At 64.8% G+C, this 110,196-nt stretch carries 114 protein-coding genes, 2 pseudogenes and 1 riboswitch (1 of these 117 running past the window's edge); of the genes and pseudogenes, 64 read left to right on the top strand and 52 right to left on the bottom strand.

The features are described 5' to 3' along the window. The 4 genes and pseudogenes from ACNJX8_RS05870 to uvrB form a co-directional block, all read left to right on the top strand. Positions 1-386: the 3' end of a LysR substrate-binding domain-containing protein gene (locus tag ACNJX8_RS05870; RefSeq protein WP_439359885.1), read on the top strand. The gene continues 532 nt to the left of window position 1, outside the view; only the last 386 of its 918 coding nucleotides appear in the window; its start codon lies off the left edge, out of view; its stop codon occupies positions 384-386. A 330-nt stretch (positions 387-716) separates the two neighbouring features. Then, positions 717-942 (top strand): annotated as a pseudogene (locus tag ACNJX8_RS05865) (hypothetical protein). Between the two features lie 49 nt (positions 943-991). Continuing rightward, positions 992-1,213 carry a hypothetical protein gene (locus ACNJX8_RS05860; protein WP_439359884.1) on the top strand — a complete coding sequence of 74 codons (222 nt, stop codon included), beginning with the start codon at positions 992-994 and terminating at the stop codon, positions 1,211-1,213. A gap of 93 nt (positions 1,214-1,306) precedes the next feature. Beyond that, a complete protein-coding gene (gene uvrB, locus ACNJX8_RS05855) occupies positions 1,307-4,270 on the top strand; it encodes an excinuclease ABC subunit UvrB (protein WP_439359883.1) in 2,964 nt (987 codons plus the stop codon). Between the two features lie 73 nt (positions 4,271-4,343). Here the strand turns inward: uvrB and ACNJX8_RS05850 are convergent, their stop codons facing one another. After that, a complete protein-coding gene (locus ACNJX8_RS05850; protein WP_439359882.1) occupies positions 4,344-4,730 on the bottom strand; it encodes a hypothetical protein in 387 nt (128 codons plus the stop codon). A gap of 692 nt (positions 4,731-5,422) precedes the next feature. On the opposite strand from ACNJX8_RS05850, the gene ACNJX8_RS05845 reads away from it, so the two are divergent. The 4 genes from ACNJX8_RS05845 (at position 5,423) to ACNJX8_RS05830 (ending at position 8,101) form a co-directional block, all read left to right on the top strand. Continuing rightward, positions 5,423-5,863 (top strand): nuclear transport factor 2 family protein, encoded by a 441-nt coding sequence (locus ACNJX8_RS05845; protein WP_249759595.1) that lies wholly within the window; start codon positions 5,423-5,425, stop codon positions 5,861-5,863. 260 nt (positions 5,864-6,123) lie between these two features. Next, positions 6,124-7,035 carry a hypothetical protein gene (locus tag ACNJX8_RS05840; RefSeq protein WP_439359881.1) on the top strand — a complete coding sequence of 304 codons (912 nt, stop codon included), beginning with the start codon at positions 6,124-6,126 and terminating at the stop codon, positions 7,033-7,035. A gap of 223 nt (positions 7,036-7,258) precedes the next feature. After that, complete coding sequence (locus ACNJX8_RS05835; RefSeq protein WP_091886700.1) at positions 7,259-7,678, top strand: hypothetical protein; 420 nt, start codon at positions 7,259-7,261, stop codon at positions 7,676-7,678. A gap of 285 nt (positions 7,679-7,963) precedes the next feature. Beyond that, positions 7,964-8,101 carry a hypothetical protein gene (locus ACNJX8_RS05830; RefSeq protein WP_164939793.1) on the top strand — a complete coding sequence of 46 codons (138 nt, stop codon included), beginning with the start codon at positions 7,964-7,966 and terminating at the stop codon, positions 8,099-8,101. A 38-nt stretch (positions 8,102-8,139) separates the two neighbouring features. Here ACNJX8_RS05830 and ACNJX8_RS05825 read toward each other — a convergent pair whose 3' ends face one another. From ACNJX8_RS05825 to ACNJX8_RS05815, 3 genes are all read right to left on the bottom strand, one after another. Continuing rightward, the gene (locus ACNJX8_RS05825; protein WP_164934669.1) at positions 8,140-8,286 is read right to left on the bottom strand and encodes a hypothetical protein; all 147 of its coding nucleotides are present in this window, start codon (positions 8,284-8,286) and stop codon (positions 8,140-8,142) included. Positions 8,287-8,484: 198 nt separating this feature from the next. Continuing rightward, positions 8,485-8,964 (bottom strand): MaoC family dehydratase, encoded by a 480-nt coding sequence (locus tag ACNJX8_RS05820; protein ID WP_439359880.1) that lies wholly within the window; start codon positions 8,962-8,964, stop codon positions 8,485-8,487. Continuing rightward, a complete protein-coding gene (locus tag ACNJX8_RS05815) occupies positions 8,964-9,416 on the bottom strand; it encodes a MaoC family dehydratase (protein ID WP_128931444.1) in 453 nt (150 codons plus the stop codon). Before ACNJX8_RS05815 ends, ACNJX8_RS05820 begins: the two co-directional genes overlap by 1 nt. Positions 9,417-9,598: 182 nt before the next feature. Between ACNJX8_RS05815 and ACNJX8_RS05810 the strand changes: the two genes are divergently transcribed. Then, a complete protein-coding gene (locus tag ACNJX8_RS05810) occupies positions 9,599-9,895 on the top strand; it encodes a DUF4282 domain-containing protein (RefSeq protein ID WP_091886710.1) in 297 nt (98 codons plus the stop codon). Positions 9,896-10,039: 144 nt separating this feature from the next. On the opposite strand, the gene ychF is transcribed toward ACNJX8_RS05810, so the two are convergent. The 4 genes from ychF to ACNJX8_RS05790 form a co-directional block, all read right to left on the bottom strand. Beyond that, on the bottom strand, positions 10,040-11,137 hold the full coding sequence (gene ychF / locus ACNJX8_RS05805) for a redox-regulated ATPase YchF (RefSeq protein WP_128939793.1): 1,098 nt from the start codon (positions 11,135-11,137) through the stop codon (positions 10,040-10,042). Between the two features lie 5 nt (positions 11,138-11,142). Beyond that, positions 11,143-11,748, bottom strand: a complete 606-nt coding sequence (gene pth, locus ACNJX8_RS05800; protein ID WP_439359879.1) for an aminoacyl-tRNA hydrolase — start codon at positions 11,746-11,748, stop codon at positions 11,143-11,145. A 58-nt stretch (positions 11,749-11,806) separates the two neighbouring features. Beyond that, positions 11,807-12,526, bottom strand: coding sequence for a 50S ribosomal protein L25/general stress protein Ctc (locus tag ACNJX8_RS05795; RefSeq protein WP_091886720.1), 720 nt, complete (start codon positions 12,524-12,526; stop codon positions 11,807-11,809). Between the two features lie 207 nt (positions 12,527-12,733). Further along, positions 12,734-12,994, bottom strand: a complete 261-nt coding sequence (locus ACNJX8_RS05790) for an accessory factor UbiK family protein (RefSeq protein ID WP_091886723.1) — start codon at positions 12,992-12,994, stop codon at positions 12,734-12,736. Positions 12,995-13,422: 428 nt separating this feature from the next. Here ACNJX8_RS05790 and lgt point away from each other — a divergent pair, with 428 nt between their 5' ends. From lgt to ACNJX8_RS05765, 5 genes are all read left to right on the top strand, one after another. Beyond that, complete coding sequence (gene lgt, locus ACNJX8_RS05785) at positions 13,423-14,268, top strand: prolipoprotein diacylglyceryl transferase (RefSeq protein WP_439359878.1); 846 nt, start codon at positions 13,423-13,425, stop codon at positions 14,266-14,268. A gap of 21 nt (positions 14,269-14,289) precedes the next feature. Next, a complete protein-coding gene (locus ACNJX8_RS05780) occupies positions 14,290-15,408 on the top strand; it encodes a class I SAM-dependent methyltransferase (protein WP_128931440.1) in 1,119 nt (372 codons plus the stop codon). Further along, positions 15,405-16,172: a peptidoglycan editing factor PgeF gene (pgeF, locus tag ACNJX8_RS05775; protein ID WP_439359877.1), complete on the top strand. Its 768-nt coding sequence runs from the start codon at positions 15,405-15,407 to the stop codon at positions 16,170-16,172. The genes ACNJX8_RS05780 and pgeF overlap by 4 nt, the downstream gene beginning before the upstream one ends. A gap of 191 nt (positions 16,173-16,363) precedes the next feature. Then, a complete protein-coding gene (locus tag ACNJX8_RS05770) occupies positions 16,364-16,978 on the top strand; it encodes a hypothetical protein (RefSeq protein ID WP_128931438.1) in 615 nt (204 codons plus the stop codon). A gap of 196 nt (positions 16,979-17,174) precedes the next feature. After that, on the top strand, positions 17,175-18,128 hold the full coding sequence (locus ACNJX8_RS05765) for a ribose-phosphate pyrophosphokinase (RefSeq protein ID WP_164934670.1): 954 nt from the start codon (positions 17,175-17,177) through the stop codon (positions 18,126-18,128). A 152-nt stretch (positions 18,129-18,280) separates the two neighbouring features. Here the strand turns inward: ACNJX8_RS05765 and ACNJX8_RS05760 are convergent, their stop codons facing one another. Further along, positions 18,281-18,853 carry a 6,7-dimethyl-8-ribityllumazine synthase gene (locus tag ACNJX8_RS05760; protein WP_128931436.1) on the bottom strand — a complete coding sequence of 191 codons (573 nt, stop codon included), beginning with the start codon at positions 18,851-18,853 and terminating at the stop codon, positions 18,281-18,283. 77 nt (positions 18,854-18,930) lie between these two features. After that, positions 18,931-19,105: riboswitch (FMN riboswitch) on the bottom strand. 432 nt (positions 19,106-19,537) lie between these two features. Here ACNJX8_RS05760 and ACNJX8_RS05755 point away from each other — a divergent pair. Then, positions 19,538-20,038, top strand: coding sequence for a YbjN domain-containing protein (locus tag ACNJX8_RS05755; RefSeq protein ID WP_091886743.1), 501 nt, complete (start codon positions 19,538-19,540; stop codon positions 20,036-20,038). A 222-nt stretch (positions 20,039-20,260) separates the two neighbouring features. Next, a complete protein-coding gene (gene proC / locus ACNJX8_RS05750; RefSeq protein WP_439359876.1) occupies positions 20,261-21,085 on the top strand; it encodes a pyrroline-5-carboxylate reductase in 825 nt (274 codons plus the stop codon). Positions 21,086-21,182: 97 nt separating this feature from the next. On the opposite strand, the gene ACNJX8_RS05745 is transcribed toward proC, so the two are convergent. The 4 genes from ACNJX8_RS05745 to ACNJX8_RS05730 form a co-directional block, all read right to left on the bottom strand. Further along, positions 21,183-21,587, bottom strand: coding sequence for a thioesterase family protein (locus ACNJX8_RS05745; RefSeq protein WP_249759588.1), 405 nt, complete (start codon positions 21,585-21,587; stop codon positions 21,183-21,185). A 228-nt stretch (positions 21,588-21,815) separates the two neighbouring features. Further along, positions 21,816-22,064, bottom strand: a complete 249-nt coding sequence (locus ACNJX8_RS05740; RefSeq protein ID WP_128937147.1) for a tautomerase family protein — start codon at positions 22,062-22,064, stop codon at positions 21,816-21,818. 55 nt (positions 22,065-22,119) lie between these two features. Further along, on the bottom strand, positions 22,120-23,634 hold the full coding sequence (hisS, locus tag ACNJX8_RS05735; RefSeq protein WP_439359875.1) for a histidine--tRNA ligase: 1,515 nt from the start codon (positions 23,632-23,634) through the stop codon (positions 22,120-22,122). Positions 23,635-23,834: 200 nt separating this feature from the next. Continuing rightward, a complete protein-coding gene (locus tag ACNJX8_RS05730) occupies positions 23,835-24,917 on the bottom strand; it encodes a branched-chain amino acid aminotransferase (RefSeq protein ID WP_128931431.1) in 1,083 nt (360 codons plus the stop codon). A 339-nt stretch (positions 24,918-25,256) separates the two neighbouring features. Between ACNJX8_RS05730 and ACNJX8_RS05725 the strand changes: the two genes are divergently transcribed. Genes ACNJX8_RS05725 through ACNJX8_RS05715 form a run of 3 tightly spaced genes read left to right on the top strand, consistent with a single transcriptional unit; the run spans position 25,257 to position 27,936 of the window. Beyond that, positions 25,257-25,799, top strand: coding sequence for a MarR family winged helix-turn-helix transcriptional regulator (locus tag ACNJX8_RS05725; protein ID WP_245508709.1), 543 nt, complete (start codon positions 25,257-25,259; stop codon positions 25,797-25,799). Continuing rightward, positions 25,796-26,527, top strand: coding sequence for a response regulator (locus ACNJX8_RS05720; protein WP_128931429.1), 732 nt, complete (start codon positions 25,796-25,798; stop codon positions 26,525-26,527). Before ACNJX8_RS05725 ends, ACNJX8_RS05720 begins: the two co-directional genes overlap by 4 nt. A 20-nt stretch (positions 26,528-26,547) precedes the next feature. Next, positions 26,548-27,936 (top strand): ATP-binding protein, encoded by a 1,389-nt coding sequence (locus ACNJX8_RS05715; RefSeq protein ID WP_128931428.1) that lies wholly within the window; start codon positions 26,548-26,550, stop codon positions 27,934-27,936. Between the two features lie 176 nt (positions 27,937-28,112). Here ACNJX8_RS05715 and ACNJX8_RS05710 read toward each other — a convergent pair whose 3' ends face one another. Both ACNJX8_RS05710 and ACNJX8_RS05705 read right to left on the bottom strand, forming a co-directional pair. Further along, positions 28,113-28,643, bottom strand: coding sequence for a DUF3617 domain-containing protein (locus tag ACNJX8_RS05710; protein WP_439359874.1), 531 nt, complete (start codon positions 28,641-28,643; stop codon positions 28,113-28,115). A gap of 45 nt (positions 28,644-28,688) precedes the next feature. After that, the gene (locus ACNJX8_RS05705; protein ID WP_128931426.1) at positions 28,689-28,982 is read right to left on the bottom strand and encodes a hypothetical protein; all 294 of its coding nucleotides are present in this window, start codon (positions 28,980-28,982) and stop codon (positions 28,689-28,691) included. Positions 28,983-29,165: 183 nt separating this feature from the next. Here ACNJX8_RS05705 and ACNJX8_RS05700 point away from each other — a divergent pair, with 183 nt between their 5' ends. From ACNJX8_RS05700 to ACNJX8_RS05685, 4 genes are all read left to right on the top strand, one after another. Further along, positions 29,166-29,627, top strand: coding sequence for a hypothetical protein (locus tag ACNJX8_RS05700; protein WP_128931425.1), 462 nt, complete (start codon positions 29,166-29,168; stop codon positions 29,625-29,627). A gap of 105 nt (positions 29,628-29,732) precedes the next feature. Then, positions 29,733-30,437 carry a ribonuclease T2 family protein gene (locus ACNJX8_RS05695; RefSeq protein WP_439359873.1) on the top strand — a complete coding sequence of 235 codons (705 nt, stop codon included), beginning with the start codon at positions 29,733-29,735 and terminating at the stop codon, positions 30,435-30,437. A gap of 157 nt (positions 30,438-30,594) precedes the next feature. After that, positions 30,595-31,455 (top strand): 23S rRNA (adenine(2030)-N(6))-methyltransferase RlmJ, encoded by an 861-nt coding sequence (locus ACNJX8_RS05690; RefSeq protein ID WP_439359872.1) that lies wholly within the window; start codon positions 30,595-30,597, stop codon positions 31,453-31,455. 251 nt (positions 31,456-31,706) lie between these two features. Beyond that, positions 31,707-31,922, top strand: coding sequence for a cold-shock protein (locus ACNJX8_RS05685; protein WP_008544396.1), 216 nt, complete (start codon positions 31,707-31,709; stop codon positions 31,920-31,922). A gap of 71 nt (positions 31,923-31,993) precedes the next feature. Here ACNJX8_RS05685 and ACNJX8_RS05680 read toward each other — a convergent pair whose 3' ends face one another. Continuing rightward, positions 31,994-32,617 carry an outer membrane protein gene (locus tag ACNJX8_RS05680; protein WP_439359871.1) on the bottom strand — a complete coding sequence of 208 codons (624 nt, stop codon included), beginning with the start codon at positions 32,615-32,617 and terminating at the stop codon, positions 31,994-31,996. A 249-nt stretch (positions 32,618-32,866) separates the two neighbouring features. Here ACNJX8_RS05680 and uvrC point away from each other — a divergent pair, with 249 nt between their 5' ends. From uvrC to ACNJX8_RS05635, 9 genes are all read left to right on the top strand, one after another. Then, positions 32,867-34,936, top strand: a complete 2,070-nt coding sequence (uvrC, locus tag ACNJX8_RS05675) for an excinuclease ABC subunit UvrC (RefSeq protein ID WP_249759583.1) — start codon at positions 32,867-32,869, stop codon at positions 34,934-34,936. Positions 34,937-35,033: 97 nt separating this feature from the next. Continuing rightward, positions 35,034-35,651: a CDP-diacylglycerol--glycerol-3-phosphate 3-phosphatidyltransferase gene (pgsA, locus tag ACNJX8_RS05670; RefSeq protein WP_091886795.1), complete on the top strand. Its 618-nt coding sequence runs from the start codon at positions 35,034-35,036 to the stop codon at positions 35,649-35,651. Next, positions 35,648-35,899 (top strand): molybdopterin converting factor subunit 1, encoded by a 252-nt coding sequence (moaD, locus tag ACNJX8_RS05665; protein ID WP_091886798.1) that lies wholly within the window; start codon positions 35,648-35,650, stop codon positions 35,897-35,899. The genes pgsA and moaD overlap by 4 nt, the downstream gene beginning before the upstream one ends. 3 nt (positions 35,900-35,902) lie before the next feature. Then, positions 35,903-36,385 carry a molybdenum cofactor biosynthesis protein MoaE gene (locus ACNJX8_RS05660; protein WP_439359870.1) on the top strand — a complete coding sequence of 161 codons (483 nt, stop codon included), beginning with the start codon at positions 35,903-35,905 and terminating at the stop codon, positions 36,383-36,385. Further along, positions 36,385-37,344, top strand: a complete 960-nt coding sequence (prmB, locus tag ACNJX8_RS05655) for a 50S ribosomal protein L3 N(5)-glutamine methyltransferase (protein ID WP_439359869.1) — start codon at positions 36,385-36,387, stop codon at positions 37,342-37,344. Before ACNJX8_RS05660 ends, prmB begins: the two co-directional genes overlap by 1 nt. A 90-nt stretch (positions 37,345-37,434) precedes the next feature. Beyond that, on the top strand, positions 37,435-38,022 hold the full coding sequence (locus ACNJX8_RS05650) for a phage holin family protein (protein ID WP_439359868.1): 588 nt from the start codon (positions 37,435-37,437) through the stop codon (positions 38,020-38,022). Next, complete coding sequence (locus ACNJX8_RS05645; RefSeq protein ID WP_439359867.1) at positions 38,023-39,153, top strand: YihY/virulence factor BrkB family protein; 1,131 nt, start codon at positions 38,023-38,025, stop codon at positions 39,151-39,153. A 162-nt stretch (positions 39,154-39,315) separates the two neighbouring features. Next, entirely contained in the window at positions 39,316-40,791 is a 1,476-nt protein-coding gene (locus tag ACNJX8_RS05640; RefSeq protein ID WP_439359866.1) for an EAL domain-containing protein, read from the top strand. A 15-nt stretch (positions 40,792-40,806) separates the two neighbouring features. Beyond that, positions 40,807-41,661 carry a TIGR01459 family HAD-type hydrolase gene (locus ACNJX8_RS05635; protein WP_128931415.1) on the top strand — a complete coding sequence of 285 codons (855 nt, stop codon included), beginning with the start codon at positions 40,807-40,809 and terminating at the stop codon, positions 41,659-41,661. A gap of 173 nt (positions 41,662-41,834) precedes the next feature. On the opposite strand, the gene ACNJX8_RS05630 is transcribed toward ACNJX8_RS05635, so the two are convergent. Further along, on the bottom strand, positions 41,835-42,230 hold the full coding sequence (locus ACNJX8_RS05630) for a response regulator (RefSeq protein WP_008567674.1): 396 nt from the start codon (positions 42,228-42,230) through the stop codon (positions 41,835-41,837). A 228-nt stretch (positions 42,231-42,458) separates the two neighbouring features. Here ACNJX8_RS05630 and ACNJX8_RS05625 point away from each other — a divergent pair, with 228 nt between their 5' ends. The 7 genes from ACNJX8_RS05625 to arfB all read left to right on the top strand — a co-directional run bounded on the left by ACNJX8_RS05625 (position 42,459) and on the right by arfB (position 51,692). Continuing rightward, complete coding sequence (locus ACNJX8_RS05625) at positions 42,459-43,430, top strand: bifunctional riboflavin kinase/FAD synthetase (RefSeq protein WP_249759578.1); 972 nt, start codon at positions 42,459-42,461, stop codon at positions 43,428-43,430. Positions 43,431-43,635: 205 nt separating this feature from the next. Beyond that, complete coding sequence (gene ileS, locus ACNJX8_RS05620) at positions 43,636-46,644, top strand: isoleucine--tRNA ligase (protein WP_439359865.1); 3,009 nt, start codon at positions 43,636-43,638, stop codon at positions 46,642-46,644. A gap of 180 nt (positions 46,645-46,824) precedes the next feature. Then, a complete protein-coding gene (gene lspA, locus ACNJX8_RS05615) occupies positions 46,825-47,319 on the top strand; it encodes a signal peptidase II (RefSeq protein WP_439359864.1) in 495 nt (164 codons plus the stop codon). A gap of 94 nt (positions 47,320-47,413) precedes the next feature. Continuing rightward, positions 47,414-48,139: a hypothetical protein gene (locus ACNJX8_RS05610; protein ID WP_439361812.1), complete on the top strand. Its 726-nt coding sequence runs from the start codon at positions 47,414-47,416 to the stop codon at positions 48,137-48,139. A 203-nt stretch (positions 48,140-48,342) separates the two neighbouring features. Then, positions 48,343-49,737, top strand: coding sequence for a M16 family metallopeptidase (locus tag ACNJX8_RS05605; protein WP_439359863.1), 1,395 nt, complete (start codon positions 48,343-48,345; stop codon positions 49,735-49,737). After that, positions 49,734-51,107 (top strand): M16 family metallopeptidase, encoded by a 1,374-nt coding sequence (locus ACNJX8_RS05600; protein ID WP_439359862.1) that lies wholly within the window; start codon positions 49,734-49,736, stop codon positions 51,105-51,107. The genes ACNJX8_RS05605 and ACNJX8_RS05600 overlap by 4 nt, the downstream gene beginning before the upstream one ends. Positions 51,108-51,275: 168 nt before the next feature. Further along, positions 51,276-51,692, top strand: a complete 417-nt coding sequence (gene arfB / locus ACNJX8_RS05595) for an alternative ribosome rescue aminoacyl-tRNA hydrolase ArfB (RefSeq protein WP_128931409.1) — start codon at positions 51,276-51,278, stop codon at positions 51,690-51,692. A 58-nt stretch (positions 51,693-51,750) separates the two neighbouring features. Here arfB and ACNJX8_RS05590 read toward each other — a convergent pair whose 3' ends face one another. Then, positions 51,751-52,056: a hypothetical protein gene (locus ACNJX8_RS05590; RefSeq protein WP_128931408.1), complete on the bottom strand. Its 306-nt coding sequence runs from the start codon at positions 52,054-52,056 to the stop codon at positions 51,751-51,753. Between the two features lie 310 nt (positions 52,057-52,366). Here ACNJX8_RS05590 and ACNJX8_RS05585 point away from each other — a divergent pair, with 310 nt between their 5' ends. From ACNJX8_RS05585 to ACNJX8_RS05570, 4 genes and pseudogenes are all read left to right on the top strand, one after another. Beyond that, entirely contained in the window at positions 52,367-52,753 is a 387-nt protein-coding gene (locus ACNJX8_RS05585) for a c-type cytochrome (RefSeq protein ID WP_439359861.1), read from the top strand. Further along, positions 52,754-53,150 (top strand): annotated as a pseudogene (locus tag ACNJX8_RS05580) (VOC family protein). A 46-nt stretch (positions 53,151-53,196) separates the two neighbouring features. Beyond that, the gene (locus ACNJX8_RS05575) at positions 53,197-53,745 is read left to right on the top strand and encodes a gluconate 2-dehydrogenase subunit 3 family protein (RefSeq protein ID WP_439359860.1); all 549 of its coding nucleotides are present in this window, start codon (positions 53,197-53,199) and stop codon (positions 53,743-53,745) included. A 28-nt stretch (positions 53,746-53,773) separates the two neighbouring features. Continuing rightward, positions 53,774-55,342: a GMC family oxidoreductase gene (locus ACNJX8_RS05570; protein WP_439359859.1), complete on the top strand. Its 1,569-nt coding sequence runs from the start codon at positions 53,774-53,776 to the stop codon at positions 55,340-55,342. A 229-nt stretch (positions 55,343-55,571) separates the two neighbouring features. On the opposite strand, the gene ACNJX8_RS05565 is transcribed toward ACNJX8_RS05570, so the two are convergent. Next, positions 55,572-55,889 carry a ribbon-helix-helix domain-containing protein gene (locus tag ACNJX8_RS05565; protein WP_439359858.1) on the bottom strand — a complete coding sequence of 106 codons (318 nt, stop codon included), beginning with the start codon at positions 55,887-55,889 and terminating at the stop codon, positions 55,572-55,574. A 251-nt stretch (positions 55,890-56,140) separates the two neighbouring features. On the opposite strand from ACNJX8_RS05565, the gene mutL reads away from it, so the two are divergent. Beyond that, complete coding sequence (gene mutL, locus ACNJX8_RS05560; protein ID WP_439359857.1) at positions 56,141-57,955, top strand: DNA mismatch repair endonuclease MutL; 1,815 nt, start codon at positions 56,141-56,143, stop codon at positions 57,953-57,955. Positions 57,956-58,063: 108 nt separating this feature from the next. Here mutL and rsmD read toward each other — a convergent pair whose 3' ends face one another. Both rsmD and ACNJX8_RS05550 read right to left on the bottom strand, forming a co-directional pair. After that, positions 58,064-58,618: a 16S rRNA (guanine(966)-N(2))-methyltransferase RsmD gene (gene rsmD / locus ACNJX8_RS05555; RefSeq protein WP_128931402.1), complete on the bottom strand. Its 555-nt coding sequence runs from the start codon at positions 58,616-58,618 to the stop codon at positions 58,064-58,066. Position 58,619: 1 nt separating this feature from the next. Next, positions 58,620-60,536 (bottom strand): pseudouridine synthase, encoded by a 1,917-nt coding sequence (locus ACNJX8_RS05550; protein WP_439359856.1) that lies wholly within the window; start codon positions 60,534-60,536, stop codon positions 58,620-58,622. Positions 60,537-60,655: 119 nt separating this feature from the next. On the opposite strand from ACNJX8_RS05550, the gene ACNJX8_RS05545 reads away from it, so the two are divergent. Further along, positions 60,656-61,114 carry a nucleoside deaminase gene (locus ACNJX8_RS05545; protein ID WP_128931400.1) on the top strand — a complete coding sequence of 153 codons (459 nt, stop codon included), beginning with the start codon at positions 60,656-60,658 and terminating at the stop codon, positions 61,112-61,114. Between the two features lie 103 nt (positions 61,115-61,217). Here ACNJX8_RS05545 and ACNJX8_RS05540 read toward each other — a convergent pair whose 3' ends face one another. The 6 genes from ACNJX8_RS05540 to ACNJX8_RS05515 all read right to left on the bottom strand — a co-directional run bounded on the left by ACNJX8_RS05540 (position 61,218) and on the right by ACNJX8_RS05515 (position 66,276). After that, positions 61,218-62,120 (bottom strand): alpha/beta fold hydrolase, encoded by a 903-nt coding sequence (locus ACNJX8_RS05540; protein WP_439359855.1) that lies wholly within the window; start codon positions 62,118-62,120, stop codon positions 61,218-61,220. 208 nt (positions 62,121-62,328) lie between these two features. After that, complete coding sequence (gene purD / locus ACNJX8_RS05535) at positions 62,329-63,612, bottom strand: phosphoribosylamine--glycine ligase (protein WP_439359854.1); 1,284 nt, start codon at positions 63,610-63,612, stop codon at positions 62,329-62,331. Between the two features lie 279 nt (positions 63,613-63,891). Further along, complete coding sequence (locus ACNJX8_RS05530; protein WP_439359853.1) at positions 63,892-64,191, bottom strand: winged helix-turn-helix domain-containing protein; 300 nt, start codon at positions 64,189-64,191, stop codon at positions 63,892-63,894. 2 nt (positions 64,192-64,193) lie between these two features. Further along, positions 64,194-64,745 carry a hypothetical protein gene (locus ACNJX8_RS05525; protein ID WP_439359852.1) on the bottom strand — a complete coding sequence of 184 codons (552 nt, stop codon included), beginning with the start codon at positions 64,743-64,745 and terminating at the stop codon, positions 64,194-64,196. Next, positions 64,742-65,263, bottom strand: coding sequence for a DUF2306 domain-containing protein (locus tag ACNJX8_RS05520; RefSeq protein WP_439359851.1), 522 nt, complete (start codon positions 65,261-65,263; stop codon positions 64,742-64,744). The genes ACNJX8_RS05525 and ACNJX8_RS05520 overlap by 4 nt, the downstream gene beginning before the upstream one ends. A 2-nt stretch (positions 65,264-65,265) precedes the next feature. Further along, complete coding sequence (locus ACNJX8_RS05515; RefSeq protein WP_439359850.1) at positions 65,266-66,276, bottom strand: alpha/beta hydrolase; 1,011 nt, start codon at positions 66,274-66,276, stop codon at positions 65,266-65,268. 136 nt (positions 66,277-66,412) lie between these two features. On the opposite strand from ACNJX8_RS05515, the gene xseA reads away from it, so the two are divergent. Beyond that, complete coding sequence (xseA, locus tag ACNJX8_RS05510; protein WP_439361811.1) at positions 66,413-68,035, top strand: exodeoxyribonuclease VII large subunit; 1,623 nt, start codon at positions 66,413-66,415, stop codon at positions 68,033-68,035. Between the two features lie 485 nt (positions 68,036-68,520). Here the strand turns inward: xseA and ACNJX8_RS05505 are convergent, their stop codons facing one another. Then, positions 68,521-68,670: a hypothetical protein gene (locus tag ACNJX8_RS05505; protein ID WP_439359849.1), complete on the bottom strand. Its 150-nt coding sequence runs from the start codon at positions 68,668-68,670 to the stop codon at positions 68,521-68,523. Between the two features lie 226 nt (positions 68,671-68,896). After that, positions 68,897-69,721 (bottom strand): dienelactone hydrolase family protein, encoded by an 825-nt coding sequence (locus ACNJX8_RS05500; protein WP_164940090.1) that lies wholly within the window; start codon positions 69,719-69,721, stop codon positions 68,897-68,899. 177 nt (positions 69,722-69,898) lie between these two features. Between ACNJX8_RS05500 and ACNJX8_RS05495 the strand changes: the two genes are divergently transcribed. After that, on the top strand, positions 69,899-70,126 hold the full coding sequence (locus tag ACNJX8_RS05495; protein ID WP_091886894.1) for a DUF2093 domain-containing protein: 228 nt from the start codon (positions 69,899-69,901) through the stop codon (positions 70,124-70,126). 16 nt (positions 70,127-70,142) lie between these two features. On the opposite strand, the gene ACNJX8_RS05490 is transcribed toward ACNJX8_RS05495, so the two are convergent. Beyond that, positions 70,143-70,586, bottom strand: a complete 444-nt coding sequence (locus tag ACNJX8_RS05490) for a hypothetical protein (protein ID WP_439410310.1) — start codon at positions 70,584-70,586, stop codon at positions 70,143-70,145. A gap of 80 nt (positions 70,587-70,666) precedes the next feature. Between ACNJX8_RS05490 and ACNJX8_RS05485 the strand changes: the two genes are divergently transcribed. From ACNJX8_RS05485 to ACNJX8_RS05475, 3 genes are read left to right on the top strand one after another with little or no spacing between them, the layout of a single operon-like run. Continuing rightward, on the top strand, positions 70,667-71,947 hold the full coding sequence (locus ACNJX8_RS05485) for a TadE/TadG family type IV pilus assembly protein (protein ID WP_439359848.1): 1,281 nt from the start codon (positions 70,667-70,669) through the stop codon (positions 71,945-71,947). Between the two features lie 11 nt (positions 71,948-71,958). Next, positions 71,959-72,462, top strand: a complete 504-nt coding sequence (locus ACNJX8_RS05480) for a TadE/TadG family type IV pilus assembly protein (RefSeq protein WP_439359847.1) — start codon at positions 71,959-71,961, stop codon at positions 72,460-72,462. After that, the gene (locus ACNJX8_RS05475; protein WP_245471468.1) at positions 72,459-72,836 is read left to right on the top strand and encodes a TadE/TadG family type IV pilus assembly protein; all 378 of its coding nucleotides are present in this window, start codon (positions 72,459-72,461) and stop codon (positions 72,834-72,836) included. The genes ACNJX8_RS05480 and ACNJX8_RS05475 overlap by 4 nt, the downstream gene beginning before the upstream one ends. A 993-nt stretch (positions 72,837-73,829) precedes the next feature. Here ACNJX8_RS05475 and lpxK read toward each other — a convergent pair. From lpxK to ACNJX8_RS05445, 6 genes are all read right to left on the bottom strand, one after another. Next, entirely contained in the window at positions 73,830-74,846 is a 1,017-nt protein-coding gene (gene lpxK / locus ACNJX8_RS05470) for a tetraacyldisaccharide 4'-kinase (protein ID WP_439359846.1), read from the bottom strand. Continuing rightward, complete coding sequence (locus ACNJX8_RS05465; protein WP_439359845.1) at positions 74,839-76,173, bottom strand: 3-deoxy-D-manno-octulosonic acid transferase; 1,335 nt, start codon at positions 76,171-76,173, stop codon at positions 74,839-74,841. The genes lpxK and ACNJX8_RS05465 overlap by 8 nt, the downstream gene beginning before the upstream one ends. Further along, positions 76,136-76,849 (bottom strand): lysophospholipid acyltransferase family protein, encoded by a 714-nt coding sequence (locus ACNJX8_RS05460; RefSeq protein WP_128931386.1) that lies wholly within the window; start codon positions 76,847-76,849, stop codon positions 76,136-76,138. The genes ACNJX8_RS05465 and ACNJX8_RS05460 overlap by 38 nt, the downstream gene beginning before the upstream one ends. Then, complete coding sequence (locus ACNJX8_RS05455) at positions 76,846-77,088, bottom strand: DUF4170 domain-containing protein (RefSeq protein WP_439359844.1); 243 nt, start codon at positions 77,086-77,088, stop codon at positions 76,846-76,848. The genes ACNJX8_RS05460 and ACNJX8_RS05455 overlap by 4 nt, the downstream gene beginning before the upstream one ends. A gap of 61 nt (positions 77,089-77,149) precedes the next feature. After that, positions 77,150-77,968, bottom strand: a complete 819-nt coding sequence (locus ACNJX8_RS05450) for a 3'(2'),5'-bisphosphate nucleotidase CysQ (protein ID WP_439359843.1) — start codon at positions 77,966-77,968, stop codon at positions 77,150-77,152. Next, entirely contained in the window at positions 77,955-79,352 is a 1,398-nt protein-coding gene (locus ACNJX8_RS05445) for a TldD/PmbA family protein (protein WP_439359842.1), read from the bottom strand. The genes ACNJX8_RS05450 and ACNJX8_RS05445 overlap by 14 nt, the downstream gene beginning before the upstream one ends. A 264-nt stretch (positions 79,353-79,616) precedes the next feature. On the opposite strand from ACNJX8_RS05445, the gene ACNJX8_RS05440 reads away from it, so the two are divergent. After that, positions 79,617-80,135: a DUF6101 family protein gene (locus ACNJX8_RS05440; RefSeq protein WP_128931383.1), complete on the top strand. Its 519-nt coding sequence runs from the start codon at positions 79,617-79,619 to the stop codon at positions 80,133-80,135. A 105-nt stretch (positions 80,136-80,240) separates the two neighbouring features. Here the strand turns inward: ACNJX8_RS05440 and ubiA are convergent, their stop codons facing one another. Together ubiA and ACNJX8_RS05430 are read right to left on the bottom strand one after the other, a co-directional pair. Beyond that, positions 80,241-81,173, bottom strand: coding sequence for a 4-hydroxybenzoate octaprenyltransferase (gene ubiA, locus ACNJX8_RS05435; RefSeq protein ID WP_439359841.1), 933 nt, complete (start codon positions 81,171-81,173; stop codon positions 80,241-80,243). After that, complete coding sequence (locus tag ACNJX8_RS05430) at positions 81,170-81,832, bottom strand: hypothetical protein (RefSeq protein ID WP_439359840.1); 663 nt, start codon at positions 81,830-81,832, stop codon at positions 81,170-81,172. Before ACNJX8_RS05430 ends, ubiA begins: the two co-directional genes overlap by 4 nt. Before the next feature lie 212 nt (positions 81,833-82,044). Between ACNJX8_RS05430 and ACNJX8_RS05425 the strand changes: the two genes are divergently transcribed. The 6 genes from ACNJX8_RS05425 (at position 82,045) to ACNJX8_RS05400 (ending at position 88,017) form a co-directional block, all read left to right on the top strand. Then, positions 82,045-82,800, top strand: a complete 756-nt coding sequence (locus tag ACNJX8_RS05425) for a 16S rRNA (uracil(1498)-N(3))-methyltransferase (RefSeq protein WP_439359839.1) — start codon at positions 82,045-82,047, stop codon at positions 82,798-82,800. A 155-nt stretch (positions 82,801-82,955) separates the two neighbouring features. Then, positions 82,956-84,107, top strand: a complete 1,152-nt coding sequence (locus ACNJX8_RS05420) for an ATP phosphoribosyltransferase regulatory subunit (protein ID WP_439410309.1) — start codon at positions 82,956-82,958, stop codon at positions 84,105-84,107. A 3-nt stretch (positions 84,108-84,110) separates the two neighbouring features. Then, the gene (hisG, locus tag ACNJX8_RS05415; protein ID WP_091886940.1) at positions 84,111-85,088 is read left to right on the top strand and encodes an ATP phosphoribosyltransferase; all 978 of its coding nucleotides are present in this window, start codon (positions 84,111-84,113) and stop codon (positions 85,086-85,088) included. 86 nt (positions 85,089-85,174) lie between these two features. Then, on the top strand, positions 85,175-86,221 hold the full coding sequence (locus tag ACNJX8_RS05410) for a glycosyltransferase family 2 protein (protein ID WP_439359838.1): 1,047 nt from the start codon (positions 85,175-85,177) through the stop codon (positions 86,219-86,221). Beyond that, on the top strand, positions 86,218-87,063 hold the full coding sequence (locus ACNJX8_RS05405; RefSeq protein ID WP_439359837.1) for a ChbG/HpnK family deacetylase: 846 nt from the start codon (positions 86,218-86,220) through the stop codon (positions 87,061-87,063). Before ACNJX8_RS05410 ends, ACNJX8_RS05405 begins: the two co-directional genes overlap by 4 nt. A gap of 126 nt (positions 87,064-87,189) precedes the next feature. Then, positions 87,190-88,017, top strand: a complete 828-nt coding sequence (locus tag ACNJX8_RS05400; protein WP_128931377.1) for a DUF2076 domain-containing protein — start codon at positions 87,190-87,192, stop codon at positions 88,015-88,017. Between the two features lie 629 nt (positions 88,018-88,646). Here ACNJX8_RS05400 and ACNJX8_RS05395 read toward each other — a convergent pair. Further along, positions 88,647-89,459 (bottom strand): L,D-transpeptidase, encoded by an 813-nt coding sequence (locus ACNJX8_RS05395; RefSeq protein WP_091886944.1) that lies wholly within the window; start codon positions 89,457-89,459, stop codon positions 88,647-88,649. 315 nt (positions 89,460-89,774) lie between these two features. Between ACNJX8_RS05395 and ACNJX8_RS05390 the strand changes: the two genes are divergently transcribed. Then, positions 89,775-90,554 carry a protein phosphatase CheZ gene (locus ACNJX8_RS05390; protein ID WP_128946409.1) on the top strand — a complete coding sequence of 260 codons (780 nt, stop codon included), beginning with the start codon at positions 89,775-89,777 and terminating at the stop codon, positions 90,552-90,554. Between the two features lie 161 nt (positions 90,555-90,715). Here ACNJX8_RS05390 and ACNJX8_RS05385 read toward each other — a convergent pair whose 3' ends face one another. Beyond that, positions 90,716-91,237 (bottom strand): hypothetical protein, encoded by a 522-nt coding sequence (locus ACNJX8_RS05385; RefSeq protein WP_439359836.1) that lies wholly within the window; start codon positions 91,235-91,237, stop codon positions 90,716-90,718. 316 nt (positions 91,238-91,553) lie between these two features. On the opposite strand from ACNJX8_RS05385, the gene ACNJX8_RS05380 reads away from it, so the two are divergent. The 3 genes from ACNJX8_RS05380 (at position 91,554) to ACNJX8_RS05370 (ending at position 94,981) form a co-directional block, all read left to right on the top strand. Continuing rightward, on the top strand, positions 91,554-91,850 hold the full coding sequence (locus tag ACNJX8_RS05380) for a co-chaperone GroES (protein WP_091886950.1): 297 nt from the start codon (positions 91,554-91,556) through the stop codon (positions 91,848-91,850). Between the two features lie 143 nt (positions 91,851-91,993). Then, the gene (gene groL, locus ACNJX8_RS05375) at positions 91,994-93,625 is read left to right on the top strand and encodes a chaperonin GroEL (RefSeq protein ID WP_091886952.1); all 1,632 of its coding nucleotides are present in this window, start codon (positions 91,994-91,996) and stop codon (positions 93,623-93,625) included. A gap of 144 nt (positions 93,626-93,769) precedes the next feature. Then, a complete protein-coding gene (locus tag ACNJX8_RS05370; protein ID WP_439359835.1) occupies positions 93,770-94,981 on the top strand; it encodes a hypothetical protein in 1,212 nt (403 codons plus the stop codon). A 164-nt stretch (positions 94,982-95,145) separates the two neighbouring features. Here ACNJX8_RS05370 and ACNJX8_RS05365 read toward each other — a convergent pair whose 3' ends face one another. Both ACNJX8_RS05365 and ACNJX8_RS05360 read right to left on the bottom strand, forming a co-directional pair. Next, the gene (locus tag ACNJX8_RS05365) at positions 95,146-95,544 is read right to left on the bottom strand and encodes an META domain-containing protein (protein ID WP_439359834.1); all 399 of its coding nucleotides are present in this window, start codon (positions 95,542-95,544) and stop codon (positions 95,146-95,148) included. Between the two features lie 143 nt (positions 95,545-95,687). Beyond that, entirely contained in the window at positions 95,688-97,352 is a 1,665-nt protein-coding gene (locus ACNJX8_RS05360; RefSeq protein WP_439359833.1) for an L-lactate permease, read from the bottom strand. A gap of 313 nt (positions 97,353-97,665) precedes the next feature. Between ACNJX8_RS05360 and ACNJX8_RS05355 the strand changes: the two genes are divergently transcribed. Then, the gene (locus tag ACNJX8_RS05355) at positions 97,666-99,420 is read left to right on the top strand and encodes an ABC transporter ATP-binding protein/permease (RefSeq protein ID WP_439359832.1); all 1,755 of its coding nucleotides are present in this window, start codon (positions 97,666-97,668) and stop codon (positions 99,418-99,420) included. 398 nt (positions 99,421-99,818) lie between these two features. Here ACNJX8_RS05355 and ACNJX8_RS05350 read toward each other — a convergent pair whose 3' ends face one another. The 6 genes from ACNJX8_RS05350 to ACNJX8_RS05325 form a co-directional block, all read right to left on the bottom strand. Further along, positions 99,819-100,832 carry a TorF family putative porin gene (locus ACNJX8_RS05350; RefSeq protein ID WP_128939849.1) on the bottom strand — a complete coding sequence of 338 codons (1,014 nt, stop codon included), beginning with the start codon at positions 100,830-100,832 and terminating at the stop codon, positions 99,819-99,821. A 386-nt stretch (positions 100,833-101,218) separates the two neighbouring features. Further along, the gene (locus ACNJX8_RS05345; RefSeq protein WP_249759544.1) at positions 101,219-101,581 is read right to left on the bottom strand and encodes a histone; all 363 of its coding nucleotides are present in this window, start codon (positions 101,579-101,581) and stop codon (positions 101,219-101,221) included. A gap of 85 nt (positions 101,582-101,666) precedes the next feature. Further along, positions 101,667-102,989 carry a glycolate oxidase subunit GlcF gene (gene glcF / locus ACNJX8_RS05340; protein ID WP_128931367.1) on the bottom strand — a complete coding sequence of 441 codons (1,323 nt, stop codon included), beginning with the start codon at positions 102,987-102,989 and terminating at the stop codon, positions 101,667-101,669. Next, complete coding sequence (locus ACNJX8_RS05335) at positions 102,986-104,224, bottom strand: FAD-binding protein (RefSeq protein ID WP_439359831.1); 1,239 nt, start codon at positions 104,222-104,224, stop codon at positions 102,986-102,988. Before ACNJX8_RS05335 ends, glcF begins: the two co-directional genes overlap by 4 nt. Positions 104,225-104,470: 246 nt before the next feature. After that, positions 104,471-104,749: a hypothetical protein gene (locus tag ACNJX8_RS05330; RefSeq protein WP_439359830.1), complete on the bottom strand. Its 279-nt coding sequence runs from the start codon at positions 104,747-104,749 to the stop codon at positions 104,471-104,473. 244 nt (positions 104,750-104,993) lie between these two features. Continuing rightward, the gene (locus ACNJX8_RS05325; protein WP_128946417.1) at positions 104,994-106,487 is read right to left on the bottom strand and encodes an FAD-linked oxidase C-terminal domain-containing protein; all 1,494 of its coding nucleotides are present in this window, start codon (positions 106,485-106,487) and stop codon (positions 104,994-104,996) included. Between the two features lie 276 nt (positions 106,488-106,763). Between ACNJX8_RS05325 and cycA the strand changes: the two genes are divergently transcribed. Further along, complete coding sequence (cycA, locus tag ACNJX8_RS05320) at positions 106,764-107,159, top strand: cytochrome c-550 CycA (protein WP_091886974.1); 396 nt, start codon at positions 106,764-106,766, stop codon at positions 107,157-107,159. A 118-nt stretch (positions 107,160-107,277) separates the two neighbouring features. Here the strand turns inward: cycA and ACNJX8_RS05315 are convergent, their stop codons facing one another. Then, on the bottom strand, positions 107,278-108,234 hold the full coding sequence (locus ACNJX8_RS05315; RefSeq protein WP_439359829.1) for an alpha/beta fold hydrolase: 957 nt from the start codon (positions 108,232-108,234) through the stop codon (positions 107,278-107,280). A gap of 331 nt (positions 108,235-108,565) precedes the next feature. Between ACNJX8_RS05315 and ACNJX8_RS05310 the strand changes: the two genes are divergently transcribed. After that, a complete protein-coding gene (locus ACNJX8_RS05310; RefSeq protein WP_091886978.1) occupies positions 108,566-108,748 on the top strand; it encodes a hypothetical protein in 183 nt (60 codons plus the stop codon). 11 nt (positions 108,749-108,759) lie between these two features. Here the strand turns inward: ACNJX8_RS05310 and ACNJX8_RS05305 are convergent, their stop codons facing one another. The 3 genes from ACNJX8_RS05305 to ykgO all read right to left on the bottom strand — a co-directional run bounded on the left by ACNJX8_RS05305 (position 108,760) and on the right by ykgO (position 110,017). Next, complete coding sequence (locus ACNJX8_RS05305) at positions 108,760-109,020, bottom strand: hypothetical protein (protein WP_128931362.1); 261 nt, start codon at positions 109,018-109,020, stop codon at positions 108,760-108,762. A 125-nt stretch (positions 109,021-109,145) separates the two neighbouring features. Beyond that, the gene (locus ACNJX8_RS05300; protein WP_091886982.1) at positions 109,146-109,787 is read right to left on the bottom strand and encodes a tetratricopeptide repeat protein; all 642 of its coding nucleotides are present in this window, start codon (positions 109,785-109,787) and stop codon (positions 109,146-109,148) included. A gap of 104 nt (positions 109,788-109,891) precedes the next feature. After that, positions 109,892-110,017: a type B 50S ribosomal protein L36 gene (ykgO, locus tag ACNJX8_RS05295; RefSeq protein WP_006611362.1), complete on the bottom strand. Its 126-nt coding sequence runs from the start codon at positions 110,015-110,017 to the stop codon at positions 109,892-109,894. Positions 110,018-110,196: the final 179 nt, after the last annotated feature.

The raw sequence follows: 110,196 nt of genomic DNA, 5'->3' as shown, positions 1-110,196 counted from the left end.
CGGCCGATCTCAGGGGGCCGAGCCTGATCCGCGTCGCGCATTCGCCGGAGGACTGGCCGCTCTGGCTCAAGGCCGCGAACCTGGTGCGCATCAACGCGCGCGGGCCAGAGTTCCAGTTCTACGGCCAGGCGCTCCAGGCCGCCGCCGACGGGCTCGGCATCGCCATGGGCATCCGGCCCTATATCGACGACGACCTCGCCGCCGGACGGCTGGTGGCGCCGTTCGATCTCTCAGTGCCCAAGGGCATGCGCTGGTACCTGCTCTATCGCAGTTTCCAGACCGAGCAACGCGACTTCGCCGCGTTTCGCCGCTGGATCATGCGCACGGCGTCGGAACCGGCGGCGCGTCCGGTGCGGCGGATCGGCCGTGCTGCGGCGCGGAACTGAGCGTCAGCTGCCCGTTTGCACTTTGGTCCATTGGTGCCACGGACTCCCGCCTCTCCCGCTTGCGGGAGAGGCCGACGCGCCTCGGAGGATGCGAAGCATCGTCCCGCGCGCGGCGGGTGACGGCTCTCTCCACACTGGGAATCTCTCTGCGGAAACACCCTCTCCCCAACCCTCCCCCGCAAGCGGGGGAGGGAGCGCACAAACCGTACGGAACCGGGCGTCTTTTATGCGTCAGGCAAAAAAGCCCCGCGGCTTGTGAACGGCTTCACATCCTGAAATTCGCAAATGTGGTCCCCTGACCCTCCGAAAAGAAAAGTGGGACCTATAAGAATGACGACCCTTTACGACGGCTTTGACATCGAATCCTTCGAAGCTGGCAAGGGACTGTGGCACGCCCGCATCCGGCGCGCCGATTTCAGCCCGGTTGCCATCGACGGCGTGCTGTTTCCGGCCATGGAAGTCGGCTTCGCCTGGCCTGATCGCGACGCCGCGATTGCCGATGCCAAGCACCACATCGATCGCTTCCGCCGGCGGGCCCGATAGCGACGACGAATAGACGAGCGGGTCTGCAACGGACCAGCGACAGGGCGGCGTGGGAACCGGTCATGTCAATCATCGAAGCCGACGGACGGCCGCGGATCTATGCCCGCGCCGTGCTGTCCAACTGCCCGGAATGCGACGGCGATCTCATGGTGCTGCGTGTGATCGGCGGTCGCGCCGGATGCGAGTACTGGACCATGCGCTGCCCCGATTGCGGCGGCATCCATCTCGACATCCTGAGGCCGCATCAGGCGGGTGAGGACGACGAGGGGCCGCAGCCGGCGTGAGCCTCGAGGCTGCTGCCAACCTGCTGTCAGCAGGCTGCATGACGATGGGCATTCGCCCTTTATCGCGGGGCGGACTCGTCCCATATTCGCCCCATGGCGAAGAAACCTGCATCCTCCGAAAAATCCGGCAAATCTCCGAAGACCAAGGCCCCGAACTCGAAGGCGCATCGCCCCGATGTGCAGCCGATCGGGCCGGCGCTGGCCGAGCTGCTCAATCCCGCGATCAATCGCGGCGATGCGGGCCTGGGATCGGGCACCGGCCTGCAGCCGCCGCCGGACAATTCGCGCGATCGCCGCGCCGGGGGCGAAGCCGCCGCGCATCGCGCGCGCGCCTCGACGCCGAAGGAGTTTCCGCAGGATACGGCCAAGCCCAATACCAAGACTATTGTAAAGCCGATGCCGCCGGGGGCGTCCACCGAAGGCTTCGACGAAGCGCCGCAGGCCAATTACGGAACCTCGGCCACGATCCCCAAACTCGATCCGGAATTGGCCCGTCAGCTCGGTCTTCCCACTGAAGAGGACGATGCCGAGGCGCTGGCGCGGCCACCGCGCTCCAAGATGGAGGCACTGGGCGTCAAGGCCACCGCGGATGCGCTGGAGGCGCTGATCCGCGAGGGCCGCCCGGAATTCCGCAAGGACGATGGCTCGATGCGGGTCTGGACGCCGCACCGGCCGCCGCGCCCGGAAAAATCCGAAGGCGGCGTGCGCTTCGAGATCAAGTCTGAATATGAGCCCAAGGGCGACCAGCCGACCGCGATTGCTGAGCTCGTCGAGGGCGTCAATCGCCACGACCGTTCGCAGGTGCTGCTCGGCGTCACCGGCTCGGGCAAGACCTACACCATGGCCAAGGTGATCGAGGCGACGCAGCGCCCTGCCCTGATCCTCGCGCCGAACAAGACGCTCGCCGCCCAGCTCTATGGCGAGTTCAAGAATTTCTTCCCGGACAACGCGGTCGAGTATTTCGTCTCCTATTACGACTACTACCAGCCGGAAGCCTACGTCCCGCGCACCGACACCTATATCGAGAAGGATTCCTCGATCAACGAGCAGATCGACCGCATGCGCCACTCGGCGACGCGCGCGCTGCTCGAACGCGACGACGTCATCATCGTCGCGTCGGTGTCCTGCATCTACGGTATCGGCTCGGTCGAAACCTACACCGCGATGACGTTCGCGCTGAAGAAGGGCGAGCGCATTGACCAGCGCCAGCTCATCGCCGACCTCGTCGCGCTCCAGTACAAGCGCACCCAGGCGGATTTCACCCGCGGCACGTTTCGCGTCCGCGGCGACGTCATCGACATCTTCCCCGCGCACTATGAGGACCGCGCCTGGCGCGTGAACCTGTTCGGCGACATCATCGAGAATATCGAGGAGTTCGATCCGCTCACCGGCCACAAGCAGGACGAGCTCGAGTTCATCAAGATGTACGCCAACTCGCACTATGTGACGCCGCGCCCGACGCTGGTGCAGGCGATCAAGTCGATCAAGTTCGAATTGAAGCAGCGGCTCGACCAGCTCCACGACCAGGGGCGTCTTCTGGAGGCGCAGCGGCTGGAGCAGCGCACCACCTTCGACCTCGAGATGATGGAGGCGACCGGAAGCTGCGCCGGCATCGAGAACTATTCGCGCTATCTCACCGGACGCCGCCCAGGCGAGCCGCCGCCGACGCTGTTCGAATACGTGCCCGACAACGCGCTGATCTTCGCCGACGAGAGCCACGTCACCATCCCGCAGATCGGCGCGATGTTCCGCGGCGACTTCCGCCGCAAGGCGACGCTCGCCGAATACGGTTTCCGCCTGCCCTCCTGCATGGACAACCGCCCCTTGCGCTTCGAGGAATGGGACATGATGCGGCCGCAGACCATCGCGGTGTCGGCGACGCCGAGCGGCTGGGAGCTGAACGAGAGCGGCGGCGTGTTCGTCGAGCAGGTGATCCGTCCCACCGGGCTGATTGATCCTCCGGTGGACATCCGCCCCGCCCGCACCCAGGTCGACGATCTCGTCGGCGAGGTCCGCGCCACCGCGCAGGCCGGCTATCGTTCGCTGATCACCGTGCTGACCAAGCGCATGGCGGAGGACCTCACCGAATATCTGCACGAGCAGGGCATTCGTGTCCGCTACATGCACTCCGACATCGACACCATCGAACGCATCGAGATCATCAGGGATCTCCGCCTCGGCGCCTTCGACGCGCTGGTCGGCATCAACCTCTTGCGCGAAGGCCTCGACATTCCCGAATGCGCGCTGGTCGCCATTCTCGACGCCGACAAGGAAGGCTTTCTGCGCAGCGAGACCTCGCTGATCCAAACCATCGGCCGCGCCGCGCGCAACGTCGACGGCAAGGTGATCCTCTACGCCGACCAGATGACCGGCTCGATGGAGCGCGCCATCGCCGAGACCAACCGCCGCCGCGAGAAGCAGGTCGAGTACAACACCGCCAACGGCATCACGCCGGAGAGCGTGAAGAAGCAGATCGGCGACATCCTCAACTCGGTCTACGAGCGCGATCACGTGCTGGTCGAGGTCGGCGGCCACGACATGACCGACGACGTCATCTCCATCGGCCACAATTTCGAGGCGGTGCTCGCCGATCTCGAGACCCGCATGCGCGAGGCCGCCGCCGATCTGAACTTCGAGGAAGCCGCCCGCCTGCGCGACGAAGTCAAGCGCCTGCGCGCGACCGAGCTCGCCGTGGTCGACGATCCCACCGCCAAGCAGCGCGCCGTGCAGGGCAAGGCCGGCGCCTACGCCGGAGCGAAGAAATACGGCGACGCTGCCAACCTCCCGGTCAGCGCGATGAAGAACAAGAGCGCCGCAACAGCGCTCAAGGCCGGCGGCGGCAAGGGCTCACGCGTGCACAAGCCGCATCTCGACGAGATGCACGGCCCGGAATCGCTGCCCTACCGCGCGAGCCCGACACTGCCGTCAAAGCCGTTCGGCAGCACCAGCCGGATCATCCAGCCGACGGACTCGCGGCAGTCGGGTCCGGAGTTCGGGCCGGCGCCGAAGTCGACGGGCGGGGCGCCGGGGCGACGGGGCGGGTGGAAGAAGAGGTAGGCGCATCCGCGCGAGTGGTGGCTATGGATTCCGGGCTCGCCGCTTTGCGGCGCCCCGGAATGACGAGGAGAGATTACCCCACGCTCGCCGTCACCACGGCCATCACCGACAGCAGCAGCATGATGGTCACGAGCTGGAGCGAGGCGACGGGCTGGGTGCGCCAGGCGGTGATCTTGTCGGACAGCGACAGATGGGCCTCGAAGAATTTTGGCTCGTAGACGGTCTTGAAGAAGGCCGGGAAGCTTGGGCCAAGGGTCACCGCGAGCAGCGCGTGGGCGAGCGAGGCGATGGCGACGAAGATGGCGACGCCGGGGTCGCCGACGAGGTCGTGGTTGCCGGCGAGCTTGAGCAGGAAGGCGGCGGCGGCGAAGGTCGGGAAGCTCTGGAGGATTGCGGCCAGCGCGAGGCCTTCGAGCGCGTTGTGCAGGCGGGACTTTCTGGCGGCGGCGATGGTGGCCATGGCACGTCTCCCTGATGACATGGGGATGACGTTAGCTGCGGTGTCAAAGTGGTGATGTGAGATGGGTCACGCGGCGCGGCGGGCCCTTTGCCTCGCCCCGCTTGCGGGGCATGGCTATCGCATGTGATCTCTTGGAGCCGCCTGAGCAAGCGCCTCGTCCTTCGAGACGACCGCTCCGCGGTCTCCTCAGGATGAGGCTAATTGGCATCGGGGCCGTTGAAACTGCTGCCGCACACTCCGCCCTCATCCTGAGGAGCCCGCCAAAGCGGGCGTCTCGCGCGGGCGGACGGGATGTAAGGGGGCCGGCGGTCTCCCGCTGCCCACCATCTCCATGGCGTCGTCCTGGCGAAGGCCAGGACCCATTACCCCGGCTGCCGGTGTGCCGGCACGCGGTCAACCACCACCCTGCCCATTGCGGAGGCCGGTGGATATGGGTCCTGGCCTGCGCCAGGACGACACCGGGGTGAACGCGGGCCTTCGGTTCCATAAGGCCTGCGCTCAGAACCGGGAAATTACCGGACTCTGTTGTAAATCTCACAAACCGCGTTCAATGGTGCATTGCGAAAACGTGAATTGCGTTTTGACCGAAATCCCGTAGTTATTCGTACACGAACGAGTTGAGCCTCGGCACCTTTACTGTGCATGGGGTTGTTTTCCGTTTTTTTGCAAGCCAGCTTTCAGGACTGCCCCAAATGACAGAGCACAGCCTCTGGCGTTTCTCGCGCGCGTTGCACCGCGCGATCAACGACCGGCATTTCAGCGACCTCGAGGCCCTGATCGACGAGGATATCGCGTGGGCGCTGTACGGTCCGATCGACATGTTTCCGTTCCTCGGCGCACGGCAAGGCAAGGACGCCGTGCTCGACGTCATCCGCCAGCTCGCCGACAATTTCCATGTTCGCCGCTTCGATCGCGAGAGCATCATGCTCGGCGTCGATTCCGCCGCCTCGATGCTGCGCTACTCGCTGACGGCGCTCGATTCCAATAAGCCGATCAGCTTGCGCGTCGCGCAGTTCGCCCAGTTCAGGGCGGGCAAGCTCGTCAGCATGCGGGTGCTGATCGACACATTCGACCTGGTCGAGCAGGCACTCGGCCGCGCCATTCATCTGCCGAAGATGAGCCGCGCCGGCTGAGGGGGACGCCAACGGGTCCCGCTATTCGGGACCGATGACGACACTCACATGACGCCCTGGCCTCCAGCCCCGCCGGATGCGGCCGTGTTAGAAGCTCGTCGTCGGGCGCGCGCTTTTCGCGCGGCCCGTTGGTTCGCCATTCGAGGCGAGCCGTCACAATTTCGCGACGATGGATCAGCATGTTTCGCGCGGAATTGGCGCATGGCCGAAGGCCGATATATATTATCGAAAAGCATGCGCTGGGGTTCGCGGGCAGGACGATGGAATTCTCGACAGGGTTTGGCTGGACCAGGCTGCCGTTGCTGGCGGCCGCCTTCATCTTGGGCTCGGTGTTAACGGTCTCGGCGCAGATCATTCCGCCCACAGCGGCCGCGCCTGACGACGAGGCTGAGACTGCGGCGACGAAGGCCCCCGACGTCAACGACCCCGATGTGCTCAAGGGCATCGACGTCGACAAGCTCGACTGGAGCCAGCTCGCGGTCGATGCCGGCACCGGCATTGACCCCATGGCCGCCAAGAAGCGCGCCCAGGCCGCGGCCAAGGATGGCCTCGACTGGTCGTCGAACCCCAATGCGAACGGCTCCTCGGCGGTGAAGGTGAAGCAATCCGTGTTCTCGTTCTGGGATACGCGGATCGGCGCCGACATGACGGTGACGCGCGAGCCGCGGACGATGTCCGAGTTGCTGGCGCAGAAGGCCACCAATGGCGGCAGCCTGCCGCAATCCTCCGGCAGCGCCTGGGCCGCCGCGACCGCGCCGGGCGCGGGCTCGATCTGGGACAAGACCGCGGTGGAGGCCCGGGTCGATCCCGGCACTGAACAGAGCAAGATCGGGGCGTCGCTGACCAAGTCGGTGCCGCTGTCGGGCGACACGTCGCTGACGCTCCAGAACGGCTACAGCGTCAACCAGCAAGGCACGACGGCTGTCCCCGGCATCGGCGGCCACATCACGCGAAATTACGAGACCGACCAGTCGGCCAAGATCACCCTCACTGACACCGGAACCAGCATCACCGCCGGCCAGACGCTGTCGACCACCGACGACAAATGGCTGCGCAAGTTCGGCGCCGAGCAAAAGCTGTTCGACAACGTCACCGTCTCCGGCTCGGTCGGCGAGACCTCGCAAGGCGCGCTCAACAAGAGCCTGACGGCCGGGTTCAAGAAGAGCTGGTAGCTCTTTCGCCTCTCCCCGCAAGAGCGGGGCGAGGGAGCGACGACTGCTCGAACCGCAGCCATTCACACTCTCCTAACCATACGCCACGGCAAAACCCCCGAATGGTCCGCCCTTGCCGCATCTCGGCCCATTTGCGGTCAAAATCGGGCGTCCTAGTCGCCCAAACAGACGTCGTCGTGCGGGGACACTCGCGCCGCGCTCAAACGCGAAAAGGGGAATAACGATGAACGCCATCCGTCCGGAAAAGACCGAAACCACCGAGACCGAGACCGTCGACAACAACCTCGCCGCCGTGACCGAGGTCGAGGCCGGCATCCGTGATTTCGTCCGCAACGACATCGCCTATCTGCGCCGGCCGGCGGCCACGACCGACGCGCCGCCGCTCGACGCGAGCGCCGAAGCCACCGTCAACAACGTCAACTCGCTGATCCAGCGCGTGGCCGGAACCTCGCTGGCCGAGATCGAGAATTTGATCTCCGAGCTCGAGAGCCTGCGCGACCTGCTCCATGCCGAAGGCCAGCGCGTCCAGCGCGAGATCTCCGGCTACGCCCAGCTCAGCCAGGCCGCGATGAAGTCGACCCGCATGATCGCCGACAACGTCGCGCAGTGGAAGCGCGCCGCCGACGGCCTGCGCAACAGCTGATCGCAAGCACAAGCATCACCGGCCGCCGCGTTCCCGAAAGGGAGCGCGGCGGTTTTGATTTGAGGGGTCTCGTGCCCCGGGCGCGGTGCGGCACGCAGTGACGCGCCGCAGAACCGGGGCCCATCGTTCGGATGAATGCGCGGCGTGATGGGTCCCGGCTCTGCGCGGCAGCGTTGCACGCTGCAGCGCGTCCGGGACAGGAGAGTGCAGTTTGAACCCTCCACCCCTCCCCAGCGACGAATGCCAAGCGCCCGCAGCCTTTCGTCCGGGCCGGGGGGACATGTCATGGAAAGCATTCGGCCCGACAACACGGACCCTATATCACTGCGGCCCGCGTCCAATCAGCTCGGCACGATCATGCTGCGCTTTGTCGGATTGCTGGCGGTTGCGATCGCGGTGCTGGCGTTCGTCTACAGCCGCTGACACGGGGCCTGACGCGGCCCCGACAATTCTACGAACCCTTACCGGGCGGCTTCCACGGTCGAGGCTTCCAGGGTGTAGCCGCCATCGGCATAACCCTTCACCACCATGCCGGCGACCAGCATCACGGCCAGCGTCGCAGTCGCGAAGATGAATCCGACAAATTTGAGTGCGCCGCGATCTGCCATGGTCCTCGTCCCCTGTCTCTGCCCAATTCGTTTCAAATAGACAGCGACAGGTTCATAATTAGTTAGCAACTCGGTGGTTCCGCCAAACTGCTTCGCGGTAACCATGTTGCGCAGGCTTATGGCAGCCGCCTGGAATCGCGTCCATAGCGCGCGGGCAACACTCGCGCACTCAATTGGACCGTTCATCTTGGAACAGGTCTAACCACCCTTCCGCATCGGCACGAAGGCGGTGGCGGTGATCGAGTAAACCTCCTCGCCGCGCTGGTTGGTGCCGGTGGTGCGGGCCGTCAAAATGCCCCAGCCGGGGCGCGAGGCGGAGCTGCGCTTGTCGATGACGATGCTGACGTAACTGACGGTGTCGCCGGCGAGCACCGGCCTGATCCAGCGCAGGTCGCGAAAGCCCGGCGACGGGCCCCAGACCGCAACCTCCTCGCCGCGCGAGGTGGCCTCACGCGCCAGGCGCTGGCCGTCGGCGACAAGCAGGCTCATGCAGGCGGAGCCGACATGCCAACCGGAGGCGGCGAGCCCGCCGAATAGCGAGTTCTTGCCTTCCTCTTCGTCGAGGTGAAAGCGCTGCGGGTCGAACTTCGCGGCGAAGGTCTTGATCGACTCCACCGTGAACGTATAGGTGCCGATCTCGCGGCGCTGGCCGATCTCGATGTCCTCGAAGAACCGCATCAGAGCGCTCCCTCGCGCCGCTTGATCAGGATCGGCGAGGTCATCTCGGCGAGGGCCTGCCCCGCCGCGTTGCGCGCGGTGCATTTGAACTTGACGATGCCGAGCTCCGGACGGCTCTTCGACGTGCGCGCCTCCACGACATCGACGTCGAGCATGAGGTCGTCGCCGGGCCGGAGCGGAGACAACCAGCGCACCTCGTCGACGCCGGGCGAGCCGAGCGAAGCGGCGCGCGTGATAAAACCGTCGGCCATCATCCGCATCATCAGCGAACAGAGGTGCCAGCCCGAGCCGGACAGGCCGCGCAGCATGCTTCTCGCCGCCGCCTCTTCATCGAGGTGCATCGGCTGCGGATCGAACTCGGCGGCAAAGGCCAAAATCTCGTCGCGTGTGACATGGCGCGGGCCGAACGTTCCGAACCGCCCGGGCGGGAAATCTTCGAAGGTCAGGGTCATCTTGGGATTGGTTCGTGGAAATGACAGATTGTGGCCGCACTTTACGGCAATCTCAACCCGCGGGCCCGCATGGCTCGTGCTACATTCGGCGCAGCGGGGTTGGTCTTGAGTCGGATCAACCGGGGGTCAGGATCATTGAGCAAGGCCCAATTTGGCAAGGCCGCTTTGCCCTGGGGAGAGCGATGTTTTCATTCAGCGACCTGTTTCAATGGGACCGCTTCATCACACCGACGATCATCAAGACCTTCTACTGGCTGGTGATCGCGCTGATCTGCCTGTTCGGCCTCTCCGGCATCTTCTCCGGCTTGGCTGCGATGGCGATCAGTCCGTTCGGCGGCTTCCTGGTGCTGCTGTCGTCGATTGCGAGCGTCGTCGTCGGCGTGGTGTTCTCGCGCATCCTCGCCGAGCTGATCCTGATTGTCTTCCGCATCAACGAGCATCTCGGCGCGATCAGGGACCAGGGCAGCGGGACGCGGTGAGGACGGCGCAGGTGCCGTAGGGTGGGTTAGCCGAAGGCGTAACCCACCAACTTCGTTCGGCAAACGCGGAAGCATGGTGGGTTACGCCATCGACTGCGCTTCGCGCAGTCGATGGCTAACCCACCCTCCGAATCTATCGAGATCTTACGTATTAAACCTGAAATGCATCACGTCGCCGTCGGCGACGACGTATTCCTTGCCTTCGAGCCGCAGCTTGCCGGCGTCGCGGGCGCCAGCTTCGCCGCCGAGGGCGACGTAGTCGTCATACGCGATGGTCTCGGCGCGAATGAAACCCTTCTCGAAGTCGGTGTGGATCACGCCGGCCGCCGCCGGCGCCTTGGTGCCGCGATGGATGGTCCAGGCGCGCGCTTCCTTCGGCCCCACCGTAAAATAGGTGATGAGGTCGAGCAGCGTGTAGCCGGCGCGGATCAGGCGGTCGAGACCGGCTTCTTCGAGACCCAGCGTCTCCAGGAAGTCAGCGCGTTCTTCACGCGAGATGGTCGCGATCTCCGACTCGATCTTGGCGGAGATGACGACGGCGACGGCGCCTTCCTTGGCGGCCTGCTCCTGCACGGCCTTGGAGAACGAATTGCCTGTTGCGGCCGAGCCTTCCTCGACGTTGCAGACGTAGAGCACGGGCTTTGATGAGAGCAGCCCCAGCATGGAGAAGGCGCGCTCCTCCTCGGCCTTGCGCTCGACGAGGCGGGCGGGCTTGCCTTCGCGCAGCAGCACCAAGGTGCGGTTGACGAGGTCGAGCTGCTCCTTGGCGTCCTTGTCGTTGCCTTTGGCTTTCTTGGAGAGGTTGTCGACGCGTTTCTCGAGGCTGTCGAGGTCGGCGAGCATCAGCTCGGTCTCGATGGTCTCGATGTCGGCGAGCGGCGCGATCTTGCCCTCGACATGGGTAACGTCGGAATCCTCAAAGCAGCGCACGACATGCGCGATCGCGTCGACCTCGCGGATGTTGGCCAGGAACTGGTTGCCGAGGCCTTCGCCCTTGGAGGCGCCGCGCACGAGGCCGGCGATGTCGACGAAGGTCAATCGCGTCGGGATGATCTGCCCCGACTTGGCGATGGCCGCGAGCTTCTCCTGCCGCGGATCGGGCACGGCGACTTCGCCGACATTCGGCTCGATCGTGCAGAACGGATAGTTCGCGGCCTGCGCCGCGGCCGTCTCGGTCAGCGCATTGAACAAGGTCGATTTGCCGACATTGGGCAACCCGACAATCCCGCATTTGAATCCCACGAGCGTTATTCCTTGCCGTTCTCGTCCTTGGTCAAAAATCCCTTCGCCTGCATGGCGAGATGCACCCTGTTGGCGAAGGTCGCGTCCGTGCCCTTGGCGATCAGCGCCGCGTGCTCGGCAACCGCGTCGCACAGCGTCGCCACCCATTCGTTGTCGGCCTTGGCGAAGTCCGACAGCACGTGGCCATGCACCAGGTCCTTGATGCCGGGATGACCGATGCCGAGCCGCACCCGGCGATAGTCGTTGCCGATGTGGGCTGAGATCGACCGCAGGCCGTTGTGCCCGGCGATGCCGCCGCCGATCTTCACCCGCACCTTGCCCGGCGGCAGCTCGAGCTCGTCATGGAACACGGTGACGTCGCCCAGAGCGATCTTGAAGAAGCCTGCCGCCTCCTGCACGGCGCGGCCGGACTCGTTCATGTAGGTCATGGGCTTGAGCAGGATGACGCGCTCTGTGCCGAGCGCACCTTCCGAGGTCTCGCCCTGAAAGCGGCGGCGCCACGGCGCAAAGCCATGACGTCGCGCGATCTCGTCGACGGCCATGAAGCCGATATTGTGCCGGTTACGTGCGTATTTCGCGCCGGGATTGCCGAGCCCAACAAAGAGTCGCATGACGCGGCGCGCCCCTCGCTCGGCGCGCGATCAAGGACCGCGCGCCAGCTTTGAGAGATTACTTCTTCTTGTCGCCGCCGGCCGGAGCCTTGGCAGCCGCAGCCGGAGCAGCAGCGCCCGCAGCCGGAGCAGCCGCCGGAGCAGCAGCACCCGCGGCCGGAGCCGCACCACCCGCCGCAGCCGCAGCCGCCGCCTTCTGCTCTTCGGCGTAGCCCGACGGCGGGACGATGGTGACGAGGGTCGCGTCCTCGCGGGTCATCGCCTTCACACCGGCCGGCAGCTTGATGTCCGACAGATGCAGGGAGTGACCGATTTCGAGCGAGCCGACATCGGCCTCGATGTATTGCGGAATGCTCTCGACACCGCATTCGAGGTCGATCGCGTGGGCGACGATGTTGACGGTGCCGCCGCGCTTCACGCCGGGCGAGCCTTCCGCCTTCACCACGTGCAAGGGCACGCTGATGCGGATGGTGGCGCCTTCGCCGAGCCGCATGAAGTCGACATGGATCGGGAAGTCCCTGACCGGATCGAGGTGATAGTCGCGCGGAATCACGCGGTGCTTCTTGCCCTCGAGGTCGATGTCGACCAGCGTGGTCAGGAACCGGCCGGCGAGGATGCGCTGGCGCAAGTCGCGATCTTCGATCGAGATCGTCACCGGGGGCTGGTTGTTGCCGTAGATCACTCCGGGCACTCTGCCGGCGCGACGCTCAGCCCGGGCGGCCCCCTTGCCGCTCTTCGGACGTGCGGTCGCCTTCAATTCCTTGACGGTCGTCGCCATGTCGTTAAGTCCTTGTTTTTGCAAAAGTTAATGGGCCGCAGCGCGGCCCATGGCATAGTCCGCAGCAAGCCTCCAGGGGTGCGGGGGCCGCGGACGTGGCGGGCTTTTACCCGGAAGATGCGGAAATGACAAGGAGAATGGGCTGCCGGCCCGAGTTCCCACCCTCCCCTGGAGGGCCCTGGAGGGGGGAGGGTAAAAAAGAGTGCCTTACGTCGGCGTGCCGCCGAGCTTGGCCTCCAGCGCGGCGATCCTTGCCTTCAGCGCCTCGTTCTCCTCGCGGGCGAGGCGGGCCATGTCCTTGACCGCCTCGAACTCCTCGCGCTTGACCAGATCCATGTCGCGCAGGAATTTTTCCGCCTGCGTCCGCATCACCGTGTCGAACTCGCGCTTGACGCCTTGGGCGGCACCGGCGGCGTCATTCATCAGGCGGCCGATCTCGTCGAAAAACCGGTTGCTGGTCTGGGTCATGGCTGCCTCCGATAAACTTTGCGCGAACTCTCCGAAACACAATGGCAATCCGAAGGGAACGGTTCAAGGGCCGAGCGGGGTATCCTTGTCATGCTCCGGTTTCCTTGCAATCGTACTCAAGGTCCCTGCATAAGAAGAATCACAAGGCGCCAGAGATGATCGACCGGCAGATCGAGCAGCGGCTGCTAGGGCTCTATCGCCGCAATCTCGTGTAAGCAGAATGGATCAGTCTATACGCGATCTCGCTTCACCTCCCCCGCTGGCGGGGGAGGTCGCATCGCATCGACGAGGCGGGAGAGGGCTCTCTCCTCTTGGGGAGTCTTCGTCGCGGAAACACCCTCACCCCAACCCTCTCCCGCAAGCGGGAGAGGGGGCGCAGCTCCGTCGGGGCCGCAGCTTGCCCATCAGTCCCTAGAAGCAAAGGCGCGATGCCCTTCCTGCTCATCGACTTCCCCGCCTTCAAGCCGATCGCGATCGAGATCGGTCCGTTCGCGATCCGCTGGTACGCGCTGGCCTATATCTGCGGCATCGTGTTCGGCTGGCTCTATGCGCGCTCGCTCCTGAAGAACCAGCGTCTGTGGGGCGGACCCGCACCGATCTCGCTGCTCCAGATCGACGACTTCATCCTCTGGGTCACGCTCGGCATCATCCTCGGCGGCCGTACCGGCTACGTCCTGTTCTACAATCTGCCTTTCTTCATCGAGCATCCTGCTGCGATCTTCAAATTGTGGGAGGGCGGGATGTCCTTCCATGGCGGCTTCCTCGGCTGCGTCGTCGCGGTGATGTGGTTTGCCTATCGAGGCGGCATCTCGATCCTGTCGCTCGGCGACATCACCACCGCGGTCGCCCCGGTCGGGCTGCTGCTCGGACGCATCGCCAATTTCATCAATGGCGAATTGTGGGGCCGCGCCACCGATGCGAGCCTGCCTTGGGCGATGATCTTCCCGAACGATCCCACACAGCTGCCGCGCCATCCGAGCCAGCTCTATGAGGCCGGCATGGAGGGCATCCTGCTGTTCACGGTGCTCGCGATCATGATCCGCTTCGGTGCCCTGAAGCGGCCTGGCATGATCCTCGGCGCCTTCATCCTGTTCTATGGTCTGACCCGGATCGCCGGCGAACACTTCCGCGAACCGGACGCACAGCTCGGCTTCCTCTGGGGTGGATTAACCATGGGCATGCTGTTGTCGATCCCGATGCTTATCGTCGGCGCCATACTTATTGTATGGGCTATCCGGCGCGGCGCGCCGAAGCCTATCGAGGCCATTCGTTAATTCATTTCGAGAACATGGATCGTGACCGACTCGCCGCTACTCAACGAGATCAAGGCGCTGATCAAATCCTCAGGGCCGATGCCGGTCTGGCGCTACATGGAACTGTGCCTGATGCACCCGCGCTATGGCTATTACGTCTCGCGCGATCCGCTCGGGCGGGAGGGCGACTTCACCACCGCGCCCGAGGTCAGCCAGATGTTCGGCGAGCTCTTGGGACTGTGGGCCGCCTCGGTGTGGAAGCAGATGGGCTCGCCGCAATTCTTGCGGTTGATCGAGCTCGGCCCCGGCCGCGGCACCATGATGGCGGACGCGCTGCGCGCATTGCGCGTGCTGCCGCCGCTCTACCAGGCGCTCTATATCCACATGGTCGAGGTCAATCCGGTGCTGCGCGACCGGCAGAGCGCGACGTTGTCCGCCGTGCGCAACATCGCCTGGCACGACAGCATCGACGAGGTGCCGGAAGGCCCGAGCATCATCCTCGCCAATGAATATTTCGACGTTCTGCCGATCCATCAGATGGTCCGGCACGAGAACGGCTGGCACGAACGCGTGATCGAGATCGATCCCAACGGCAAGCTTCAATTCGGCGCGGCGCCCGAGCCGACGCCGCGCTTCGACGTGCTGCTGCCGCCCTTGGTGCGTGCCGCGCCCATCGGCGCCGTGTTCGAATGGCGGCCCGATGGCGAGATCATGAAGCTTGCGACGCGCGTGCGCGACCAGGATGGCGCGGCGCTGATCATCGACTATGGCCATTTGCGCAGCGATGCCGGCGATACGTTTCAGGCCATTGCGCGTCACAGCTTCACCGATCCCTTGAAGGCGCCGGGCCAGGCCGACGTCACCGCCCATGTCGACTTCCAGGCGCTGGCGCGTGCGGCCGAGGACGTCGGCGCGCGCGTGCACGGGCCGGTGACGCAAGGTGACTTCCTCAAGCGCGTCGGCATCGACACCCGCGCGGCGGCGCTGATGCAGAAGGCGACGCCCGAAGTCGCCACCGACATTTCAGTGGCGCTCAAGCGCCTGACCGATACCGGGCGCAGCGGCATGGGCTCGATGTTCAAGGTGCTCGGCATCTCCGAGCCGCGGCTATCCGGCCTTGCCGGCCTCAGCGATCTCGAACAGGCTGGAGAGGCCTCATGACGCTTGCTTCGTCGCTGCTGTCGGCCGTGCCCGGCCTGCGCCATGCCTTCTTCACCCGCGAAGGCGGCGTCTCCAGCGGCATCTATTCGGCACTGAACGGCGGGCTCGGCTCCAACGACGATCAGACCCTCGTCGCGGAGAACCGCCGCCGCATGGCCGAGCATGTCGGCGTCGCGCCGGAACGCTTCCTCAGCCTGCACCAGATCCATTCGCCCGACGTGCTCATTGCCGAAATGCCGTGGCCGAACAGACCGCGCCCGAAGGGTGACGCACTCGTCACCAAGACGCCCGGCATCGCGCTGGGCGTCTCCACCGCCGATTGCGGGCCGGTGCTGTTCGTCGATCCCAATGCACGCGTGATCGGCGGCGCCCATGCCGGCTGGAAGGGCGCGTTATCAGGCGTGCTGGAAGCAACGATCTCGGCGATGGAGAATCTCGGCGCTACGCGCGGCGGCATCATCGCCGCGATCGGCCCCTTGATCCGGCAGGAAAGTTACGAGGTCGGCAACGAGTTCGTGGCGCGCTTCATCGAAGCCGACGCGGAGAACGCCATGTTCTTCATCCCGTCGGCGCGCGAGGGCCACGCGATGTTCGATCTCCCCGGCTTCATCCGCAAGCGGCTCGAGACTGCCGGCATCCTGATGATCGACGATCTCGGCCTCGATACCTATGCCGACGAACGCTTCTTCAGCTACCGCCGCTCGGTTCATCGCAAGGAGCCGGACTACGGCCGGCACATTCACGCGATCGCGCTCGAAGCGTGAACACACCGGCAACATTAACGATCGTCATTCCGGGGCTCGCGAAGCGAGAACCCGGAATCCATCATGCGGCAGATCAGGCGGCGATATGGATTCCGGGCTCGCACCAGGTGGCGCGCCCCGGAATGACAGTGTGTTTGTGGCTCGCCCGCCCTAGACCTTAATCGATTTTAACGATATCGCTGCCCTCCATAATGAGGGAAGCGTCATCCATCTTGCGCCGCGCGGGCTCGCGCGTGCTGGCGGTCATGCTGCTGGCGGCCGCGACCATGCTTGCCGGCTGCGCCGGTGGCAACGCGCCGAGCAATTCCTATGCGATGGCGCCGAGCGGCGGCAGCGGCGCAACGGTCGCCTTCGAATCGATCGACGGGCCGCCGCCGCAGGTGTTCGACCGCATGGTCGGCGTGCTCGACAGTGAATCCAAGCTGCGCAGCCTGTCCGTGGTCTCCCGCGAGGGCACGGCCGCCTATCGCGTGCGCAGCTACCTCTCCGCCCAGGTCGTGCGCGGCAAGACCGTGATCGCCTGGGTCTGGGATGTCTACGACGCCAACCAGCAGCGGGCGCTGCGCCTCTCCGGCGAGGAACCGACCTCGGCGAAGGGTGGCCGCGATGCTGCCCGTGATCCTTGGGCGGCTGCCGACGATCTCGTGCTGCGCAAGATCGCCCAGGCCGGATTCAGCGGACTTTCCAACATGATCAACGGAACGCCGGATGCTCCGAACCTGCGGGGACCGGCGGTGGCAGGCGTGATCCGGGAGGCGCCGGCGGCCGAGATGCCGGTCACGGCGCTCGGCTATGCCGAGCAATAACCCCCGCTAAACCACGGGCCCAAGTTACGGCCAAACCGTTGGCCCGACTCGGGATTTTCGAAGGGAAAACGTAGCATCCCGGGTTGCCATTTGAGCCTCCGGCCTGATATTTCCTCGCCCGTCGTAAACCGTGCTTCCAGTGGGTATTCGTAGGATGTTGAACGTCGTATCCAGCAAAGCGCGGGAGGAAGCGTCCATGTCGGCCAAAAACGGCTCCATCAAGCTCGTCGCCGGCAACTCCAATCCGGCTCTCGCCCAGGCCATTGCGCAAGGCCTCGACCTGCCGCTGACCAAGGCGGTGGTGCGGCGCTTCGCCGACATGGAGATCTTCGTCGAGATTCAGGAGAACGTCCGCGGCTCGGATGCGTTCATCATCCAGTCGACCTCGTTCCCGGCGAACGACCATCTGATGGAATTGCTGATCATCACCGACGCGCTGCGCCGCTCCTCGGCGCGCCGGATCACCGCGGTGCTGCCCTATTTCGGCTATGCCCGGCAGGACCGCAAATCGGGTTCGCGCACGCCGATCTCGGCCAAGCTCGTCGCCAATCTGATCACGCAGGCCGGCGTCGACCGCGTCATGACGCTCGACCTGCATGCCGGCCAGATCCAGGGCTTCTTCGACATCCCGACCGACAATCTCTACGCGGCCCCGCTGATGGTGCGCGACATCAAGGAGAAGTTCGACCTCTCAAAGGTGATGGTGATCTCGCCCGACGTCGGCGGCGTGGCCCGTGCGCGTGGCCTTGCCAAACGCATCAACACTCCGCTCGCCATCGTCGACAAGCGCCGCGAGCGTCCGGGCGAGTCCGAGGTCATGAACGTGATCGGTGACGTCGCCGGCCACACCTGTATCCTCGTCGACGACATCGTCGATTCCGGCGGCACGCTGGTGAACGCAGCCGACGCGCTGATCGCCAAGGGTGCCAAGGACGTCTACGCCTACATCACCCACGGCGTGCTCTCCGGCGGCGCCGCCGCCCGCATCTCCGGCTCGAAGCTGAAGGAGCTGGTGATCACCGACTCGATCCTGCCGACCGATGCGGTGACCAAGGCGCCGAACATCCGCATGCTGCCGATCGCCAGCCTGATCTCGGATGCGATCGCGCGCACGGCGGCCGAAGAGTCGGTGTCGAGCCTGTTCGACTGATCTTTCCTTTTCACCTCTCCCCGCGTGCGGGGAGAAGCCGGATTGCGGGACTCTCCGCGAGTCCAACTCTCACCGTCCCCGCTGAGACTCCCCCTCACCCCACCCTCTCCCCGCAAGCGCGGCGAGGGAGTGCACGGTCCTTCCGCCCCTTACTACCCCGCGATCCCTGCCGCGACCTGGCCGCGCAGGCGTTCGAGGCCGAGCAATGTCTCCGCGCAGGCGGCCGCCACTTCCACGCCCTTGATCGCAAAATGCTTGCGGAAGAAGTCGTAGTGCACCTCGGTCTCGTGGAATTGCTGCGGCGTCAGCACCGCCGAGAACACCGGCACCTCGGTGCGGAGCTGCACGTCCATCAGCGCCTTGATCACGGTGTCGGCGACGAACTCATGGCGGTAGATGCCGCCATCGACGACGAGGCCGGCCGCGACGATCGCGGTGTAGCGCCGCGTCTTGGCGAGGACCTGTGCGTGCAGCGGGATCTCGAACGAGCCAGGCACCTCGAACACGTCGACATGGGTAAGGTGCCGCGCTTCTGCTTCCTTCAGGAAGGCGATGCGGGCCTCCTCGACCACATCGCGATGCCAGCGGGCCTGCACGAAGGCCACCCGCTGCGGCTTTGCGAAGCGCGGGTGTTCGGGCGCCGGATCCTGCGGAACCGGCGGTCGGGCGACTTCAGTTTCGACTTTGGAGGTTTGGACTTGGGGATCTTGCAACATCTGATTCATGGCTTTCCTCGGTTTAAGGACCAGAATCAGGGCACACGGAACGACAAACAGCCGCATCTTGCGATGCGTCTGCCACCGACCGTTCTCTTTCATCCGGACTTTGACCGTCGGCTTCGGAGTTGCACCGAATCTGCTGACCCTTCCCTTCAGTGAAATCCTTTTCAGGACAGAACCTGGGGGAAGGCGCTCGCGGGCTTGGGCCTTTCGGCCCTTACCGCCGGTGGGGACTTTCACCCCGCCCTGAGAACATCGGCCGTTCGGGATGAACGGCCTGAGGCGAAATATGCCGCCGGGGAGCCGTCGCGGCAAGCGCGTTCCGCATGGGCAAATCGCATGGTCCCATGCCGTCGCGGTGGGAGCGGCCCTCGCGGGACGGAATTAGCGATTGAAGGCCGCCGCCCGAATCCGATTCCGGTTTGTTCTGCTTCGTCCGGTTTTGCCTCGCCCCGTTAAGAATTGTGGCGGAGATGAGCTGTGGACGAAGGAGTCCTGGCTTGTGGACGGACTCGGGACCCCGTTGCGCAGATTCCGCAAATCACATCACTTGATCCGCGACAGGCCCGCGTTGATCCGAGGGGATCGCGAGAGCGACCCCAGGGATCGCCGTAGCGACGTGAAGGGAGCGCGCGCCGGGCCAACCGCGTGCGTATCAAAGACAACAAGAAGGCAAGAGGTCGAGACGGCATGTCCCTGCTCGAAGGCACTATCGATTCCAAGAACCATCCGCTCGCGGTGGTCGAGGATATCGCTGCCAGCAACAACTGGCCGTTCGAACGCTCCGGCGAAGACGAACTCACGATTGTCTCGAAGGGACAATGGACCGACTACCAGCTCTCCTTCACCTGGATGGGCGAGATCGAGGCGCTGCATCTGGCCTGCGCCTTCGACATGAAGATTCCGCCCGCACGGCGCGGCGAGGTGCAGCGGCTCGTCGCCGCGGTCAACGAGCAATTGTGGGTCGGCCATTTCGACCTCTGGACCAACACCGGCATGATCATGCACCGCCAGGCGCTGGTGCTGCCGGGCGGTCTCACCGCCTCGACCGCGCAGTGCGAAGCCATGCTCGCCGGCGCCATCCACGCCTGCGAGCGCTACTTCCCGGCATTCCAGTTCGTGGTGTGGGCCGGCAAGACCACCGCGCAAGCCATGGACGCGGCGATGTTCGACACGGTGGGAGAGGCGTAAGTACGTCTGCCTCCACCAGGCGTGAGGGAGCCAGAGCTCTCCCCTCATCGTCGTCCTGGACCAGCGACGCCGGCGCGAAGCGCTGTCGTCGCGCCGTTCCAGGACCCATACCGCGAGGTCTTTCCGTAGCTCGCGATGCTTGTTGCCCTGCCCTCCATCCACTAGAACCACTTGGGGTAATGGGTCCTGGCTTTCGCCAGGACGACGGATTTGGCAACAGCGATGGCGAACAACACCCTCCAAAACATCACCGGCACCATCCTCCTCGCCGGCGCCGGCAAGATGGGCGGCGCGATGCTGACCGGATGGCTGGCGGGCGGGCTCGATCCGCGCCGGGTCGCGGTGATCGATCCGCAGGTCTCGCCCGAGATCGCCGCGCTTGCGGCCAAGGGCGTTGCGCTCAATCCCGCCGTGACGACCGCCGGCAGGATCGAGACGCTGGTCGTCGCGGTGAAGCCGCAGATGTTCCGCGAGGCCGGCGCCAAGCTGAAACCCTTTGTTGCCAACAAGACGTCGGTGGTCTCGATCATGGCCGGCACCACGATCGCCTCGCTTCAGGACGTCTGCGGCGGCGCCGTGGTGCGCGCGATGCCGAACACGCCGGCCGCGATCGGCCGCGGCATCACCGTCGCAGTTGCGGCACCAGACGTCAGCTCGTCTCAGCGCGCGGTGGCCGATGCACTGCTGCGCGCCACCGGCTCGGTGGAATGGGTCGACGATGAGAGCCTGATGGACGCGGTGACGGCCGTCTCCGGCTCGGGCCCGGCCTACGTGTTCCTGCTCGCCGAGGAGCTCGCGCGCGCCGGCGTCGAGGCCGGATTGCCCGAGGCGCTGGCGACCAGGCTCGCGCGCGAGACCGTCGCCGGCTCCGGCGAGCTGCTGCACCAGTCCGAGCTTGCGTCCAGCACGCTGCGCCAGAACGTCACCTCGCCGGGCGGCACGACCGCTGCGGCCCTCGGCGTGCTGATGGGCGAGCCCGGCCTGCGGGACCTCATGATCCGCGCGATCGCGGCAGCGACGCAGCGGTCGAGGGAATTGGCGAAGTAAGCAGGTGTCGTAGGGTGGGCAAAGCGACAGCGTGCCCACCGACTTCATCGCGGTCCCGGAAAGATGGTGGGCACGGCGCATCGCGCCTTTGCCCACCCTACGGCGTCGAGCCAGCCGCCAGCCGCTTGTTGAACATCTCGACATTGACGAGCCCGCGCGCGTGGCGGCCCTCGCCGAGCTTGCGGGCGCCCTCGAACGCCTCGACCTCGAAGCGGATGACGCGGCGCTCGACCGCGACCACTTTTGCGGTGGTCCGCACCGTGGCACCGACGAGAGCGGCGGCGAGATGGCGGATGTCGACCTCGGTGCCGACGGTGACCCAGCCCGGCTGGAGCACGCTGCGGATCGCATCGCCCGATGTCATCTCCATCTCCAGGATCATCATCGGCGTCGCGTAAACAAAAGGCATGCCGGGCACGAAATGCCCGACCGTGCGCTCCACCGGGACCACCAGCGTGCGCTCGGCGCTCATGCCGATTGTGATGAAGTCGCGTGCGTCCATCCTGCCTCAAACTCCGCTGTCGTCCCGGACAAGCGAAGCTCTCGACAACGCGCAGCGTTGTCTGGAGCGGAGCGCTGATCCGGGACCCATAACCACAGGACGTTGTTTGGCGAAGACTCAGAGTTGCCAGCTCGCGCCGCAACTTCTCCCTGGGAGTATGGGTCCCGGCCTTCGCCGGGACGACGGTTGTGATTGTAGCTGCGGCTGCACTACGAGCCCCGGCGTCGCTTACTTCTTCGCAGCCGCCGCGCGCTCCACGAAGGTCTTGCCGCCCTTCATCTTATGGCGAAGCGGGGCTTCGTTGATCTGGATGACGACGGCATCGGCGTCGACGCCGAGATTCTTCACCAGCGCCTGGGTGATGTCGCGCATCATGCCGGCCTTCTGCTCGTCGGTGCGGCCTTCGGCCATGCTGATGGTGATCTCAGGCATTTTTCTCTCCCTTGCGGCCGAACACCGGCCATTGACGGCCGCCATCAAACAAGACGTGGATGCCTGGGACAAGCCCAGGCATGACGGCGTCAGCGAATGGCTAGCCCCAGCTCACGTCATGGCGCGCCAGGACCTCGCGCACCTTGGCGACGAGATCGGCCTCGCTGCACGAGAACTGCGCCGGGCGGCTCTCGCGCCATTCCTGGTTGGAGGCGATCGCGGCGGCGGCCTTGGCACCTTCGATCAGATCCTTGATCTGCACCTCGCCGCGCGCCTTTTCGTCCGAGCCCTGGATGATGACGCAGGGCGCGTTGCGGCGATCGGCATATTTGAGCTGATTGCCCATGTTCTTGGGATTGCCGAGATAGAGCTCGGCGCGGATGCCGGCGGTGCGCAAGGATGCGACCATCTTCTGATAGTCGGCGACGCGGTCGCGATCGAACACGGTGACGACGACGGGGCCGAACTCGGGCCGCGTGTCGAGCTTGCTGAGCAGCGTCAGCGCGGCCTGCAAGCGAGACACGCCGATCGAGAAACCGGTCGCCGGCACCGGCTCGCCGCGGAAGCGCGAGACGAGCCCGTCATAACGACCGCCACCACCGACCGAGCCAAAGCGCACCGGGCGGCCCTTTTCATCCTTGGTGTCGAGCAGGAGTTCGACCTCATAGACGGGGCCGGTGTAATATTCGAGGCCGCGCACGACGGAGGGATCGATCTTGATGCGATCCGCCCCGTAACCCGAGGCCGAGACCAGCTTGGCAATCTCTTCCAGTTCGCTCACGCCGGCCTGACCGACTTCGCTCTTGGCGAGGTAGGTTTCGGCCGCGGCAATTGCCTCTTTCCAATCGTCGCGCGGCTTGGTGATGGCGAGAACAACGTCAGCCTCCGCCGCGCTCAGGTTGGCGCCTTTCGTGAAGTCGCCCTTGCCTTCTTCGCCGCCGTCCCACCGTCCGGGACCAAGCAGCTTGCGCACTTCGTCGGCGGAAAACTTGTCGAGCTTGTCGATCGCGCGCAGCACGGTCAGCCTGCGTGCCGCGTTCTCATCACCGCCGAGCCCGATGGCTTCCAGAACCCCGTCGAGCACTTTTCGGTTGTTCACCTTCACGACATAGGAGCCGCGGGCAATGCCCAGCGCCTCCATCGTGTCCGCCGCCATCATGCAGATCTCGGCATCCGCCGCCGGCGTCGCGGAGCCGACCGTGTCGGCATCGAACTGCATGAACTGGCGGAAGCGTCCGGGGCCGGGCTTCTCGTTGCGAAACACGTAGCCGGCGCGGTAGCTGCGATAGGGTTTTGGCAGCGTGTCGAAATTTTCCGCGACATAGCGGGCGAGCGGCGCGGTCAGATCGTAGCGCAGGCTGATCCACTGCTCGTCGTCGTCCTGGAACGAGAACACGCCCTCGTTCGGACGGTCCTGGTCGGGCAGGAATTTGCCGAGCGCGTCGGTGAATTCCATCGCCGGCGTCTCCACCGGTTCGAAGCCATAGAGCTCATAGACGGCGCGGATCTTCTCGACCATCTCGCGCGTCGCCCGGATCGCGGCGGGATCGCGATCCTCGAGCCCGCGCGGCAGGCGCGCCTTCAGTTTCTGGGGTTTTTTGGGTTTCTCGGCCATCCGCGGCGTTTACCAGCCGACGCGCGGTGCGGCAACCGCTGGCTTTTCCCCTCTCCCCTTGCGGGAGAGGGTAGCTCGCCGCGCTAGCGGCGAGACGGGTGAGGGGTTCTATCCGCGGAAGCAGACCCCTCATCCGGCGCGCTTCGCGCGCCACCTTCTCCCACAAGGGGAGAAGGAAGAGTGCAGCCGAGTACTCCGCCTCAAAACACCTTGCGGATCCAATTGTGCGGATCGTTGGTGCGGCCGTACTGGATGTCGACGAGCTGCTTGCGCAGACCCATGGCGACCGGGCCGGCCGCGCCGCCGCTGATGTCGAAATCGCCGCTGACCGAGCGCACCTTGCCGATCGGCGAGATCACGGCCGCGGTGCCGCAGGCAAAGGCTTCTTTCAACCTGCCGCTTGCGGCGTCCTTGCGCCACTGGTCGAGCGAGTAGGGCTCCTCGCGCACCGTCTTTCCGGCATCGCGGGCGAGCGTGATGATGGAGTCGCGGGTGATGCCGGGCAGAATGGTGCCGAGCGGCGGCGTCGACAGCGAGCCGTCGTCGAACACGAAGAACACGTTCATACCGCCGAGCTCCTCGATGTAGCGGCGCTCGACCGCGTCGAGGAACACCACCTGATCGCAACCATGCTGGATCGCTTCGGCCTGGGCGCGCAGGCTCGCGGCATAATTGCCGCCGCACTTCACCGCGCCGGTGCCACCGATGGCTGCGCGCGTGTAGTTCTCCGAAACCCAGATCGACACCGGCGCAGGTCCGCCCTTGAAATAGGAGCCGACCGGCGAGGCGATGACCGCGAAGATGTATTCGGAGGACGGCTTGACGCCGAGGAAGGTCTCGCTCGCGATCATGAAGGGCCGCAAGTAGAGACTGCCCTCGCCGCCCGGCATCCAGGCGCGGTCGATGCGCACGACCTGCTCGACCGCCTCGATGAAGACGTCCTCGGGCAATTGCGCCATCGCCATGCGGTCGGCCGAATCCTTGAAGCGCCGCGCATTGGCATCGGGGCGGAACAGGTTCACGCCGCCGTCGTCGCGCTTGTAGGCCTTGAGGCCCTCGAAAATTTCCTGGGCGTAGTGAAGGACCGCGCCGGCCGGATCGAGCTGGAAGTTGGCGCGCGCCTCGATTCTGGCCTCGTACCAGCCGCCCTTGGCCTGGTTGTAGCGGACGATCGCCATGTGATCGGTGAAGACCCGCCCGAACCCGGGGTCCACCAGCTTGGCGATGCGGTCCTTCTCGGGAGTCGGATTGGATGCGGGCTGGATGTCGAATGTCATACTCATGTCCTTGGCTCCCGCTGCCGGTATCGGCGCTGTTCTGGCACCGGCCTACCCCTGTTCGGGGCCGGCTGGCTTCATTAGGTGTCTGTCTGGACCACCGCCAGCCTTGTTACGGCCGGTTTCCCGTGGCCAGCATGTCGCCGACGACATGCTTTTGCCGAAGGCGGAAGTCCAGTATGTTTTGCCGAAATGCCGCTCGACAATCGCACGGTAGATCTGATCGCCCGTCGTCGCCTGTCCGGCTCTTTCCGCCGTCCCTGCTTCGACGCTGCCCGTCGCGAAACGATCTAAAATTTCGTGCGGGTCGATCGTTTTGTAACATTGAACCCAAGATACGTCAATATGCCTGACATAAATTTCGTAAGTCCTTCTCAAGATGCCGCCGAGCCTCGGCCGGCCGCAGGGGATGGAGGCAATTTGCGCTGGGATATCATCGAGCTGCTGTTCTTCGCCTATCGCGATTTCGTCGGCGATCCCGACCAGGAGCTGGAAGCCTTCGGCTTCGGCCGAGCCCATCACCGGGTCATGCACTTCGTCTATCGCTACCCCGGCCTCAAGGTCGCCGACCTCCTCGACGTCCTGCGCATCACAAAACAGTCGCTCGGTCGCGTGCTCAAGCAGCTCCTCGACGAGGGCTACATCGTGCAGAAGACCGGCGACAATGACCGTCGCCAGCGCCTGCTCTACGCGACGCCGAAGGGCGAAGCGCTGGTGCAGAAGCTTGCCGGGCTCCAGACCACGCGGATCACCAAGGCGCTCGCCGAGATGGGTCCGCAGGATGCCGAGACCGTCAAGCGCTTCCTGCGCGCGATGATCGACCGCGATGATCCGGACAAGGTGCTCGAGACGATCTTCGCTTCCGTCAACCAAGACGCCAAGGAGTGACCGTGCCGCTCGCTGCCACGCTCGCCCGCCCGCCGGTGCAACCCGCCGACGATGCCCCGCATCTGCTGCTGGTCGATGACGACCGCCGCATCCGCGATCTGCTCTCGCGCTTCCTCGCCAGCGAAGGCTACCGCGTTTCGACCGCCGCCAGTGCCAGCGATGCGCGCGCCAAGCTCATCGGTCTGCATTTCGATCTGTTGATCCTCGATGTCATGATGCCCGGCGAGACCGGCTTCGAGCTCGCCCGTTTCATCCGCACCTCGTCCTCGGTGCCGATCGTGATGCTGACGGCGCGGCACGAGGCAGAAGCGCGCATCGAGGGCCTGCAAATCGGCGCCGATGACTATGTCGCCAAACCGTTCGAGCCGCGCGAGCTCGCGCTGCGCATCAACAACATCCTCAAGCGCGCCGCGCCGCCGCCTCAGGCCGCGGCGGTGGAGAAGATCGCCTTCGGCCCCTACGTCTACCATCTTGATCGCGGTGAGCTGCGCCAGGGCGATGAGATCATCCATCTCACCGACCGCGAGCGCGAGATGCTGCGCATCCTCTCGGAGACGCCGGGCGAGACCGTGCCGCGCAGCGCGCTCACCGGCAATGGCAGCGTCAACGAGCGCGCCGTCGACGTGCAGATCAATCGCCTCAGGCGCAAGATCGAGACCGATCCCGCCAATCCACTGTTCCTCCAGGCGGTACGCGGCATCGGCTACCGGCTGGTGGCCTCGCCTTAAGCCGCAGTGAAGCGCGACCGATGAGCACGATCGATACCGGCCTGACGCTTCTGAAGAGCGCCGCCGGCCGCGTCTCCGCCGCCAATGGCTGGATGGGCAACGCGTTCAAGGGCTGGATGCCGACCGGCCTCTATGCGCGCGCGCTGCTGATCATGATCGTGCCGATGGTGATCCTGCAATCGGTCGTCGCCTTCGTGTTCATGGAGCGGCACTGGAACACAGTGACGCGCCGCCTGTCGGCCGCAGTGGTGCAGGACATCGCCGCGCTGATCGACGTCTACAAGGGCTATCCGCAGGACAAAGATCGCGACCAGATCCGCCGCATCGCCCAGCAGCGGCTCGGCCTCGTCGTCGATTTCCTGCCCGCCGGCGACATGCCGCCGCCGGGACCGAAGCCGTTCTTCTCGCTGCTCGACCAGACGCTGTCGGTGCAGCTCGGCCGCCAGATCGGGCGTTCGTTCTGGATCGACACCGTCGGCCGCTCCAACCTCGTCGAGATCCGCATCCAGCTCGACGATGCCGTGATGCGCGTGTTCGCGCAGCGCAGCGCCGCCTATGCCTCGAACTCGGAGATCTTCCTGTTCTGGATGGTCGGCACGTCCTCGATCCTGCTGATCGTCGCCGTGCTGTTCCTGCGCAACCAGATCAAGCCGATCCTGCGGCTCGCCGACGCCGCCGAAAGCTTTGGCAAGGGCCGCGAGGCGCCGAACTTCAGACCGCGCGGCGCGCGCGAGGTGCGGCGCGCCTCCGTCGCCTTCCTCGAGATGAAATCGCGCATCGAGCGCACGATGGAGCAGCGCACCGCGATGCTCGCCGGCGTCAGCCACGACCTGCGCACCATCCTGACACGCTTCAAGCTCGAGCTGGCGCTGATCGGCGACAGTCCGGAGCTCGAGGGCATGCGCAAGGACGTCGACGAGATGTCGATGATGCTGGAGGATTACCTGGCCTTTGCCCGCGGCGATTCCGGCGAGCAGTCGCAGCCAACCGACATGGCCCAGGCCCTGGAAGAATTGCGCAGTGACGCCGAACGCCACGGCCACACTGCGACCGTGGCGTTCCACGGCCTGCCGGTGGTGACGGTGAAGCCGGCCTCGTTCAAGCGCTGCCTCGCCAACCTCGTCACCAACGCCGCGCGCTACGGCAAGGCCATCGCCATCACCGGCCAGCGCGATCACCGTTATCTCACCGTCACGGTCGACGACGACGGCCCTGGCATTCCCGCGCATTTGCGCGAGGAGGTGTTCAAGCCGTTCCTGCGGCTGGACAACGCCCGCAATCAGGACGAAGGCGGCACCGGTCTTGGTCTTGCGATCGCCCGCGACATCGCCCGCTCCCATGGCGGCGACATCACGCTCGGCGACAGCCCGATGGGAGGATTGAGGGCGAGCGTGAGGATTCCGGTGTAGGCGGCTTCTTCACCTCTCCCCGCTTGCGGGGAGAGGTCGAATTCGATCGCACATCGAATTCGGGTGAGGGGGTACAGATCTCACAAAAATCTCGTTCGCGGAGAGAGGCCCCTCACCCCAACCCTCTCCCCGTAAGAACGGGGCGAGGGAGCGCACCGGTTGCGCGGTGAGCGCGTCTACTTCGGCAGCAGCGCCTTCAGCTTATCGACATCGCGCACGTTCATCTTGAAGCCACCGGGCATCACGATGTCGCCGGGCTTCTGATCCGGCTTGCAGGCCCCTAACCATTTGGCTTGCAGCGTCATGGTGCTATCGCGGCCGGCTGCGCCGGCGACGCCGCCTTGCGCGTGCGAGGAGGTCTTCACGGTGTAGGCCGAATTGAAATCGCCTGAGATCTCGGCATGCGAGGTCGTGCTGACGCCGGCGACGCTGCATTCGGAATCGCTGACATAGCCGGTCGCCGTTTTCTTAATCTCCTGCTTGGCGCAGATCTGCTTTGCCATCGGGGGGACGTTGTTGCTCATCTCCTTATCGACGGTCTCGTCAGTGCAGTGCTGCATGGTCATCTCGGGCACGGGCGAGCCGGTCGTGACCAGCTTCATTTCCCATAGCCCGGCCTTGCGCATCGGCAGATCGTCGGCGCCGGCTGCGCCTGCCGACAGCACGAGACAAGCGACCGAGCCGAGCAAAGCAAGTTTGCGCGTCATGTGGAAGACTCCCGGCTTGAGAGTTTTGGGCGTTACGACAACGCCTCAGTACAGCGTGCGGATCGGCTGCTCGGCAGCGCCATAGGGCACCCAGCGGCAGGAGAACGAGATGTAGCCACCCTCATAGGCCTGCACCGCGAGGAATTTGACGACCTTGCCGTAGCGCGCGCAGTGATCGACCGCGACCTGTCGCGCATCGGCCTGGGTCGCCATCGAATAGGCGATGATGCCGCCGGTGTCGTTGCCCTTGAACGGCGGCACTGGAAGGATATCGGCGCGCGCCGACTGGCTCGCCATCATACCCAAGGCAAGAAGGCCCGCGGCCGCAATGATTCGCATTCCCGTCACTCCAATTGGCTGCCCCCAGTTTACGGTGCCGGACTGGAAGTGAAAAGAACGGAAGCCCTGTCGGCTGCGACGATATGGTCAACTCCTGGCGAAGTGTTGCCGCGGTGCACTTGACCTCCCCCGGCCTTCGCGGCACCGTCCGACCTTCGCAAGACCCAGCTGTCCGGATTGACCATGCGCGCCCCCTCCCTGAAATCGCTCCGCTTTGCCGCCGTGCTCGGCCTCATGTTCGGGGCGCTGTCGTTCGGTGAGGCCAGAGCCGCCAATCCGCTGGAGCTGAATTTCTGGCTGAGCGGACCGCGCTACGACGGCGCCGTCGCCGATTGCGACAAGGCGCTGCCGACGATCGCCGCCCAGTTCTGGGAAAAAGAAAGCTCGTTCTGGAATTCCTCGCTGAAAATCACCGGCTTCTCCGCCGTTCGCGAGACCGCGTTCCGTCCCTGGCAGTCCGACAACATTCCGCGCCGCTATTGCACCGGCGATGCCCTGCTCAATGACGGCAAGGTGCGCAAGGTGCATTTCTCGATCATCGAGGATGGCGGCTTCGCCGGCTACGGCAATGGCGTCGAATGGTGCGTCGTCGGCGTCGACCGCAACTGGGCCTATAATCCGGCCTGCCGCGCCGCAAAGCCCTGATTCGGGTCGAACTGGCGGCTGAATGGCGGTCGCCTGAATTTTGTTCTTGAAATGTTCTTATCGCCTGCTAGGCTTCGTTGCACAGTCTAGTTGAGGGGCGTCGCCATGTTTCATTCCAGATTGCATTCGTTCTCCCGCCTGGTGATCTCGCTGACCCTTTCCCTGATCCTTGCCGCTGGGCTGGCCTCGTTCGCCAGTGACGCAAAGGCTCAGGACAAGCGGCAGAACGCGCCGGGCGAGTTCGATTTCTATGTGCTATCGCTGTCATGGTCGCCCTCCTTCTGCGAGGAAGCGGCCGAGCGCGGCGGCCGCTCACAGATGCAGTGCAGCGGACGCCCCTACGCCTTCGTGGTGCATGGGCTGTGGCCGCAATATGAAAACGGCTTCCCCGAATATTGCCAGCGGCCGGCACCGCGGCTGAACCGCAGCATCGTCTCCTCGATGCTCGACCTGATGCCGGCGCCGGGCCTGATCTTCAACGAATGGGACAAGCACGGCACCTGCTCCGGGCTCGAGGGCCGCAGCTATTTCGAGACGATCCGCAAGGCGCGCGCCGCGATCAAGATCCCGGCGGAATATCTCGATCTGTCGCAGGCCAAGACCGTGGCGCCGGCGGAGATCGAGGACGCCTTCATCAAGGCCAATCCCGGCCTCAGCGATGCCGCCATCTCGGTCACCTGCAACCGGACCCGGCTCTCCGAGGTGCGCATCTGCCTCAGCAAGGACCTGCAATTCCGCGCCTGCGACGAGATCGAACGCCGCGCCTGCCGCCGCGACCAGGTGACGATGCCGCCGATCAGGGGTGGATAGTTCCGGTCATTGCGAGGAGCCCGCGACAAAATTGCGAAGCAATTTTGAGCTGGCGACGAAGCAATTCAGACTGCCTCCGGAGTTAGATTCTGGATTGCTTCGCTGCGCTCGCAATGACAAGGGGTTGGGATCGCGCGAGACAACATAGTCTGATCCCATGAACTACCGCCACGCCTTCCACGCCGGCAACTTCGCCGATGTCATCAAGCACATCGTGCTGGCGCGCATCCTCACTTATTTGCAGGACAAGCCGGCGGCGTTCCGCGTCATCGACACCCATGCCGGCGCCGGTCTCTACGACCTCGGCAGCGACGAGGCACGCCGCGGCGGCGAGTGGCTGACCGGCATTGCACGGCTGATGCAGGCGCGCCTGTCGAACGAGACCGCGGCGCTGACCAAGCCCTATCTCGACATCGTCCGCGCCTTCAATCCGAAGGGCGAGCTCAAGGCCTATCCGGGCTCGCCGCTGATCGCGCGCGGCCTGCTCAGGCCGCAGGACCGCCTCGTCGCCTGCGAGCTCGAGCCGAAGGCACGCAAGGCGCTGATCGACGTGCTGCGCCGCGACGAACAGGCGCGGGTGGTCGATCTCGACGGCTGGATGGCACTGCCGGCCTTCGTGCCACCGAAGGAGCGGCGCGGCCTCGTGCTGATCGACCCGCCCTTCGAGGCCAAGGACGAGTTCGAGCGGCTTGGCGAGGCCGTCGCGACGGCTTTCGCGAAATGGCCGACCGGTATCTACGTAATCTGGTATCCGGCCAAGAACCGGCGCGCCACCGATACGCTGGCGCAAATGGTGGCGCGGCTCGCAGCCGCAGCAAAGCCGCCCGGAAAATGCCTGCGCCTCGAATTCAGTGTGGCGCCGCAGCTCGATGGTGCGGCCCTCACCTCCGCCGGTCTTCTGATCGTCAACCCGCCCTACACGCTGCACGGCGAGCTCAAGACGATCCTGCCGGAGCTCGAAATGCCGCTCGGCCAGGGCGGCGCTGCCAGATTCCGATTGGAGGTGCCGAGGCCGTAACACTCCGGCATTCTTGGGAAAAATATGCAGGAGCGGTAGTCAATCTGCGAAGAACCGTATTATGCTGTTGCCGTGACTGGCTTTACGTTCCGCTTCCGCGAATGGTTGCGGCGGAGTGAAGGCCTAAGAAAGATCCGGCCGGGCCGATGAGGTCCGCCCAAGGATGGCCAGCTCCCGGGCTTCGTAAGGTCCGGTCATGTCGTGACGTGAGTCTGCGTCGCGGCGGAGGAGCAATGAGGGGGAGTTTCCCGATGGCCATGACGGGAACGGTCAAGTTCTTCAACGGTGAGCGCGGCTACGGCTTCATCAAGCCCGACGACGGCGGCCGCGACGTCTTCGTTCACATCACCGCCGTGGAGCGGGCGGGACTGAAGGACCTTGCCGAAGGACAGCGTATTACGTTCGAAGTCGAACCGGACAAGAAGGGGAAGGGACCGAAGGCGGTCAATTTGGTCATCCTCTCCTAGCGAGCCTGGCTTTAAAAAAATCCCGGCCGCGAGCGGCCGGGAGGTTGGTCCGGTATTTTCTTCTTCAGCTATCAGAAGTGATAGTTCACGCCTGCGCGGACAACGCTGGCGCTATAGCCGTTTGACACGCCCGTAATTGCGAACTGACTCGTCGATAGGTCGATGTAGAGATATTCGAGCTTGGCGCTCCAGTTCGGCGCAAGGCCGACTTCCGCGCCGGCACCGATGGTCCAGCCGGCGGTGGTGTGCGACTCCGTCCAGCCGAAGGTCTGCGCGCGCAGCTCGCCGAAGGCGAGGCCAGCGGTGCCGTAGAACAGCACGTTGCTGAAGGCATAGCCGGCGCGGCCGCGCAGGGTGCCGAACCACGGATTGGAAAACTTCCACGGCGCGAAGGTATCGTCGGCACCGGCGGCCTGGATGTCGCCCTCCACGCCGAACACCCAAGGGCCGTTCTGGAAATTATAGCCGGCCTGCACGCCGCCGACGAAGCCGGAGGGCTTTGAGGGATTGTTGTCGACCGAGCCCCATTCGTAGCCGATGTTGCCGCCCAGATAAGGACCAGCCCAGCTATACGCATTGAGCGGCTGATTGACGGTATAGGGCGCGCGCTGCCCGTAATTGAGATCGGCGGCCCCTGCCGAAGCTGTCCAGCCGGCTGCAACCAACGCGGCTGCGCCCACAACGAGCCCGTTCATCACACACTCCAACGCAACTGCCGCCACCGCGATGCCTGCGCTGCCGCGCAAGGCCAGACCGCATGGTTACGGAACCACCACTTTTTCGCGTAAGATTTATCGAGAGTTCTAAGTTAAAGGGCTGTTAAGCCGGGTTACCGCGCTGTTAACAGGCTTAAGCAAGCGTTACCGGGAACTGCGCCCGCCATCCCTGTGCGCGCGCCACTGCCGGAACTTCAAATCGGCAACCCCAGCGCCTAAATTCGTACCATGGTTCACGATTCCCCCGACAACCCGGACGAGGCACGCGCGCGCAAACCGGTGCGCGTCACCGCGCCGGACGCCTCGCCCCGGGACACGGAAATGACGCCACCGGACCTCGATCCCGCGACCGCGAGCGGCGACGACGAGGACGAGGCGCGGCTGCCGGATATCCTGGAAGAGAGCGGCGCGGTCGGCGAGGGCCCGCTGGCGACCGGTCATGAGGCGATCGAGCGCGCTGTCCGGCTCGCCCCCACCTCGGCCGGCGTCTATCGCATGCTCAATGCGAACGCGGACGTGCTCTATGTCGGCAAGGCCAAGAACGTCAAAAAGCGCCTGTCCAATTACGCGCGCCAGAGTGCGCCGCAGCCGGCGCGCATCCTGCGCATGATCGCCGCCACGGTGACCGTGGAGATCGTCTCGACCAACACCGAGACGGAAGCACTGCTGCTGGAGGCCAACCTCATCAAGCAGCTGCGGCCGCGCTTCAACGTGCAGCTGCGCGACGACAAGTCGTTTCCCTACATCCTGATCACCGGCGACCATTGGGCGCCCCAGATCCTGAAGCACCGCGGCGCGCAGACGCGGCCCGGCCGCTATTTCGGCCCGTTCGCCTCGGCGGGCGCCGTGAACCGCACCATCACCGCACTTCAGCGCGCGTTCCTGATCCGCTCCTGCACCGATTCCTTCTTCGAGAGCCGCACCCGGCCCTGCCTGCTCTACCAGATCCGCCGCTGCGCCGGCCCCTGCACCCGAGAGATCGACTTTCCCGGCTATACGACGCTGGTGCGCGAGGCGACCGACTTCCTCTCCGGCAAGAGCCATGCGGTGAAGCAGGAGCTCGCTGGCGAGATGGAGAAGGCCTCCGGCGAGCTCGAATTCGAGCGCGCGGCGCTCTACCGCGACCGCCTCGCCGCGCTCTCGGCGATCCAGTCGCAGCAGGGCATCAATCCGCGCACGGTCGAGGAAGCCGACGTGTTCGCCATCCACCAGGAGGGCGGCTTCTCCTGCGTCGAGGTGTTCTTCTTCCGCACCGGACAGAATTGGGGCAACCGCGCTTATTTTCCGCGTGCGGAAAAGACATTTACCCCGGAGGAAGTGCTCGGCTCCTTCCTCGCCCAGTTCTACGACGACAAGCCGCCGCCAAAGAACATCCTGCTCTCGCACGAGATCGAGGAGAGCGAGCTGCTCGCCAACGCGCTGTCGATCAAGGCCGGCCACAAGGTCGAGGTCACCGCGCCCAAGCGCGGCGAGAAGAAGGAGCTCGTCACCCACGCGCTGACCAATGCGCGCGAGGCGCTCGGCCGCAAGCTCGCGGACACCGCGACGCAGAGCCGCTTGCTCGAGGCCATGGCCGCGACGCTGAGCCTGCCGCACGTGCCCAAGCGCATCGAGGTCTACGACAACAGCCACATCCAGGGCACCAACGCGGTCGGCGCCATGATCGTCGCCGGCCAGGATGGTTTCGTGAAGAACCAGTACCGCAAGTTCAACATCAAGTCGGAAGGGCTGACGCCCGGCGACGACTACGCCATGATGCGCGAGGTGCTGGAGCGACGCTTCAAGCGCCTGATCAATCCGCCTGAGGAGGGCGTGACCAAGGCGAAGGACGACGATTTCCCGCAATGGCCCGACCTCGTCATCATCGACGGCGGCCGCGGCCAGCTCAACGCCGTCCGCGAGATCTTTGCAAATCTCGGCCTGACCGAGGTGTCGCTGATGTCGGTCGCCAAGGGGCCGGACCGGGATGCGGGCCGCGAGACCCTGTTCATGCCGGAGCGCGAGGCAATCAAGCTGGAGCCGCGCGATCCCGTGCTCTATTTCATCCAGCGCCTGCGCGACGAGGCCCACCGCTTCGTCATCGGCTCGCACCGCAAGCTGCGCAAGAAGGACATCCGCGAGGCCGGTTTGCAGGAGATTCCGGGCATTGGCCCGTCACGCAAACGTGCCTTGCTGCATCATTTCGGAACCCTGAAGGAGATCGAACGTGCCTCGATCGCCGATCTCGGCAAGGTTCCGGGGGTCAGCGCCGAGAGCGCCCGCAGGATTTTCGAGTATTTCCATCCCCAGCCGGGATGAACTAAAGGGGGACCGCGGTCATATGATCGTTGCGTCCGCGCCTCATTTGAGGAGCGGAACGGTTGACGTTCAGGCACCAGCGGTATTGGTAGGACGGATGAACATCGCAACGACACGAGGGGCAACCAGGCGCTCGATGTCCCTTCCCAACATCCTGACCTACGGCCGGATCGCCGCGATCCCGGTCGTGGTCGGATGCATTTACGCGCAGTCGATCGTGGATGGGCCGCTGTGGCTGCGCTGGGTGGCGGTGGCCATCTTCATCGGCGCCGCGGTGACGGATTACCTCGATGGCTATTATGCGCGAATCTGGAATCAGCAATCGGCGTTCGGCCGGATGCTCGATCCGATCGCCGACAAGCTGCTGGTCGCCTCGTGCCTGCTGATGCTGGCCGCCGACGGCATCATCCATGGCTGGTCGCTGTGGGCTGCCATCGTGATCCTGTGCCGCGAGATCCTGGTCTCGGGCCTGCGCGAATATCTCGCCGCGCTGCGCGTCAGCGTGCCCGTGACCAAGCTCGCCAAATGGAAGACCACGGTTCAGCTCGTCGCCATCGGCTTCCTGCTCGCCGGCCCGGCGGGCGATGAGGTGGTGCCGGTGGTGTCGATGATCGGACTGGCGCTGCTGTGGGCTTCGGCGATCCTCACCATGTACACCGGCTACGACTATTTCCGCGCCGGCATCCATCACCTCATCAAGGAGGACGAGGGATGAAGGTGAAGTATTTCGCCTGGGTGCGCGAGCGCGTCGGCAAGGCCGAGGAGATGATCGAGCCGCCCGCGACGGTGCGCACCATCGAGGAGCTGATCGCCTGGCTGTCCGGTCGGAGCGAGGCCTACGCCTACGCCTTCGAGAAGCCGAAGGTGATCCGCGCCGCGATCGATCATGCCCATGTCAAGCAGGACACCGCGATCGCGGGCGCCCGCGAGATCGCGTTCTTCCCGCCGATGACCGGCGGCTAGGCCATGACCTCCGCTGTCACCACCTGCCCCGTCACCATCCGCATCCAGGAGGATGATTTCGACATTGGGCGCGAGATCGCGATCCTGACCAAGAGCCCTTCCGACATCGGCGCGGTCGTGAGCTTCTCCGGCATCTGCCGAGCCGACGAGGACAGCGCGAAGATCGCAGCGCTCACGCTCGAACATTATCCGGGCATGGCGGAAGAAGAGATCAAGCGTCACGCCGACGAGGCGATTTCGCGCTGGCCGCTGAACGGCGTCACGGTGATCCACCGTGTCGGCCGCTTCATGCCCGGCCAGAACATCGTGCTGGTGCTGACTGCCTCGCAACACCGCCAGGCCGCGTTCCAGGCGGCCGAGTTCCTGATGGATTATCTCAAGACGAGCGCGCCGTTCTGGAAGAAGGAAGAGAGCGAAGCCGGCGCCGGCTGGGTCGAGGCCCAGGCCCGTGACGACGAAGCCGCCGCGCGCTGGACCCGATCCTGATGGCAAGAGCAACCAAAAAGACCGCGCGCGGCCGCGCCGCGCCAAGACTTGCGAAGGTCGGTCCGGGTGAGCTTCTCACGCTGCTCGATTTCGTCCGCTATGCGGTGAGCCGCTTTGTCGAAGCCGAGCTCGCCTTTGCTCACGGCACGACCGATCCGGTTGCCGAGGCGGCCTTCCTGGTCAGCGAGGCGCTGCATCTCAATCCCGAACAGTTCGAGATTTTTGCCAACGCGCGCGTCACAGTCGCCGAGGGCAAGACCATCCTCGATCTCATCCATCGGCGCGTCACCACGCGCAAACCGGCCGCCTATCTCGTCAACAAGATCTACATGCGCGGCCTTCCCTTCTATGTCGACGAGCGCGTCATCGTTCCGCGCTCCTTCATCGGCGAGCTGCTGGATTCGCATTTCGGCAGCGACGGCGCTGCCGGATCGCTGATCGACGATCCCACGGCCGTCGAGCGCGTGCTCGATCTCTGCACGGGATCGGGATGCCTCGCCATCCTCGCCGCGCATCATTTTCCGAATGCTGCGGTCGATGCCGTCGACATCTCCAAGGGCGCGATCGAGGTCGCCACGCGGAATGTCGGCGAATACGGGCTCGACGACCGGATCAGCCTGTATCGCGGCGACCTGTTCGCCCCGCTCGGCGATGCACGCTACGACCTGATCATCACCAATCCGCCCTATGTCGATGCCGAAGGCATGGCCGCGCTGCCGCCGGAGTGCCGGGCCGAACCAAAACTCGCCTTCGACGGCGGCGCCGACGGCCTCGACGTGGTGCGCCGCATCCTGCGCGAGGCACCCGATCACCTGACGCCGGATGGCGGGTTGATCTGCGAGATCGGGCGCGGTCGCGAGCTGGTCGACGAGGCCTTTCCGGAACTGCCGTTGCTCTGGCTGGACACCGAAGACTCCGAGGCCGAAGTGTTCTGGATCGCAGCCGCCGATCTCGGCTGATCCTCTCCAGCGGGCCTGCTCCCTCGGAACAAGTCAAATTCCGCCACGTTCATCCCCCGACGAATTTCGTGGCTCTCGGAGGATGTCCGCATGCTCGCGCCATCGGGCGAATTGCTGCGCGCCGGCGTGGCGCTCAAGCTCAACCATCTCAAGCGAGCCACGCAATCGTACTTGCGCGACCGCACCAGCCAGGCCACCGGACGCGCGACGTCCTACGCGGTTGCAGCCGGCCTGTTTGCGGTGGCCGGGCTGTTCGTCATCGCGGCCTTCTTTGTCGGTCTGGCCGCCCTGTATCGCTGGGTTGAGATCACCTACGGGCAATTCTGGGGTTTCGGTGCTGTCGGTGCAGTGCTGCTGGTGTTGGCGGCGGTCTGCGTCGGCATCGCCATGACGATGATGAAGCGGCCGGCCAAGCCGGTCGTGCCGCTTGCCAGCCGCATGCGCGTTGCGATCACCACCCCGCGGATTCCTCGTGGAACGGTCAAGGAGGCCGTGAAGGAGGTCGCAACGACGATCCCCCTCGTGCCGCTTGCGCCCGGCGAACGCGGTCATGGCAGCAAAGCCTGGCCGAACCGCGCCAACCGTCCCGTGCAACTGGGCCTGATGCTCGCAGCCGTCGGCCTGGTCGGGCTTACGGCCGCACGCCGGCGGCGCCATAGGCACAGTCTGGAGGCGTGAGTGGTGGTACGGCGCTCCGAGCAGATGGACAGCTGGTTGCTGGTGGCGGCCACGGCTGTGTTCGTGCTCACCGCCGAGCGCTACTTCCAGGACTCCGCCCTGGTCCGCTCGGGGCCCTCGCAGGACCACCGCAAAGGAGAGGCGAATTCACCGGAAACCGACCCGGCGCGCGCAGCCGTACAGCCCGGCCATGGCCGCCGCGCGAAGAGCCCTTTCACGATCCCCTGGGCTGGCTGGAAGGATATCTTCTGGCGCACCTATCAGCGCATCGACGAGGATCGCCTGCTCGCCACAGCGGGCGGCGTCGTGTTCTTCGGGCTGCTCGCGATCTTTCCGGCCGTGACCGCGCTGGTCTCGTCCTACGGGCTGTTCGCCGATCCCTCCACGATCAGCGATAACCTCCAGAAGCTGGCGATGATGCTTCCCGAAGGTACCTTCCAGATCGTCGAGGAGCAGGTCGGGCGTGTGGTGTCGAAGGGCAATACGGCGCTGGGTGCCACCTTCCTGTTCGGCCTTGTGCTTGCGATCTGGAGCGCCAATGCCGGCGTCAAGGCGATCTTCGACGCCCTCAACGTCGCCTATGAGGAGCGCGAGAAGCGCAGCTTCATCCGGCTGAACATGGTGTCGCTGGCCTTCACGGTCGGCGGCATCATGGCGCTGTTGCTGATGGTTGCTGCCGTCGTCGCCCTCCCGCTCGCGCTCAATCACCTCGGCCTGGCGCCTGAAAGCAAATTGATCGTGGCGCTGGCACGATGGCCGCTGCTGTTCCTGATCCTGCTCGTGGCGCTCGCCATCCTCTACCGCTTCGCGCCCAGCCGCGATGCACCGCGCTGGCAATGGCTGAGCCTCGGCGCGGTGACGGCGGCCATCCTCTGGATCGCCGGCTCGGCACTGCTGTCCTGGTATCTCTCGGAATTCGCCAATTACAACGCGACCTACGGCTCGCTCGGTGCGGCGATCGGCCTGATGATGTGGATGTGGGTGTCTGCGATCGTCATCATGTTCGGAGCCGAGCTGAACTCGGAGATCGAACGGCAGACCCTGCGCGACACGACCACCGGGCGGCCGAAGCCGCTCGGCAGCCGCGAAGCCGTCTCGGCCGATACGGTCGGCGCCGCCGCGCCGGCCTGAGGCCATGACGGTCCTGAACGCGCGTGCTGGAGGCTGCTATCCCCTCGAATCAACAATGATGTTAAGGTCATGCTGCTTGGGGGAGCATGAGGCGTGACGGGTCGGACGGCGGCCCGTGTTTTCCCGGGTAAGACAGTCAGCTCTTGAGAAGTAACGCGCGGCATGATTCGCATTTCGACGATCTTTATCGCCATCTGCATGGTTCTGGTCGCGGCCTCGCTCGGGCTGATGCTCTATTCGGTCGCCGGCATCAGCGGAACCGAATCCGCGATCGTGGCGCTGACCGCGCTGACCTTCCTGATCCTCTACAACGCGGTGTCGATGCGGCTGCGCGACCGCAGCGACGTCGGCGGCCAGATCGCCGACCTCTCGCGCGGCACCGCCGACCTCGCCCGTCAGGTGGCCGAGTTCGGCCGCCGACTCGCGGCGGTCGAGGGACGCATCGCCTCGTCCAATTCGACCAACTCCGACCGCATCCAGTCGGTGGTCGGCGAGATCAACGAGCTCGGCGGACTGGTCAGGCAGCTCGCCACCACCGTCTCGGCGCATGAGGACCTGCTGGCTGGCGGCGCTCCGGTATCAGCCGCAAGCCCGGTCGAGAAGCAGGATCCGGTGGCGCCGCTCGATCTGATCGCGACGATCGACGAGCGGCCGGCTGCCCCGTCACCGTTGCCCGTGCCGCCCCCGCCTCCCGCAGCGCAGCCGCGGCCCGCACAGGCGGTCCCGACCCAGGTCGCCAACGGCCGCAACCAGACCCAATTGCTGGCGACGCTGCGCAACGCGATCGACGAGAACCGCATCGACATCTTCCTCCAGCCGATGGTGACGCTGCCGCAGCGCAAGGTGCGGTTCTACGAGGCGGTGACACGCCTGCGCGACGAGCGCGACCAGCTGATCGCCGCCGAGGAGTTCATCAGTATCGCGGAAGCCTCCGGGCTGATCGGGCGCATCGACAACATGGTGATGCTGCGCTGTGTGCAGGTGCTGCGGCGCCTGATGGTGCGCAACAAGGATGTCGGCGTGTTCTGCAATGTCGCGGCCTCCACGCTCGGCAATTCCACCACCTTCGCGCAATGCCTCGACTTCCTCGAAGCCAACCGGGCGCTGGCACCCTCGCTGGTGCTGGAGTTCAAGCAGTCGACCTTCCGCAACCTCGGTCCGGCCGAGACCGAGAATCTCGCCGCGCTCGCCCAGCGCGGCTATCGCTTCTCGATCGACCATGTCACGGATTTGCGCATCGAGCCGCGCGAGCTCGCCGACCGCGGCGTGCGCTTCATCAAGGTGCCGGCCACGCTGCTGCTCGATCCGAAGCAGGCCTCGACCTCGGACATCCATCCGTCCGATCTCTCCGACCTGCTCGGCCGCTTCGGTATCGACCTGATCGCCGAGCGGATCGAGGGCGAGCGCGCGGTGGTCGACCTGCTCGATTATGACGTGCGGTTCGGCCAGGGCTTTCTGTTCGCACCGCCCCGGCCATTGCGGCCGGAAGGGGCATCTGCTACCGGCGGGGCCTCGCCGAACCAGGCGCAGGACATCCAGGGATCCAATGGCTCCGGCACACCCAGCTCAGGCGCGACGTCTTCAGCGCCGCCGCCACAACGCATCACCGGCAACGCGGCGCTCGCGCGCCGGATCTGATCGGCCGCGCGCATCATGACCACTTTGCATTTTGCCGAAAGCCTGCGCGAGCTCGTGGCTGGCGTTGACGTCGTGCTCAGCGACATCTGGGGCGTGGTCCATAACGGTCTCGAATCCTTCCCCGAGGCCTGCGAGGCGCTGCATACCTATCGCAGCCGCGGCGGCACGGTGATCCTGATCACCAACGCACCGCGCCCAGCCGACTCCGTGCAGCGGCAATTGCGCAAGCTCGGTGTCGCGGACGAGACCTATGACGCGATCGTCTCGTCGGGCGACCTGACGCGGCTCTATGTCGCCGAGCATCCCGGCCGCAAGATGTTCTGGCTCGGCCCCGAGCGCGACAACTCGATCTACCGTGGCCTCGATGCAACGACCGCGCCGCTGGAGGAAGCCGATTACATCGTCTGCACCGGCCTCTATGACGACGAGACCGAGACGGCGGAAGACTATCGCGGCATGATGCTGAAGGCGCGCGAGCGCAAGCTGACGCTGGTCTGCGCCAACCCCGACATCGTGGTCGAACGCGGCGACCGGCTGATCTATTGCGCCGGCGCGATCGCCGAGCTCTACCGCGAACTCGGGGGCGAGGTGATCTTCTACGGCAAGCCGCATCGGCCGATCTATGAGCGCGCGATGGCGCTCGCCGGCGAACGCCAGGGACACCAAATTGATCGCAAAAAGGTCCTGGCGATCGGCGATTCCGTCCGCACCGATCTCACCGGCGCGCGCGAGTTCGGCATCGACTGCCTGTTCGTCACCCGCGGCATCCATGCCGAGGAGTTCGAGGGTCTCGACCAGCTCGACCCGGCATCCGTGATGGAATTGTTCGGCCATCCGCCGAAGGCGCTGATGCGCGAATTGAAGTGGTGATGGCGTACTACGACACGACGCGAGCTTGGACGAATTGCAGGGCTCCAGACCTCGTCATGGCCGGGCTTGACCCGGCCATCCACGCCGTCCTTCGCATGTCCAAGAACGTGGATGCCCGGGACAAGCCCGGGCATGACGATCTCAATGGATGACTGCTTTCAGGCCAGGCGCCCTTACGCGCTCGCCATGTCCGGGAAGACCGCTTCGATCTTGGTCTTCAGCGTCGCCGCGTTGAACGGCTTGACGATGTAATTGTTCACGCCGGCCTTCTTGGCCGCGATCACGTTCTCGGTCTTGGATTCGGCCGTGATCATGATGAAAGGCGTGGTGGCGAGGTTCGGATCCGCGCGCACTTCACGCAGGAGGTCGTAACCCGTCATCGGCTCCATGTTCCAGTCGGAGATCACGAGCCCGTACTTCTTGCCGCGCATCTTGTTCAGCGCCGCCGAACCGTCGCTGGCATCATCGATGTTCTCGAAGCCAAGCTGCTTCAGCAGATTCCTGATGATACGGATCATGGTGCTGTAGTCGTCCACCACCAGAACCGGCATCGACAAATCAACCGCCATCTCGACTCCCCCAACGCAAACCCAGGAATATTACGATCGGATCTGCCAGGCCCGGAGCCCGGCAGTTCCACGCTCAAGGACTAGCATCAAGGCGTTAAACAGCGCGTTAACTGCGGACGCCTCCAAAGGACTGAAATCGTGTTCAATCTCCCGGCTCCCCCCGCTTGACTTCGTCAGGCCGGTCGAGCCACGGTCCCGACCGGTCCTGCCGCTTCGAGAATTCCCCTGATGGCTCCGCATTTTACCGTCATCCGCGACACCACGCCGGACTCTGCGATTCCGAGGGGCGCCGTGGTCGCCATGGGCAATTTCGACGGCGTTCATCTCGGTCACCGCGCCGTGATCGCGGCCGCCCTGGAGATGGGCCGGGCGCATGGCCGCCCTGCGCTGGCATTGACCTTCGAACCGCATCCGCGACGGTTTTTCAGCCCCAACACCCCGCAATTCCGCTTGACGGACGAGCCGGCCAAGCTGCGGCTTTTGGCCGGCACCGGGCTTGCCGGCGCCGTGGTCATGACTTTCGACAAGGCGCGCGCCGGAACCAGCGCGCAAGACTTCATTCACCATGACCTGATCGGACGCCTCGGCGTCAGCGGCATCGCCGTCGGTTACGACTTCCATTTCGGCAAAGGTCGCGTCGGCTCGCCGAGCCTGCTGGTCAACGAGGCGCCCCGGCTCGGCATCGAGGTCGACGTGCAACCCCATGTCGATATCGACGAGCGGCCGGTCTCCTCCAGCGCGATCCGGATCGCCCTCGCCGAGGGCCAGCTGGACGAAGCCACCAGCATGCTGGGAGCCCCCTGGTTCATCACCGGCGAGGTGATCCACGGTGAGAAGCGCGGCCGCGACCTTGGCTATCCCACCGCCAACATCCGTCTGGACGCCAATTGCGGCCTGAAGCACGGCATCTACGCCGTGCGGGTCGGCCGCGGCGCCGAGCGCCTCGACGGCGTGGCAAGCTTCGGCCGCCGCCCGACTTTCGACAATGGCGCGCCGCTGCTGGAAATCTTCCTGTTCGACTTCAAGGGCGATCTCTACGGGCAGGCGCTCGACTGCGCCTTCGTCGGCTTCATCCGTGAAGAGCTGAAATTCGACAGCCTGGAGGCCCTGATCCGCCAGATGGACGACGATTCCGCCCGCGCCCGCGCCATGCTGGCCGCCGCCCCGGACGCGTTTCCGAAGCTTGGCGCGATCGATTGAGCCGGAAACCGGGCCACCCGAACCTTTGCGCTTCCCCCGCCCGGCTGCTATGGAGAGCCCATGTTTGCGCGGCGCATCATAGCGATTAGCGGCCCGGCTTCCGCCTGAGCCTTCGGCTCGGCGCAAGACCGGGATGTTGTCGTTTCACCCCCGCGATTCCTTATCGCTATCCGTTTTCCGCGCCCCTTCCGAGCCAGTCAGCCTCATGTCCGAAAAGCCGCAGAAGTCCCAAAAGTCTGAAGTCAAAGACTATTCGAAAACCCTGTTCCTGCCGCAGACCGAATTCCCGATGCGCGCCGGCCTGCCGCAGCGCGAGCCGGAGATCCTCAAGCGCTGGTACGAGATCGGCCTCTACGAGAAGCTGCGCGAGAGCGCCAAGGGTCGCGCCAAATTCGTCCTGCATGACGGCCCGCCCTACGCCAACGGCAACATCCATATCGGCACGGCGCTGAACAAGATCCTGAAGGATCTCGTCACCAAGAGCCAGCAGATGCTCGGCTTCGATTCCAACTACGTGCCGGGCTGGGACTGCCACGGCCTGCCGATCGAGTGGAAGGTCGAGGAAGAGCACTATCGCAAGAAGGGCAAGCAGAAGCCCGACTTCCGCGACAGTGCCGCGATGATCGATTTCCGTAAGGAATGTCGCGCCTATGCCACGCACTGGCTCGGTGTGCAGCGCGAGGAGTTCAAACGCTTGGGGGTGATCGGCGATTGGGATCATCCCTACGCCACCATGAGCTTTCCGGCCGAAGCCCAGATCGCGCGCGAGCTGATGAAGTTCGCCGCCAACGGCACGCTCTATCGCGGCTCCAAGCCGGTGATGTGGAGCGTGGTCGAGAAGACCGCGCTGGCCGAAGCCGAGGTCGAATACGAGGACTACACCTCCGATACGGTGTGGGTGAAATTCCCGGTGACCTCGCCCGCGCACGGCGCGCTTGCCTCCGCAAGCGTGGTGATCTGGACCACCACGCCCTGGACTCTGCCCGGCAACCGCGCCATCTCGTTCTCGCCGAAGATCGCCTATGGCCTGTACAAGGTGACGGACGCGCCCGCCGACAATTGGGCCAAGACCGGCGATCTCCTCATCCTCGCCGACGCGCTCGCTGTAGAAGTCTTCAAGCAGGCGCGCGTGACGACCTATGAGAAGGTCCGCGACGTCCCCGGCGACACCATGGACGCGATCGAATGCACCCATCCGCTGAAGGGCCTCGCCGGCGGCTACGACTTCATCGTCCCGCTGCTGCCCGGTGATCACGTCACGGATGACACCGGCACCGGCTTCGTGCACACGGCGCCCGGCCATGGCCGCGAGGACTTTGACGCGTGGATGGCGCAGGCGCGCGATCTCGATGCGCGCGGCATCAACACGGCGATCCCCTACACCGTCGATGAGAACGGCGCCTACACCGATCATGCGCCGGGCTTTGCCGGCAAGCGCGTCATCAACGACAAGGGCGAGAAGGGTGACGCCAACGAGGCCGTGATCAAGGCGCTCGTCGAAAGAGGCATGCTGCTCGCGCGCGGTCGGCTGAAGCATCAATATCCGCACTCCTGGCGCTCCAAGAAGCCCGTGATCTTCCGCAACACGCCGCAATGGTTCATCGCGATGGACAAGGACGTTGCCGCTGACGGCAAGACCAAGTCCGGCGACACGCTCCGCGCGCGCGCGCTGCACGCGATCTCGGTGACGCAATGGGTGCCGCCGTCGGGCGAGAACCGCATCAACGGCATGATCGAGGCCCGGCCGGACTGGGTGATCTCGCGCCAACGCGCCTGGGGCGTGCCGATTGCCGTGTTCGTGCGCGAGAAGGGCGACGGCTCCGCCGAGATCCTCCAGGACGAGGCCGTCAATACGCGCATTGGGGAAGCTTTCGAGCAGGAAGGCGCGGACGCCTGGTATGCGAAGGGAGCGCGCGAGCGCTTTCTCGGCCCGCGCGCGAGCGAGGACTGGCAGAAGGTCGACGACATCCTCGACGTCTGGTTCGATTCAGGCTCGACGCACGCGTTCGTGCTCGAAGACCCCGTGCATTTTCCAGGCCTCGCCGGCATCAAGCGTAAGGTCGACGGTGGCACCGACACGGTGATGTATCTGGAAGGCTCGGACCAGCATCGTGGCTGGTTCCACTCCTCGCTGCTGGAGAGCTGCGGCACGCGCGGTCGGGCTCCTTACGACATCGTGCTGACCCACGGCTTCACCCAGGCCGAGGACGGCCGCAAGATGTCGAAGTCGCTCGGCAACACCATCGAGCCGCAGGCCGTCATCAAGGAATCCGGCGCCGACATCCTGAGACTTTGGGTTGCGTCCTGCGACTACACCGACGACCAGCGCATCGGCCCCGAGATCCTGAAGAATACCGTCGAGACCTATCGCAAGCTGCGCAACACCGTGCGCTGGATGCTCGGCACGCTGCATCACTATAAGCCGGCCGACGCGGTCGCCCCTGCCGACATGCCCGAGCTCGAGCGGCTGATGCTGCACGAGCTCGCGATCCGCGCTGCCGCCATCGACAAGGCCTATCGGGAATTCGACTTCAAGACGGTGGTCGCTATCCTGTCCGCCTTCCTCAACAGCGAGCTGTCGGCGTTCTATTTCGACATCCGCAAGGACACGCTGTATTGCGATCCGCCCTCTTCGCTGACGCGCAAGGCCGCCCTGACCACCATCGACCTGTTGTGCGCCTCGATCCTGAAATGGCTGGCGCCGATCCTCAGCTTCACCGCGGAGGAAGGCTGGCGCATGTACCGGCCCGACGCCGAGCCGTCCGTGCATCTGACGCTGTTTCCGAACGATCTCGAAAGCTTGCGCGACGACAAGCTCGCGGCGAAGTGGGAGACGATCCGCAACGTGCGCCGCGTCGTCACCGGCGCGCTCGAGCTCGAACGCGCCGCCAAGAATATCGGCTCGTCGCTGGAGGCCTCGCCGGTGATCTATGTCGCCGACCGGGCCATGCTGGCGACGCTGTTCGACGTCGATCTCGCCGAAGTCTGCATCACCTCGAACTACGAGGTGCGTGAGGGCGAGGCGCCGGCTTCCGCGTTCCGTCTCGATGCCGTGCCCGGCGTCGCGGTCGTCGTCGAGAAGGCGATCGGCACCAAATGCGCCCGCTCCTGGAAGATCTCACCGACGGTGGGCGAAGACCCCGAATACCCCGACGTCACCCCGCGCGACGCTCAGGCGCTGCGCGAATGGAAGGCGCTGGGGGTCAGCGTTTAAGTTTCAACCGTCGTCCTGGCCTAGTGCGCAATTGCGCACGGGGGCCAGGACCCATTACCACCGCGGCTAATTGCAGCGAAGGCTGATGACTACGAGTCTTTCAAACAATCACCGCCTGGGGTTATGGGTCCTGGCCTTCGCCAGGACGACGACGGCAAAGACTGCGGCGGCTGTCTGCCCATGACCCCGCTCCGCGCCGGCATCATCTCCGCCCTGGTCACACTCGTCCTCGACCAGGCCTCCAAACTTTGGTTGCTGAACGTGTTCGACCTCGCTCATCGCGACGTGGTGCGGGTGACACCGTTCTTCGACCTGGTGCTGGCGTGGAACATCGGCATCAGCTTCGGCTGGCTCCAGAACGACGGCCAAGCGGCGCAGCTCGCGCTGATGGCCGTCAAAGTTGTCGCGGTAGTCGCGCTGGCGATCTGGATGGCCCGCTCCCACACCCTTCTCGCGACCATCGCGCTGGGCTTGATCATCGGGGGCGCCATCGGCAATGGCATCGACCGCCTGGCCTATGGTGCGGTGGTGGATTTCGCCCTGTTTCACATCGAAATCGGCGGACATACCTATAATTGGTACGTGTTTAACCTCGCCGACGTGGCCATCGTTGCTGGGGTGGCGGCGCTATTGTATGATTCCTTCCTGGGGGTACCCGCCGCAAAAGCGCCCTGATCCCGGCCGATACGACCGGCAGGTGGAACCCGCTTTTGCAAGGGTCAAGCCGCGTGCGAGCGGCAAACTGCCACAATTTGGAACAGGTATGGTGATGCGCAGCTCGAAGACCAGCGTTTCAATGGTTCGAGACCCCAAATGGGGGTTCTGGCGGGCATTGAAATTGTCCGCTGTCGCGCTCGGCATCGGTCTCGTCATGTCGACTGGCGCCGCCCGCGCCGGGGACGACGACGAGGAAGACGACATGACCTTCGAAGAGAAGCTCATCGACAATCTGATGTCCGGCCTCGGCGCCAAGAGCATGGAGAAGCCCGGCATCGAGTACCGCGAGCGTTCGCCGCTGGTCGTGCCGCCCAAGCTCGACCTGCCGCCGCCGGCCGCTACCCAGGCCACGAACGCGCCGAACTGGCCGAAGGACCCCGACGAGAAGCGCCGCAAGGAAGCGATTGCCGCGCGCAAGAAAGCCACCAAGGCGACGGAGAACTGGCAGGCCGCCCGGCCCCTGACCCCTGCTGAGATGAAAGCGGGTGAGGTCGCCGCGGCCCCCCGCACCAGCAATGATCCCATACAGCCGGGTGCCAACGGCAACCCGTCGCTCAGCCCCGCCGAACTCGGATACACCGGTGGTCTGTGGAACATGATGAAGGGCGGCAACAGCTCCGAAGAAAAGAAATTCGTTAGCGAGCCGCCGCGCCAATCGCTGGTCGAGCCCCCGCCTGGGTATCAGACGCCGTCGCCGAACTACGCCTATGGCGCCGGGCCTGACAAGTCGCGACGGACCTATTTCGACATCATGTCCGGCAAGGAGAAGGAACAATAACGTTCCTGTCGCGCCGCGACATCCTGACAGAACCGCACCCTGCGCCGGCGGCTCGTGCACGCCGGACGCGGTTCCAAAATTGCTTATCAGTAACTTGCCTCCGCGTTGAGTTCTCTGCTTCGTGACGCGAAGCCTCAGCCGCACGGTGTACCATGCCGTGCTTCCGAGCCGGACATCCGGATCTCGGCCTTTTACTAGGGATCATGATGTCCTCTTACCGATCGGCTGCCTGCCTCCTTGCCGCGCTGCTTTCGACGAGTGTCCTGACGGCCGGCGCGTCCCTCGCTCAGACCACGGTAACATCGGCCCCGCCCGCCAGCTTCACGCTCAGCAACGGCATGCAGGTCGTGGTGATCCCGGATCACCGCACGCCCGTGGTCACGGAGATGATCTGGTACAAGGTCGGCTCGGCCGACGAGACGCCAGGCAAATCCGGCCTCGCGCATTTCCTCGAGCACCTGATGTTCAAGGGCACCTCGAAGCATCCCGTCGGCGAATTCTCGCAGACCGTGCTCCGCGTCGGTGGCAACGAGAACGCCTCGACCTCGGTCGACTACACCAACTACTACCAGCGCGTTCCGCGCGAGCAGTTGCCGATCATGATGGAGTTCGAGGCCGATCGCATGACCGGCCTCATCCTCAAGGACGAGAACGTGCTGCCCGAGCGCGACGTCGTGCTCGAAGAGTACAACATGCGCGTCGCCAACAATCCGGACGCGCGGCTGAACGAGCAGATCATGGCCGCGCTCTATCTCAACCACCCTTACGGCCGGCCGGTGATCGGCTGGCACCAGGAGATCGAGAAACTCGATCGCGAAGATGCGCTCGCCTTCTACCGCCGCTTCTACGCGCCGAACAACGCGATCCTGGTGATCGCCGGCGACGTCGACGCCGCTGAAATCCGCCCGCTGGTCGAGCGCAATTTCGCCGCCATCCCGGCGCAGCCCGCCATCCCGGCGCGGCGCATTCGTCCGCAGGAGCCGGAGCCGGCCGCACCGCGCACAGTCACGCTGGCCGACCCGCGGGTCGAGCAGCCGAACATGCGGCGCTATTATCTCGTGCCCTCGGCGACCACGGCCGCGGCCGGCGAGAGCGCGGCCCTCGACGTGCTCGCGCAGCTGATGGGCAGCGGCAGCAATTCCTATCTCTACCGCGCCCTCGTCGTCGACAAGCCGCTCGCGGTCTCCGCCAACGCCAGCTATTCGAGCATCTCGCTCGACCCGACCCAGTTCGCGATCTCGGCCGCACCGAAACCCGGCGTCAGCTTTGCGGAGGTCGAGCAGGCGGTCGATGGCGTCATCGCCAATGTCGCGCAGAACCCGATCCGCGCCGAGGATCTGGAGCGGGTCAAGACCCAGCTCATTGCGGAAGCGATCTACGCCCAGGACAACCAGGCGGTGCTGGCGCGCTGGTATGGCGGCGCGCTGACCACGGGCCTATCGATCGAGGACATCAGGAGTTGGCCCGACCGCATCCGCGCAGTCACTGCCGAGCAGGTTCGCGCCGTTGCGCAGAAATGGCTCGAGAAGAAGCGCTCGGTGACGGGCTATCTGATCAAGGACACCGCCACCGCCAAGCGCGAGGAGAAGCGTTCGTGACCTATCCCTTCCTTCGCGCGCGTCACTTCGCGCTGTCCTTCGTTACCGGCGCGGCCCTCGCACTGGCCGCGGTCTCGCCGTCGCATGCAGCCGCAAAGATCCAGCATTTGACCTCTCCGGGCGGCATCGAAGCCTGGTTCGTGCAGGACGCAACCGTGCCGCTGATCGCCATGGAGTATTCCTTCGCCGGCGGCTCGGCCCAGGATCCCAAGGACAAGTCGGGCGTCGCCAACCTCGTCGGCGACCTCCTCGACGAAGGCTCCGGCGATCTCGACTCCAAGACCTTCCACGAACGGCTCGACCGCCGCGCCATCGAGCTCTCCTTCAACGCCACCCGCGACACCTTCCGCGGCAGCCTGCGCATGTTGCGCGACAACAAGGACGAGGCCTTCGATCTGCTCAGGATGGCGCTGACCTCGCCGCATTTCGATACGGCCGACGTCGAGCGCATCCGCTCGCAGGTCATCTCGGGACTGCGCCGCGACACCACCAATCCGACCTCGCTGGCGAGCCGCAAGTTCCTCGAGGTTGCCTTCGGCGATCACCCCTACGGCCGGCAGACCAACGGCAACCTCAACAGCGTGCCGACCATCACGGTCGCCGACTTGAAGGATTATGTCGGCCGCGTGCTCGCCAAGGATGGGCTGAAGATCGCGGTCGTCGGCGACGTCGATCCGGCCACGCTCGGCAAGCTGCTCGACCACACCTTTGGTAGCCTCCCCGCCAAGGCCAACCTCACGCCGGTCCCCGACGTCGATGCCGCAAAGCCGCCGCAGCGCGCCTTCGTGACGCTCGACGTGCCGCAGACCGTGATCACCTTCGGTGGCCCCGGCGTGAAGCGCAGCGATCCCAACTTCATGGCCGCCTACGTCGTCAACCACATCCTCGGCGGCGGTGGATTGTCCTCCCGGCTCTATCGCGAGGTCCGCGAGAAGCGCGGGCTGGCCTATTCCGTGTACGAATCGCTGCTCTGGATGGAGCACTCGGCGCTGTTCACCGGCAATACCGGCACGCGCGCCGACCGCGCCGGCGACACCATCGACGCCATCGAGAAGGAGGTCCGCCGCATCGCCGAGGAAGGCCCGACACAGAAGGAGCTCGATGAGGCCAAGTCCTACCTCAAGGGCTCGCAGATGCTGGCGCTCGACACCTCCTCCAAGCTGGCGCAGGCGCTGTTGCAGTATCAGCAGGACAAGCTGCCGATCGACTATATCGAGAAGCGTAACGCCATCGTCGATGCGGTGACGCTGGACGACGCCAAGGCTGCCGCGAAGCGCCTGTGGGGCGAGGGCCTCCTCACCGTCGTCGTCGGCCGCGCCCCCCAGGCCGCCGCGCAGCCGGTGGCGGTACCGGCGACGAAGTCGAACTGATCGGATAAAACGTCTCCTGGAATGGCCGCTCGCCGGCTTCGCCGGCCCAGCACTCAAAGTCCGGCGAAGCCATGGCGGAGCCGGGTCCCGGCCATCTGCGTTTCCACGATGCACCGTTGCCGAACGTAGATGTTCGCGATATGTCCGGACATCACGAATGGTGCCATCATGCTGCGGATATCCCGCGATCTCGTCATCGACGAGGACGACATCGAGATCGGCTTTGTCCGCGCCTCCGGGCCTGGCGGACAAAACGTCAACAAGGTCGCGACTTCAGCGCAACTGCGCTTCGACACGCGCAAGCTGACCCTGCCGGAGGATGCCGCCATCCGGCTTGCCCGCATCGCCGGACAGCGCATGACCAAGGACGGCGTGATCGTGATCCACGCCCAGCGCTTCCGCACCCAGGAGCGCAATCGGCAGGATGCCATCGACCGGCTGGTCGAAATGTTGCGCGAGGCGATGGTACGCCCGATCCCACGACGCGCGACACGGCCGACCTTCGCGTCCAAGCAGCGCCGGCTCGAAGGCAAGAAGCGGCGTAGCGACATCAAGGCCGGACGCGGCGGCCGCTTCGACGATTGATCAAGCAAAAACCTTCGGTCGCAGAGCGACCGAAGGTTTGCCGGTTCGTAAGCTGGCGTCAGTAGCGCTTGCCGGTCGCAGCACCGCCCGTAGCCGCATCGTCGGCCGTGCCCTTACGTGTCGCGCTGCCAGTGGTTCCGGCGGTACCTTTACCCTTGGTCGACTTCACGCCGACCTTCTCGCCGGCAGCCCCCTGCTGCGCGCCGACATCATCATCCTCGCTGCCCACCGTGCCGCCCTGCATGGGTTTGCTTTGCACGGTGCCTCCGGGCTTGACGCCAGATGACGTACCTTGCGCGAGAACAGGCGTCGCAATGAGGGCCGAGAGAGCGCATGCGATTGCAGAGGTCTTCACCAACTTCATCCATTTCTCCTGGATTTTTTCGCGATGAACGGCACGGCAACATCCCTGCGCCGCTCGCCTGCACCGGACCAGTTCATCGCAAAGAGAGTTTGAACGGCGCGGCTGTGATGCAACCTGCGTCGTGTGGTCATCGTTTAGGGATTTCTGGGCGGTTTCGCGGAATTGTGCTCCTCATATGCGGCAGCGCGGAACACACGCCACGCGCGAGCCCCCGCTTGCAGCGAAACAGCCCGCTACTACCACTGCATCTTTGGCGCCGCCTAGAGTTTGCGCACGCTGACTTCGAAGTGGATGGGGCGAGCTCTTGGCGATGCGCGCAGTCGTGCTGGCATTATGCACCGCGATGGTGCTGATGATGCGGGTTGCCGACGCGCAGATGCCCTTGCCGGCGGCAAGACCGCTGGATGGCGCGACACTCTTCAAACAGCAATGCGCGGTGTGCCACACCACCAACCTGTCGGAGCCGATGCGGCAGGGTCCGCCTCTGGTCAAGATCGTGGGCCGGCCCGCCGGCAAGCTCAATGGCTTTCGCTACTCGGAGAATCTCGCGAAGGCTGACTTCGCCTGGGACGAGGCAAAGCTCGACGCCTGGCTGGCCAATCCTCAAGCGGTCGTCCCCGGCGTGGTCATGGCCTACCGGCAGGCGAAGCCGGAGACGCGCGCCGCCATCATCACTTATCTCAAGGAGCAGAATTGAATGGCAAAGCCCGTCCATTCCATGATCCGCGTGCGCGACGACGCGCGATCGCTCGACTTCTACCGACGCGCCTTCGGCTTAGAGGTCGCCGACCATCTGAAATTCGCGGATTTCGCCCTGATCTATCTGCGTCACCCCCTCCTCACCTTTCGAGCTCGAGCTGACGGTGAATTTCGACCGCCAGGAGCCGTACCAGCTCGGCGACGGCTACGGCCATCTCGCCGTCGTGGTCGAAGACCTCGACGCCGAACATGCCCGCTTCGAGCGCGAGCAGCTCGCGCCGGGCCCCTTACGCGACTTCAAGCACGACGGCAGGACGCTGGCGCGCTTCTTCTTCGTCAACGATCCCGATGGCTACAAGATCGAGGTGATCCAGCGGGGCGGCCGTTTCAATTGACCAAATCACGATAATCCAAATCACAAGAATTGAAGGAGGACATGCCATGAGAGAAGTCGACCGTCGAAGCAAGCACAGCCGCCGCGTCTTTCTCAAGGGCGCGGCAACCGTCGTACCGGTTGCGGCCGTCGCGACCGGCGTCGGTGTCAGCATCGACAATGCCTGGGCAGATGAAGCGAGCGCGCTGTCGCCCGCGACAATGAAGACACTGCTGAAGGTCGCGCGCGACATCTATCCGCACGATGTGCTCGGCGACAGCTACTACATCACCGCGATCAAACCGTGGGATGGCAAGGCGGCCAAGGATCCCGCCGTCAAATCGCTGATCAGCGACGGCATCACGCGGCTCGATCAGAACGCGCGCGATCGCCACAAGGTGGCTTACGCCGAGGTGCCCTGGGAAGCCGACCGCGTGGTGCTGCTGAAGGAGATCGAGCAGAGCGAGTTCTTCCAGAAGGTGCGCGGCGACCTCGTCGTCTCGCTCTATAACCAGAAAGAGGTCTGGCCGCGGTTCGGCTACGAGGGCTCCTCGGCCGAGCATGGCGGCTACATCAACCGCGGCTTTGCCGACATCGACTGGCTGCCGAAGGCTTAACGTCACCCAACGGTTCAGGAGAACGCATATGGCAAAATTCGATCTGAACGACTCCAGCGTTGTGGTGATCGTCGGCTCCGGCGCCGGCGGCGGCACGCTGGGCAACGAGCTCGCGCAGAAAGGCGTCAAGGTCGTCATTCTCGAGGCAGGTCCCCGCATCGAGAACCACGACTTCATCAACGACGAATGGGAGAGCTTCTCGCAGCTCGCCTGGACCGATGCGCGCACCACGTCAGGCACATGGCGCGTCGCCAAGGATTTTTCGGGTCTCCCCGCCTGGATCGTCAAGGCGGTCGGCGGCTCCACCGTGCATTGGGCCGGCGCCTCGCTGCGTTTCGACGAGCACGAGTTCAGGGTGAAGAGCACCTACGGCAACATTCCCGGTGCGAATCTGCTGGACTGGCCGGTCACGCTCGCGGAGATGGAGCCGTGGTACGCCAAGGCCGAGAACAAGATGGGCGTGACCCGCACCAACGGCATTCCCGGGCTTCCCGGCAATAATAACTTCAAGGTGCTGGAGGCCGGCGCGAAAAAGCTCGGCTACAAGACCGTGCACACCGGCAACATGGCGATCAACAGCCAGCCGCGCGACGGGCGCGGCTCCTGCCAGCAGATCGGCTTCTGCTTCCAGGGTTGTAAATCCGGCGCGAAATGGTCGACGCTCTACACCGAGATCCCGAAGGGCGAGGCGACCGGCAATCTCGAAGTCCGCCCCGGCAGCATGGTGGTCAAGATCGAGCACGATGCGAGCGGCAAGCTGACCGGCGTCGTCTACGCCGACGAAAATGGCGCAATGCAGCGCCAGAAGGCGCGCATCGTCGCGGTGGCCGGCAATTCGATCGAAAGCCCGCGGTTGCTGCTCAACAGCGCCTCGACCATGTTCCCCGATGGTCTCGCCAACTCGAGCGGCCAGGTCGGCCGCAACTACATGCGTCACATGACCGGCAGCGTCTACGCCGTGTTCGAAAAGTCGGTGCACATGTATCGCGGCACCACCATGGCCGGCATCATCCGTGATGAAGCCGCCAACAATCCGAAGCGCGGATTCGTCGGCGGCTACGAGATGGAGACGCTGTCGATCGGCCTGCCCTTCATGGCGGCGTTCCTCAATCCCGGTGCCTGGGGCCGCCCGTTCACCTCAGCACTCGACCGTTATCCCAGGATGGCCGGCATGTGGCTGGTCGGCGAGGACATGCCGCAGGAAACCAATCGCATCACGCCCGACCCTGTCGTGAAGGACAAGTTCGGACAGCCGGTCGCGAGCGTGCATTTCGACGATCATCCCAACGACGTCGCAATGCGGGCCCATGCCTACAAGCAAGGCGCTGCGGTCTACGACGCCGTCGGCGCCACCGTGACCTATCCGACGCCGCCCTATCCGAGCACGCACAATCTTGGCACCAACCGGATGAGCGAGAAACCGCGGGACGGCGTGGTCAATAAGTTCGGCCAGAGCCACGACATCAAGAACCTGTTCGTCTCCGACGGCAGCCAGTTCACCAGCGGCGCGGCCTGCAACCCGACGCTGACCATCGTCGCGCTGGCCATCCGGCAGGCGGATTACATTGCGGGGGCGATGCAGAAGAAGGAGATTTGATGCCGGGCGCCCTCGCCGTCATTGCGAGCGCAGCGAAGCAATCCAGAGTCTCTCTGCAGCGACAGTCCGGATTGCTTCGTCGCAAGAGCTCCTCGCAATGACGCCGGAGGGAGTATCGTAGTTCCGTAGCCCCGATGGAGCGCAGCGAAATCCGGGGCCGCTTTCACCTGTGGCTCGAATCCCGGATTGCGCTGCGCTCCATCCGGGCTACACACTTTTGTCGGAACGACTATTCCGCCGCGTCGAGAATCGGCGCCACTGTGGCCTTGAATTCCTGAACCGTCGCAACGTTTCTGGAGCGGTAGATCAGACACGAGCAGCGCAGCAGCGAGGCGAAATTGTTGACCTCGCCATGATGATCAAGCACCTCGTTGTAGAGCGTCGTCAGGAACTTGCCGAGGCTCATGCTCTCCTTGGCCGCGATCTCCTCCAGCGTGTCCCAGAACGCCATTTCCAGCCGGATCGAGGTGCAGTGCCCGCCGATCCTTAACGAACGGGTTTGGGATTCGTAGTCGCGTTGGGGCTGGTGCGCGAAGAGATGGCACATGGCGTCCTCCCGTCCTGTTGCCATTTTTTCACGATGCTACACCGCTCCCCGGCACCTCACAATCACGACGGTGGCCGGAGACGCGTCCATCCCGGTTGCGGAATCTTCTCGAACGCCCAATGTCTTCAATGTGATAGAGAGCCCTCTTCCCCAGCCCGCCACTCCGGTGTTGCCCAGCCCATGCTTTTGACGCAACACGGCCTAGAATAGCGTCGTCTGCGAATCCCCGTTCGAGCCCCAAGATCGAGTTCATGCCCGTCCGCCAGCTTCCAGAGCAAGTCGTCAACCGCATCGCCGCCGGCGAGGTGGTCGAACGTCCGGCGAGCGTGGTCAAGGAGCTCGTCGAGAACGCGATCGATGCCGGCGCGAGCCGGATCGACGTCTTCACCGACGGTGGCGGGCGGCGGCGGATCGGCATCACCGACGACGGCGGCGGCATGACCGCGAAGGATCTCGCGCTCGCCGTGGAGCGCCACGCCACCTCCAAGCTCGACGATGAGGACCTGCTCCAGATCCGCACCCTCGGATTCCGCGGCGAGGCGCTGCCGTCGATCGGGGCAGTCGCGCGCCTCTCCATCACAACGCGGCACGCCAGCGAGCCGCACGCCTGGGCGTTGACTGTCGAGGGCGGCGAGAAGTCCGAGATCATGCCGGCGGCGCTGGCGCATGGCACGCGGGTCGAGGTCAACGATCTCTTCTACGCGACACCCGCGCGGCTGAAGTTTCTGAAGACCGACCGCACCGAGGCGGAAGCCATTCGCGAAGTGGTCCGGCGCCTCGCGATGGCGCGGCCCGATATCGCCTTCACGCTCGCGGGCGAGGAGCGCGCGCCGGTGACCTGGGCCGCGGCGCTGCCCGGTGCCGCGGGGCGCCTGACGCGGCTCGGCGATATCCTGAGCGCGGAGTTTCGCAGCCACGCCATCGAAGTCCATGCCGAGCGCGAGGGCGTCGTGGTCGCCGGCTATGCCGCCGCACCTGCGCTGACCAAAGCCAACGCGCTCGGGCAATATCTCTTCGTCAACGGCCGTCCGGTGCGCGACAAGCTGATCCTCGGCGCGGTGCGCGCGGCCTATTCCGACTATCTGCCGCGCGACCGCCATCCGGTGGTGGTGCTGTTCGTCACGCTCGATCCACGCGAGGTCGACGCCAACGTGCATCCGGCCAAGACCGAGGTGCGCTTCCGTAACGCGGGGCTCGTGCGCGCGCTGATCGTGCATGGATTGAAGGAAGGGCTTGCGCGCGAGGGACGGCGCACGGCGGCCAACAGCGGCGGTGCCGCCTTGTCCTCGTTCCGCCCCGCCTTCACGCCGCAACGGTCTGCCAGTTGGGACTGGCGCCAATCGCCATCCGTCCCGGTTGGGACGCTGCCGTCCTTCGAAGGTTCAGCAGCGCCCGCCTTCGCCGAGCGCGCGCAAGCCGCATTCGATGTCGGTGCGCCCAGTGCGGATGTGCGAATCGAGACGCAGCCCGCCGGCGATCTCGTCGACCGCCCGCTCGGCGCGGCACGCACCCAGATCCACGAGACCTACATCGTCTCGCAAACCCGCGACGGCCTGATCATCGTCGACCAGCATGCCGCGCACGAGCGCATCGTCTATGAGCGGCTGAAGGCCTCGCTGGCGGCGAACGGCGTGCAGCGGCAGATCTTGCTGATCCCCGAGATCGTCGAGATGGACGAGGCCACGGTGGAGCGCCTGCTCGATCGCAGCGAGGAGCTGGCATCGTTCGGTCTCGCCATCGAGTCCTTCGGCCCCGGCGCGGTCGCGGTGCGCGAGACGCCGTCGCTGCTGGGCAAGACCAATGCAGGCGGGCTACTCCGCGATCTCGCCGAGCACATGGCCGAGTGGGACGAGGCCTTGCCGCTGGAGCGCCGCCTGATGCATGTCGCCGCCACCATGGCCTGCCATGGCTCGGTCCGCGCCGGCCGCCGGCTGCGGCCGGAGGAGATGAACGCCCTGCTCCGCGAGATGGAGGACACCCCGAACTCCGGCCAGTGCAATCACGGCCGCCCGACCTATGTCGAGCTGAAGCTGACCGATGTGGAGAAGCTGTTCGGGCGGAGGTGACGGTGCCGTAGGGTGGACAAAGCGAAGCGTGCCCACCATTTCTCTGGCGATCAGGAAAAGATGGTGGGCACGGCGCTTTGCGCCTTTGCCCACCCTACGGCAGCGAGACTACGGCTTCCTCAGAAACACGAACTCCGTGTCGTCATAAGCCCGCCGCTCCAATTCTTCGAAACCTTCCGGCGTCACGAACTGCGCGGCCTTCGCCTCTTCCACCACCAGCAGTGCGCCCGGCGTGAGCCAACCGCCGTCGCGCAAGCTCGCTAGCGCCTTCTCCGCAAAGCCCTTGCCATAGGGCGGATCGAGGAACACCAGCGAGAACGGCTCGACGGGATGTGCGGGGCCCAGATCGGTCGCATCGCGGCGATAGACCTTGGTCACACCGCCGAGGCCGAGCGACTCGACATTGTTGCGCAGCAATGCTCGCGCTTCGGCCCCATTGTCGACGAACAGCGTAAACTTCGCCCCGCGTGACGACGCCTCGATGCCGAGCGCACCGGTGCCGGCGAAGAGGTCGAGCACGCGCGCGTCCTCGATCGGATCGTCATAGGCGTGCACGAGGATGTTGAACACGGACTCGCGCAGGCGGTCCGCCGTCGGGCGGATGTCGCGCGAAGACGGTGAGGCAAGATTGCGCCCCTTCAGACGACCGCCGACGACGCGCAAATTAATCCTCCCGCGGCGTCAGGTCGCGCTTGCCGTGATAGCCGCGCTTGGGACGGCGTGGCGGGCCATAGCCGCTCGCTTCCAGCTCGTTGCGCTCGCGCGCCTCCTCGCTGCCGGTACGCTGCACCAGCACGCGGCGGCCCTTGCGGTCGTTGATCACGGCGCGCTTCATCGGCTTCTTCGGCGCATCGCCCTCGCGCGCGGCGGATTTCGCGGGCACGTCGAACTCGGCGCCCGACTTCTCGATCACCTTGTCGCCGAGCTGCTCGCGCAGCACCCGCGACTTGATCTCTTCGACCTGGCCTTCCGGGATCTCGCCGAGCTGGAACGGGCCATAGGAGACGCGGATCAGCCGGTTCACCTCGAGCCCGAGATGGGCGCAGACATTGCGCACCTCGCGGTTCTTGCCCTCGCGGATCGCGAACACCAGCCAGACATTGGCGCCCTGGTCGCGCTCCAGCGTCGCCTCGATCGGGCCGTATTTGACGCCTTCGACCTCGATACCGTTCTTGAGCTCGTCGAGCTGCGCCTGGGTGACGTCGCCATGGGCGCGGACGCGGTAGCGGCGCAGCCAGCCGGTGTCCGGCAGCTCGAGCGTGCGGGCGAGGCCGCCGTCATTGGTGAGCAGCAACAAGCCTTCGGTGTTGAAGTCGAGCCGGCCGACGCTGATCAGGCGCGGCAGACCTTCGGGAAGATTGTCGAACACGGTCGGACGCCCCTCGGGGTCGTCATGCGTCGTCATCAACCCGCGCGGCTTGTGATAGAGGAACAGCCGCGTGCGCTCACGCGGCGGCAACGGCTTGCCGTCGACGGCGACGACGTCGTTCTGGGTGACGTCGAGCGCCGGCGAGTTGATCACTCGGCCGTTGACAGTGACGCGGCCCTGCGTAACCAATTCCTCGGCATCGCGCCGCGAAGCGAGGCCCGCGCGCGCCAGCACCTTTGCGATGCGCTCGCCGGCCTTCTTCGGCTTCGGCACGTCTTCACGGCGCGGACGCCCTTCGAAATCGCGATCGCGATAGGCGCCGCGGCCGCCGAAGGCGGGACGCTTCTCGAAAATCCTGCTGTCGTCCTCGTTGTCGCGGCGCGGCCGATCGCGGAAGCGACCCTCGCTGCGGGGATGCTCCTGCCAGTCCATGCGGCCTTCCGGCCGCTTTTCGCGCGAGCGATTGAAGCGCGGACGATCGTCACCGGACCGCTCCTCGCGCGGGCGCGAGAAACGCGGGCGATCATCGCCCTCGTCGCGGCGCCGGGAGAAACGCGGACGATCGTCGCCACGGCCACCTTCACGACGGTCGTCGCGCTGACGCCAGGGCTTTTCATCGCCGCGATCACGGCCGCCGAAATCCTTGTCGAAGCTCTTGCGCGGCCGGTCACCGCGTGGACGATCGTCGCGCCTCTGCCACGGCTTTGAATCGCTTCGCTCGCCACGATCCCTCGGACGGTCGCCAAAGCTGCGCTTGCTATCCCGGAAGTCACGGTCGCGGCCAAAGTCCTTGCGCGGCCGATCGGAGTCGCCGCGCGAAAACTTGCGGTCCTCGAACCGCCGCTCCGAACGCTCACCGCGCGGCGCGCGCTCATCACGATCGAACTTCGGACGGTCGCCGCGCGGCTTGAACGGCCGATCACCCCGCGACTTGAAGCTGCGCTCGCCGCGGCCCTCTCCGCCGCGGTCGTCGCGCTTGAAGCGCGGACGGTCGCCGAAATCACGGCGCGGCGCATCGCCCTCCTCGCGGCGGCGGAACGGGCGGCCCTCACGACCCTCGCGGGGCGGGCGGCTGTCGCGATCGCCCTTGCCCTCGAAGCCGCGCTTGACGAATTTCTTGTCCGGTCCCCGGGGCTTGCCGGTACGGCCCTTGGACGGGCCACGATCACGCCGGCCGCGGGAATCGTTGTCTTTGTCGCTGTCGCGGGGCATGAATAATCTCACTTAGGGGTGGCGCGATGAGCATTGTGCGCGCTCGTTCCGAGCCGCATGCTCAGGCAAAATCGGTATCCACTCTTGCTGAAGGCGGAGCTAGTAGCAGGTTTCTGGCGATGATACGAGGCATGAAAGCCCCTTCTTTCATGGATTTGGCGCTTAAGACGGCCGAAAATGCCGGAAAATCGGGCGAAGTTCCGATCGGGTGCGTCGTGGTCCGCAATTACGAGGTCATCGCCACCGCGGCGAACCGGACGCTGACCGACTACGACCCGACGGCCCATGCCGAGATCATCGCGCTGCGCGAGGCGGCGAAGAAGATCGGCAGCGAGCGCCTCGTCGACTGCGACCTCTACGTGACGCTCGAGCCCTGCACCATGTGTGCGGGCGCGATCTCCTTTGCAAGGGTGAGACGGCTCTATTACGGCGCCGCCGACCCCAAGGGTGGCGCGGTCGAGTCCGGCGTGCGGTTCTTTGCTTCCCCGACCTGCCATCACGCGCCGGAGGTCTATTCCGGCGTCGGCGAGAGCGAGGCGGCGCGGCTGCTGCGGGAGTTCTTTCGCGAACGGCGGTAGGTCCCTCCTCGTCATTGCGAGCGTAGCGAAGCAATCCAGAGTCTTTCCGCGGAGACAGACTGGATTGCTTCGTCGCAAGAGCTCCTCGCAATGACGATGAGGATCAAGCCGAGAAAAACTCGCGCAACGCGCTCGCGGTGACGTCCGGGTTCTCCTCGGTGAGGAAGTGGCCGGAATCCACCGGCATGCCCACGACATCCGTGGCCCATTCCTTCCAGGTGTCGAGCGGAGTGGCGGCAGCCTGGGCGATGCCGGCATTGCCCCACAACGCCAGCATGGGAACGGTGATCTTCTTGCCGGCCTCGAAATCAGCCTTGTCGAGGTCGTAGTCGAAATAAGCGCCGGCGCGATAGTCCTCGCACATCGCATGCACCCGGGCGGGATCGCGGAACGGGGCGAGATAGTGCTCGAGCGCGCGCTCGTCGATCGCCTCCAACGTCTTCGACTTGGTCTGGCTCGCCATCTTGAAGCGCAGGAAGAACTCGCCATTGCTGGCGATCAGGGTCTCGGGCAGCGGATAGGGCTGCGCCAGGAAGGTCCAGTGATAGATCTTCAGCGCGTAGGCGCGGTTCATCCGCTCCCAGTAATTGTAGGTCGGCAGGATATCGAGCACGGCGAGGCGCGACAGCCGGCCGGGATGATCGAGCGCGAGGCGGTAGGAGACGCGGCCGCCGCGGTCGTGGCCGGCGAGCGCGAAATGCACGTGGCCGAGGCGCTCCATCGCCTCGACCATGGCCTTGGCCATGGCGCGCTTGCTGTAGGGGATATGCAGCGCATCGCTCGCGGGCATGTCGGACCAGCCATAGCCCGGCAGGTCGGCAATGATCAGCGTGAACCTATCGGCCAGCTGCGGCGCCACCTGGTGCCACATCACGTGGGTCTCGGAGAAGCCATGCAGCAGGAGCAGCGGCGGCCCGCTGCCGCCGACGCGGGCGAAGATGCGGCCGAAGGAGGTGTCGATCCATTCGGCGGCAAAGCCCGGATAGAGGTCGGCGAGATCGGACATCTTTCTGCATCCTTATTGGTCAGTGTCCGGAGCCGGCCCGACAAACAAAAATGTCGAAAACAACCCCATGCACAGTAGCGGTATTATTTGCGGGGCTACTAACCCCAACAGCCAATTGTATATTTCTGGCGTGTCGATATGGCGGCGCGGTGGCGCAAATGTCGAGATTCCGGATCGGCGCGTTCGGCGCGCCGTCCGGAATGACACGTCAAGTCCTGGCCTTCTCCGCTTCCACCGCCTGCCAACCGATGTCGCGGCGGCAGAAGCCTTCCGGCCAGTCGATGCGGTCAATGGCCTGATAGGCACGGCCTTGCGCCTCGGTCACGGTCTTGCCCAGCGCGCAGACATTGAGCACGCGGCCGCCATTGGCGAGGATGGCGCCATCCTTTGCCACGGTGCCGGCGTGGAAGATCTCGACGGTATCGACCTTGGCGGCGTCATCGAGCCCGCCGATGCGCGTGCCCTTCTGGTAGTCGCCGGGATAGCCCTTCGCCGCCATCACCACGGTGAGCGCGGACTCCGGATACCAGCGCAGATCGAAATGCTTCAACTCGCCGTCACAGGCGGCAAGGAAGGCCGGCACGATGTCCGACATCATGCGCAGCATCAGGACCTGGCACTCGGGATCGCCGAAGCGCACGTTGAACTCGAACAGTTTCGGGCCCTGCGTCGTCAGCATGATGCCGGCATAGAGCACGCCGCGGAACGGCGTGCCGCGCTGCTTCATGCCTGATACCGTCGGCAGGATGATCTTCGCCATGATCGCGTCGTGGATCGCGGGCGTGACCAGCGGCGTCGGCGAATAGGCGCCCATGCCGCCGGTGTTCGGGCCGACGTCATGGTCGAACACGCGCTTGTGGTCCTGGGCGGACGCCAGCGGGATGGCGGTCTCGCCGTCGCACAGCGCAAAGAAGCTGATCTCGCGGCCGGGCAGAAACTCCTCGATCACGACTTCAGTGCCGGCCTCGCCAAAGGCGCCCTCGAACATCATGGCGATGGCGTCCTCGGCCTCGCGCACGGTCTTGGCGACCACGACGCCCTTGCCGGCGGCAAGTCCATCGGCCTTGATCACGATCGGCGCGCCCTGGCTCTGGACGTAAGCGAGCGCGTCGTTAGCGTTGGTAAAGCGCTTGTAGGCGCCGGTCGGAATGCCGAACTCGGTGCAGAGCGCCTTGGTGAAGCCCTTGGAGCTTTCGAGCTGGGCCGCCACCTTGCTCGGGCCGAACGCCTTGATGCCGGCGGCGGCGAGATCGTCGACGATGCCGGCCGCCAGCGGCGTCTCCGGCCCGACCACCACGAGCTCCACTGCGTTTGTCTTGCAGAAGTCGATCACCGCGGCATGGTCGGCGATATCGAGCGCCGCGCATTCCGCCTCCTTCGCGATGCCGGCATTGCCGGGCGCGCACCAGAATTTGGTCACCATGGGAGAGGCTGCGATCTTCCACGCCAGGGCATGTTCGCGGCCGCCGGAACCGAGCAGGAGAATGTGCATCGAGGGCTCAGGATGAGGGGTTTTGCTGGGGGCGGAGGTCGCACGAATCGGGGTGAGGCTCAAGGGGGGCTTGCTCTTGCTCCCCATTCCCCGTCATTCGGCGCGGCGTGGCCTTACCCTCCCCTGGAGGGGGAGGGTCGGCTCACATTGAGCGAAGCGAAATGTGAGACGGGGTGGGGTGACGGTCTCCCCACCTCGCACAGTGTCCGAGTGGAGAGATCACCCCACCCCGCTCGCGCTGCGCGCGATCGACCCTCCCCCTCCAGGGGAGGGTAAGAGTCAGACCTGCTTCCCCGCGATGATCTCCTGCAAAATCGCCACATGCCGCGCGAAGGCGCCGCGGCCGGTTGCGGTCGCGGTGACCGTGGTCTGCGGCTTCTTGCCGACGAAGGCTTTGTCCACCGAGACATATCCCGCCTTGGCCAGCGTCTCGATATGGGCACCGAGATTGCCGTCGGTGGCGCCGGTGAGCTTCTTCAGGCGAGCGAATTCCAGCCCCACCCCCGCAGGCAGGGCGTTCAGCGCGGCCATGATCTTCAGGCGCAGTGGCTGATGGATGACGTCGTCGAGCTCGGCCATTGCTAGCTCCGCCGCATCCAGAGGCCGCCGAGGGTCAGCCCACCGCCGTTGACGACTGCCATCCACAGCAACAGGGATATGCCCGGGATGTAGACATAACCGATCAGCGTCAGCGCAATGATGGTGGCGCCGATCGCGAGGAAGGCGTAGCCGAACCACACCCCCGCCATCATGTAGAACAGCATGATGTAGATCGGCCAGAACGCCGTCTGCTGGCGCGGGGTGAAATGGCCGAAATAGCAGACGAAGATGCCGAAGGCGACGATCAGCAGAAATGTCAGCAGATAGCGGACGTCGAACACGCGAATGCGGCTTCGGGACCGGTTATAGGCGCCGATAGCAAGGAAGCCGACGATCGACACCGCGTAAATGCTGATCCAGAAATAGAGTCCATAGCGCGGCCAGAACCAGCCTGCGATGTTGCCGACGAACGCCAGCACGCCCCACATCAACAACGCCAGGCTCGACACTTGATAGATCAGCGACTGGCGCACGCGGCGGACGGTGTCGTCGATATCCGCCATCGCGTCCGCGGCCTGCTTGCTGTCGATCATGACGGCGCTCCAGCCTGCCCGGCCAACCCGGTGGATGGCGCCGCCACATCCGCTGGAGGCCGGTACTTGCGGATCACGAAATAGGCGATCGTCATCGTCGCGATCGACACGATCAGTGCCGTCAAGCCGGCCTGCTCCCGCATCGTCAGCGGCAACAGCCGCAACGCTGTGTTGATTGCCGCGGCCGACATCAGCGATACATAGGACCAAGCGATGAAGTGGTAGTGGATGGATCTCCAGTTCGACGGCCTCGGCATGCGCAGCAGCGGAACGACCGCCAGCACGATGCAGGCAAAATTCACGATCGCCGCGACATGGAAGACGTTGAAATGCCCTGTGAACCGGTGGATCAGCAGGGTCGTGCCATCAGAGACCAGCATGGCGTAAACGTAGAAGTAACCGCGCGCACGGTGGCCGGCGCCGCGCTTGGGACGCAGGAACTGGATGAGCCCGACGGTGCTGCAGAGCAGCGCGAGCACCAGATGGATCGTACCTGCGAGGGTCAAATGCACCATCATGGTCAGCTCCCCGCTGCACCGCGCGTGGCGACGTCCTCGGCGATCACCGAGACCGCCTTCGGATTGGTGACGATGCCCATGTGGTTGACGCCCTCGATCACCTTGACGTCCACCGACGGCTTTATCGCCTGCACGGCCTCGGCATATTTGTCCGAGATCATCATCTCGTCCTCGGCGGCGCCGAAGATCGTGATCGGACGTGTCGTCGCCGGAAGATCGATGCGATAGCCGCGCGTCCCGAAGTTGCGCATCAGGCGGTCCGAATAAGTGGAGACGAGGTACTTCGCCGAGGCCGGCGGCACGGCCAAGGCGAGCACCGGCAGCTGCGCGCAGCAATCGATGCCGAGCCTGCGCAATGCCGTCAGGCCGAGGAAGCGCGGGAGATCGATGTTGGCCCAGCCGCCGGCCTTCGGCTTGTTGGTCGGCGCGTCATAGCCGAGATAGGGCGCGAGCAGCACGGTGCGGACGAACATGTCCTGCATGATTGGCGTGGCCGCGACACGCAGTGAGAAACCGGCGCCGGCGGAATGGCCGATCAGGGTCAGCGGCAGATCGGGCGCGCTCCTGCGGACATGAGCGACGAAATCGACGAGGTCGTCCTCGAGCTGGCCGACATAGCCGATGTCGCCGCGCGTGCCGGAGCCGCCATGGCCGCGGATGTCCAGCGCCCAGGTCTCCACCCCGCGCGCGGCGATCGCATGGGTCAGCGCGTGATTGACGGTGCCGCTGGAGCCGGAGGAGCCATGAATGAAGATCGCGCCGCGGCCCGTCTCCGAGCCTTTCGGCGCATAATGGCGATAGCCGATCCAGGTGCCATCGCGGGCCTGAAAGCGTTCGAGCGGTGGCAAAGTGGACCAGTCGATGCCCTTGGCTGAATCCGAGACCGATCGCATCACAGGCGGCCGCTCCAACGGCGTTGCGATCATGGCGCCGAGGATCAGCGCCACGCCGCCGAGCGCACACAAGGCCCATTTCAGGCCGGTCAAAACGCCGCGCAGCAGCCCGATCGCCATGGCTCATCCCCTAAACTCATCAACCAATAGAGAACTCTATATTACAGAGTACTCTTCCAATCAATCCCGGGATTGGCGCCGCGGCGCGAAAATCCTTAACGTCGGGTCTGACCCCAAAATGCCGAATCGTTTGCCGATGCCGCCTGCGGAACAATTGCTCAACGCGCCCGAATTCACCGTCTCCGAGCTCTCGCTGTCCCTGAAGCGGACGGTCGAGGACGCCTTTGGCCATGTCCGGGTCCGCGGCGAGATCTCCGGCTTCCGCGGACCGCACTCCTCCGGTCATTGCTATTTCGCGCTTAAGGACGACAGCGCCAAGATCGAGGCGGTGATCTGGAAAGGCGTGCATAGCCGCATGCGCTTCAAGCCCCAGGAGGGGCTCGAGGTGATCGCCACCGGCAAGCTCACCACCTATCCAGGCTCCTCGAAATACCAGATCGTGATCGAGGCGCTGGAGCCGGCCGGCATTGGCGCGCTGATGGCGCTGATGGAGGAGCGCAAGAAGAAGCTTGCCGCCGAAGGCCTGTTCGACCAGGCGCGCAAGCAGCTCTTGCCCTGGCTGCCGGAGGTGATCGGCGTCGTCACCTCGCCGACTGGTGCCGTCATTCGCGACATCCTGCATCGCCTGGAGGACCGCTTCCCCCGCCGCGTGCTGGTGTGGCCGGTCAAGGTGCAGGGCGACGGCTCGGCCGAGCAGGTCGCGGCCGCGATCCGCGGCTTCAACGCGCTGCCAGAGGGCGGCAAGATTCCGCGGCCCGATGTGTTGATCGTCGCGCGCGGGGGCGGCTCGCTGGAGGATCTCTGGTCGTTCAACGAGGAGATCGTGGTGCGCGCAGCTAGCGACAGCATGATCCCGCTGATCTCGGCGGTCGGGCACGAGACCGACATCACGCTGATCGATTTCGTCGCCGACAAGCGCGCGCCGACGCCGACGGCGGCGGCCGAGATGGCGGTGCCGGTGCGCAGCGACCTCTTCGTCGAAGTCGCCGATCTCGGACGGCGCACCCGCGCCTGCTGGCAGCGCGGCCATGAAAGCCGGCGCAACGAGTTGCGCGCCGCCGCGCGCGCGCTGCCGGCGGCCGGCGACCTGCTGGCGATCCCGCGGCAGCGGCTGGATTCGGCGGGCGCATCCCTGCCCCGCTGCCTCAAGGCCAACACGCATGCGCATTTCCGCCGGTTTACGGCGGCCAGTGCCAAGCTGACGCTACGGGTGCTGCACGGTCAGATCGCGCAGGCCGATCACCGCCTCACCGTTTGCGGCGAGCGGCTCGGCCTCTCCGCGCGCTCGCTGCTGCGGCGGCGGCGCGACCACTTTGCCGGGCTCGAGGTTCGCTTGCGCGCCTCCAAGCTTTCCAACGCACAGGCGCAGCGCAACGCGATTCTGCGCCAGCGCGAGCACACGCATCGGCTCGCCGAGCGCGCGCAACGCGCGCTTGTCACGCTGCTGCAACGGCTCGATGCGCGTGTCGAGAACAGCGGCAAGCTGCTCTCCGCTTTGTCCTACCGCAGCGTGCTCGCGCGCGGCTTTGCATTGGTGCGCGATGAAGCCGGCCACCCCCTGCATGCGGCCGACAGCGTCGGGCCGAATGCACGGCTCGAGATCGAGTTTGCCGACGGCCGTGTGGCCGCGACTGCGGATGCGGACCGTCCGGCGCCGACGGCAAAGCGTGCGCCGTCACAGCCAAAGCCGGCCGCGCAAGACGCAAAGCCCGCGCCGAAGCGCGTGGCCAAGCCGGTGGATCAGGGCAGCTTGTTCTAGACTAAAACGCAAGGGTGACGCTCCGCCCGGTGTCATTCCCCGCGAATGCGGGGAATCCAGTACGCCGAGGCTTCTCGGTGAATCACTGACGTCTCGGCGTACTGGATCGCCCGGTCAAGCCGGGCGATGACAGCGCGTGTGTGGGAAGCGTGCGTGCCCCCTCGTCATTGCGAGGAGCCCTTGCGACGAAGCAATCCAGGGTCCTTCTGCGGAAAGATTCTGGATTGCTTCCGCCTTCGCTAAAGCTTCGGCGGACAAGTCGCTGCGCTCGCAATGACGGTGTGGCGGCAAGGCGTAGCCCATTCAGACCCGTCATCCTGAGGTGCGAGGCTTGCGATGCAGGCGCATCGCAAGATGAGCCTCGAAGGATGTACGGCCGAGATGCAGCCGGGCCGTCGTCCTTCGAGGCTCGCCGAAGAGGCGAGCACCTCCAGCGACAACGGCTTCGCCGTTGCGCGGGGATGACGGTAATGGATTGGTGTACTTCAGCGGCAGGACAATCCCGCGTCGATCGTGGTCCAGAAGCCGCAATGTTCCGGCGCGAACTGTGGCGCGCCGGCGTGGGCTTCAAACAGGAAGATCGCGACGGTGAAGACGATCAAGGCGGAGGAGAGCAGGACGATACGGCTGCGCATATGAAATGCGTTTAATCGACATCGTGGTCGAATGATGGCGTCGCGACATGCTGAAACCGGCGCCACGCGCGATCCGTAGATTCCCGGTCGGCCATCATGGTCTGTGCAGGGCGGTGGTCGATGCGGGGCTGTCCGCCTGACGTTGTTCCTCGGCCAGCCCCGCTTCCGCCTTCGCTCTACCGAGCTACGGCGGGACAAGTCCGGGCTACGAACTACGGCACCATCCTCACCGCGCCAGCCATTCCGCGACGTCCTTCTGCGACTCCGCACGCGCCTGCGCATCGGTGCCGAGATGGCCATGCTCGGGCGCGGCCACGTCGGTGCCGCCGGCAGCTGCGTGCAGCGGCGTGTTGGCGCGGTCGAAATCATGATAGGCGCCGGGATAGACCACGATGCGCGCGAGCGCGCTGCGGCCGCGCGCGCCGTCCACCATCTGGCGGCAGGCCGGCGGCGACGACACGTCGTCATCGGCGCCGATCAGCACCAGGGTCGGCACCCGCGTGCTCCAGCCGAGGCCGGCGGAGATCCGGCAATCGGGATAGAAGGCGACCGCGGCGCGAAAATCCGGGCTCAAATCGCGCGCCGCGCTCTGCGGCCGCACGGCCCACAGCAGCGCGCTGGCGCCGTTGGCCCAGCCGATCAGGCTGACACGGTCGCGCGCCACCCAGCTCTGCTTCATCAGCCAGGCGCGTGACGCCGCGATGTCGGTCACGCGTTCACGCCGCGCCTTGACGTGCATCTCCTTGACGCGACATTGCGGCCCGAGCTCGCGCGAGCCGTAGCTGTCAGGCAGCAGCACGGCGTTGCCGGCCCTAAGCAGCCGCTCGGCCCAATCGCGATAGCGCGGCAGGACGGAATCGGAATGGCCACTGAGCCCGCCGCAGCCATGCAGCGCGATCACGGCCGGAAACGGCCCCTCGCCCTCGGGCTTGTAGAGCTGCGCATGCAGGACGCCCGACGACAGCGGGATGTCGACCTGCTGCGGCACAGGCGCAGCGTGCGCGGCCGACATCAGGAGCGTCAGGAACAAGGCGGTCAGTCGAAGGCGCATCGGACTCGGCGTCAAGACCCTTCGTCCAAGCACTACCACGCGGAAACGGCGCCAAAACATCACAAACCAGTGGGTTTACCGGGCGGACAAGCCACCCTATCTATGCTACATCCAGCCCGAAACATCGTGCCCTCCAAGGAATTTCCCCGGAGAGGCCTTCCACGGAGACTTTCGACCGTGCTGAACAAGTTTGGCCCCTCGGGCCATGGCGAAGCGCAGGTGCAATATCTCGACGGCGATTTCCGGGTGATCTCGCCGGGGACCTATGTGCGCTGCGCGATCACCGACACGCGTATCCCGCTCGACGAATTGAAATACTGGAGCGTGGATCTGCAGGAAGCCTACGCCACGCCCGCCGCCGTGCTCCAGCGGCATTTCCCCGGCGCGCCGAAGCCGCAGGGATAAGGCCGCGCGCCTGCGGCTATTGTTGCTCGGTGCCATCCGCGCCCACGCAGGTCTTGATGAAAGTCTTGCGGGCCTCGCCGACGATCTTCTGATCGATCGCCTGCTTGAGGCAGTCGAGCCGCGCCTGCGCCATGCAGAGCTGCAGCTGGTCGCGTTTATCCTGTCCCTTCAGGTTTTGCGTCGTGGCGAGGCACGTGACGCGCTTGGTCGCGGGAACCGGCACCGCACCTGTCGGATTTGCCGGAGCGGCCGCAGGCGACGGCGAGGAGGTCTGAGCAAGGGCGGGCAAAACCGGCAGACATGTGAGGCTGACGACAATGATCGCGGACCGCAGTTTCATCGAATTCTCCTGATCGGAGATATATCGATAGAAGCGCGGCCATGAATGCCGGCTGAATGTCAGCTGATGTTTAAAATTGTCTCGTTTCCGTTGGGCCCGGTTTAAGTCGGTCTGCAGCACATTGCCACGGGAAAAAGTGGCAAGCGGGCAGGACGCACATGGACCCCCGGAGACTTTGCAGCCATTCGTTCGATGCACCATTGAGCCCAGAGCGACATGCTCGTCGGCGCGAGCGGGCGGTTAGCCTGCTTGAACGATTCGCCCGAGATCAGTCGGGCAGCTATGTGATCATTTCGGCGCTGCTGATGCCGGTCCTGGTCGGCACAGCAGGGCTCGGCACGGAAGTGGGCTGGTGGTACTACAAACATAAGAACATGCAGAGCGCGGCTGACTCTGGCGCGGTCAGCGCTGCGACAGCGGCGAGTGCAGGGACCGACCCCTCGTCCGAAGCCAAAGCGGTTACGGCAAACTACGGTTACGCGAACGGGGCAAACAACGTCACGGTCACGGTGAACCAGCCGCCGAAGACAGGCAATCACACATCCAATTCGCAGGCCATCGAAGTCATCGTGAGTCAACCGCAACAGCGGCTGCTATCAGCCCTGTTCGGCTCGGATCCTGTCCTCATAACCGCACGATCTGTCGCCCTGCCCAATTCCGGGACAGGCTGCGTACTTGCGCTCAACTCGAGCGCAAGTCCCGCTGTCAACGTCAGCGGCGGCAACCAGCTCAACTTGATCAAGTGCAACCTTTACAGCAACTCGAGTGCAAGCCCCTCACTCAACGTTGCCGGCAGCGCCTCGGTCGCTGCAAATCAGGTCGGAGTGGTTGGCGACGTCTCAGGCGCGAGCAGCATCACGGCGACCAACGGTGTCAAGACGCACATTTTGCCCGTCGCCGACCCCTACGCCAACGTCTCTCCCCCCGCGAGGCCGAGTTGCACCAACGGCAAGATAGTGGTCAACTCCAATGGAAAAACAACCTCGCTCGACCCCGGCTGCTACACGGGCAGCATTACGGTCAATGCCGGCGCAGTCCTGAACCTTAATCCAGGCATCTATTATCTGGACGGGGCAAGCTTGAGCGTCGCTGGAAACGCCACCATCACGGGCAGCGGCGTAACCCTGGTGTTTACCGGCTCGGGAAGCAACTGGGGCACCGCTTCGATCGGCAGCAACGCGACCGTCGACCTGACGGCGCCGACCAGCGGCGCCACGAAAGGCATCGTCATGTACGGCGATCGCAATATGCCGGCCGGGACTGCTTTCAATCTCACCGGCGGCAGCACACAGAACTTCGGCGGTGCCATTTACCTGCCAAAGGCCAACCTCAGCTTCAGTGGCGGCAACGGCACGAGCACATCCTGCACCAAAATCATCGCGGATACGCTGACGTTCAGCGGCACGTCGAACCTCCAGGTCAATTGTACCGCGCTCGGCACCGCGACGATAGGTTCGCAAACCGCGCAGCTCATCGAATGAGGTTTGGACCAATGCAAATCCAGAACTTCTCATCCAAGCACTGCCGTCGATTGCTTCATTCTCTGACGGGGCAAGTGCGCGCCGCTATCGGCGACAAACGCGGCGTCGCGGCCGCCGAATTCGGCATCTTGATCCCGATACTGTCTCTGATGGTCGTGTCGGTGACAGACATCGGGCTTGCACTCTATCGCAAGATGCAGGTCGAAAATGCCGCACAAGCGGGAGCGCAATACGCAATTGCGCGCGGCTTTGACGTGAGCGGCATTTCGAACGCCGTGACAAATGCCACCAATGCCACGGACATCACTGCTTCGCCTGCGCCGGTCCAATTTTGCGGATGCCCAACGAGCGCGGGAGTCAGCGCTGTCACTTGCGGGACGACCTGCACCGGCGGCGCGCAGGCTGGAACATATACGACGGTCTCGGCGCGAGCGACCTACTATACGCTCATCGATTACCAGATCGTGGCAGCCACATATACTTATAGCGCGCAATCCACTGCGAGGCTGCAGTGAAACTCACGGCATTGTGGCACGACAATCGGGGCGCGTCGGCGCTGGAATTTGCGCTGACCGCTCCCGCGTTCTTCCTGTTCATATTTGGGATCATCGAATGCGGGCTGCTGTTCTGGACTCAGCTGGGGATCCAGCATGGGAGCGAAATGGCGGCGCGTTGCGCAACCGTCAACAGCACGCTCTGCCCAAGCAGCAGCGCCATAACGAGCTACGCTGCCCAGCAGGCATTCGGCCTCACGCTCCCTGCGGACACATTCACCTTTTCCACGTCAGCATGCGGCAACGAGGTAAGCGCGAGTTATGCATTTACGTTTCCGGAGATTCTCAATCTCTCCCCGGTGACGCTGACCGCCCGGGCATGCTTTCCGAGTTGAGGCCGTGGGTGGGCCGCCTTGCCGCCCACGGAATCATCGTGCGCTGAACCGCCGTTAGCGCGCCTTGTACGCGGCTCGCCGCGTGTGCACGCTGCTCCCGCAACCGAAATGATTTCCGTCGCTCCGATCCGACGTTGCATCGAACAGTGCCTGCACTCCGTAGTTTGTCATTTCGCGCTGTAGTTGGATTCTTTGTTGCAGATCAGCGCTCTTAAGTTGTTTGACGAAGTCTTGGTGAAACAAAGGGCTGCTATATTGCGTGTTAGGTAATTAGCCCTGCTCTTTTATCGCGCAGACAATCAAGTCAGCCAAACGGCGATCGAGCTTTGGAATTGGCGCAGTCTGTGAACGGGCTCATATCGAAGAGCCATCTGGCGGGCTACGATCACCTCGAAAATTCGCGGTGGAATATCTGTAAATCAGGGTCAAGCGATGGGGGTGAATCATGCCCACCATATTCGACATGCTCTATCGTGAATATTGCCGCGCCCGCCTCGCTGAAATGCGGAAACAACTTCTGATCTCAGCCCAACGCGCTGAAGCTCACGAAGCGCACCATCCGCCTGCGGATCAGGGTGGCGATGAGAGGACGGACGCGCAGCGCAAGACCGATTGCGGCATGCCGAATTGAAGCGGCCCCAAGACCACGATCTCTCCCGCGTAGCGATGACCAAGCAAATTGCAGCTTGGGAGGCAGCGATGAATACACCCGAATGCTATACTGTGATGGTAGCCTGCGCCTCATGCCTGACCATTATTGGATTGATCGCCATCGGGGCGTGGTGAGCATGACTGAATGCTGCACGACGATCCAGGCCGTTGCCGCTGCCGCTGGCAAGCAAGTTCGGTCGGCGTATGGGCTACGGCAGAGACGCTTGCCTAAAGCGCGATGAGATTAGGATGAATCGTCATCGCGCTTTAGGTTGTTGTTTGAGCATGATCTTTTCCGAAAACCGCTGCGCACTTTTCCGGATCATGCTTTAAAGCGCGAGATCAACGCGCGCTGAAGCGCCACTCGCGCGCCTTATACAGATGATCCCTAATCAGCTGCCGCAGCTTTGCCGGATCGTCGAACTCGAGCTGGACGGCGAACGGCACGATGTTATCAGGCACGCCCGCACGGCCGCGCAAGCGCGCGAGATCCTTTTCCGTGGTCACCAGCGTGAGCTGTTCGCGCTGGGCCTCCACCGCGAGTGCGGCGAGCTCGTCATCCGAGAACATGTGGTGATCGGCGAAGGAACGCGTGCGTGCGACATCGACGCCGCTGGCGCGCAAGCTGCGGAAGAAGCGCTGGGGATCGCCGATGCCGGCGAAGGCGAAAACCCGCTTGCCAAGGAGCTGCGCGAGCGAGGCGGCATCCGCCTTCAGCCGCGCGCGCAGCTCCGGCTTGTCGCGCTTGGCAAGCTCGGCCGCGACATCGTTCGCGGCACGCCCGTCGCCGATCAGGACCAGCGCATCGGTGCGCGCGAGCTGTGCCTGCAGTGGCGCGCGAAGAGGACCGGCGGGAAACACCATGCCGTTGCCGAGGCCGCGCTCGCTGTCGATCACGATCAGCGAGGCGTCCTTGAGCAGGCTCGGATTCTGGAAGCCATCGTCCATCAGGATCACGGTAGCGCCTTGCGACTTCGCCAGCGCGACGCCGTCGAGGCGATCGCGCGCGACCACGACGGGGACCTCGCGCGCCATCATCAGCGGCTCGTCGCCGACGTCGGCAGCGGTGTGGCGCATCCGGTCGACCATCACCGGCCCCTTCAGGCTTCCGCCATAGCCGCGGCTGAGCACCACCGGGGTCTCACCGAGCTCGCGCAGGAGCTTGGTCAGCGCCAGCACGGTCGGCGTCTTGCCGGCACCGCCGACATGGTAGTTGCCGATGCAGATTACGGGAATGCCGGCGTCAAAGCCCTGGCGCGCCATGCGGCGCGCTGTAATCGCGCCGTAGAGTGCGCCCAGAGGACTAAGGAGATACGACTGCGGGGAACGTGGCCGGTACCAGAAGGCCGGTTCACGCATTGGCGGCTCCCATCTCGATCCGCAGTTGCAACAGATAGGGCTCGAGCGCGGTCATGGTGCGATCGAGCGCGCCGCCGAGCTGCTCGACCACGCCTGAGCCTGCGCGTTGCATCTTGTCGCGCATGGTCGGATCGGCCAGCAATTGGCCGAGCTGCTTGACCAGCGTCTCCTGCGTATCGGCCTGGCGCGCCCCACCGCTGGTGTCGAGCGCCTCGTAGACGTCGGTGAAGTTGAAGACGTGCGGACCGTGGACGATGGCGGCGCCGAGCTTGATCGCCTCGATCGGATTCTGGCCGCCGTGATGGATCAGCGATCCGCCCATGAAGACGATCGGCGAGAGGCGGTAGAACAGGCCGAGCTCGCCCATGGTGTCGGCAACATAGACGTCGGTCGTCGCCGTTGGCAGTTCCTCGCGCGAGCGCAATGCCGGCTTCAGGCCCGAGGCCGTGATCAGGCCCGCGATCGAGGGGCCGCGATCCGGATGGCGCGGCACGATCACGGTCAAGAGCTGCGGGAAGAAACCGGCGAGGCTGCGATGCGCCGCGATCAGCATCTCGTCCTCGCCCGGATGGGTCGAGGCCGCGACGATGATGGGACGCCCGCGCGTCATGGCCATCAGCCGCTCAAGCCTGGCGGGATCAGCCGGCGGCGCCGGCACGTCGAGCTTGAGATTTCCGGTGGTGAGGACGTCGCGGCCGCCAAGCGCGGCAAAACGCTCAGCATCCGTCTGCGATTGTGCAAGACAAATGTCGAAGCGCGACAGCAGCGCCGAGATGGTGCCATGCATGCGCCACCAGCGCGGGAAAGAGCGCGGCGACATCCGCCCGTTGATCAGCACCATCGGCACCCGGCGCGCCGCACCGGCGAGGATCAGGTTCGGCCACAGGTCGGATTCGATGAACAGCGCCAGCGACGGCTTCCAATGGTCGAGGAAGCGCGCGACATAGCGCGGGGAATCATACGGCACGTATTGATGGATGACGTCGGGCGGGAAGCGCTTCGCGACCACGGCCGCCGAGGTGACGGTGCCGGAAGTGAGCAGGATGCGCAGATTGAGATCGCGCAGCCGTTCGACCAGCGCCGCCGCGGCCAGAACCTCGCCGACGCTGGCGCCGTGGATCCAGACCAGCGGGCCATGTGGCCGCACGTCCCGCGACAAGCCCCGCCGCTCGCCGACGCGCGCGGGATCCTCCTTGCCCTGTTTCAATCGCCGCTTGATCAGCGCGGGCGCGAGCGGCACCAGGCCGGAGGCCAGCCGGCGATACATTCGCAGCGTCATCGGCAGCGGGTCAGACATCTTCCGGTCCCGGGCGGCCGAGTTGCGCATAGGCGCGGCGGGTCGCCTCGTTCAACGTCTCCTCCAACTCCAGCCGCAGCGCTTCCATAGTGGCTGCGTCGGCATCCGGCGGAACGTGGATCTCCTTGATCCCGACCAATGCGCCGCGCCCGAATGGCAAATTGATGGTGGTGCGGTCCCAGTTCTTGAGCCGGATGAAGCGGCTGGTCGCCATTGCGAAAGGCATGATCGGCCGCCCCGATTCCCGTGCCAGCATGATGATGCCGAGCCCGGCCACGCGCGAGCGTTTGGGGACATCGGCGGTCAGCGCGACATTACAACCGTCCTGGAGCGTCCGCACCATTTCCTTGAAGGCGCCGACCCCGCCCTTGCGGTGGAAGGCGCCGCCATGGTCGCCGGAACCGCGGATGGTGCCGATGCCGAGCCGTTCGGCGGCGATGGCATTGAACTCGCCGTCGCGATGACGGGAGATCAGCACCTTGGCCTGGTACCAGTCCTTGTTCTTGATGAAGGGGGTGAGAAAATGCTGGCCATGCCAGAAGGCGAAGATCGCCGGGATCTGCGGCTCGACGAGGTCATAGACGTCAGCCGGATCGAACGTGAACTTGTTGGTCCACCAGACCAGACGCAGATATTCGGCCGCCAGGACCCCGACGGCACGCTGAAACCAGCTGCTTCGCAGCGTATTGCGAAGCAGTTTTTTCAACGCGCCGGTTCTTGATTGGGGTCGAGCAGCCGGTGGAGATGGACGATGAAATAGCGCATTTGCGCGTTGTCGACCGTGCTCTGCGCCTTGGCCCGCCAAGCCGCGTGCGCGGTGGCATAGTTCGGATAGATGCCGACGATGTCGACTTCGTCGAGGTTCTTGAAGGTATTGTGCTCGAGATCGACGAGCTCGCCACCGATGACGAGGTGAAGCAGTTGTTGCGGGGCACTATCTGGCATGGGTTCTCTTCCTAACGGTCTGCCCGGCAAAGCAGTGTTCGACAAGCACGACGAAAGCGCTTTAGGCTAAGGGGCGGTTTCGAAAATGCGCGACAATGCCCGCATGACGATCGCGTCCCGCTGCCACCAGCACCCCGTGCGCCACTTCCCGGCGGTTATAGAGGATGGGTTCTCCGGAGAGGTCACTCATCTTACCATCCGCTTCCTGCACGATCAAATCGGCCGCCGCAAGATCCCAATCATGGCTGTTGCCGCCCGCAAAAGCCGCATCCAGCGCGCCGTGGGCGACCCGGCACAGACGCAGCGCGAGCGAGCCGATTCGCGGATGCAGCTTGATTTCGCCAAGCGAGGGCTTCAGCCGCTCGACCAGCGGCTTCGGGCCGGCGACGCGTGCGAAGTCGAGCTCGGACCCGGATGTCGTCCGCACCGGCTCGCCGTTGAGCGTCGTGCCCTCACCGCGGACCGCGAAGAAGAACTCATCGCGCGACGGCGCGAACACCGCGGCAAGCACCGGCGAGGCGTCCTCGACCAGCGCGACGCTGACGCACCAATCATCATGGCCGCCCAGATAATTGCGCGTGCCGTCGATGGGATCGACGATCCAGGTCAGCCGCCGCGACAGCCGTGCCGCATCGTCGGCGCTCTCCTCGGACAGCCAGCCATAATCGGGCCTCGCAGCACGCAAGCGCGCTTCGAGCAGATCGTTGACCGCGATATCGGCTTCGGACACCGGCGAGGATACGCCCTTGATCCACTTCTTCAGCTCGGTGCGGAACATCGATTGCGCCAGCGCGCCTGCGTCCCGCACCGCGTCCTTCAGCAGCGCCGCATCGCGCGTCGGGATGGTCGCGTCCAGGGATTGCGCGTCAACGTCCGCCAAGCGTCAAACCCTCGATGCGCACCGTCGGCGCATTGATGCCGTAGCGGAACTCGAGATTGTTCGCCGGCTGCATCGACTTGAAGATCTCGAACAGATGGCCGGCGATCGTCACCTCGCTGACGGGATAGGTGATCTCGCCGTTCTCGATCCAGAAGCCGGAGGCGCCGCGGCTGTAATCGCCGGTGACGCCGTTGACGCCGGAGCCGATCAGGTCGGTGACGTAGAAGCCTTGGCTGATGTCGGCGATCAGCTCGGCCGGTGTCGGCGTTCCGGCTTCGAGATGCAGGTTGTACGGCCCGGGCGAGGGCGAGGAGGAGACGCCGCGATGGGCGTGGCCGGTGGTGGTGAGGCCGAGCTCGCGCGCGGTGGCGCAGTCGAGCAGCCAGGTCATCAGCACGCCCTCGTCGACGAGCGCGGTCCTCTTCACCGCGACGCCTTCGGCATCAAACGTCTGCGAGCGCAGACCGCGCTTGCGCAGGGGATCGTCGACGATGCGGATGTTCTTCGCGAACAGCTGCTGGCCGAGCTTGTCCTTCAAAAAGCTGGTCTTGCGCGCGATCGAAGCGCCGTTGATGGCGCCGACGAGATGGCCGACCAGGGAGCCCGCAACGCGCGGATCGAACACGACGGGCACCTTGCAGGTCTCGACCTTGCGCGGATTGTAGCGCGCCACGGTGCGCTCGCCGGCGGAACGGCCGACGGTTTCCGGCGACAGCAGATCGGCGCCGTGCGGCGCCGAAGTGAAGTCGTAGTCGCGCTCCATGCTGGTGCCTTCGCCCGATATGGCGGTCGCGGAGATGCCCTGGCTGGAGCGCAAGTAAGAGCCGTGGAAGCCGGTAGAGGTGACAAGCACCATGCCGCCGATGCCGGCGGAAGCCGAGGCGCCGCCGGATTTGGTCACGCCCTTGACGCCGAGCGCGGCAGCTTCGGCCGCAAGCGCGCGGCGCTCGAGCTCTGAGGTTGTGGGCACGTCGGAATCGAGCAGGTCGAGATCGGGGAAGTCGCGCGCGAGCAGCGCGGGATCGGCGAGGCCGACATATTTGTCGTCGGGCGCAACACGCGCCATCGCCACCGCGCGTTCGGCGAGATTGGTCACGGCATCGCCACTGACGTCGTTGGTCGAGACCACCGCCTGGCGCTGGCCGACCAGAACGCGCAGGCCGACATCGTCGCCCTCGGACCGCTCGGATTCCTCGACGCGGCCGTCGCGCACCTCGACGCCCTGCGAGACGCCGCGCACTGCGACCGCATCGGCCGCATCGGCGCCGGCGCGCTTGGCCGCCTCGACCAGTCGCTGCGCGAGATCGGAGAGCGCGGACTGATCGAACAGGTCGCGATTGGCTGAGGTCGAAAGCGTCGAGCTTGCGGATGGTGAAGAGTTCACGAACGAAATCCTGTTGGGGCGGGGTTCGGGGCTGGAACCCACAGATGTGCCCTGATAGCGCGGACTTCAAGCATTTTCAGCCCGCCAAAAGCTCAGATTCGCGACTTCGGCGCAACGTCTCGTCAATCATGCGCGCCAAGGTCTTGTCAATCATGAGCAGCAGTGACGGTGGGTTAACCAGCCTTTTTAAGCGGTTTGGGAAAGGCGCGCGCTAAGGTCCTCGCATCGACCGGGAACATAATCCTGGCGGGGAGAACTAAAGCCGTGAGGCGTCAAACAGCAACAAGCGGGGTCACTCCCGCCGGGTCGAGCCGCTCGTTGCGGCTCGACCCTCTTTCCCTACCGGTCCGCTTCGATGCGCATGATCCGCGCGCCGACGGACATGTCAGGCAGATCGAGCTTCATCGCGAGCGTGTGGTGCTGCGCCGTGCCGTTCGCGGCATGCAAATGGCGATCAACGTTCGCGTCAGCGACTTCACCGGCGTCGCGCTCCGCGGCAACGACGAGGCGCAGGCCCTTATCCTCGTGCATCGCGATCCCTCGCTCTCCGTTCCACTGCTGGTCGGCGCCGATGGCGACGAGCTCACTGAAGCCTGGGCGATCTGGAGCGAGATCTTTGCGCTGCCGCAGCTCGACGAAGACGCACGCAAACCCGCACCGCGTCGCCGCCGCACCAACGCGATCCGCGCCCGCCGCCCGAAATTTTTGATGCGCCGGCGCACCGGCATCGCACGCGAGCTTTCCGTCCATCGCGGCGAACGCGAGATCATCGCAAGGAATTAAAGGTGCCGTAGGGTAGGCAAAGCGAAAGCGTGCCCACCTCTTCTATCCCAGTCTCGGAAACATGGTGGGCACGGCGCAAGGGCGCCTTTGCCCACCCTACGAGAGCTACGCAGCCCGCATCACCGCGTCCGCGAGCAATCCCGCAAACAGCAGCAAGCCTGCATCGCGGTTCGACTTGAACAGGCGCAGGCAGAGCTCGGGATCGTTGATCCTTAATCGCACGATCTGCCACGCCAGATGCACGGCGAAGGCCGCAAGCCCGAGCCAGGCCGGCCAGCGCGCATCGCCGGAGGCCAGCGCGACGCCGATCAGCATCACCGCGAGCCCGTAGAACAGGATCAGCGCCTGGTGCGTATGCGCGCCGAACAGGCGCGCGGTGGACTTGATGCCGATCAGCGCGTCGTCCTCGGCGTCCTGATGCGCGTAGATCGTGTCATAGCCGATCACCCAGGAGATCGCGCCGGCATAGAGCACGAGCGCGGTGACGTCGATGCGTCCAAACGTGACGGCAAACCCCATCAGGGCGCCCCAGGAGAAGGCCAGCCCGAGCACGATCTGCGGCCACCAGGTGATGCGCTTCATGAAGGGATAGATCGCGACGATCAACAGCGAGGCGCTGCCGGTCAGGACCGCGAAGCGGTTGAACTGCAACAGCACGAGGAGACCGATCAGCGCCTGTGCGATCATGAAGACCAGCGCCTGCTTCGTGGTCACCTGCCCTGATGGCAGCGGCCGCGAGCGGGTGCGCTCGACCTTGTCATCGAGGTCGCGGTCGGTGATGTCGTTCCAGGTGCAACCGGCCCCACGCATCACGAAGGCGCCGATGAAGAACAGGATGATGGTGAGCGGCAGGCCGCGGACCTCGTGCGCGATGCCGGCAGCGAGCGCCGCCGACCACCAGCACGGCATCAACAGCAGCCAGGAGCCAATCGGACGGTCGAAGCGGGACAAGCGCAAATAAGGCCGCGCCCATTGCGGCGCGAGCGTATCGACCCAGTTGCCAGTGGAATCGGCAACGCGGGCGGATGTATCGCTCATCGGGTCAGGACGTTGCCGTTGAGCGTATCGAAGGTGCTGCCGCCCTTCTTGCCGGCATTGGCTTCAGGCGCCGAGCCCGAACCCAGCACCTCGCTCAGCGATGGGCCGGCCGGGCGCGCCTGCTGCTGCTGCATCTGCTGCGCGACCGTGCAGACCTTCTTCTGCATGGTCTCGGTGTTCTTGTGGCCGGTCTTCATCTGCTCGCCGATCTGCGGCGGGATTCCGCATTTGGCGGCGTGGGACTCGATGTATTTGATCATCTTCAGCTCAGCCTGGCTGAAGTTGCCGATCAGCTTGCAGGCCTCGTCCGGCGGCGCATGACGGTCGCTCGCGGCCTTGATCAGCTTGCCGCGCTTCTCGGCTTCCTCGCGGAGCGGAATGAACGCTTTCATACAGTCCTCGCCGGGACCGCCTTGCGTCGGCGGGGCCGCACTGAAGGCGCCGGCGCCGCCGATCGGCGCAGCGCCGTTCACGGGAAAGGACGATTGCGGCGCGGTACCGACGGACGCGACGGGCGCCGAACCGTTCACGGGCGGAAACGCGGAACTGGTCGCGGCCTGATTGGGCAGCGGCGCCGGGAACGCGCTTTGCGCATGAGCGCCCGCGGCGCCCATCGTGACCATGGCGGCAGTGATCGGAACCATCAAATGACGGATCATCAAGATAGTCTCTCCGGCAGGAGCTTACGGGTTTCGGCGCCTTCCCAATTGGAAGCGCAACCAGCGTGTTCGCGCTTCTACGATTCCCACCGGCGCTTAACAACCCGTGGAATAGGGCAAGAGCGCGGCGCTGGGACGCACCAGTTTGGCAATATTTACCCCCGAAATGGCGGCTTTCGGTTAAGAACGGCGATAAATCGGACCTTCGAACGATGCCTTCCCACGATTTTCGCGCCCCTCGCCTGTTCGTCGACGCTCCCTTGGCCCAGGACGCCAGGGTCCTGCTCGACCGCGACCAGAGCAACTATCTCGGCAATGTGCTGCGGCTTGCCGCCGGGGCCGAGGTTTTGGCTTTCAACGGCAGCGACGGCGAGTGGCAAGCTGCCATCGAAGGCCGCAAGCGGCCGGACGGCCTCGTCATCCTCCAGCAGACCCGGCCCCAAGACCGACTGCCCGATCTCGCCTACATTTTCGCTCCACTCAAACATGCCCGGCTCGACTACATGGTCCAGAAGGCCATCGAGATGGGCGCCGCCACGCTTCAGCCGGTCCTGACCCGGTTCACCCAGGCCTCCCGGGTCAACACCGAGCGGATGCGCGCCAACGTCGTCGAAGCGGCCGAGCAATGCGGCATCCTCAGCATCGCCGCGGTGGCCGAGCCGGTGCCGCTGGAGCGGTACCTCAGCCAGCGCGCCGCGGGCCGCCTGCTGATCTTCTGCGATGAGGCGGCGGAGGTCGAAAGCCCCATTCAGAGCCTTCAGAACGCGCGCGAGGCCGACCAAGGCATCGACGTGCTGATCGGCCCCGAAGGCGGCTTTGCCGCGGAGGAACGGGCGCTGCTGCTGCGGCAGCCGAACATCCTGCGGCTGGCGCTCGGCCCCCGGATCATGCGGGCCGACACCGCCGCGGTGGCGGCCCTGGCGCTGGTGCAGTCGGTGCTGGGCGATTGGGGCGGCAAGACTGGCTAGCTTCCGTCGGCCTGACGATGAAACGATGAATTGCCCGGCCGTTAAGCGATTGATCCTTTGGAGGTCGAAACCGCTTTCCGGCCATGCTAAGGGCTGCGCCAATTCTGTTGCCTTCCCCTTGCCTGCCCGGTTCCACCGGGACGATGGACCCTGTTATGACCGCGACTGCCACCTCAAATGCTGCCGGCTCCGCCGCCTGGGCGGACACGCTGCTCTTGTCGTTCGCGCAGGCGGGCTATGTCAGGGCCGAGCCCGCCATCCTGCAGCCGGCCGAGCCGTTCCTGGACCTCTCGGGCGAAGACATCCGCAAGAGCCTCTACCTGACCACGGACCTCACAGGCGAGGAGCTCTGCCTGCGCCCGGACCTGACCATTCCAGTGGCGCGCGATTACCTCGCCTCTGCCCGTGCCGGCCAGGCGGCCGGGTTCAGCTATCTCGGCCCGGTGTTCCGCTACCGCAGCGGCCAGGCCAGCGAATTCCTGCAAGCCGGCATAGAATCCTTCGGCCGCCAGGACCGCGCCGCGGCGGATGCCGAGATGCTGGCGCTGGCGCTGGAGGCGACCGCCGCCTTCGGAGTCGGCGACGTCGAGATCCGCACCGGCGACGTCGCGTTGTTCAACGCCCTGCTCGATTCGCTTGATCTCTATCCAGTCTGGCGCCGCCGGCTGGTCAAGGATTTCAACCGCAAGATCAGCCTGGAGCAGGATCTGGAGCGGCTGGCGGCCGCGGCCACCGCGACCCGCAGCGAATATGAGGGCGTGCTCGCCGCGCTGGCCGGCTCGGATCGCAAGGCAGCGCTCGCCTTCGTCACCGATTTGATGTCGATCGCCGGCACCACCAATGTCGGCGGCCGCACCACGGCCGAGATCGCCGACCGCTTCCTCGAGCAATCGACGCTGAAGGGTGGCGCGCTGCCGCGCGAGGCGATCACCGTGCTCAAACGCTTCCTGTCGATCGCAGGCAATCCCGACGATGCCATCGCAGAGCTGCGCGCACTGACCACCGATGCCAAGCTCGATCTCACGGCTGCGATCGACCAGCTCGAGAGCCGGGTCGGCTTCATGGCGGCGCGCGGCATCGACGTGAAGCTGACGCGCTTCTCGACCGCGTTCGGACGCGGGCTCGACTATTACACCGGCTTCGAGTTCGAATTGCATCACAGGGGTAATGGCGCCGAGCCGCTGGTCGCCGGCGGCCGCTATGATGGGCTGATGACCCAGCTCGGCTCAGCGCAGCCGATCCCCGCGGTCGGCTTCTCGGTCTGGGTGGATGCGCTGACCAAGATCGGCCGCAAGGTGGGAGCTTAAGTCATGAGCGCGCCATTCGTTCTGGCCGTTCCCTCCAAGGGCCGCCTGCAGGAAAACACCGAAGCCTTCTTCGCCCGCGCCGGGCTCAAGCTGTCGAAGGCCGGCGGTGCCCGCGACTATCGCGGCACCATCGCGGGCCTCGACAATGTCGAGGTCGCCTATCTCTCGGCGAGCGAGATCGCCTCGCAACTGTCCCGCGGTTTCGCGCATCTCGGCGTCACCGGCGAAGACCTGGTGCGCGAGAACATCGCGGACGCCGACAAGCGCGTGTCGCTGATCGAAGGGCTCGGCTTCGGCTATGCCGATGTCGTCGTCGCGGTGCCGCAGGCATGGATCGACGTCCGCACCATGGCCGACCTCGACGACGTCACCACCGGCTTTCGCGAGCAGCATCACATGCGGATGCGGGTCGCGACCAAGTTCATCAATCTGACCCGCGCCTTCTTCCAGAGCCACGGCATCACCGACTACCGCACCGTCGAAAGCGCCGGCGCGACCGAAGGCGCGCCCGCGGCCGGCAGCGCCGAGCTGATCGTCGACATCACTACGACCGGTGCGACGCTCGCCGCCAATGGCTTGCGGGTGCTCGACGACGGCGTGATCCTGCGCAGCCAAGCCAATCTGGTCGCCTCGAAGGAGGCCGACTGGTCGCCGCAGGCGCGCGAGACCGCGCGCGTCATCCTCGATCACATTGCGGCGCGGGCGCGGGCCAACAAATACCGCGAGGTCCGCACCCGCTTCCGGCAGTGCGACGCCGCCCTGCTCGGCGAGGCCCACAGCCGGTTCGGCGTGGAGGCCCCATTTGGCGGACCGACCTCGTCAGGCATGCTGACGCTGCACTGCCCCCCGGGGCAGCTCTATGCGCTGGCGAGCTTCCTGCGCGAGCATGGCGCCGAGACCGTCTCGGTGGTTTCGCTCGACTACGTGTTCGACCGGGAGAACCCGCTGTTCGCCAAGCTCGAAGCGTTCCTGGGGCGGTGAGCCCTAGCTTTGTTCAGCGTAGCGACAGCAAACGGCTGCTACCATATGCGGTTGAGAAGACCTAAACGCCTCTGGAACCTTGATCGATGACGCTGGGCTCTGACGTTTCCGGCATGACGACCACAGCGGCCAGCGCCGCCGCGAAGGGGCTGTCGATTGTCGTCCCCGTCTACAACGAGGCGGCGGGCCTCGCCGCCCTGCATCAGAGGATTTGCGAGCTCGCGAAGACCTTGCGGCTGCGCTATCGGCTTGCTTGCGAGGTCGTCTATGTCGACGACGGCAGCGCGGATGCGACGCTGTCGATCGCCCGCAGCCTGCCGGCCGACGCGATCGGCGTCCAGGTGGTCTCGCTGTCGCGCAATTTCGGCAAGGAGGCGGCGCTGATGGCCGGCCTCGACCATGCCCGGCTCGGCGCCGTCATGTTCATGGACGGCGACGGCCAGCATCCGCCGGCCCTGGTCGAGCAGCTGGTGCAGCACTGGATCGAAGACGGCTACGACGTCGTCTATACCGCCAAGGCGCATCGCGACAACGAGCCCTTCCTGCGGCGGCTCGCCGTGCACGGCTTCTACGCGCTGATCAATTGGGGCGCGCGGCAGAAGATTCCCGAGGACGCCGGTGACTTCCGCCTGCTCTCACCGCGCGCGGTCGCAGCGCTGAGGCAGCTGCCGGAGCGCAACCGCTTCTTCAAGGGACTGGCCAGCTGGATCGGCTTCCGCCAGATCCGTGTCGACTACGAACCGGCGCCGCGCGCTCATGGCGTCACCACCTTCAACGCCGCTCGCCTGCTCGGCCTGTCGATCGAGGGCCTGACCTCGTTCTCGGTGGCACCGCTGCGCTTCGCCAGCCTGCTCGGCGCGGCTCTTGCCGGTATCGCCTTCCTGTTCGGCCTCTCCATCCTCTGGGAGGTCTTCACGACCGGCAAGCAGGTGCCCGGCTATCCCTCGCTCGTGGTCGGCCTGATGACCATCGGCGGCGTGCAGCTCATCATGATCGGCATCGTCGGCGAATATATCGGCAAGATCCTCTCCGAGCTGAAGGCGCGCCCGATCTACTTCGTCGCCGAGCACAGCGAGAAGCATTTTGAGGCCGACAACGCCGACGACGCTTCGAAAAGGACGGCCGCCGAATGAGTGCTGCCGCGGGCCTGCGGCGGATTTGGCTTTGCGCCGACGATTACGGCATCAGCCCGGGCGTCAACCGCGCCATCCGCGACCTGATCGAACGCGGCCGCCTCAACGCCACGTCGGTGATGATGGTGGGTCCGGCGATCCAGCGCAGCGAGATCGAAGCGCTGGACGCGGCAGCCAAATCGAGCCCGCGCTGCGCGATCGGCTTGCACGTGACGCTGTCGGCACCGTTCCGGCCGCTCACCATGCATTTCCGCCCTCTCGATGGCGACATGTTCCTGGCCTTTCCGAAGCTGCTGCGCGCCGGACTGATGCGGCGGCTCGACCGCGAATTCTTTCGCAATGAGGTGAAGGCGCAGCTCGCAGCGTTCACCGAAGCATTCGGGCGTGCGCCCGACTTCGTCGACGGCCACCAGCATGTGCAGCTCTATCCGCAGGTGCGCGACGGCTTCATCGATGCCGTGAGCGAGACCGCACCGAACGCCTGGGTACGCCAGTGCGGACGCAACCTGCCGCTGGCGCAGCGGATGGCCTCACTAAAGGCCATGGTGCTCGATATCCTCAGCGCGCAATTCCGCCGCCGCGCCGGCGCTGCCGGTCTCAGCTTCAATCCCGGCTTCGCCGGGGCTTACGACTTCACGCGGGCGGCCGATTTCGGCGCATTGATGCGGCAGTTCCTGGAAGGCCTCCCCGAGGGCGGTCTCGTGATGTGCCATCCCGGTTTCGTCGATGACGTGCTTGTCGGTCTCGACCCGATGACGGATGTGCGCGAACGCGAGCACGCTTATTTCGCCGGCGACGCGTTCCCACGTCTGCTGGCGGACAGCGGCGTCACGCTGGGATGAAGTCGCCGAAAACCGCCTTGCGGGGCAGCTTGTCGCATACCGAAATTTAATCCGGCCGGCACTGTTGGGGCCATAATGGAACCCTACATCTCCTGCGCGCTTGGTTTCGCGCGAAGGAGATTGATCATGACGCCGCAGGAACGCCAGCTCGTCGACGAGCTTTTCGACCGGCTTACCAAACTGGAAAATGCACCGCGCGATCCGGACGCAACCGCCGCGATCTCCGACGGCTTGCGCAAGGCACCCGGTGCGATCTACGCGCTGGTGCAGACCGTGCTGTTGCAGGACGAAGCGCTGAAGCGCGCCCACGCCCGTATCCAGGAGCTGGAAGCGGGGCAGGCGCCCGAGCAGGCGCAGTCCGGCGGCTTCCTGGATTCCATGCGCGAGACGTTGTTCGGCGGAAGCCCGTCACGGGGTTCGGTTCCGAACGTGCCGCCGCGCGACTCGCGGCCGGTCTGGAATAGCGGCCAGGCCATGCAGCAGACCCAGCCGGGCTACGGCCAGCCGCCTTACGGTCAGGCCTACGGCCAGGGTCCGGGTCAGGGTTATGGCGCGCCGCCGATCGGCGGTGCTGGCGGCTCGTTCCTCGGCACGGCGGCGGCGGCCGCGGCCGGCGTCGTCGGCGGCTCGCTGCTGCTCTCCAGCATCCGCGGCATGATGGGCGGACCGCATCAGCAGGCCTTTGGCGACACCAACGCCCTGGGCGACCGCAGCGCTGGTGGAAGTCCTTGGGGCGGCAGTGACCAGTCCGGCGGCTCGCTCGCGCGCGATGCGGGCCTCGACGATATCGGCTCGAACCGCCGCGACGACTCGCGCCAAGGCTTCTTCGATCAGGCGTCGAACGATCGGGACAACAACGACCAGAATTACAGCGACGATGGCGACGACAACATGGACACCGGCGACGACAGCGATTTCGGCGGCGGCGACGATGGCGGCAGCGATTACGCGTGAGCAATTCACCCGGTAGATACGAAACGGCCGCCTCTCGGCGGCCGTTTTCTTTTAGGGCGTAGCTCAAGCGCCTCGTGTGGCACCGCGCGCAGAGAAGCCGTTCGATATAGTATGACTAATGCGCACGGTTGCTGGCTTACACTGAGCTGAACGTTGCCGGACGCGCCCGAGTTCACCATGAAAAACGAAATCACTTTCTGACGCGCGCGGCCGTAGACTCCCGGATTTCCAAATTCGGACATGGGTGTTCAACTGGAAGAACACGTTGCTCATGCCACACACGATGTGGCTGCCGCTCTTGGCAACAGTCGGGGTTTTAAAATGAGTTCACTTCAGCAGCGCATTGCAACCTTGTCCGACGTGACGACACATCTCATCACCGAATTGTACGAGTTGGAGGGACTGCACGAGCGGCTCAGGAAGGCAGAGCTGTCGGCGCGGCGGCTGAACCGCTCCGCTCGCGCACCGCATTCCCATTCGTCAACTCGTCGTCGCTGCTCCGTTGCCGGGTCGACGCGGCACCGTTAGCGAGCATAGCTGGAAGGCGTTCGCCGGCGGCACGCAACGCCTTCGATGCCGCGCATCGCGAGCCGGCGCGGGTTGACGGCTCGCTTCAAGCGCACAACGCCTCACATCACCACGACTTTGGTGCCGACATTGACACGGCCGTAGAGGTCGATGACGTCCTCGTTGCGCATGCGGATGCAGCCGGAGGAGACGTTGGTGCCGATGGTCCAGGGCTCGTTGGAGCCATGGATGCGGTAGAGCGTGGAGCCGAGATACATCGCGCGGGCGCCGAGCGGATTTTCCGGGCCACCTTCCATGTGCCGGGGCAGATCGGGGCGGCGTACGAGCATTTCCGCCGGCGGCGTCCAGTCCGGCCATTCGCGCTTGGCGGTGATCGACTTCACGCCGGACCAGGTGAAGCCGGGACGGCCCACACCGATACCGTAGCGCATCGCCCTGCCGTTGCCCTCGACGAGATAGAGGAACTTGTTCGGCGTATCGACCACGATCGTGCCGGGGCTTTCCTTGCCGCTATAGTCAACGAGCTGCTTCTCGAATTTCGGATCGAACGGACGCTGCCGCGGATCGACCGCATCCTGCTGGAGCGCGCCTTGCTGAACTCCGCCTTGCATCTGCGGCTCGCCCATCGGCGGCAGACGGCGCTGATCGTAATAGGCCGGCTGCTGCTGATACACCGGCTGCTGCGGCGCATAGGCCGGACCGCGGCCGGGACCGTCGCCGAACAGGAATTCGATGAAGCCGCCGCCCATGTTCGAGTTGGAGGCGACGCGCACCGGCGCCGGCGGCACCTGCGGCGCATAGAGCACCGCGGGCGGATCGTTCGGCACGGTGTTATCGAAGGCGCTGGCGCTGTTTGCGCCGGCAATGAAGGTGCAAGCGCTGCCGAGCAGCGCGACAGACATTTTCTTGAACATCGACGTACTCTGTACTGTTTCGTCTAGATCACATGCGTCGAGGAAGGCGCCTGGCTGATCGGCCGCCGCGACGTGGTCAATAAAAAGCAAAAGCCGTTTTGTTTGGTAAACGTATCAGGCGTTTGGATTCACCACGTCGTCAAGCGCAGGCCAATTTGGCGATCAGCGTTTATTTTCGATGAACGCAGCGCGGCCATGGTTAATCGCTTCTTTGCGCGCCGTCGCGCGACGCCGCACGACAGTTCCGGCTGTGAACTTCGTGTTAAATCGCTTCTGCCTACAAAGACGCGTGAATGAGGTGGGGGGAGTATCCTGATGGCTGTTCACCGCAAGCGTTTTCGCGTCGAAGATATCGCCGGTGGCGAGATGCCGATTCTTGACGTAACCGAAGAAGCAATCCCGATGCATAGCGAGATCATGGCCGAGCTGCGCGCGATCCGCGCACAGATGGCGAAGGGCACTGTGCCCCTGTCCGGCAGCGCAGCCATGGCGGCGATCGACGCCTCCACCGCCCACGAGCTGTCGGAAGCTCGTACCATGCTCGAGACCTACCGGGCGCAGATCGAGCAGTGCGAGAAGCTGAAGGTCGAGCTCGACCTCATCCACGACGCCATCGACCGCACCAAGCGCGAGATCGCGACGCTGCACGGCAAGAGCTTCGACGGCGGCGAGATGGCCAAGGTCAATGGCGAGCTCGGCGCGGTCGTCGGCGGCACCGAGCAGGCGACCCAGCAGATCCTCGAAGCCGCCGAGTCGATCGACCAGGCGGCCAGCGCGATGTCCAAGGTGCAATCGGCCGATCAGCAGAAGCGGCTCGCCGACGACATCCAGGAACGCGTCATCTCAATTTTCGAAGCCTGCAACTTCCAGGATCTGACCGGCCAGCGCATCAGCAAGGTCATGACCACGATGAAGTTCATCGAGCAGCACATCAATGCGATGATGGAGATCTGGGGCGGCGTCGACGCGATCAAGGCCCATGTGCCGGCGCCAGTCGACAACCGCAGCGATGACGAAAAGCTCCTCAACGGCCCGAAACTCGCCGGCGACGTCGGCCATGCCTCGCAGGACGACATCGACGCGCTGTTCGACTGAGCGGACTTGTCATTCTGAAAAACAAAACGCCGGCGCAAGCCGGCGTTTTTTTGTTTGCCGTCATTGCGAGCGAAGCGAAGCAATCCAGACCGTCACCGTGGAAAGACTCTGGATTGCTTCGCTACCGCTCGCAATGACGCGTGGTTAGGCCGGAATCCCGATCACGCCCTCGGCGCGCAGCGGACGTAGACCATGTTGCCGTAGCGGGTGGCGGCGTCCTTGTCGATGAAGCGCGTGATCAGCACGCGGCCATCGAAGGAGATGATCTCGCGGTCCTGCTCGCCCGGCGTCGGGCCGGCGGGTCCGATGTAGTTCTTGCCGCTCGGCGAGCCCTTCAGGCGCAGCTCCTGCGGGGTCGCCTGGTCGGCCAGATGCATGATCACGCCGCCGGAGGAGCCGGCGGTGATCACATAGGGATTTTTGCACTGCGCCCGGGCGGCTGCCTCGGTGCGGGCGCGGTCGGCCGGGTTCTGGAACGAGGCGAGGCCCCAGCGGCCGACGATCTCGTCGGAGCGGATCGTCGCGGGCATTTCCGGGCCGGTGCCGGGCTCAGCCTCGGGCGGCGGCGAAGACGACGAGAAGGACGGCAGGCTCATGCCGCCGCCGCAGGCGCCCAGCAATAGCGCCAGACAAGACGCGGCGGCCAGATTGGCAACCGTGCGCGCGCAAGCTGAACTGATCATGGCATTCCCCCGAACAAGACCATGGCCGCACCCCTCCCGCAGCCAAGCGCAAAACCGCCGCTGGAGCAATGCCGTCGTTTGATACGCCGGCGCCCCGAACGAGTTTCCAATGCCACCATCCTATATCCGCCTCACCAATCGCTTAACCACCTTTGCTTGACAGGATCGCGGCCAAGCCATATTTCCGGGCGCACTATTAGCACTCGGAAAGCCCGATTGCTAAGCGTGCCGTTCGATCCTCGGGAAGAGGGTGGACGGAAGCGCCGCCCCAACCCACTTCCACTACTTCCGAAGCGAGCCTCCAAAGGGAAACGTCATGGCTAAATCCAAATTTCGTCCGCTGCATGACCGTGTCGTGGTCAAACGTATCGACGCCGAGGAAAAGTCCAAGGGCGGCATCATCATTCCCGACACTGCCAAGGAAAAGCCCTCCCAGGGCGAAATCGTCGCCGTCGGCCCGGGCGGCCGCGACGAGACCGGCAAGCTGATCCCGATCGACCTCAAGGTCGGCGACCGCGTGCTGTTCGGCAAGTGGTCGGGCACCGAGGTCAAGATCGAGAACGAAGAGCTCCTGATCATGAAGGAGTCGGACATCATGGGCGTGCTGGCCTAAGGCCATCCGTCTGAACGGCCGCTGAATGTCATGCCCGGATCGCGCGATCCGGGCATCCATCATTCCGCCGGGTTCGACTTGCGGACCCGGGATTGGTGCAACACAAGCGGCAGATACATCACGAAACACGAGGGATTGCAGAAATGGCTGCCAAAGACGTCAAGTTTTCCGGAGACGCGCGCGATCGCATGCTGCGCGGCGTCGACGTTCTCGCCAACGCCGTCAAGGTGACGCTCGGCCCGAAGGGCCGCAACGTCGTCATCGAGAAGAGCTTCGGCGCACCCCGCATCACCAAGGACGGCGTCACCGTCGCCAAGGAGATCGAGCTCGAGGACAAGTTCGAGAACATGGGCGCCCAGATGGTGCGTGAGGTCGCCTCCAAGACCAACGACCTCGCCGGCGACGGCACCACCACCGCGACCGTGCTGGCCCAGGCCATCGTGCGCGAAGGCGCCAAGGCGGTTGCCGCCGGCATGAACCCGATGGACCTCAAGCGCGGCATCGATTCCGCGGTTGCGGCCGTGGTCAAGGATATCGAGAAGCGCGCCAAGCCGGTCGCCGCCTCCTCCGAAGTCGCCCAGGTCGGCACCATCTCGGCCAACGGCGATGCCGCCATCGGCAAGATGATCGCCCAGGCGATGCAGAAGGTCGGCAATGAGGGCGTCATCACCGTCGAGGAGAACAAGTCGCTCGACACCGAGGTCGACATCGTCGAGGGCATGAAGTTCGACCGCGGCTATCTCAGCCCCTACTTCGTCACCAATGCCGAGAAGATGACCGCCGAGCTCGAGGACGCCTACATCCTCCTGCACGAGAAGAAGCTCTCGGGCCTGCAGGCCATGCTGCCGGTGCTCGAAGCCGTGGTGCAGTCGGGCAAGCCGCTCGTTATCGTCGCCGAGGACGTCGAGGGCGAGGCGCTCGCCACCCTGGTGGTCAACCGCCTGCGGGGCGGCCTCAAGGTCGCCGCCGTCAAGGCGCCTGGCTTCGGTGACCGCCGCAAGGCCATGCTCGAGGACATCGCGGTTCTCACCGGCGGCCAGCTCATCTCCGAAGAGCTTGGCATCAAGCTCGAGAACGTCACGGTGAAGATGCTCGGTCGCGCCAAGAAGGTGGTGATCGACAAGGAGAACACCACGATCGTCAATGGTGCCGGCAAGAAGCCCGACATCGAGGCCCGCGTCGGCCAGATCAAGGCGCAGATCGAGGAGACCACCTCGGACTACGACCGTGAGAAGCTTCAGGAGCGCCTCGCCAAGCTCGCCGGCGGCGTCGCGGTGATCCGCGTCGGCGGTGCCACCGAGATCGAGGTCAAGGAGAAGAAGGACCGCGTCGAGGACGCCCTCAACGCCACCCGCGCCGCGGTGCAGGAAGGCATCGTGCCCGGCGGCGGCGTCGCGCTGCTGCGCGCCAAGAAGGCGGTCGGCCGCCTGTCCAACGACAATGCCGACGTCCAGGCCGGCATCAACATCGTGCTGAAGGCGCTGGAAGCCCCGATCCGCCAGATCTCCGAGAACGCCGGCGTGGAAGGCTCGATCGTCGTCGGCAAGATCCTGGAGAACAAGTCCGAGACTTTCGGCTTCGACGCCCAGAACGAGGACTATGTCGACATGGTCGAGAAGGGCATCATCGATCCCGCCAAGGTGGTGCGCACCGCGCTCCAGGACGCCTCCTCCGTGGCCGGCCTCTTGGTGACCACCGAAGCCATGGTCGCCGAAATGCCGAAGAAGGAAGCTCCGCCCGCCATGCCGGCCGGCGGCGGCATGGGCGGCTTCTAAGGCCCATCCTCACCTTCCATTGTTACGAAGGCCGCCTCCGGGCGGCCTTCTTTTTTGCCGACCCTGCCCCTCCGGTTTCCGATTCAACCAGCGGCCAAAACCCACTACGGTGGCCCCGATTCTGATTGCTCGAGGATTTCGTCGATGCGCGCGCTTCCGGTTTGTTCAACAGCCCTTTTGGTGGCCTTACTCGCCGCCTCGCCCGAGGTCGTTTCCGCCCAGATGAAGCTGTCGCCGAAGGCCACGACGCCCGGCGGCGTCGAGACGCGCTATTTCACCTCGATCGACGGGCTGATGGACGGCAATGCCGACGTGATCCTGAAGGAGACGCGCCAGGGCAAGACGGTTACGGCGGCCGTGCTCGACGTCTGCTATCCCGTCGCGAAGAATTCCGACCGGAAGGACCGCTTCGTCGTCAATCTCCAGGTCGCAGGCCAGATCCTGACGGGCACGACGCAGAGCCTCGGCGCGAAGGCGCCGGTCAGCGTCAAGCTGCTGCGCAAGCAGGCCGGGGACATGTTCGAGTTCCGCGGCCAGATCACGATCGGCCAGACCGTGACCGAGGTCACCTCGCCCGACAATTCCGATCTCAGCGAGAAGGAATTCCTCGACAACCAGACCTCCGATGACGGCATCACGCCGCAGCCGAAGGATTTCACCGACGTCTCGCCGGAGGCGATCGCGGTCAAGGTCAAGCTCGATGCCGCGACCGACTTCCTGAAGAGCCTGAAGGGCCAGGAGGTTGAGGTGACGCTGGCCAGCCTCAATGTCGGCTGCGACGCGCTGCGCGCCGGTGAGCAGACCATCAACATGTCGGTCGATCCGGAGCGCGCGGGGGCGCTGCTGGCAAAGTTCAAGGCGATGCCCGGCGTCACCGCCGCGGGCTGGACCGCGGGCATGACCGAGATGGACCGCACCATCCGCTTCCCCGCCGCCGACTGGCGCGATGGCGACAAGATCAACCGCGACAAGCTCGCGACCGCGGTTGCGGGCGTGCTGAGCAGGACGCTTGCGGCAAAGCCGGCCTCGCAAAGCTTCAACCCGGCGACCGGCAAGCTCAAGCTGGTGTTCAAGCGGCCGAACCAGGATCATCCAGCGCTCGAGCTCACCGACACGATCGAGGTCGCGGGGCTCGTCTCGCCCGACAAGCCCGGCACCACAGACAAGCTGATGCTGTGGATCGGCAGCCCCGCGACCACGACAGCTGATGAAAGCAGCGGCGCCAAGCTTAACCTCTCGGACGACGCTTCGGCCGACGAGGAAGGCGATCTGCCCGACGACAACGGCTCGGTCGAGGCACTCGCCAAGGAACTGAAGGGCCAGCGCTGGGACGCCGACAAGTCGGTGTGGAAGTAGGCGCCGCTATCGTGCCCCGGACGCAGCGCAGCACGTCAGTGATGCGCTGCAGAGCCGGGGCCCAGAAGCTACGAGCACGTTCGAGGATAGGATTCTGGGCCCCGGCTCTACGGCGCAGCGCTTACGCGCTCCGCCTTGTCCGGGGCACGAGCGCACTGCGAAAGCTAATTCCCGTTGACGCGAAAGCGCAGCGGCTTGGGACCAACCAGCATGAGCACGTCGCCCTGGCGCTTCCAGGTTTCGACGCTGCCGAGCGCGGCCACGAGATCATCGTCGGCCTGCGCCTTTGCCGGCGGACAGGAACGGTCCTGGACCTGGCCGGGGACGAAGATCACGGTGTTGCCGGCGACCGAGAACTGGCCCTTGCCGCCCTTGCACCAGAGCTCCAGCACGACCTCGCCATTGTCGCCGATCTCGATGTTCGGTATCCGCTTCGAGCCGGGCTGTGGCAGCGCTTCCAGCGTCATTTCGGTGCCGAAGGGGAACCCGTCCTCAGCACGCGCGAGCGTGGACATCGCGAGCATGGCAACTGCCGCACACACCAACCGCTTGAGCAAAACCATAAGACCTCTCGACCGACCTGACTTGCCGCACCTTCTATAAGACGGCAGCGTTCTTGAGAAGGTTCGCCCATGGCGGATGTCGATGCAAAAATCCCCGCGAGGCGAGCCTCGCGGGGATTGGCATCGCAGCCTGGCGTCGACCGCTACTTCAGCACCAGCGCCGTAAACGGCCAGACATAGGCCTGCAACGTCACGAGCACGCCGACGAGGCAGGCCAGCACGATCGAGTGCCGGAACACGAAGCGCAGGATGGTGCCCTCGTGGCCGTACCAATTGGTGGCGGTGGAGGCGACGACGATCGATTGCGCGTCGATCATCTTGCCCATCACGCCGCCGGAGGAGTTCGCCGCAGCCATCAGGACCGGCGACAGGCCGAGCTGCTCGGAGGTGATCTTCTGCAGGTTTCCGAACAGCACGTTTGAGGCGGTGTCCGATCCCGTCAGCGCGACACCCAGCCAGCCAAGCAGCGTGCCGAAGAAGGGATAGAGCACGCCGGTGGCCGCGAAGGCGAGGCCCAGCGTCGCGTCGACGCCGGACAAGCGCGTCAAGGTGCCGATCGCGAGCATCGCGGAGATCGTGATCAGCGAGATCGCGCACAGCCGGATGGTGCGGCCGTACTCGGTCACGAGTTTGACCGGACCGACGCCCATCAGGAAGCCGGAGATGATCGCCGCGATCAGCATGCCCGTGCCAGTGAAGGACAGGTAGGTGAAGCTGAACACCGCGCCTTCCGGCGTCGGTTTCGCCGCCACCGGCGGCATCTTGTTGATCATCTTGTCGAGCTCGGGAACCGCGTAGTTGAAGGTGAAGATCGAGTTCGCCCAGGTCTTGAACCAGCCGCTGCCCCAGATCAGCATCACGACGCAGACGATGATCCACGGCAAGAGCGCGCTCCAGAGCTCCGCTTGCGTGAGCGGAGTTTTGTCGAGCGGCTTCGCCGGCGCCATGGTCGCATGCGACTCGTCGTGTCCACGCAGCTCCGGCGACAGCCAGAGCTGCCTCGGCTGCCATACCTTCAGGAACAGGATGAGGGCGCCCATCGAGATCAGCGATGCCCCGATGTCGACGATCCAGGGATTGATGTGATTCGAGATCACATATTGCGGTATTGCAAACGACACGCCCGTGACGAGGATCGCCGGCCAGACGTCCTTCATGCCCCTCCAGCCCGCGAACGCCCACACCACCCAGAACGGCACGATCAGCGAGAAGAACGGCAATTGCCGGCCGACCATCGCACCCAAGATATACGGGTCGAGCCCGGTGACCGAGGCAAGGCCCTGGATCGGCGTGCCCAGCGCGCCATAGGCGACCGGCGCGGTGTTGGCGATCAGCGACAGGCCGGAGGCTGCGAGCGGCGAGAAGCCGAGCCCGATCAACACCGCGCCGGTGATCGCGACCGGCGTGCCGAAGCCCGAGGCACCCTCGAAGAAGGCACCGAACGAGAACGCCACCAGCAACAGTTGCAAACGCCGGTCCTCGGTGACGCCGCCGATCGCGCGCTTCAGCAGTTCGAATTTTCCGCACCCTACCGTCACCTGATAGAGGAAGATGACGTTGAGGACGATCCAGCCGATGGGGAAGAACCCGGTGACGATGCCCAGCACCGAGGCGCGGATCGACATGTTCGCGGGCATGGTGAAGACGAAGATCGTGATCAGGTTGGTCACGATCACTGCGATGACGGCTGCGATATGGGCCTGGACGCGGCCACTCGCGATCAGGACCAGCAGCGTGACGACGGGCACTGCCGCCGCGATCGTCGACAGCACCGGGCTGTGCAGCGGGTCATAGATTTGATTCCACATGGTCTTCCTCCCCACGCATGTTTGTGGCAGGCGACCCGCGTGGAGAGCCGGTCCTGCTTGACGCTGAAAGCGATAACCCCCGAGTCGGACGCGAATTCCTCGCGAATGCGGCGGTTCCCGTCCGCTCACAAGCTCGCGAAATCCCGAAGCACCCCGCCCCGCGCCGTCGAGCCCCATGCTAGGGTTGCAAGCTGCGACAAGCCAACGCAAATTGCAGACCTTGCGACTTTAGTCTAAGCGCGCCCATTTTCGCCATTACCTCAGCCATATGGCTCTGGGCCGTTATGCACATCCCCTGAGGAGACCCAGCTCTGTGAAGAACATCCGCGCCACGCTCGCGATCGTCTGGCGAATCGCCGCCCCCTATTTCCGATCGGAGGACAAATGGGCTGGCCGCGGCCTGCTCGCCGCCGTCATTGCCATGGAGCTGGCGCTGGTGGCGATCAATGTTCTGGTCAGTCAGTGGCAGAACCGATTCTTCAGTGCGATCCAGGGATATGAACTGGACCGGTTCGTCAGAGAGATTTGGATCTTTCTTGGCCTTGCCTTCAGCTTCGTCGCATTGGCGGTCTACAAGCTCTACCTGAACCAGTGGCTCCAGATTCGTTGGCGGCGCTGGCTGACGCAACATTATCTCGGCGAATGGCTCAACGGCTCGACGCATTACCGCATGCAGCTCAAGGGCGACGCCGCCGACAATCCGGATCAGCGTATCACCGAGGACGTCAAGAATTTCGTCGAGCAGACCCTGACCATCGGCCTCGGCCTGCTGTCGTCGATCGTGACGCTGGCCTCGTTCGTCGTCATTCTCTGGGGCCTGTCGGACAAGGCGCCGCTGCACATTTACGGTACCGATATCGTCATCCCTGGTTTTCTGGTCTGGTGTGCGCTGGTCTACGCAATCCTGGGTACGGCGCTGACGCACTGGATCGGTGCCCCGCTCATCAACCTCAATTTCGAGCAGCAGCGCTTCGAGGCCGACTTCCGCTTCAACCTGATCCGCGTGCGCGAAAATTCCGAGCAGATCGCCCTTTTGAAAGGTGAGAGCGCGGAGCGAGGGAATCTGCTGCAGCGCTTTGGTTTCGTCATAGGCAACTGGTACGCGATTATGAGCAGGACCAAGCGCCTGACCGCTTTCACGGCAAGCTACAGTCAGGCTGCAGTGATCTTCCCCTATGTGGTGGTGGCTCCGGCTTACTTCGCCAAGAGAATCCAGCTCGGCGACTTGATGCAGACCGGCTCGGCGTTCGGCAGCGTGCAGGATGCGCTGTCGTTCTTCGTCACGGCGTATCGCTCGCTCGCGGAATGGCGCTCGGTGATTGCTCGTCTCGATGGCTTCGAGATGTCGGTCAGCTCAGCAGCCACCGTCGCGGCGCACGAGCCGGCCATCAGCGTTGCGCCAGGCAGCGCCAAGGCAATCACGCTCAAGCAATTGCTGGTGAACCTGCCAAACGGCGAGCCACTGGTCAGCGCCGATGCCTTCATCGTCCGGCCGGCAGAGCGGGTGCTGGTGACCGGACCGTCCGGTTCCGGCAAGTCGACGTTGTTCCGGGCCATTGCCGGCATCTGGCCTTTCGGCGACGGAGCAATCGCCATTCCTGAGAAGGCGAAGCTGATGATGGTGCCGCAGCGGCCGTATTTCCCGATCGGCCCGCTGGGGGATGCCGTGATCTACCCCTCCGACCATGGCACAATCGCGCCCGAAAGGATCGCGGAAGCGCTGACAGCGGTAGGCATGCCGCGTCTGGCAAAGCGGCTTGCCGAGGACGGTCACTGGAACCGGATGCTGTCGCTCGGCGAGCAGCAGCGCCTCGGGCTCGCTCGCGCGCTGTTGCATGCGCCGGACTATCTGTTCCTGGACGAGGCCACGGCGTCGCTGGACGAGCCGTCCGAGGCCCGGCTGTACCGGCTGCTGGCAGAGAAGCTGCCGCAGGCGACCATTGTCTCGATCGGCCACCGCTCGACGCTCGACGCCTTCCACACCCGCAAGGTGACAATGGTGAAGGACGGCGAGATCCACGTCCTCGGCAGCGAACCGGCTGTAGCGGAGCCGAGCGCAGCGCGTTGAGGCGCGGCGCTCCGGATTCGTGTGCGCGGCGGCGTGATTTAGCGCGGTTTCGCGACACGAACTCCCATCCTCCCCTGGAGGGGGAGGATGGGTTCGCATGCAGCGAAGCGTAATGCGAACCAAGGTGGGGTGACGGTCTATCCGCGTTGACACTGTCCGTGTCGAGAGATCACCCCGCCCCGCTCGCGCTGCGCGCGATCGACCCTCCCCCTCCAGGGGAGGGTGGAAGTTTCTTCACGTCATGCCCTGGCTTGTCCAGGTCGGGCCGGCCATGACGATGTGGCCAACATCGAGCCCTCACCGCGCACGCCACGGCCGAACTCCTTTAGTCTATTAGCCCAAAGCAAAAGGGCGGCAGATTGCTCTGCCGCCCTCATCAAGTCGTTTCGGGAAGAAACTTACTTCAGGTTGGTCATCGCCGTCAGGTCGAAGGAGAGCTTGGCGATACCGGCGGCGCCGCACCAATTGGAGCCGACGCCAGTCGGATTGATGTTGCTGAAGCTGCCGTTGAAGCCTGCCGTGTAGTCGCTGGTGAACGCGTTGCAGTTCGCTTTCGAAAGGTCGGTGTCGGAGTAACGCAGGTCGAGCGTGAACACCTTGTAGGTGAAGCCGATGCCGATATTCCAGGTGTTGTAGTCGGCGTACTTGATGCCGTTCGGGAACGGACCGGCGAAGCCCGGCGCGGCGAAGCCAGTGCCGTAGAACGAGTCGGAGGTGCCCAGGAATTGGCGGCCGAACTCACCCGAGACGTACATGCCGACGCCGCTGGAGCCGAAAATGGTGCTCGGCGCGGTGTACTTGGCGGTGATCGACACATAGTCGCCCCACGCGCCGGAGTTCAGGAAGCTCGGCGTGTAGTACTCGTTCAGGCCGACGGTCCAGCTGTCGTTGATGGTGTAAGCCACCTTGCCGTAGACTTCGAAGAAGCTGACATCCTTCTTCATCACGTTGCCATTGAGCAGGGCGTTCGCGGCGCACTGCGCGCTGAGCGGGTTGCCGGCGGTGTCAGTCGGCGCGCCGTAAAAGCAGGTGCCACCCGGATACAGATAACCCCAGACACCGATGTCGAAGGCGAACGCACCGAAGGTCGGGCGGATACCGCCGTAGACGTCGATCTCGGCCGCGGCGCGGTTCGGGAAGGAGATGCTCTCACCGGCCAAGCCGACATAGAGCTGGAGGTCCTTTGTGACGTTGTAGCGCGGCTCAAAATAGGCGGCGACAGACGGCTTGTGGTTCGACTGGGTGATACCGCGGAAGATGTAGTCGCTCATGATGGCGCCGCCGAAGGCGATATCCCAGGGATCGAAGGCCGGCGGCGGCGGGGCTTTCAATGCCTTGACCGGCATGTCTGCCGCGAAAGCCGAACCCGTCACCATTGCCAGCGCCGTTGCCAACAAAGCCACTTTTTTCATTTCGATCCCCATCGCCAGTTCTTAGACCCAGTCAGATCCCGTTAGCCCCCCGGGGCGCTCGATCTGATTGCAAATTTCGTAACTGCGGCAATGTGAATTGAGGGGTGCGAACGGTGAAGCAAAAAGCGCGGGCATCTGCCGACTTTTTAGGCGTTTTGACCATTCCACGAAAGGTTGTCAGCTTGTGTGTCTTCTCGAACACATTAATTGCGTCGCAAACTGCAAAGGATGGTCCGTGCAAGTACGGGGAAGCCAGGAAGCGTGGCACCCAGGTTACGAATCAGACAAGCGCGAAAAAGGGCGGCCTCTGTAGGTGCTTGTGGCGATGCAAAAAGGCCGCAGCGTCACCGCAGCGGCCTTTCTGTTGTCGATCGCGGTCGCTGGACCTACCCCTGTCCCTCGGCCGGCGCCGATTCCGCAGAAGACGAAGGCATCGCCCAGCTTGTCTCGGCGGCAGGCTCGGGAGCCGGAGCTTCCACCGGTGCTGATGGCTTCGGAGCAGGAGCTGCCTTCGCTTTCTTCGGTGCCGCTTTCCTCGCGGCCTTCTTGGGTGCGGCCTTCTTGGCCGACTTCGTCGCAGCCTTCTTGGCGGCTTTCTTCGGGGCTGCCTTCTTGGCAGATTTCGCAGCTTTCTTTGCAGACTTTTTCGCGGACTTCTTGGCTGCCTTCTTCGCGGTCTTCTTCTTCGCCGCTACTACCTTCTTAGCCTTTTTGGCCTTCTTGCTTTTTTTCTTCTTCGCTTTCGCCATCGTGGTCCTCCTGTTGCCGCCGAACAATGGTCGATCGGGCGTCTTTCTGCCGTCACCTGCGGACGAAAGCTCAGCTTTTGAAAGCTCAAACTTGCGCGTTCAATGCCGGCCGCGACCCGCCCGTAGCCCAATCGAGAAGCTCAATCGTGTGTACGACCGGAATTGATGTGCCACTGGCAATCTGCACCATGCAGCCGATATTGCCCGCAGCAATCATGTCCGGCTTGACGCTCGCGATGTTGGCGACCTTGCGATCGCGCAACCGGTCCGCAAGCTCGGGCTGGAGAATGTTGTAGGTGCCCGCCGAACCGCAACACAAATGGCTCTCCGGCACATCTTTCACCACGAATCCATTCTTGGAAAGCAATTCTTTCGGAAGGCCCGTGATTTTCTGCCCATGCTGCAACGAGCACGCGGAGTGATAGGCGACCACGATGTTGTCCTGTGGCGCGGTGGCCGAAAGTCCGAGGCCGGCGACGTATTCGGTGATGTCCTTGGCAAGCGCGGACACCTTCGCCGCATCGGCTGCGAACGCCACATCCTCGCGCAGCAGATAGCCGTAGTCCTTGATCACGGTGCCGCAGCCGGACGCCGTCACCAGGATGGCGTCGAGCCCCTCGCCGGCCGCCTCCCGGCACCACGCAGCGATATTGGCGCGCGCCCGCGCCAATGCGTCGTGGTCGTTGCCGAGGTGATGGGTCAGCGCGCCACAGCACTGCTCGTCCCGGACCAGGACAACCTCGATGCCGTGGCGGGTGAGAAGGCTGATGGCGGCCTGGTTGATGCGCGGCGCCAGCACCTGCTGGGCGCAGCCCTGCAGCAGAGCGACCCGGCCGCGTCTCTTGCCGAGCGCGGCGAACACGCTGCCGGCGGCGGGCCCCGGCAATGGCAGTCGGTTCGGCGCCAGCGCCAGCATCGCCTTGATGCGCTGGATCAGTCCGGGCGTGGCCGAGGGCCTGGGCGTCGGCAGGAAGACGGCAAGCGGGCGGGCCAGCCGCGCCAGCCACATGCTCGCGCGGAAACGCTGCGGGTCCGGCAGCACGAAGGCCAGCACCTGACGCAACAACCGCTCAGTCAGCGGCCGCTGATAGCGCTGCTCGATCCGGACCCGGGCCTGGTCGACGAGGTGCATGTAGTTCACCCCTGACGGGCAGGTCGTCATGCAGGCGAGGCACGAAAGGCAGCGGTCGACATGCTTGACCACCTCGGCGGTCGGCGCCAGGTCCTTCTCCAGCATCTCCTTGATCAAGTAGATGCGGCCGCGTGGGCTATCGAGCTCGTCGCCGAGCAGTACATAGGTCGGACAGGTTGCGGTGCAGAAGCCGCAATGGACGCAGGCGCGAAGGATCTTGTCGGCTTCGGCGATGTCGGGGTCGGCGAGCTGCGCCAGTGAGAATTCGGTCTTCATGCCGTAGCGCCCCGCCTCAGGCGTCCCCGGTTGAGAATAGTCTTCGGATCGAAACTGGCGCGCACCCGCTCGCTCAGCGCCGCGATGCCAGGCGCTTGCGGATGGAATACATCGACATCACGCCTGACGTCCTCGGCCGCCCGGATCAGCGTGGCATGTCCTCCGAACGCGTTGGTGAGCTGGCGCACGGCCGGGGCATGCGCGTCCGGCTTCGGCGGCACCGCCGCCCAGATCAGCCCGCCGCCCCAATCGTAGATCAGGTCGCCGCCGGTGTCGCGTGCCAATTGGGTACCGAGCGCCGCACCCGACGCCGGCGGACAGACGATCCGCCAGACCGGCCAGGCGCCCACCGCGCCGTTTGCCGCGAACGGCAGGAGGTCGCGGATCGTGGCCCACAGCGCGGCCGATGCGCCGTCTTCGATCAGGGTCGCGGTTCCGAACGGCGCCAGCAAGTCCCGCAAGGAGCCGGCGCGGTGCGCGGCGGAGGCGGTGATGCCTTCGAGCCGCAGCACGGTCAGTGCGTCGTCCTGGCCCGCGATGTCGCCGAGCCCGTTGGCCTTGGCGCGAAAGGCCGATTTCGGCAGATGCGCGGCTCCGGAAACGTCGAAGGGCGAGCCGAGCGCCGCCGTCATCGCCTTGTTGGCGCGGGCATCGTCGAGCCCGCGGAGCAGCAGCGTCCGCTCGGCCTCGGGCTTGGGCATCACCTTGAGCGTGACCTCGGTCATCACCGCCAGCGTACCCCAGGACCCTGCGAGAAGCTTGCACAGGTCGTATCCGGTGACGTTCTTCACCACCTTGCCGCCGGTCTTGAAGCTGTCACCGAAGCCGGAGACGGCGTGCGCCCCGAGCAGGTGATCGCGCGCCCCGCCCGCCCTGATCCGCCGGGGACCGGCGAGCCCGGCGGCGATCATGCCGCCGATGGTTCCGAGCGCCGGCGTGCCGAGCAGCGGCGCCGTGTTCATCGGCTCGAAGGCGAATTGCTGGTTTTTGGCATCGATCAGCGACAGCACGTCGGCCAGCGGCGCGCCGGCCTGGAGCGTGACGATCAACTCGTTGGGCTCGTAGGAGGTGACCGCATTGAGCGCGGAGACATCGAGCACGGCGTTGGTCGCCATCGCATGGCCAATACCGCGCTTGGAGCCATGACCGATGATCTCGAGCGGCTGCTCGTTGGCGATCGCCGCACGCACCACCTCTTCGACGTCTTTGCCGTCTCTGACCTTGAGCGTATCCACGAGAGGAGGCCGTAACGAAATTCGCGCCGGAAATCAAATCTGTCAGACACTGCACTTCGCCCGGGCCGGCAATCTCTGGTGCAACGCGAAAGAGCGGTGGCCGGGGGGCTCCCGTTGGCAGGCAAGCCTTCCGCTGCTTGTCGTCAACTGGCGCATCTTACCGAAGCAGCCCAGCCGGACGAAACGAGCAAGAACGGTAGGGCGACGCAATCTCTCGGCGCCCGCAACCAGACTCCGCGCTCTGCATCAATCGTCGGGATCGCCGGTACTGCTTCGGCGGATCGGCGCGACGCGCCCATCGGGCATTTGCTGGACCTGCGACAATAGATTGATGAACACGCGTTCATGGAACGGCGCAGTTTCCAACCCGTTGATCACGGTGCTTCCTTCAGAAGGAGGAATGAAGATGAAGAGGATAATTGTTGCACTTTCTGCCATCGCCCTCATCGGCACTGCGCCGGCCGTCTTTGCCCAAGGCGTATCAAGCAAGACGCCGGGCCAAGAGATGCAGACCAAGGGCTCCAAGGCAGGCCATCCGGGAGCATCCGGCTACACTCCGGGACATAAGAAGCACGCCATGGGTTCTAAGAAAGGTCACCCCGGCGCTTCTGGCTACGCTCCCGGCCAAACCACTGGCGCGAGCACGAAGTCTGGTGGCGCGAGCACGAAGTCTGGCTACTGACGGTCGCCTCGCAATTGCCAATAGGCCAATGACAAGAGCCGCCGCGGTCTCAACCCGGCGGCTCTTCGTGTGAGTGATCCCGGTCGCTCAGAACCGGGGAATATCCGGAAACGCCAGCTTACCTGCATGCACATGCATACGGCCGAGCTCGGCGCAGCGGTGCAGGGTCGGAAACACCTTTCCGGGATTGAGCAGGCCCTGCGCGTCGAAGGCACATTTCAACCGCTGCTGCTGGTTGAGGTCGATCTCACTGAACATATCCGGCATGAGGTCGCGCTTCTCGATGCCGACGCCGTGCTCGCCGGTGAGCACGCCGCCGAATTCGACGCAGGCGCGCAGGATGTCGGCGCCAAAAGCCTCCGCGCGCTCGATCTCGCCGGGCTTGTTGGCGTCGTAGAGGATCAGCGGGTGTAGATTGCCATCGCCGGCGTGGAACACGTTGGCGCAGCCGAGCTGGTATTTTTCGCTGAGTTCGCGGATGCGCGCCAGCGCCTTCGGCAGCGCGCCGCGGGGAATCGTGCCATCCATGCAGAGATAATCGGGCGAGATGCGGCCCACGGCGGGGAATGCGGCTTTGCGGCCCGCCCAGAACAGATTGCGCTCGGCCTCCGAGGTCGAGATCTGGCAGGTGGTCGAACCGCAGCCATTCGCGATCGCCTCGACGCGCGTGATCAGTTCGTCGACCTCGATCTTGGGACCGTCGAGCTCGATGATCAGCAGCGCCTCGACATCGAGCGGATAGCCGGCATGGACGAAGGCCTCGGCGGCATGGATCGCGGGCCTGTCCATCATCTCCATGCCCCCAGGGATGATGCCGGCCCCGATGATGCGCGCCACGCATTCGCCGGCGGCCTCGACCTCCGCGAAGCCGACCATCAGCGCACGCGCCGTCTCCGGCTTTTGCAGGATGCGCACCGTGATCTCGGTGATGACCCCGAGCAGGCCTTCGGAACCGGTGATGACGCCCATCAGATCGTAGCCAGGGTTCTCCGCCGACTTGCCGCCGATGCGCAGGATCTCGCCGCTCATCAGCACGATCTCACAACCGAGCACGTTGTTGGTGGTCATGCCGTATTTCAGGCAATGCACGCCGCCGGAATTTTCCGCGACATTGCCGCCGATCGAGCAGGCGATCTGCGAGGACGGGTCGGGCGCGTAGTAAAAGCCCGCATGCGCGACCGCCTGACTGATGGCGAGGTTGGTGACGCCGGGCTCGGTGACGACGACGCGGTTGTCGAAATCGATCTCGCGGATGCGCTTGAACTTGCCGAGCCCGAGCAGCACGCCGTCCTCGAGCGGCAGCGCGCCCCCGGACAGCGAGGTACCGGACCCGCGGGGCACGACCTTGATGCCCTGCTCTGCACAATATTTCAGGACCAGCGAGACCTGCTCGGTGGTGTCAGGCAGCACCACGACCATCGGCGGCTGCCGATAGGCCGTCAATCCGTCGGATTCATAGGCTCGCATCTCGGCGGCGCTGTCGATCACGCCTTCGCCGGGGACGATTGCGCGCAGTGCGGCAACGACGTCCGCGCGGCGCGCGAGCACGGCCTGGTCGCTCGCAGGCATCATGATGGCCATATCAAATCCTTCATGGCATATCCTTCCGGCTCACGCCGGGCGGTCCAATTTGTCGCGGTAAATCAACCACGTCCGGGGGTGTTTGGGTAGGCCATCCGAAAGTCGGACCCGCAATCGCCAGCGAGTTCGCTCTGGGACAAGTAGGAAATCGTGAAACCTGTCATGGTCTGGCGGCTTGTCCAAGCCGGGCAGGCCTGCCAAAACCGGCAGGTCCGGCGATTGCCGCTCAGGCAAGAGACTGACTAGACCCACCAGGGAAGAGACGAAGAGCACCCGATGACAAAACTGACTTTTGGCGCACTGACGATCCTCACCGTGATTGCCACCGCACCCGCCGCGATGGCGCAGGATGTCGCGGCCGGCAAGACATCGTTCAACAAATGCCTGGCCTGCCACGCAATCGGCGAAGGCGCCAAGAACAAGGTCGGCCCCGAGCTCAACGGCCTCAACGGCCGCAAGTCGGGCACCGCTCCGGACTACAACTACTCGGATGCGAACAAGAATTCCGGCATCACCTGGGACGAGCCGACCTTCAAGGAATACATCAAGGATCCCAAAGCCAAGATCCCCGGCACCAAGATGGCATTCGCCGGCATCAAGAACGAGACCGAGATCAACAATCTCTGGGCCTATGTCTCGCAGTTCGACAAGGACGGGAAGATCAAGCAGTAGGTGCGGAAAAGGCGGCCGCTAGAGCTTCGATTCTGATTGAATCAGAACCGAAGCTCTAGCTTCTCGTTTTGACGCGTTTCCTTCACGCGAACCGGCATCCACTTCGCTCGAAAACGCTTTAATCGGCGGCCGCCTGCGCCGAGACGATTTTCCCGATCATCGTCTCGATCTCCGCCTTCACGACATCCGGTACGGCGTTCTGCACCATGTGGCCGAGATCGGGCAGCACGATCAGCTTCGCATTCGGCACGATCGCGGCAAAGGGGCGTGCGTGGATGCCGGTCGATACGGTCTTGTCGGGCTCGCCTGCGATGATCGTGACCGGCGCCGATATCTCGCCATAACGCGCGACTTGCGCAGCAACCGCTTCCTTCAGCTTCACCAGATCATAGGCATTGGCGATGAACTCGCGCGGACGCAGCAGCAGCGGCGTCGCGGAGTCCTTGACGAAGCCGTCCGGCATGACTTGCGGCAGGAAGACGTTGCGCGCACCGGATTCAGTAAGAACATAGCCGAGCGGCAGCGTGATCGTGTAGGCGAGCAGCGGACCGATCACAGGCGTTGCGATGATCTCGTTGTAGCGGCCGACGCCGCCGCGCCAGGGATGAGTGACGGGCGCGAGCATCACGAGGCCGGCGACGCGGTGCGGGTGATCGAGCGCGATCCGCGCGCCCAGGGCGCCGCTCCAGGAATGCACCACGAAGACCGCGCGGTCGATCCCGAGCTCCTGAAGCGCATCATCGATCATCCGCGCCTGGATCTGCGGCGTCGAATCCTGCCGCCGCACGCGCGTGCTCCAGCCATGGCCGGGACGGTCGATCAGAATGACGCGATGATTCCTGGCGAGGAGATCACCGAGCGGCCGCCGCATTGCTTCGAGATTGGAGCTTGCGCCGTGCAGCATCACGATCGGTAGGCCACCATTGCGCGGGCCGAGATCGACGACGTGAAGCACCGCGCCGTCGACCTCGATCATCCGGCCCTGCGGCGGAAAGGCGCGCTGCACGACGAGGATTCCGGCCTGCGTGGCCAGCGCCAGCAGAACCAGCGCCGTCACGACTGACATCACGATCATTGAGCGAATCCGGGCGGTCCTGGGCACAAGGCAGTTACGGGTCTTGGCACACGGCAGTTTCGCTCAGTCGGCTTCAGGGCTTCCACCGGAAACAGCGGGGCTGTGGATATGTGCACAATTAGGGAACGTAAAAGCCCAACGGAATCAACAATATTCCTTGGCGACGCGCAAGCCTCGGACCAGCTTCATGCAGTCGTCATCGCGGCTTCCATATAATCGCCATGGTCGGTTCGGCCATCTAGGCGCGGGTGGGCGCCGATCCTCCTCGCAGCCTCGGGGATGCAGGAAAGACCGGCAGGATTTTTTCCTGGTTTGAACCGGAGGATTTTCGATGAGCTTCAGATCGAACGACACTGCGATCGACGAGATCGTCGCGAGCTGCAGCGGCGACCTGCGCGGTGCGGTGCGGGCGCTGCTCCTGATCAACGAGCATCTCGAAGCGGAGCTTGCAAAGGCTTACGCCGCGGTCGCCGATCGCGGTCTCACCGAGCGCGGCGGCAGCGTCCTGCACTAGGTGCAAGCGACTTAGTTCGACCCGTCCTCGTCCTTCTCCTCGTCGGGCGTTGCCGCGGGACAGGCGCGGATCGTCGAACGGGCGAGCTTGGCGTCGGCCTTGGATTTGTAGGGGCCGTCACCGAACCAGATATCGCCGATGATCACGGGATTGCTGGTCACGATATCGCATTTGCCGGTGGCGCGGTTGCCGACCACCCAGAACAATCCATCGGCGAGGCTCACCGTCCCGGACGCGAGCAGCAAGCTACCTGCAAAGATCAAACGCTTCATGGCTTTTGCTCCTGCCATGCAGGTAGGCCTGCGGCAGCCCGGGCAATAGCCCTCGCGACGCGACGCCTGCGATCGTGGTTAATTCGCGCCGGCCGCGATCACTCAAGAAATGATCGAGTTATAGGCTAGATGTCGCGGCCTTCGACCTTCTCGGTCAGCGCCTTGACCTGGTCGGGGATCTTCTCGAGGTGCGGATTGACGGCGAGCGCCTTGCGGTAGGCTTCCAGCGCGCGCTTCTCGTTGCCGACCTCCTGCATGATCATGCCGAGCCCTGCGAGCGCACCGAAATGGCGCGGTTCGCGGATCAGCACTTGCTGGATGTCGGCGAGCGAGCGGCCATAATCGTTCTGCATGTAATAGAGCGTGGCGCGCCGGTTCCAGGCCTCGATATAGTCGGGCCTGAGCTTGATGATCGAATCCAGCAGCTTGATTGCGACATCGATCTTCTGCGCCTCGACCGCGGTCTTGGCGCGCGACATCAACAGTGCCGCGGTGTCGCTCGGGGTCTGGAGCCAGATCGCCCAGATCCGCGCCTCGACATGCTTGGCGCTGGTCTCGTCGGGCGCCGCCTTCAGCGCACCGAACAGGAAATCGAGATTCTTGGTGCGGTCGACCTTGGGCAGCTTGGCCGGCGCTTCCGGCAGCTTCTTCTGCTGGCCGGGCGGAGGCGGCGGCTCAATCTGCTGCGCCAGCACCGGGGCGAAGCCGGCGGTCCCCAGGACGAGGGCCAGACACAGGGTGGGCGCGCAGAGGAATCTCAGTGCCATAGGCAAAGTCTAAACGCGCAAAGCCGCCCTTGCAAAGCAGGGCGGCGTCAAACTCGTGTGAGACCGTGGTCTTGCGGAGCGCGAGGGCGTCCGGCAGGGCGAGATCAGCCCTGACGCGCCTTGAAGCGGCGCTGCACCTTGTTGATCACATAGACCCGGCCCTTGCGGCGGACCAGGCGGTTGGCGCGATGGCGACCGCGCAGCGATTTCAGCGAGTTACGGACCTTCATGGCAGAATCCTGAACGTTCGAAAGGCCGTGTTCGGCACTACCGTTTCGGCACGCGCGAATGTGGCAAAATGAGATTTTTCCCGCTGGCGGATCACCGCCCGGGACGGGGCGGTTCTTAAGGCATCGCGGGAGGTGATGTCAATGTTAACTGCCCCGTTCCCAACCAGCAAAATTTGCGA

Origin of the sequence: Bradyrhizobium sp. SPXBL-04, assembly GCF_051853035.1 — a bacterium.
Lineage (GTDB): Bacteria > Pseudomonadota > Alphaproteobacteria > Rhizobiales > Xanthobacteraceae > Bradyrhizobium > Bradyrhizobium zhanjiangense.
This window is presented reverse-complemented; position numbering and strand designations above follow the sequence as displayed.

Bases quoted from the DNA above. Each gene is read 5' to 3' on its own strand.
- ACNJX8_RS05860 (WP_439359884.1), top strand. From the start codon at position 992: ATGTCAATCATCGAAGCCGACGGACGGCCGCGGATCTATGCCCGCGCC.
- uvrB (WP_439359883.1), top strand. From the start codon at position 1,307: ATGGCGAAGAAACCTGCATCCTCCGAAAAATCCGGCAAATCTCCGAAG.
- ACNJX8_RS05850 (WP_439359882.1), bottom strand. From the start codon at position 4,730: ATGGCCACCATCGCCGCCGCCAGAAAGTCCCGCCTGCACAACGCGCTC.
- ACNJX8_RS05845 (WP_249759595.1), top strand. From the start codon at position 5,423: ATGACAGAGCACAGCCTCTGGCGTTTCTCGCGCGCGTTGCACCGCGCG.
- ACNJX8_RS05840 (WP_439359881.1), top strand. From the start codon at position 6,124: ATGGAATTCTCGACAGGGTTTGGCTGGACCAGGCTGCCGTTGCTGGCG.
- ACNJX8_RS05835 (WP_091886700.1), top strand. From the start codon at position 7,259: ATGAACGCCATCCGTCCGGAAAAGACCGAAACCACCGAGACCGAGACC.
- ACNJX8_RS05830 (WP_164939793.1), top strand. From the start codon at position 7,964: ATGGAAAGCATTCGGCCCGACAACACGGACCCTATATCACTGCGGCCC.
- ACNJX8_RS05825 (WP_164934669.1), bottom strand. From the start codon at position 8,286: ATGGCAGATCGCGGCGCACTCAAATTTGTCGGATTCATCTTCGCGACT.
- ACNJX8_RS05820 (WP_439359880.1), bottom strand. From the start codon at position 8,964: ATGCGGTTCTTCGAGGACATCGAGATCGGCCAGCGCCGCGAGATCGGC.
- ACNJX8_RS05815 (WP_128931444.1), bottom strand. From the start codon at position 9,416: ATGACCCTGACCTTCGAAGATTTCCCGCCCGGGCGGTTCGGAACGTTC.
- ACNJX8_RS05810 (WP_091886710.1), top strand. From the start codon at position 9,599: ATGTTTTCATTCAGCGACCTGTTTCAATGGGACCGCTTCATCACACCG.
- pth (WP_439359879.1), bottom strand. From the start codon at position 11,748: ATGCGACTCTTTGTTGGGCTCGGCAATCCCGGCGCGAAATACGCACGT.
- ACNJX8_RS05795 (WP_091886720.1), bottom strand. From the start codon at position 12,526: ATGGCGACGACCGTCAAGGAATTGAAGGCGACCGCACGTCCGAAGAGC.
- ACNJX8_RS05790 (WP_091886723.1), bottom strand. From the start codon at position 12,994: ATGACCCAGACCAGCAACCGGTTTTTCGACGAGATCGGCCGCCTGATG.
- lgt (WP_439359878.1), top strand. From the start codon at position 13,423: ATGCCCTTCCTGCTCATCGACTTCCCCGCCTTCAAGCCGATCGCGATC.
- pgeF (WP_439359877.1), top strand. From the start codon at position 15,405: ATGACGCTTGCTTCGTCGCTGCTGTCGGCCGTGCCCGGCCTGCGCCAT.
- ACNJX8_RS05770 (WP_128931438.1), top strand. From the start codon at position 16,364: ATGAGGGAAGCGTCATCCATCTTGCGCCGCGCGGGCTCGCGCGTGCTG.
- ACNJX8_RS05765 (WP_164934670.1), top strand. From the start codon at position 17,175: ATGTCGGCCAAAAACGGCTCCATCAAGCTCGTCGCCGGCAACTCCAAT.
- ACNJX8_RS05760 (WP_128931436.1), bottom strand. From the start codon at position 18,853: ATGAATCAGATGTTGCAAGATCCCCAAGTCCAAACCTCCAAAGTCGAA.
- ACNJX8_RS05755 (WP_091886743.1), top strand. From the start codon at position 19,538: ATGTCCCTGCTCGAAGGCACTATCGATTCCAAGAACCATCCGCTCGCG.
- proC (WP_439359876.1), top strand. From the start codon at position 20,261: ATGGCGAACAACACCCTCCAAAACATCACCGGCACCATCCTCCTCGCC.
- ACNJX8_RS05745 (WP_249759588.1), bottom strand. From the start codon at position 21,587: ATGGACGCACGCGACTTCATCACAATCGGCATGAGCGCCGAGCGCACG.
- ACNJX8_RS05740 (WP_128937147.1), bottom strand. From the start codon at position 22,064: ATGGCGGCCGTCAATGGCCGGTGTTCGGCCGCAAGGGAGAGAAAAATG.
- hisS (WP_439359875.1), bottom strand. From the start codon at position 23,634: ATGGCCGAGAAACCCAAAAAACCCCAGAAACTGAAGGCGCGCCTGCCG.
- ACNJX8_RS05730 (WP_128931431.1), bottom strand. From the start codon at position 24,917: ATGAGTATGACATTCGACATCCAGCCCGCATCCAATCCGACTCCCGAG.
- ACNJX8_RS05725 (WP_245508709.1), top strand. From the start codon at position 25,257: ATGCCTGACATAAATTTCGTAAGTCCTTCTCAAGATGCCGCCGAGCCT.
- ACNJX8_RS05715 (WP_128931428.1), top strand. From the start codon at position 26,548: ATGAGCACGATCGATACCGGCCTGACGCTTCTGAAGAGCGCCGCCGGC.
- ACNJX8_RS05710 (WP_439359874.1), bottom strand. From the start codon at position 28,643: ATGACGCGCAAACTTGCTTTGCTCGGCTCGGTCGCTTGTCTCGTGCTG.
- ACNJX8_RS05705 (WP_128931426.1), bottom strand. From the start codon at position 28,982: ATGCGAATCATTGCGGCCGCGGGCCTTCTTGCCTTGGGTATGATGGCG.
- ACNJX8_RS05700 (WP_128931425.1), top strand. From the start codon at position 29,166: ATGCGCGCCCCCTCCCTGAAATCGCTCCGCTTTGCCGCCGTGCTCGGC.
- ACNJX8_RS05695 (WP_439359873.1), top strand. From the start codon at position 29,733: ATGTTTCATTCCAGATTGCATTCGTTCTCCCGCCTGGTGATCTCGCTG.
- ACNJX8_RS05690 (WP_439359872.1), top strand. From the start codon at position 30,595: ATGAACTACCGCCACGCCTTCCACGCCGGCAACTTCGCCGATGTCATC.
- ACNJX8_RS05685 (WP_008544396.1), top strand. From the start codon at position 31,707: ATGGCCATGACGGGAACGGTCAAGTTCTTCAACGGTGAGCGCGGCTAC.
- ACNJX8_RS05680 (WP_439359871.1), bottom strand. From the start codon at position 32,617: ATGAACGGGCTCGTTGTGGGCGCAGCCGCGTTGGTTGCAGCCGGCTGG.
- uvrC (WP_249759583.1), top strand. From the start codon at position 32,867: ATGGTTCACGATTCCCCCGACAACCCGGACGAGGCACGCGCGCGCAAA.
- pgsA (WP_091886795.1), top strand. From the start codon at position 35,034: ATGAACATCGCAACGACACGAGGGGCAACCAGGCGCTCGATGTCCCTT.
- moaD (WP_091886798.1), top strand. From the start codon at position 35,648: ATGAAGGTGAAGTATTTCGCCTGGGTGCGCGAGCGCGTCGGCAAGGCC.
- ACNJX8_RS05660 (WP_439359870.1), top strand. From the start codon at position 35,903: ATGACCTCCGCTGTCACCACCTGCCCCGTCACCATCCGCATCCAGGAG.
- prmB (WP_439359869.1), top strand. From the start codon at position 36,385: ATGGCAAGAGCAACCAAAAAGACCGCGCGCGGCCGCGCCGCGCCAAGA.
- ACNJX8_RS05650 (WP_439359868.1), top strand. From the start codon at position 37,435: ATGCTCGCGCCATCGGGCGAATTGCTGCGCGCCGGCGTGGCGCTCAAG.
- ACNJX8_RS05640 (WP_439359866.1), top strand. From the start codon at position 39,316: ATGATTCGCATTTCGACGATCTTTATCGCCATCTGCATGGTTCTGGTC.
- ACNJX8_RS05635 (WP_128931415.1), top strand. From the start codon at position 40,807: ATGACCACTTTGCATTTTGCCGAAAGCCTGCGCGAGCTCGTGGCTGGC.
- ACNJX8_RS05630 (WP_008567674.1), bottom strand. From the start codon at position 42,230: ATGGCGGTTGATTTGTCGATGCCGGTTCTGGTGGTGGACGACTACAGC.
- ACNJX8_RS05625 (WP_249759578.1), top strand. From the start codon at position 42,459: ATGGCTCCGCATTTTACCGTCATCCGCGACACCACGCCGGACTCTGCG.
- ileS (WP_439359865.1), top strand. From the start codon at position 43,636: ATGTCCGAAAAGCCGCAGAAGTCCCAAAAGTCTGAAGTCAAAGACTAT.
- lspA (WP_439359864.1), top strand. From the start codon at position 46,825: ATGACCCCGCTCCGCGCCGGCATCATCTCCGCCCTGGTCACACTCGTC.
- ACNJX8_RS05610 (WP_439361812.1), top strand. From the start codon at position 47,414: ATGCGCAGCTCGAAGACCAGCGTTTCAATGGTTCGAGACCCCAAATGG.
- ACNJX8_RS05605 (WP_439359863.1), top strand. From the start codon at position 48,343: ATGATGTCCTCTTACCGATCGGCTGCCTGCCTCCTTGCCGCGCTGCTT.
- arfB (WP_128931409.1), top strand. From the start codon at position 51,276: ATGCTGCGGATATCCCGCGATCTCGTCATCGACGAGGACGACATCGAG.
- ACNJX8_RS05590 (WP_128931408.1), bottom strand. From the start codon at position 52,056: ATGAAGTTGGTGAAGACCTCTGCAATCGCATGCGCTCTCTCGGCCCTC.
- ACNJX8_RS05585 (WP_439359861.1), top strand. From the start codon at position 52,367: ATGCGCGCAGTCGTGCTGGCATTATGCACCGCGATGGTGCTGATGATG.
- ACNJX8_RS05575 (WP_439359860.1), top strand. From the start codon at position 53,197: ATGAGAGAAGTCGACCGTCGAAGCAAGCACAGCCGCCGCGTCTTTCTC.
- ACNJX8_RS05570 (WP_439359859.1), top strand. From the start codon at position 53,774: ATGGCAAAATTCGATCTGAACGACTCCAGCGTTGTGGTGATCGTCGGC.
- ACNJX8_RS05565 (WP_439359858.1), bottom strand. From the start codon at position 55,889: ATGTGCCATCTCTTCGCGCACCAGCCCCAACGCGACTACGAATCCCAA.
- mutL (WP_439359857.1), top strand. From the start codon at position 56,141: ATGCCCGTCCGCCAGCTTCCAGAGCAAGTCGTCAACCGCATCGCCGCC.
- ACNJX8_RS05550 (WP_439359856.1), bottom strand. From the start codon at position 60,536: ATGCCCCGCGACAGCGACAAAGACAACGATTCCCGCGGCCGGCGTGAT.
- ACNJX8_RS05545 (WP_128931400.1), top strand. From the start codon at position 60,656: ATGATACGAGGCATGAAAGCCCCTTCTTTCATGGATTTGGCGCTTAAG.
- ACNJX8_RS05540 (WP_439359855.1), bottom strand. From the start codon at position 62,120: ATGTCCGATCTCGCCGACCTCTATCCGGGCTTTGCCGCCGAATGGATC.
- purD (WP_439359854.1), bottom strand. From the start codon at position 63,612: ATGCACATTCTCCTGCTCGGTTCCGGCGGCCGCGAACATGCCCTGGCG.
- ACNJX8_RS05530 (WP_439359853.1), bottom strand. From the start codon at position 64,191: ATGGCCGAGCTCGACGACGTCATCCATCAGCCACTGCGCCTGAAGATC.
- ACNJX8_RS05525 (WP_439359852.1), bottom strand. From the start codon at position 64,745: ATGATCGACAGCAAGCAGGCCGCGGACGCGATGGCGGATATCGACGAC.
- ACNJX8_RS05520 (WP_439359851.1), bottom strand. From the start codon at position 65,263: ATGATGGTGCATTTGACCCTCGCAGGTACGATCCATCTGGTGCTCGCG.
- ACNJX8_RS05515 (WP_439359850.1), bottom strand. From the start codon at position 66,276: ATGGCGATCGGGCTGCTGCGCGGCGTTTTGACCGGCCTGAAATGGGCC.
- xseA (WP_439361811.1), top strand. From the start codon at position 66,413: ATGCCGCCTGCGGAACAATTGCTCAACGCGCCCGAATTCACCGTCTCC.
- ACNJX8_RS05505 (WP_439359849.1), bottom strand. From the start codon at position 68,670: ATGCGCAGCCGTATCGTCCTGCTCTCCTCCGCCTTGATCGTCTTCACC.
- ACNJX8_RS05500 (WP_164940090.1), bottom strand. From the start codon at position 69,721: ATGCGCCTTCGACTGACCGCCTTGTTCCTGACGCTCCTGATGTCGGCC.
- ACNJX8_RS05480 (WP_439359847.1), top strand. From the start codon at position 71,959: ATGCAAATCCAGAACTTCTCATCCAAGCACTGCCGTCGATTGCTTCAT.
- lpxK (WP_439359846.1), bottom strand. From the start codon at position 74,846: ATGCGTGAACCGGCCTTCTGGTACCGGCCACGTTCCCCGCAGTCGTAT.
- ACNJX8_RS05465 (WP_439359845.1), bottom strand. From the start codon at position 76,173: ATGCGCAACTCGGCCGCCCGGGACCGGAAGATGTCTGACCCGCTGCCG.
- ACNJX8_RS05455 (WP_439359844.1), bottom strand. From the start codon at position 77,088: ATGCCAGATAGTGCCCCGCAACAACTGCTTCACCTCGTCATCGGTGGC.
- ubiA (WP_439359841.1), bottom strand. From the start codon at position 81,173: ATGAGCGATACATCCGCCCGCGTTGCCGATTCCACTGGCAACTGGGTC.
- ACNJX8_RS05430 (WP_439359840.1), bottom strand. From the start codon at position 81,832: ATGATCCGTCATTTGATGGTTCCGATCACTGCCGCCATGGTCACGATG.
- ACNJX8_RS05425 (WP_439359839.1), top strand. From the start codon at position 82,045: ATGCCTTCCCACGATTTTCGCGCCCCTCGCCTGTTCGTCGACGCTCCC.
- ACNJX8_RS05420 (WP_439410309.1), top strand. From the start codon at position 82,956: ATGACCGCGACTGCCACCTCAAATGCTGCCGGCTCCGCCGCCTGGGCG.
- hisG (WP_091886940.1), top strand. From the start codon at position 84,111: ATGAGCGCGCCATTCGTTCTGGCCGTTCCCTCCAAGGGCCGCCTGCAG.
- ACNJX8_RS05410 (WP_439359838.1), top strand. From the start codon at position 85,175: ATGACGCTGGGCTCTGACGTTTCCGGCATGACGACCACAGCGGCCAGC.
- ACNJX8_RS05405 (WP_439359837.1), top strand. From the start codon at position 86,218: ATGAGTGCTGCCGCGGGCCTGCGGCGGATTTGGCTTTGCGCCGACGAT.
- ACNJX8_RS05400 (WP_128931377.1), top strand. From the start codon at position 87,190: ATGACGCCGCAGGAACGCCAGCTCGTCGACGAGCTTTTCGACCGGCTT.
- ACNJX8_RS05395 (WP_091886944.1), bottom strand. From the start codon at position 89,459: ATGTTCAAGAAAATGTCTGTCGCGCTGCTCGGCAGCGCTTGCACCTTC.
- ACNJX8_RS05390 (WP_128946409.1), top strand. From the start codon at position 89,775: ATGGCTGTTCACCGCAAGCGTTTTCGCGTCGAAGATATCGCCGGTGGC.
- ACNJX8_RS05385 (WP_439359836.1), bottom strand. From the start codon at position 91,237: ATGATCAGTTCAGCTTGCGCGCGCACGGTTGCCAATCTGGCCGCCGCG.
- ACNJX8_RS05380 (WP_091886950.1), top strand. From the start codon at position 91,554: ATGGCTAAATCCAAATTTCGTCCGCTGCATGACCGTGTCGTGGTCAAA.
- groL (WP_091886952.1), top strand. From the start codon at position 91,994: ATGGCTGCCAAAGACGTCAAGTTTTCCGGAGACGCGCGCGATCGCATG.
- ACNJX8_RS05370 (WP_439359835.1), top strand. From the start codon at position 93,770: ATGCGCGCGCTTCCGGTTTGTTCAACAGCCCTTTTGGTGGCCTTACTC.
- ACNJX8_RS05365 (WP_439359834.1), bottom strand. From the start codon at position 95,544: ATGGTTTTGCTCAAGCGGTTGGTGTGTGCGGCAGTTGCCATGCTCGCG.
- ACNJX8_RS05360 (WP_439359833.1), bottom strand. From the start codon at position 97,352: ATGTGGAATCAAATCTATGACCCGCTGCACAGCCCGGTGCTGTCGACG.
- ACNJX8_RS05350 (WP_128939849.1), bottom strand. From the start codon at position 100,832: ATGAAAAAAGTGGCTTTGTTGGCAACGGCGCTGGCAATGGTGACGGGT.
- ACNJX8_RS05345 (WP_249759544.1), bottom strand. From the start codon at position 101,581: ATGGCGAAAGCGAAGAAGAAAAAAAGCAAGAAGGCCAAAAAGGCTAAG.
- glcF (WP_128931367.1), bottom strand. From the start codon at position 102,989: ATGAAGACCGAATTCTCACTGGCGCAGCTCGCCGACCCCGACATCGCC.
- ACNJX8_RS05325 (WP_128946417.1), bottom strand. From the start codon at position 106,487: ATGGCCATCATGATGCCTGCGAGCGACCAGGCCGTGCTCGCGCGCCGC.
- cycA (WP_091886974.1), top strand. From the start codon at position 106,764: ATGACAAAACTGACTTTTGGCGCACTGACGATCCTCACCGTGATTGCC.
- ACNJX8_RS05315 (WP_439359829.1), bottom strand. From the start codon at position 108,234: ATGATCGTGATGTCAGTCGTGACGGCGCTGGTTCTGCTGGCGCTGGCC.
- ACNJX8_RS05310 (WP_091886978.1), top strand. From the start codon at position 108,566: ATGAGCTTCAGATCGAACGACACTGCGATCGACGAGATCGTCGCGAGC.
- ACNJX8_RS05305 (WP_128931362.1), bottom strand. From the start codon at position 109,020: ATGAAGCGTTTGATCTTTGCAGGTAGCTTGCTGCTCGCGTCCGGGACG.
- ACNJX8_RS05300 (WP_091886982.1), bottom strand. From the start codon at position 109,787: ATGGCACTGAGATTCCTCTGCGCGCCCACCCTGTGTCTGGCCCTCGTC.
- ykgO (WP_006611362.1), bottom strand. From the start codon at position 110,017: ATGAAGGTCCGTAACTCGCTGAAATCGCTGCGCGGTCGCCATCGCGCC.